We start from the raw sequence: 108,049 nt of genomic DNA on the forward strand, positions 1-108,049 counted from the left end.
CATCGCCGTGGCCTCGGGAATCACCGGATTGACCTTGCCCGGCATGATGGAAGAGCCCGGCTGCAAGGCCTCGAGCTCGATTTCGCCCAGACCTGCCAGCGGGCCGGAGTTCATCCAGCGCAGGTCGTTGGCGATCTTCATCAACGACACGGCCGTGGCCTTGAGCTGCCCTGAGACCGACACCGCGGTGTCCTGCGAACCAATCAAGGCAAACAGGTCTTTACCAGGCGTGAAGATGACCCCGGTCAAGGTGCTGAGCTGCTGGCTGAACAACCCGGCGAACTGCGGGTGTGCATTGATACCGGTGCCCACCGCCGTGCCACCCTGGGCCAGCGATTGCAGCGCAGGCTGCAAGTTCTGCAAATGCTCAATGTTGGCCTTGAGTTGCTGCGCCCAACCGTTGAGCACCTGGCTCATGCGCACGGGCATGGCGTCCATCAAATGGGTGCGGCCGGTCTTGACGTAGACGTGCACCTGCCCGGCCTTGTGCTCGATCACCTGCACCAGGTGGGTCAAGGCCGGCAATAATTGCTCATGCAAGCCCAAGGCTGCACTCACATGAATGGTTGTCGGGATGATGTCGTTACTGCTTTGCCCGCAATTGACATGATCGTTGGGATTGACCAGCTCACCCAGGACACGCGTGGCCAGGGTGGCAATCACTTCATTGGCGTTCATGTTGGAACTGGTGCCGGAGCCGGTCTGGAAAATATCCACCGGGAAGTGCTCCATGAAGTCGCCGGCCAGCAGAATCTGCGTAGCCTCTTCAATGGCCTGGCCCTGCGCCTCACTGATTTGTCCAAGTTCCACGTTGGCCCTGGCGGCGGCTGCCTTGGCCAGGATCAGCGCGCGAATGAACTGGCCAGGCATGCGTTGATGACTGATCGGGAAGTTGATCACTGCACGCTGGGTTTGAGCGCCATACAGCGCTGCTTCAGGCACATGCAATTGGCCCATGCTGTCACGTTCGATACGAGTGTTACTCATCAGGAAATCCTTGCACCGGTTCTGTTAAACAAATCGAAGGATCGAGTTCGCACGTTGCCAACTGCCAGGCGAAGCTTTGCCAGCGTTTAAGTCGACAGGCACATAGCGCTTGGGTTTCGATGTCACGCAACGGACGCCAGGCATGATCCAGGCACACGTTGCGCCATTGCCAGGGCAGCGCAGTATCCGTCGCGGTGTCGAGTAACAGCCGAAAAGACGTTACGGCTATCGTCCAGGGAGAAGTGGCCGTATAGCAGGCAAGGTAGCGGCCTTCGGCCAGGTAATGCGCAATCAGGCGCGGCTCGTCCGGAACGATCGCGCAACGGATCTGGCGACTCATCCAGCGCCAGCTTTCCAGATACGGGTCTTCATGCAAGACAGAACTCATGACACAAGCTCACTCGATAATGAGTCTCATTATTAAGCGATATCCATTATCAACACAACCCTGCTAAAGGCCACCCCCCTTCACTCCCCCGTCGGTCGTTTGCCAGCCACAAAAAAAGGCGTATCACCCTTCAGGTGATACGCCTCGATTACCGCGCAGGGGTGTCAGCTGCCTGCGACCGTCATCCGCTCGATCAACACCGAACCCGTGCGGATGTTGCTGCGCAGCTCAAGGTCATTCCCGACCGCGACGATCTGTTTGAACATGTCACGCATGTTGCCAGCGATCGTCACTTCCTGGACCGCGAACTGGATCTCGCCATTCTCGACCCAGAAGCCGGCAGCACCACGCGAATAATCGCCAGTGACCATGTTCAGGCCGCTGCCCATCAGCTCAGTGACGAACAGCCCGCGATCCATGCGGCGAATAAGTGCCGCCTGGTCTTCGTCGCCGTGGGTCACGAACAGGTTGTGCACACCGCCCGCGTTTGCGGTGCTTGGCATGCCCAGCTTGCGGCCGGAGTAGGTGCTGAGGATATAAGACACCAGCTCGCCGTCCTTGATGAACGGCTTGGCGTAGGTTGCCAGGCCATCGTTATCGAACGACGAGCTGCCCAGGGCGCGCATCAAGTGCGGGCGCTCGTCCAGCGTCAGCCATTGCGGGAAAATCTGCTGGCCCATGGCATCCAGCAGGAAGGACGACTTGCGGTACAGGTTGCCGCCCGAGATAGCCCCCAGGAAGCTGCCGAACAGACCGCCGGCCAACTCCGCCGAGAACAGCACCGGCACTTCACACGTAGGTACCGGACGGGCTCCCAAACGGCGGGCAGCGCGCTCCGCCGCACGCCGGCCGATGGTGGCGGCGTCCATCAGCAGCTCACCCTGGCAGTTCACGTCATACCAGTAATCGCGCTGCATTTGCCCGCTGTCTTCAGCGATCATCACGCAGCTCAGGCTGTGGCGAGTCGACGCCGAACCGCCGATAAACCCATTGCTGTTGCCATACACACGGCAACCCTGGTGAGTACTGAGCGTGGTGCCGTCGGCATTTTTGATCCGGCTATCGGCGTCGAATGCAGCGGCTTCACAGGCCAGCGCCTGTTCAATGGCCTGCTCCGGGGTAATGTCCCACGTGTGGAAAACATCAAAATCTTTCAGATCGCGGGCCATCAGGTCCGGATCAGCCAGACCCGAGCTTTCGTCTTCCGAGGTGTGCCTGGCAATCGCCAGCGCCGCAGCAACGGTTTCACGGATCGCATCGGGCCCCGTGGCCGACGTGCTGGCCGAGCCTTTGCGCTGGCCCACATAGAGGGTGATGCCAAAACCTTGATCGCGGTTGAATTCCACGGTCTCAACTTCTCGCTGACGCACCGATGTCGACAACCCCTGTTCCAGCGACACCGCCACTTCACAAGCGCTGGCGCCTTGGCGCCTGGCTTCGGCGATGATTTGCTCGACCTGCTCCTGCAGTGCCGGCAGGGCCTGCGGGCCGACGCTTTCTACTGCACTCATGGTTTTCTCCACTCAAATTCTGTTTTCGGCAGGGCCGCCGAGCGACCGGGCCGGACAAGCGGCCCCCGACTGGTTATCATGGCGGCGTTTCTTTGCGGACTGCCACCATGGTTGATTCTTACGACGACGCCTTCGACGGCGAAAAAAGCAAATCGCAGGTCAAACGCGAGCTGCATGCTCTGGTTGATCTGGGCGAGCGTCTCACGACACTCAAGCCTGACTTGCTGAACAAAATGCCTTTGACCGACGCACTGCGCCGGGCGCTGGCAGATGCTCCAAAACACACGGCCAATATTGCGCGCAAGCGCCATATGATGTTCATCGGCAAGCTGATGCGCGATCAACCGCTTGACGAAATTCTTGCTTTGCTCGAACAAGTGGATGCCTCTTCTCGCCAATACAACGAACGTTTCCACGGCCTCGAACGCTGGCGTGACCGCCTGATCGAAGGCGATGACGATGTACTGGAAAAGTTTGTCGCCGAGTTCCCTGAAGCCGATCGCCAGCAATTGCGTTCGATCGTGCGTCAGGCAAAACACGAGCTGGCACACAACAAGGCACCGGCTTCAAGCCGCAAATTGTTCAAGTACATCCGAGGGCTGGACGAGACTCAACGCGGTCTGCGTTAAATCTCGTACATGGACGGGATGCCTCGCATCCCGTCCGACCCTCATCACCCGCCCGTACCGCCTACAGTAATTGCATCTATCTTCAGCGTTGGCTGACCGACACCCACCGGTACCGACTGCCCATCCTTGCCGCATGTGCCCACGCCGCTGTCCAGGGCCAGATCGTTACCGACCATCGATACCTTGCTCATCGCTTCCGGCCCGTTGCCAATCAGGGTCGCACCCTTGACTGGACGCGTGATTTTGCCGTCCTCGATCAGGTAGGCCTCGCTGGTGGAAAACACAAACTTGCCGCTGGTGATATCGACCTGACCGCCGCCCAGATTGGCGCAGTAGATGCCTTTTTTCACCGAGGCGATGATTTCTGCCGGATCACTTTGGCCGCCGAGCATGTAAGTGTTGGTCATGCGCGGCATCGGCAGGTGCGCATACGACTCGCGACGACCATTACCGGTACGGGCCACGCCCATCAGCCGTGCGTTGAGCTTGTCTTGCATGTAGCCCTTGAGCACGCCGTTCTCGATCAAAGTGGTGCACTCGGTTGGCGTGCCTTCATCATCCACACTCAACGAGCCACGGCGACCGGCCAGTGTGCCGTCATCGACGATGGTGCAGAGTTTGGAAGCAACCATTTCGCCCATACGACCACTGTAGGCCGAACTGCCCTTGCGGTTGAAGTCGCCCTCCAGGCCGTGACCCACCGCTTCGTGCAATAACACACCGGACCAGCCCGAGCCCAGTACCACGGGCATGGTACCCGCCGGAGCCGGCACCGCTTCCAGGTTGACCAGCGCCTGACGCAGCGCCTCACGGGCATAGCCCATGGCACGGTCTTCCGCGAGGAAATAACGGTAGTCGGTACGCCCGCCTCCGCCATGTCCGCCGCGCTCGCGACGACCATTCTGCTCAACGATGACACTGACGTTGAAACGCACCAACGGCCGAACATCCGCCGCCAGGCCTCCGTCGGTGGAAGCCACCAGAATCCGCTCCCACACACCGGCCATGCTCACGGTGACCTGCTGGATGCGCGGGTCGAGCGCACGGGTTGCAGCATCTACGCGCTTGAGCAGCTCTACTTTTTCCGCGCGGCTGATCACTTCCAGAGGGTTGTCCGGCGCATACAACTGGGCCACGTCCTGGCTGGTGAACGCCTGGACCGTGCCGTGTTGCCCGGCGCGGGAGATCGAGCGGGCCGCACGGGCCGCCAGGCCCAGCGCGTCTAACGTGATTGCATTGCTATAGGCGAAACCGGTTTTCTCGCCGGATTGGGCACGTACACCCACACCCTGATCGAGGTTGAAGCTGCCTTCTTTGACGATGCCATCTTCCAGTGCCCAGGATTCAGAAATCTGGCCCTGAAAGTACAAGTCGGCGGCATCGATCCCCGGGCCGGCCAGATCGCCCAATACTGATTGCAGGCTTTCGAGGGTGACACCCCCCGGTGCCAACAGGTGTTCGCTGACTGAGGTCAACAACTCGCTCATATTCACTCCGTCTTGGCCCCTGCTTCAGCATCTTTGAGTGCTGAACCCACGGGCCTGAAAATTAGTCCTGCGTTGCAGGTCGCTGCGCGCCCTGCGAAAAAAAGCGCCGATGACTTACCACCGGCATGCGAGCCCTGATGGCCGCCTGTTCAACTGCGTCACGCTCGGCCAGCAATACACCCTCGCCTTGCGCCTGCCCGGCCAGTACCCGGCCCCAAGGGTCGATGATCGCGGCGTGGCCCCAGGTTTCGCGTGGCCCGGGGTGAACACCACCCTGGGCTGCAGCCAGCAGGTAGCACTGGGTTTCGATGGCACGTGCACGGATCAGCACCTCCCAATGCGCCGCCCCGGTCACGGCTGTAAACGCCGAAGGTGCGGTAATCAACTCGGCTCCCGCAGCCCGCAACTCACTGTACAGCTCAGGGAAGCGCAGGTCATAGCATACGGTCAGGCCCAGCTTGCCGACTGGCGTATCAGCGACCACCACCTGCTCACCTTGAGCATAGTCATCCGATTCCCGGTAACGGCCACGATTATCGGCCACATCCACGTCGAACAAATGCAGCTTGTCATAGCGGGCAACGCATTCCCCGTCGGCGTTGACCAACAAAGAACAGGCGTTAACCTTGGCCATGGGTTGATCAACCGGCGGCAGCGGTAATGTGCCCGCGACTATCCATAACTTGAGGTCGCGAGCCGTGTGTTTCAACCACGGCAGGATCGGACCTTCACCCAATGCTTCGGCCCGGCCTATATCGGCGATATCACGCCGTCCCATGGCAGCGAAGTTTTCAGGCAGCACGGCCAGCTGTGCGCCGCCCTGCGCAGCCTCTTCAAGCAAGCGCCGGGCCTGCCTCAGGTTGGCCAGAACATCACTCTGGCTGACCATTTGAATCACTGCGAGAGACATGACGCGCTCCTCAAAAGACCGGGCTTATTTTTTCTCGAATGGCTTGTCGAAGGTGATCTTCGGGTCGGTCCATGGGCCTTGAATGCTGTATTGCACGCTGGCAAAACGTGAGACCTGATCACCAATCAGCTTGTTCAGCAAAAACAGTGCGCCGCCCACTGCAGGCGCGCCCACCAGCAATGCCGCAATCGGCAGGTTATTGGTGACCGGCAAGGTCACTAACAGTTTGGCATTTACCTGGTCAGTGAGCATGTTCAACGTACCGTTGAGTTCCAGGTTGGTAGACGGCCCGGTCATGACAATCGGCTTACCGGTGCGATACACACCGCTGCTGGCATTGAGCACACCCTTGACCCGGTCATAACTGAGGCCTTTGCCAAACAAGTCCGAGAAGTCCAGACGCAGGCGTCGACCAATCGAGTTGAAGTTCAGCAGACCAAAAATACGCAAGACCTGGGCACTGCCATCGACTTCAACGAACTGACCTTTGCGCAAGGTGGCATCCAGCGTACCGGAAAAACGCTTGAGACCGATCCAGGCGGGCGAACCGGGCCAGTTACCGTCGACGTCCAGGTGAAAGTTTTCACTGGTCACGCTGGGTGCAAAGCCCCAGTTTTTAAGCACATTGGCCAGATTGCCTCCGCCAAGACGTCCCTGATACCAGCTTCGGCTGTTGCCCGCGACACCTTCCCAGCCTCCCGTCCCCTCCAGCAGCAAGCCCTTGAGCCCCAGATTAAGACTGTTGAGGCTGATGCCGCGACTGGTCGGGCGCACTTTGAGCGACCAGGCTCCCAGCAGATCCGGGCCCTGATAGAGCTGGCGAACAATGATGTCCAGCGCAGGAATCTTGCGAGGATCAACCGATGCCAGCGGATCAGGCGCATTCTCGTCCGTCACGGCCTTGGGGTCGGGCGCTGGCAGGCGAATGCTCTGCATGGTGACAACAATCGGAGCGGTTTTGGCATCCGGCAGGGTCACGGCCCCTACGGCTTGCTGGCTGTCAATTTGCAGTGCGAAGGACGCCGCGTTGCGCTTCATCACCAAATGCACCTGATCCAGCTGGGTGCCGAATGCAATCAACTTGCCCATCCTGAAGTCTGCGCTGCTGAGTAACTGCTTGGCGCTGCTACCCGGGTCGTTGCCAGCATAACGCTCGACCAGCGCTTGCCAAGGGGCGACATCCAGCTCGGACATCGTGCCGCGAATCCGCAAGCCCTTTCTGGCAGGCAGTAACGGCTCGCCTTCACCCAGTAGCAGTTCGCCACGTCCCTCCTCGAACTTGCCGCCGGGTGCCGCAAACGTAAGGTTGGCCAAGTCACCATAATCAAACCAGTAACGACGTTCGGCGCCCTGAAGCGTCATGCGAAATACACTGTTGCGGCTTTGATTGGCCGCCAGACCAAAAGGCGCCGGCAAGTCGATCACCGCACCCTTGAGGTCAGAACTGACCCGCAATTGGCTGTCAGCCCCGTCCAGCGTCAATTGCAATTGATAAGGCAGATCACCTGTTACCGGTATCGGCTGGTTGAACTTGAGCCAGTCCGTAAGCCTTTTAACCCCCACGTGACCGTTGGCCACCACACGGGTACTGATTTTTCCGGGCTTGCCGTCGGCAAAGATCTGCGCCGTGACGGGACGATCAAACGCTCGGGCGCTGATAGCCTTGCCACTCAACCCCTTGGTGCTGTCAAAACGAAAGTCGCCCTTGAGTTGCGTCAGTTCAAGTTCAGGCTCGCTGATTTTCAAACGCGCCTTGTCGGTGCTGAAGTCGACCCCGATCTTCGGCTCTGCGCCTTTTCCGAGCGGGATGTCGAGGTCGACCCGGCCCTTGAGTGAGCCTTCTCCTTGCCAGCCGGCGAATGTGGAGGCTGTACCGATCGGTGCTTCCTGGAGGATTTTCAGACCGTCACCGAGCTTCCCGTCAAAGTTACCGTCCAGAAACAGATGGCTCACTTTGCCATTCGGCACATGGGGGATATTCACCGCGACGTTACGCACCTGAGTGTCAAGAAGCTGGCCTTTACTGGCCATGATTCTTACACCGCTGTCCTCGATAAACACATCACCCGAAACGTTACGCACATGAGGCCAACCCGGCTGGAACGCCAGCTCGGCGCCATGAACCTTGAAGAACAGGCTGACCGAACGCGCCTCGGGCATAACGTCGTGGCTCAATGAGCCTTGGTACTGGAAAAAACCTTCTTCAACATCACCCTTGATGATCGCGGTGCTCAACCACTCCGTCAGCGCAGGGCTCAACATTTCAGGCAAATATTTGGTGGTGTAGCGACCGTCGCCATCGGTCAGCCCCACCCGCAGGTCCATGTAGTCTTCCTGAGCGGGATCAAAATAGAGGCGAATCAGAAAATCGGCGGCAATCTTGCCTTCATCACCCAGTACTTTTATGTAAGGCGCAACCAGGGTGAAACCGTCTTTGTCCAGGGTCCAGGTGAGCAAGGCATTGGCTTGCTGGTACTGCCAGGCCTTGGCAAAGATCGGGTCCAGATGCAGCGAGAAATCCTTGCTGTCGAGCCGCAGCTCGCCTTTGCCCAGATCACCGCTGATCAGGCCACTGACATTGCGGGCGGCCGGCGCTCCGTGACTGGCGTTGAACCCCACTTGCTGCACATTGGCCGCAAAGCTGAGCCGCTGATCGTCCTTCGCGTCTGGCCGGTAGTCGACCAGTACATTGCGCAGGGTCCCCGTGACCTTCAGTTGATCGATCAACTTTGCCACGCCATCGGACAACGGCGCCAGCGAGTCAAGCAGCGGTGTGATCGGGGTCAGATCGAGGCGGTCGGCCTGCAGATGCCAACGCGCAGGTTCCTTGTCGGTCGCGCCGAATTGCTGCAGTTGCATCCGGGTTTCCCAGCGGGTCTCACCGAAGTTCATCGCCAGGGAATCAAGCACGACCTTGAAGCCTTGCTCACCCCGCTCCACCCAGGCGCGCAGCGCCAGGTTTTCGACCGCTTCGGGTTTTCGTTCGGCATAAGCGCCCCGCACTTTGGGCGCATTCAGACGGGCTACGGCACTCTGCACAGTGCCTTTGCTCCAGTTGAACCAGATTTCACCGCCCGCTTTTAGCTCAGACACTGTCCACGGCTTGATCAATGTCGCCGGAAGCCATTTGGCCCAGTCACTTTGCGGCAGGCTGACATACACCTCGGCGGCGCCATCCCGCCAGCGGCTGGCCTGAATCTGAGTTTTCAGGCTCATCGCCATGGGCTGACCATCGGGGAGGGTCAGGCGTGCATCGAGACGCTGATGAGAGGGCCCCACGTCGAGCGTCAGCCCGACATACGTCAGGGTCAACGGCGCTTGTTTGTAAGGTTCGAGGGTGATCTGACTGTCGAGCACGGAAAGGCGCGCGACACGCTGCAGTTGATTGAGCAGTTGCTCGGGATCGAGCGGCTTATCGTCTTGCATCGGCAAGCCTTCGAGCGTCCAGTGGCCCTGCTGGTCCTGGCGCAGGCTCAGTTGCACGCCATTGAGCTGCACATGAGCAATGCGTATATCGCGATTCAACAAGCTTGCCCACACATCAGGCACCAGCTGCACTTCGTCAAGGCGCAGAGCCGTGTTGCCTTCACCCACCATCACATCGTGCGCCAGCAACACCGGTGACATGACGCTCCAGCGGCCTTCCAGGCTGCCGATAGTCAACGGCATGCCCAGGGCTTCCCGGGCCTTGGTCTGCACTTCGGCACGGTATTCAGCCACAAGCGGGGTCAGTTCGCGCCCCAAGCTGACGTACAGCGCGGTCAACACCAAAACCAGGGCACACAGACCCAACCCCCAACGAGTCAGCGCGGCAAAAAAGCGTGTCAGACGCTCCATGTCAGTCGGCCTCTTCATTCATGATCGAGGGAGCCGAATCCAGCCCCTGTACAACACTGTAGAACGCTCGGTACTTCAGAGCAGCACCACGTCGTATTGTTCCTGGGAATACATGGTTTCAACCTGGAACCGAATGGTACGCCCGATAAATCCTTCCAGCTCCGCGACATTGCCCGACTCTTCGTCCAGCAAACGGTCGACCACTTTCTGATTGGCCAGGACCCGATAACCCACCGCCTGATAAGCGCGGGCCTCGCGGAGAATTTCACGGAATATTTCATAGCAGATGGTTTCCGGGGTTTTCAACTTGCCCCGTCCCTGGCAACACACACAGGGTTCGCACAGCACTTGCTCCAGACTCTCACGGGTACGCTTGCGGGTCATTTGTACCAGGCCCAACTCGGTAATCCCGATGATGTTGGTTTTGGCATGGTCACGTTCGAGCTGTTTTTCGAGGGTGCGCAAGACCTGGCGCTGATGCTCTTCATCTTCCATGTCGATGAAGTCGATAATGATGATCCCGCCCAGGTTGCGCAGGCGCAGTTGCCGGGCGATGGCAGTGGCGGCTTCAAGATTGGTCTTGAAGATGGTCTCTTCAAGATTGCGATGGCCCACGAACGCGCCGGTGTTGACGTCGATCGTGGTCATGGCCTCTGCCGGATCGACCACCAGGTAACCGCCGGATTTGAGCGGAACCTTGCGATCCAGAGCTTTCTGGATTTCATCTTCGACCCCGTACAGATCAAAAATGGGCCGTTCACCCGGGTAATGTTCCAGGCGGTCAGCGATTTCAGGCATCAGTTCGGCCACAAATTGAGTGGTCTTCTGGAAGGTTTCCCGCGAGTCGATACGGATTTTCTCGATTTTAGGGCCGACCAGATCACGCAATGTGCGCAAGGCCAGCCCCAAGTCTTCATAAATCACACTTGGCGCACCGACGGTTTTGATCTGTGTACCGATCTGCTCCCACAAGCGACGCAAGTAACGAATGTCCATCAGGATTTCATCCGCCCCGGCACCTTCGGCCGCCGTCCGCAAAATAAAACCACCGGCTTCTTTAATGCCTTCCTGGGCGACGCAATCACTGACCACCTGCTTCAGGCGCTCACGCTCGGCCTCGTCTTCGATTTTCAGCGAAATGCCCACATGCGCGGTACGCGGCATGTACACCAGATAACGCGAAGGAATCGACAACTGGGTGGTCAGGCGTGCGCCCTTGGACGCGATCGGGTCCTTGGTGACCTGCACCACAAGGCTCTGGCCTTCATGTACCAGTGCGCTGATGCTTTCGACAGCCTGACCTTCACGCAGGGATATCTCGGATGCGTGGATAAAGGCAGCGCGATCCAGGCCAATATCGACAAACGCGGCCTGCATGCCGGGCAAAACCCGGACGATCTTGCCTTTGTAAATATTGCCAACAATGCCACGGCGCTGGGTACGCTCGACATGCACCTCTTGCAGAACACCGTTCTCTACCACCGCCACGCGCGATTCCATCGGCGTGATGTTGATCAGGATCTCTTCACTCATGGCTGGGTCTCGTTCAGGCGTCATCACATTAGTGCCACGTCACGTAGGTGCGGTATTCAGCGCACGGTAAGGTTTTGCCAACAGGGTATGCCGAAATGCCCAAGGAGTTCTGCGGTTTCGCACACGGGCAACCCTACAACGGCCGAATAACTGCCATTGAGGCCTGATACAAACACCGCCGCCAACCCCTGGACAGCATAACCGCCAGCTTTATCCCGGGGTTCACCACTGGCCCAGTACAGGCTGGCTTCTTGTTTGCTGATGTTTCGAAATCTGACACTGCTGCGTACCACGCGGGTTTCGCAGCGGCCTTCGTCAAGAATCGCGATGGCTGTCAAAACCTCATGCTCTCGCCCGGATAAAGCCATGAGCATGGCCAATGCATCGGCCTCATCAATCGGTTTGCCGAGAATGCGCTCGTTGAGCACCACAGTCGTGTCGGCCCCGAGCACACAGAAGGCGCTAGCGGGCGGCGACATCAGCAATTGCTCACGGCCAGCCCGGGCCTTTTCGCGCGCCAGACGCTCGACATAGGCCACAGGAGACTCATTGGGGAGAGGGGTTTCGTCAATGGCAGCACTGACCGTGCTGAACGGCACGCCGATTTGAGTGAGTAACTCGCGTCGGCGCGGTGAGCCGGAAGCCAGATAAAGCAAGGTCATCAAGACATCTCCCTGTCGAAGTGCGGAAACCAGGAAATGGCTCGCGATCCTGTTAATTGATTTTGAAGCGTCGGCACAACCCGCGAAGCCCGTAACTGACCCAAGGCCAAAGCAAGGCACTGACCAGCGCCGGCAAGACCAGCGCCAGGGTTGGCTGCCGATTCCCGGTCAAGGCACTGAGCCATAGCTGAACCAGTTGAGCCAGCCCGAATACAACCAGAATGACCAGACTTTGCTGCCACATGGGGAACATCCGGATACGCTGCTGCAACGACAGGATCAGGAACGTGATGAGCGTCAGGATGAGCGCATTCTGCCCCAGCAACGTGCCGTAGAGAACGTCTTCGGCCAGCCCGAGGCAAAACGCGGTAACCATGCCCACCTTGTGCGGCATGTATAACACCCAAAAAGCCAGCAACAAGGCCAGCCAGAGCGGGCGCAAGATCTCCATGAACTGTGGCATCGGCGAAATGCTGAGCAACAGGCCAACAGCAAAGGTCAGCCAGATGATCCAGCCGTTACGCGAACGAGTACTCGTCATTATTGCCTCTCCCGAATAGTAGCCGGCACAGCGGCTGGCGGATTGGCAGCTGCGGGGGCTGACGCTGGAGCAGGTGTTTTCACGGGAGTGGCGTTCGTCGCAGCCGGGGCTGGCGCAGGGGGCACCGCGGGTGGCGCCGTGACCGGTGCTGGCTGCACAGGTGCTGCCGCGGGTGCGCCTGGAACGATTTCAGCGCCCTGCTCGGCTTCTTGCGCCTGGGCCGCATCATTGGCGCGCTCTTCCGGCGTCCTGCTGTCACTGAATACCAGCAGTAAATAGCGGCTGCGATTCAAGGCAGCGGTCGGGACAGCACGAACGATTGCAAATGGCTGCCCCGAGTCGTGAATCACTTCCTTGACCGTTGCGACAGGATAACCGGCCGGGAAACGCTGCCCGAGGCCCGAACTGACCAGCAGGTCGCCCTCTTTGACGTCCGCCGTGTCTGCCACGTGGCGCAACTCCAGACGCTCGGGATTGCCCGTACCACTAGCGATGGCGCGCAAGCCATTGCGATTCACCTGCACCGGAATGCTGTGAGTGGTATCGGTGAGCAACAGGACACGCGAGGTGTAAGGCATCAATTCGACGACCTGCCCCATCAACCCGCGCGCATCGAGAACCGGTTGGCCGAGCACGACACCGTCACGCTCACCCTTGTTGATGATGATGCGATGAGTGAAGGGATTGGGGTCCATGCCGATCAGCTCGGCCACTTCAACTTTTTCGTTGACCAGCGCAGAAGAGTTCAGCAACTCGCGCAGACGAACGTTCTGCTCGGTCAATGCCGCCAGCTTTTGCAGGCGACCTTGAAGCAGAAGATTTTCGGTCTGGAGCTTTTCGTTTTCAGCGACCAGTTCAGTGCGGCTGCCGAACTGACTGGCCACACCTTGCCACAAGCGTTGCGGCAGATCGGTGATCCAGTAGGACTGCATCAGTACCAGTGACATTTGGCTGCGCACGGGCTTGAGCAACGTGAAGCGGGCATCGACGACCATCAGCGCAACCGACAGCACGACCAGCACCAACAAACGCACGCCCAGTGAGGGGCCTTTGGTGAAGAGCGGTTTAATAGGCCGCTCCTCCGGGGCAAGTGTTCAATTTATTCATACGGCTTCAGGCGGCCTGGATGAAGATTGACAGAAGATAAACGCCAAAAGGCAGCACTGCAAAGTGCTACCTTTTGGTGATAACCATAGGACGTGCACCAAGCGATCTTATTCGCTGGAAAGCAGATCCATCGTATGTTTATCCATCATTTCCAGCGCACGACCACCGCCACGCGCCACGCAGGTCAGCGGGTCTTCGGCAACGATCACCGGCAAGCCGGTTTCCTGGGCCAGCAGCTTGTCGAGGTCACGCAGCAATGCGCCACCACCGGTCAGTACCAGGCCACGCTCGGCGATGTCCGAGGCCAACTCTGGCGGAGACTGCTCCAGTGCGCTTTTCACTGCCTGAACGATGGTTGCCAGCGACTCTTGCAGAGCTTCCAGCACTTCATTGGAGTTCAGGGTGAATGCACGAGGAACGCCTTCGGCAAGGTTACGGCCGCGTACGTCGACTTCACGCACTTCGCCGCCCGGGTAAGCAGTACCGATTTCCTGCTTGATGCGCTCGGCCGTCGACTCACCGATCAGGCTGCCGTAGTTGCGGCGCACATAGGTGATGATCGCTTCGTCGAAGCGGTCGCCGCCAACCCGTACGGACTCGGCGTAAACCACACCGTTCAGGGAGATCAGCGCGATTTCAGTGGTACCGCCACCGATATCGACAACCATCGAGCCGCGTGCTTCCTCGACCGGCAAGCCGGCACCGATGGCTGCTGCCATCGGCTCTTCGATCAGGAACACTTCACGGGCACCGGCACCGAGGGCCGATTCACGAATGGCGCGACGCTCTACCTGGGTCGATTTGCAAGGTACGCAAATCAGCACCCGGGGGCTTGGCTGCAGGAAGCTGTTTTCGTGCACTTTGTTAATAAAGTACTGAAGCATTTTTTCGCAAACGCTGAAGTCGGCGATCACGCCGTCCTTCATCGGACGAATGGCTGCAATGTTGCCCGGTGTACGGCCCAGCATGCGCTTTGCCTCGGTGCCAACGGCAACGACACTTTTCTGGTTACCGTGCGTCCGAATAGCCACAACTGAAGGCTCATTCAGGACAATACCGCGCTCACGCACGTAAATAAGGGTGTTGGCAGTGCCCAGGTCGATGGAAAGATCGCTGGAAAACATGCCACGCAGTTTCTTGAACATGGGAAAGGGACCCTAGGCAACGCGTGGGTAAAAAAGTGCGGCAAACTCTAACAACGACAGGGATTTTGGGCAAGGCGCCAATATGTTAAATTAGCAGCTTTTCAGAGCACCAACCCCCACAATCGCGGCCATATGACCGTAGAAATGCGGTAGTGTTCCGACAATCTAACACACGGATAGCATCCGTCCTGTTTTCCACTGGAGAATCCCATGGCGCTTGAACGCTCCGACGTGGAAAAAATCGCTCATTTAGCCCGCCTGGGTCTCAATGATGCCGATCTTCCGCGCACTACCGAAGCCCTTAATAGCATTCTGGGGCTGATTGACCAAATGCAGGCTGTCGACACCTCCGGCATCGAACCTCTGGCCCACCCTCTGGAAGCCAGCCAGCGCCTGCGCGCAGACGTCGTGACTGAAAGCAATCATCGCGAGGCTTATCAGTCCATCGCTCCAGCGGTCGAGAACGGCCTCTATCTGGTTCCGAAAGTCATCGAGTAAAGGGAAAGAGCCTGCATGCATCAATTGACTCTGGCCGAGATCGCTCGCGGACTCGCCGAAAAAAAGTTTTCCTCCGAAGAGCTGACCAAGACCTTGCTGGCGCGTATCGCCCGGCTTGATCCTCAGATCAACAGCTTCATCACCCTCACCGAAGACCTCGCCCTCGAGCAGGCCAAGGCCGCCGACACACGTCGCGCCAACGGTGAAAGCGGCGCACTGCTGGGCGCGCCGATCGGTCACAAGGACCTGTTCTGCACGCTGGGCGTGCGCACCAGCTGCGGCTCGAAGATGCTCGACAACTTCAAGGCCCCGTACGACGCCACCGTGGTCTCCAAATTGGCGGCTGCAGGCGCGGTAAGCCTGGGCAAGACCAACATGGACGAGTTCGCCATGGGCTCGGCCAACGAGTCGAGTTACTACGGTGCGGTCAAAAACCCGTGGAACCTCGAACACGTACCGGGCGGCTCATCCGGCGGTTCGGCTGCAGCCGTTGCTGCCCGCCTGCTGCCTGCGGCAACCGGCACCGATACCGGCGGCTCGATCCGCCAACCGGCCGCGCTGACCAACCTTACCGGTCTCAAGCCGACGTACGGTCGTGTTTCGCGCTGGGGCATGATTGCCTACGCCTCCAGCCTCGATCAGGGCGGCCCGCTGGCACGCACCGCCGAAGACTGCGCCATCCTGCTGCAAGGCATGGCCGGCTTCGACCCTCAAGACTCCACCAGCATTGACGAACCCGTGCCGGACTACAGCGCCAACCTCAATGGTTCGCTGCAAGGCCTGCGCATTGGCGTGCCAAAGGAGTACTTCAGCGAAGGTCTCGACCCGCGTATCGCCGAGCTGATTCACAACAGCATCAAAGAGCTCGAAAAGCTCGGTGCCGTGATCAAGCCCATCAGCCTGCCGAACATGCAGCACGCGATTCCCGCGTACTACGTGATCGCGCCAGCCGAGGCCTCTTCCAACCTGTCGCGTTTTGACGGTGTACGCTTCGGTCATCGCTGCGATGACCCGAAAGACCTCACCGACCTGTACAAGCGCTCGCGCGCCGAAGGCTTTGGCCCGGAAGTACAGCGCAGGATCCTGGTCGGTGCCTATGCCCTCTCGGCAGGCTACTACGATGCTTACTACCTGCAGGCGCAGAAAATCCGTCGCCTGATCAAAAACGACTTCATGACTGCCTTTAATGAAGTCGACATCATCCTCGGCCCAACCACGCCTAACCCGGCCTGGAAGCTCGGCGCTAAAAACAGCGACCCGGTTTCTGCGTATCTGGAAGACGTGTACACCATTACCGCCAACCTCGCGGGCCTGCCAGGCCTGTCGATGCCTGCCGGTTTTGTCGATGGCTTGCCGGTGGGCGTGCAGTTGCTTGCGCCGTACTTCCAGGAAGGTCGCTTGCTCAACGTCGCGCATCAATACCAGCTCAATACCGACTGGCATTTGCGCTCACCTGCCGGCTTCTGAGGAGAAACACATGCAATGGGAAGTTGTGATCGGGCTGGAAATTCACTCCCAGCTCGCCACCCAATCAAAGATTTTCTCGGGCAGCGCCACCACATTCGGCTCTGAGCCGAACACCCAGGCCAGCCTGGTTGACCTGGGCATGCCTGGCGTTTTGCCGGTGCTCAATGAAGAAGCCGTGCGCATGGCCGTCATGTTCGGCCTGGCCGTTGACGCTGAAATCGTCCAGCACAACGTGTTCGCCCGCAAGAACTACTTCTACCCGGACCTGCCCAAGGGCTACCAGATCAGCCAGATGGAACTGCCGATCGTCGGCAAGGGCCACCTGGACATCACGCTTGAAGACGGCACCGTCAAACGTGTCGGCATCACCCGTGCGCACCTGGAAGAAGACGCCGGTAAAAGCCTGCACGAAGACTTCAGCGGTGCCACCGGCATCGACTTGAACCGTGCCGGTACTCCGCTGCTCGAAATCGTGTCCGAGCCCGACATGCGCAGCGCCAAGGAGGCGGTAGCCTACGTCAAGGCAATGCACGCGCTGGTGCGCTACCTGGGCATCTGTGACGGCAACATGGCTGAAGGCTCGCTGCGTTGCGATTGCAACGTGTCGATCCGCCCGGTCGGCCAGGCCGAGTTCGGTACCCGCTGCGAGATCAAGAACGTCAACTCGTTCCGCTTCATCGAGAAGGCGATCAACAGTGAAGTACAGCGTCAGATCGAACTGATCGAAGACGGCGGCAAGGTCATTCAGCAGACCCGCCTGTATGACCCGAACAAAGACGAAACACGCGCCATGCGCAGCAAGGAAGAAGCGAACGACTACCGCTACTTCCCTGATCCGGACCTGCTGCCAGTGGTGATCGAAGACTCGTTCATCAATGACGTGCGTGCCACCCTGCCGGAACTGCCACCGCAAAAGCGCGAGCGCTTCCAGTCGCAGTTCGGCCTGTCCGCCTATGACGCCAGCGTGCTGGCCTCGAGCCGTGAGCAAGCGGATTATTTCGAAAAAGTGGTCAGCATCAGCGGCGACGCCAAACTGGCCGCCAACTGGGTCATGGTTGAACTGGGCAGCCTGCTCAACAAACAAGGCCTGGATATCGACCAGTCGCCGGTCAGCGCCGAACTGCTGGGCGGCATGTTGCTGCGCATCAAGGACAACACTATCTCCGGCAAAATTGCCAAGGTCGTGTTTGAAGCCATGGCCAATGGCGAAGGCAGCGCAGACACGGTCATCGAAACCCGCGGCCTCAAACAAGTGACTGACAGCGGCGCCATCGAAAAGGTGCTGGATGAAGTGCTGGCTGCCAACGCTGAGCAAGTCGAGCAATACCGCGCCGCAGACGAAGCCAAGCGCGGCAAGATGTTCGGTTTCTTTGTCGGCCAGGCGATGAAAGCATCCAAAGGCAAAGCGAACCCGCAACAAGTCAACGAACTGCTGAAAAGCAAACTCGAAGGCTAAACGCAACACGTGCAGCCGCTGCCCGGAGCAGCGGCTGCACGGTTTCAACTGACAAGCAATTAAAGGATTCCTCCATGAAGCGGCTACTCGGCGTGTGCGCCCTGCTCAGCTTGCTCACCGGCTGTGCCAGCCATGACGTAGATCCTCGCGGCTATGACAAAACCGGCACTGCCTCTTATTACGGCGCTCGCCACCATGGCAAACGTACTGCCAGCGGCGAACCTTTCAACCAGAATGCGCTCACCGCTGCTCACCCACGCCTGCCGTTCGGTACACGGCTGCTGGTGACCAATCTCAGTAACAAAAAATCCGTTGTGGTCCGCGTTAATGACCGCGGCCCCTACACCCGTGGCCGCATTATTGATGTTTCGCGCAAGGCCGCCCAGCAGTTGGGTATGCTGCGCAGCGGTACAGCCAAAGTCCGGGTTCAGGGCTTGAGTAACTAATCGAGGGAGTTGTCGACATCTTGGGCTTAAGCACACTATCACCCTGGAACCTGCTGCAACTGCTTTGCGGCCTGGTGCTGCTGATTGCCGGCGCAGGTCTGCTGGTGCGATGCGCCGTGCACATGGCTGCCAGGATGAATGTTCGCCCGTTATTGATCGGCTTGACGGTCGTCGCCCTGGGCAGCAGCGCGCCACAGGTCACGGTCAGCCTGCAAGCAGCACTCAATGACACCCCTGACATTGCCGTCGGCAGCGTCATCGGCAGCAATATCTTCAATGTACTGGTCATACTCGGGCTTTCGGCACTGATCATTCCCCTGCGCGTGTCCCGCCAACTGGTGCGCCTGGACATCCCCCTGATGATCATCGCCAGCGGACTGGTTTTTACCCTGGCACTGAACAAGCAGCTCGACCGCCTGGATGGCCTGGTCTTGCTGGGCGGGCTGCTGGTCTACCTGGGCCTGTTGCTGCGCCAGTCACGACACAGCGGACATCATCACGCCAACCACGACCTGCGCCATGCCACGTGGCAGCGCAACGTCCTGCTGATGCTTTGCGCATTGGTGATGCTGGGCCTTGCCGGGCACCTGCTGCTGGATGCCGCTCTGGACATAGCGTCCGACCTCGGGTTGTCAGAGCGCATCATCGGCCTGACCATCGTTGCCGTCAGCCCCTCGCTCCCGCCACTGGCAACCTCCCTGATCGCCGCCTTTCGCGGCCAGCGCGAAATTGCCGTCGGCAACGTGATCGGCACTAACGTCTTCAACCTGCTGGGCGTGCTCGGGCTGACCGCCCTGGTGGCTCCAACCCCCTTGTCCGTATCACCCAACGCTCTGGTCTTTGATTTGCCGGTGATGCTGGGCGTGGCCGTACTGTGCCTGCCGGTGTTCTACAGCGACTATCGCGTGACCCGCGCCGAGGGCCTGATGTTTTTGGGCCTGTACCTGGCCTACGGGCTGCACGTGATGTCCTTCACAACCGGCATGCCTTTGGCGGGCAAGCTCGAACACTGGATGCTGTTTTTTATCCTGCCGGCGCTGCTGGCTTTCCTGCTGTTCAGCACCTTGCGTGCATGGCGACGTCAGCACTGAGTACACCGATCGAGGCTGTATTGCGTGCCTCAGGCATGACAGCACGCAACGCTAAATCCAGCCGCCCCACTGCAGCACGAAAATCCCGATATTGGTGGTAATCGCCGCCATCAAGGTGGTGATCACGATGATCGCTGCGGCCAACTCGTGGTTGCCGTTGGCGGCTCTGGCCATCACGAAACTGGCGGCTGCCGTGGGGCTGGCGAAGTACAGGAACAACACCCCCAACTCCGCTCCGCGAAAACCGTACAGCCAGGCACCGAGCGTCATCAGCAGCGGCAGACTGACCATTTTCACCAGGCTGGCACTCACGGCGATCTTGCCGCTTTTGCGCAAGGCGACCAGTGACAGCGTACCGCCAATGCAAATCAGCGCCAGCGGCAAGGTCATCGCCGCCAGGTATTGGCCGGAAGCCAGCAACCAGGCGGGCAGACCGATCTTGAATGCCGCACAGGGCGCTGCTACCAGCACACTGATGATCAACGGGTTTTTAAAGACGCTCTTGCAGATGCTCCACGGGTCAGACTTGATCACCGGGCTGTAAACCGCGAGCACAATGGTCGACAAGGTGTTGTAGAGCAAGATCACGAGGCCGGCGAGCACCGCCCCCAGCGAAATCCCGTAGTCGCCATACATGCTGGCCGCCAGGGCCAGACCGATGACCCCGTTGTTGCCGCGAAAAGCCCCCTGAACATAGATACCGCGGTCTTCCCGCGGGCAGCGCCACATCGCCCAACCCCAGGCCAGCACAAAGCTCAGCAGCGTCGCGAGGGTGAAATAACCCAGCACTTCGGGTTGCAGAGCCGCCCTGAGATCGGCGTGATAAATACCCAGAAACAGCAGCGCCGGCATGGTGACGTTGAACACCAGGGACGATGCCGTATGGATAAAGCTGTCATTGATCCAGCCCACGCGTTTAAGCAGCACACCCAGAAACAGCATGGCAAATACGGGGGCAGTGATCGTGAGTGTCTGAAGGAAAATAGCCAGCATGTCAGCTCACTCGAAGTGGGTCGTCAGACGGCTGCTCTGAAAACGGAGGCCGAATTGAAGCCCTCTTTAAAGAAGGCTTCTACTCATTGTTTACATGCCTTTGACGGCATAAATACCTGCAGCATTGCGCCAGTAGCCCTTGTAGTCCATGCCATAACCGAAGATGTAGCGGTCAATGCATGGCAGGCCGGCATAGTCGGCTTTCAGGCCCGGACGCGCCTTGCGATCGTGATCCTTGTCGATCAACACCGCGGTGTGTACCTGGCGGGCACCGGCGTGCTTGCAGAAATCAACGATCGCACTAAGGGTATGACCTTCATCGAGGATGTCATCAATGATCAGTACGTGACGATCAATAAACGAGACTTCAGGCTTGGCCTTCCAGAACAAGTCGCCACCGGTGGTTTCATTACGATAGCGCGTGGCGTGCAAGTATGAGGCTTCTAGCGGAAATTTCAGATGGGTGAGTAGCTTGCCGGAAAAAATCAGGCCGCCATTCATCACACAAAATACCACTGGATTGGTCTCGGCCATTTCAGCCGTGATTTGCGCGCCTACGCGGGCAATGGCCGCCTCGACTTCAGCTTCGGTGTACAGGCAGTCAGCCTCTCGCATGATTTGACGGATATGCTCGAGATCAGCAGACATGACGCTCTCCAGGGGGGGTTGCTCAAGAAAAGCGGGCAAAGGTACGCACCCGCATGGCTCAGATCAAGCATTTATGGACTAACGTGCAGTAATGCCTGTAGGACATCACCCCGGATTAGATTAATCTAGGCCGTTTTTTTTGCATGCCCCCGGAGCCTTTCCCTATGCCCACTCTTGAGATCCGCCATCCGCTGATCCGCCATAAACTCGGCCTGATGCGCCGTGCCGACATTAGCACGAAGAACTTCCGTGAGCTCGCTCAGGAAGTCGGCGCGCTGCTGACCTACGAAGCCACTAAAGACCTGACCCTCGAAACCTACGAAATCGAAGGCTGGAGCGGCACTGTAAAGGTTGAAAAAATCGCCGGTAAAAAAATTACCGTTGTCCCTATCCTGCGCGCCGGTATCGGCATGCTTGAAGGTGTTCTGAGCTTGATCCCCGGCGCTAAAGTCAGCGCAGTGGGCGTTGCCCGCAACGAAGAAACACTGCAGGCGCACACCTACCTGGAAAAACTGGTTCCGGAAATCGACGAGCGTCTGGCGATGATCATCGACCCGATGCTGGCGACCGGTTCCTCCATGGTTGCAACCATTGACCTGCTGAAAAAAGCCGGCTGCAAAGAAATTCGCGCCATGGTGCTGGTTGCCGCTCCTGAAGGGATTGCCGCTGTTGAAGCCGCGCACCCGGATGTGACCATCTATACCGCGTCCATCGATGAACGCCTGGACGAACACGGCTACATCATTCCGGGCCTGGGCGATGCCGGCGACAAGATCTTCGGCACCAAACAAAAGGACGCATAACATGCAGGACGAGTTCAACGACCCGCTCTGGCGCCAGATCATCTCTGGCGCGCAGATGCTATTCGTGGCCTTCGGCGCGTTGGTTTTGATGCCTTTGATTACTGGCCTCGATCCCAACGTTGCGCTGTTCACAGCGGGTCTCGGGACTCTGTTGTTCCAGATCGTAACCCGGCGCCAGGTGCCGGTCTTTCTGGCTTCGAGTTTTGCCTTTATCACGCCGATCATTCTCGCCAAGGGCCAATTCGGCCTGGCTGCGACCATGGGCGGCGTGATGGCTGCCGGCTTCGTGTATACCTTCCTCGGCTTTGCCGTGAAGCTTAAAGGCACAGGGTTTATCGATCGCTTGTTACCCCCTGTAGTGATTGGACCGGTGATTATTTCAATCGGTCTGGCGATGGCTCCCATTGCAGCGCACATGGCCATGGGACGAGCCGAGGATGGCAGCGAACTGATTCACTACCAGACCGCCATGATGATCTCGATGCCAGCTCTGCTGACTACCCTGATCGTGGCCGTGTTCGGCAAAGGTATTTTCCGCCTGGTGCCAATCATTGCCGGTGTGCTGGTGGGCTTTGGCATGGCGTTCTACTTCGGCGTGGTCGACACAGCCAAGATCGCCGCAGCACCCTGGTTTGCCTTGCCGCACTTCACTGCACCCGAGTTCAACTGGCAGGCGATTCTGTTTATCGTCCCCGTAGCCCTGGCTCCGGCCATTGAACATATCGGTGGCGTGATTGCCGTGGGCAGCGTGACCGGTCGTGATTACCTGAAAAAACCAGGCCTGCATCGCACCCTGTTCGGTGACGGGATCGCAACCACCGCAGCCGGCCTGCTCGGCGGACCGCCCAACACCACCTATGCCGAAGTGACCGGCGCGGTGATGTTGACCAAGAACTACAACCCGAAAATCATGACCTGGGCAGCGATATTCGCCATCAGCCTGGCCTTTGTCGGTAAGTTCGGTGCGCTGTTGCAGAGTATTCCGGTGCCGGTAATGGGCGGAATCCTGTGTCTGCTGTTCGGTTCGATTGCGGCGGTGGGGATGAATACCCTGATCCGTCATCAAATCGACCTGAGCGAAGCACGCAACCTAGTGATCGTTTCGGTAACGCTGGTCTTCGGGATTGGCGGTGTGCTGATCGGTACCGGTATGGGCCCGGAAGACTTCGGTCTTAAAGGCATCGCACTGTGTGCCATCGTGGCTATCGCGCTGAACCTGATCTTGCCGGGCAATGACAGCTGGAAGAAAAAGAAAGGCGACACGCCGGTTATCTAAACCGGCCTGCCGCCTCTTATGTAGCCGCTTTCGCAGGCTGCGATAAGGCCGAAGGCCTTCAGTGATCGAAAAATCCTGCGACTCCTTCGGAGTCGATCGCAGCCCGCGGCAGCAACTACTGTTGTTCGTCTTTACAGCGCCAAAGGCGCCCGCTCACACAACGTGTTCAACGCTGCAGCCCATTGCGGGTGGTCGTTGAGACACGGCACAAGCACCAACTCCTCTCCCCCCGCCTCACGGAACTGTTCGCGTCCGCGATCACCAATTTCCTCCAGGGTTTCGATACAATCGGCGACAAAGGCCGGGCACATCACCATGATCTTTTTCACGCCTTGTTTTGCCAGCTCATCAAGGCGCGCTTCGGTGTAGGGTTCAATCCACTTGGCTCGTCCCAATCGAGACTGAAACGCCACCGACCACTTACCGTCAGGCAACCCCATGCGCTCGGCAAATGCCTGGGCAGTGCGCAGACATTGCGCCCGATAACAGGTAGCCAGTACCGCCGGCGAAGCCTTCTGGCAGCAATCAGCGTTTTTGAAGCAATGATTGCCTGTCGGGTCCAGCTTGTGTAAATGCCGCTCGGGCAGGCCATGAAAACTCAGCAGCAAGTGATCGTAATCTTGCTCAAGATGGGGCTGAGCACTTGCCACCAGCGCATCAAGGTATTCAGGCTGATCGTAGAACGGCTGCACAATCGAGAACTGAATCGACAGTTTGTGAGCTTTGACCACCCGCTTGGCCTCTTCAATCACCGTAGTCACGGTACTGTCGGCAAATTGCGGATAAAGCGGCGCCAGCGTCACTTTTTCAATCCCCTGAGCCGCCAGGCGCACCAGCACGGTTTCGATCGACGGCTCGCCATAGCGCATCGCCAGCTCCACCGGCCCCTTGGTCCACTCCCGGGTCATGGCTTGCTGCAGGCGGCGGCTGAGCACCACCAGCGGCGACCCTTCATCCCACCAGATCGAGGCGTACGCGTGAGCCGACTGTTCAGGACGCTTGATCAAAATCAACGACACCAACAAGCGTCGTACCGGCCACGGCAGGTCGATGACATAGGGATCCATCAAAAACTGATTCAGGTAGCTGCGTACATCCGCTACCGAAGTTGACGCCGGCGAACCCAGGTTAACCAGCAACAGCGCGTGGTCGGTCATGCAACATCCTATTTCAGAGGCGAGCGGCTACATCATTGAGCGCCGCACGCAAATCGGTGAACTGAAAAGTGAAACCGGCTTCCAGCAATTTGGCTGGCGTCGCCCGCTGACCACCCAGCAACAACAGTGACAACTCGCCCAGACCTACACGCAAGGCGAAGGCCGGCATCGGGATAAATGCCGGACGATGCAACACGCTCCCCAGGGTTTTGGCAAATTCTGCGTTACGTACGGGGTGCGGCGAGCAGGCATTATAAGGACCACTGGCAGCATTCTCATGCAGAAGAAAATCAATCAGGGCGATTTGATCCTTGATATGAACCCACGACATCCATTGCCGGCCATTGCCGATAGGCCCGCCCAGCGCCATCTTGAAAGGCAGCAGCAGGCGCGACAAAAAGCCCCCCTCAGCCGCCAGCACCAGCCCGGTGCGCACCAAGACCACTCGAATGCCTAACGCTTCTGCACGCTGTGCGGTTTCTTCCCAGGCAATACACAAATGGCTGGCGAAGTCCTCGCTGACCGGAGGTGACTCTTCAGTCAACTCGCGCTCCCCTCCGTCGCCATACCAGCCCACTGCCGAACCGGAAATCAACACTGACGGTTTTTGCTCACGACTGTCGAGCCAGGCCACCAGAGTTTCCGTGAGCGTAATCCGGCTGCTCCACAGCAACGCCTTGCGCTTGCGCGTCCAGGGCCGGTTCGCAATCGGTGCACCGGCCAGATTGACCACTGCATCAAGCTGTTCCTGCCCAAGCTCTTCAAGAGTGGCTATACCTCTTACACCCACGCCGCATAATTCGCTCACTTGGGCAGGGCGTCGGCTCCACACGCTGAGACGATGGCCTTGAGCCAGCCAGTGATGACAAAGTTGGCGGCCTATCAGGCCCGTACCGCCGGTCAGCAATATGTGCATGAGTCGATCCTCGTAGGGAGTTTTATCAGAAGCACTGGTCTATTTTTAGAGAAAGCCATCGTTCAGCGGCCCGTCGTGTCTCTTAAAGAATAGGTCAGGCTGATCCACAAGGCGCATTAAAACTTATACTAATAAATTAAATTGTACAGGTTTTGCCGACGGCGTAGGCTGTGCAAACAGGGATTGAGGCCATTATGACTTTACCTATCGCGATTATCGGGTCCGGCATCGCCGGGCTGTCAGCCGCAAATGCATTGCACAAAGCGGGGCATGCCGTACACATATTCGACAAAAGCCGTGGCAGCGGCGGACGCATGTCGAGCAAACGCAGCGATGCTGGAATACTGGACCTGGGGGCCCAGTACTTCACCGCGCGTGACCGGCGCTTTGTGGATGAAGTGCAGCAATGGCAACGCAATGGCTGGGTCGTCGAATGGGAACCCCACCTGTACAACTACAAGGACGGGCAACTGACGCCCTCGCCTGACGAACAAACCCGATGGGTCGGCAGCCCGGGCATGAGCGCGATCACTCGCGGCCTGCTAGGCCATCTGACAGTCAGCTTTTCCTGCAGGATCACTGACCTGATACACGGTGAACAGCATTGGTACTTGCTGGATGCCGAAGGTGGCGAACATGGTCCTTTCAGCCACGTCATCATCGCCACTCCGGCCCCTCAGGCCACCGCGCTGCTCGCCAGCGCCCCGAAACTGGCAAGTACGGCAGCGGGCGTGACCATGGAACCGACCTGGGCGGTAGCCCTGGCCTTTGAGTCAGCGCTCGATACCCCGATGGAAGGCTGTTTTGTACAAGGCAGCCCGCTGGACTGGCTGGCCCGCAACTGCAGCAAGCCTGGACGGGGCAACCAGCCCGACACATGGGTTTTGCATGCCACCAGTGCCTGGAGCAAGCAGAACCTGGACTTGAGCAAGGAAGCCGTGATTGAGCAACTGCATGGTGCGTTTGCCGAACTGATGCACTTCCCCACCCCCGCGCCCGTGTTTAGCCTCGCACATCGCTGGCTCTACGCCCGGCCGGCTGCCGCCCATGAGTGGGGGGTGCTGGCCGATGCCGACCTGGGCTTGTATGCGTGTGGCGACTGGTGCCTGTCGGGACGTGTCGAAGGTGCCTGGCTCAGCGGCTACGAGGCCGCACGGCGACTCATTGAGCATCAGGAATGAACCGCATCAACCCACGCAAACTGCTGCTGTCAAAATGGACAGCAGCTCAGCCTGAACACCGTGAAAAACACTTTCTGGTCACTGAACTGTTCTGCGACGACGCCGGCACGGTTCTCGACATCGAATTGCAAGCGGTGCTCACCCAGCGCAGCCAGCGCTTGCCCTGGCAGAAGCTTCAAGAGCCGACGAGCTGGATAATGGGCTGGAAATAACCCCCCTCCAAATACCTGTACAAGATATTTGACTTGTACAACTCAAAGCCTATGATGAGCCAAGGTTGTACATCTTTAAAAAGATGTACAAGTAATTCTTGGAGGTTTGTCTTATGGCCTGCACCGCACCTGCCCAGTTAAAACCGAAAATTGCCATCAGCGCTTGTTTGCTGGGCGCTGAAGTTCGCTTCAACGGCGGGCACAAGGAATCACGCCTGTGCAGCGAAGCCCTCAGTGAACATTTCGATTTTGTGCCGCTATGCCCAGAAGTCGCCATCGGCCTTGGTATTCCCCGCCAGCCCATTCGCCTGATTGGCGATCCCGCGGCGCCTCAAGCGGTAGGCAGTGTCGACAGCACGCTGAACGTAACTCAGCCCTTGCACGATTACGGCGTGGAAATGGCCGCCGCCCATACGGACATTTCTGGCTACATCTTCATGCAGAAATCACCTTCTTGCGGCCTGGCACGGGTCAAGGTGTATCAAGAGGGCGGGCGCCCTGCAGAATTGAGCGGGCGGGGGATTTTCGCGCAAGCCTTTTGCGATGCTCACCCCGACTTGCCCGTGGAAGAAGACGGCCGCCTGAACGACCCGGTTTTACGCGAAAACTTCATGACCCGCGTCTATGCCTACAACGATTGGCAGGTGCTGCTCAAACAGGGCATTACCCGTCGTTCACTGACTGAATTTCACGCTCGCTATAAATATCAACTGATGGCCAACCACCCCGAGCAGTACCGCACGCTCGGTACGCTATTGGGCAGTCTCGGCAAACAGGACCCTCTGACCATCGCACCGCAGTACTTCAGCGAGTTGATGGCCGCACTGAAGAAATGCGCCACCCGGCGTACTCACACCAACGTGCTTCAGCACCTGAGCGGGCACCTCAAACAATCCATCAGCCCTGAAGACAAACAGGAAATGCAGCGCCTGATCAATCAGTACATGCACGGCATCGTGCCGTTGGTAGTGCCGCTGACGTTGCTTAAGCATCACTTCCGCCTGCACCCGGATGCCTACATCTCGCGACAGGTTTACCTGCAACCGCACCCCGAAAACCTCAGCCTGCGAAATGCGATCTGACCATGAACGATGACCTGATCATGTCCAACAGCCCGGAAAGCGACTACAGCCATGTATTAGTTGAAGGCTGGCTGCCGATTCGCGAAGTGGCCCGTATCACCGGGGTTAACTCCGTAACCTTGCGCGCCTGGGAACGGCGTTACGGCTTGATCGTGCCGCATCGCACGAGCAAAGGTCACCGGCTTTTTTCGTTTGAACATATTCAGCGCATTCAACAAATTCTGCTGTGGATGAACCGAGGGGTGTCCGTTAGCCAAATCAAGCCCCTATTAGATACGCCTCTTCCGAAAGACGAAACGCTCGACAGCGACTGGCAGGTATGGCGCCAGGCAATGAACCAGGCAATCAGTGAACTGGCCGAACGCAAACTGGACGACTGTTTCAATCAGGTCATGTCGCTCTACCCCGCCCGCCCGCTGTGCGAGCAATTGTTGATCCCGCTGCTGAGTGAACTGGAGCAGCGCTGGCAAGGCCAATTCGGCGCGCAAGTGGAGCGGGTGTTTTTCAACTCCTGGTTGCGCAGCAAGTTGGGGGCCCGCATTTATCACAACAACCGCACGCTTAAGGGTGAGCCGGTGTTGTTGATCAACCACTCGGATCTGCCATTCGAACCGCAAGTGTGGCTAACCGCCTTGTTGATCAGCAGCAGCCATTGCCCGGTCGAGGTTTTCGACGCGCCGTTGCCCGCCGGCGAATTGGGGTGGGCCGTCGAGCGTCTGGAACCTCGCGCAGTGGTGCTCTATTCCAGCAAGGCGCTGAACACCCAGCAATTTCCAAAACTGTTAAGCGGGGTTGATTGCCCCATCGTGATCGCCGGGCCGGCGGTCCGAATCCATTTCGACGTGTTGTCCGTCAGCACGATAAAAATCGCGGGGTTGTGCCTGGCCAACGATCCGATTGAAGCCCATCAGCGCCTCAATCGGCTTGGACTTCTCTAGTACTCACAGGTTTCCAAGGAATAGACCATGCAACTTCTCTGGCTGCGCAGCGATTTACGCCAACACGACAATACTGCCTTGAGTGCCGCCGCCGAGCGGGGGCCTGTGATCGCCGTGTTCCTGATAAGCCCTCAACAATGGTTGAGCCACGACGACGCCCCCTGCAAGGTCGACTTTTGGCTACGTAACCTGCGCACCCTCAGCGACAGCCTGAAACAGCTCAACATCCCGCTGCTGATTCGAACCGCGCCGACCTGGGAACAGGCGCCCTCTGTGCTCAGCGAGCTGTGCCAGCAGTTCGACATTCATGCGGTACACGCCAACCAGGAATACGGCATCAACGAAACCCGTCGCGATGACGCTGTGGCCCAGACACTTGAAGCTCAAGGAATTGAGTTTCACCGCTATCTGGATCAACTGCTGTTTCAACCGGGCAGCATCCTGACGCAATCGGGTTCTTACTTTCAGGTATTCAGCCAATTCCGCAGGATTTGCTACAACCGCTTGCACATGGCGATGCCAGCATTAGTGACCGCGCCTGTTGGGCAAACGCCCTTGCCGATTGAGCGCGATGTCATTCCAGAATCGGTTGAAGGTTTTGCTACACCGAGCGACACATTGCAGGCGCTCTGGCCTGCGGGAGAGGATGAAGCCCAACGCCGTCTGGCAGCATTTACCGACGAGCAAGTTCATTACTACCAGGATGAACGGGACTTACCCGCCAAGCCCGGCACCAGCCAACTCTCTACCTACCTGGCAGCCGGAGTCATTTCTCCGCGCCAATGCCTGCATGCAGCACTGCGCAGTAATAACGGCGAATTTGAAAGCGGCAGCCCGGGTGTTTTCACCTGGATATCAGAACTGTTATGGCGCGAGTTCTACAAACATATTTTGGTGGGTTACCCACGGGTTTCACGCCATCGCGCGTTTCGCCCTGAAACCGAATACTTGCCGTGGCGCGATGCCCCCAATGAGTTGGCCGCGTGGAAACAAGGTCGCACCGGATTCCCGATTATCGATGCAGCCATACGCCAGCTCTTGGCTACCGGCTGGATGCACAACCGACTGCGCATGGTCGTAGCCATGTTTCTCACCAAAAACCTGCTGATCGACTGGCGCGAAGGTGAGCGCTTTTTTATGCAGCACTTGATCGACGGCGACCTGGCTGCCAACAACGGCGGCTGGCAGTGGAGCTCATCCACTGGCACCGACTCAGTGCCGTACTTCAGGATTTTCAATCCGTTAACTCAGTCCACACGCTTCGACCCTGAAGGGCTGTTTATCAAACACTGGCTGCCCGAGCTGTCGGACTTGAATAAAAAAGAAGTCCACAACCCGGCCCTGGTTGGCGGCCTGTTTGGCGGGGTGGATTACCCGCCCCCGATGGTCAACCTGAGCCAAAGCCGGGACCGCGCCCTGAGTGCGTTCAAGCACTTGCCTTCACGTCAAATGTTAGAGGTCGGCCATGGCTGATTCACGCAGAATCTGGCTGACAGGTGCCAGCAGCGGAATTGGCGCGCACATGGCCGAGACGCTGCTCAAGAGCGGCGCTCGACTGGCCTTGACCGCACGCTCGGTGGAACCGCTCAGGGATTTTTCCGAACGCTATCCGGGGCAAGTCATGGTTGTGCCCGGCGACTTGAGCGACCATCAGCAAGTGCGCGAAATCGGCATGCGCATCGCACAAAACTGGGGCGCGCTGGACACGGTGATTCTGAATGCCGGCACCTGTGAATATATCGACGCGCAGCAATTTGACGCGGCACTGTTTGAACGCGTCGTGCGCATCAACCTGCTCGCCAACAGCTATTGCCTTGAGATTGCACTGCCCTTGCTGCGCGCAGGTTCCCGCCCGCATCTGGTGGGTATGGTCAGTTCAGTGACGTATTGGGCATTGCCACGCGCCGAAGCGTATGGCGCGTCAAAAGCGGGCCTGCGCTACTTGCTCGAATCCTTGCGCATTGACCTGGCCCAGGACGGCATTGACGTCACCCTCGTCAGCCCGGGTTTCGTTGATACCCCACTTACCGAGAAAAACGACTTCCCCATGCCCCTGCGCTGGCCGGCCCCCAAAGCGGCGCAGCACATTTGCCGGCGCCTGGAAAAGCGTCCCTTGGAAATCGCTTTTCCCACACTGTTCATTGCCTGCTTGCGCCTGCTGGCAAGCCTGCCCAAGTGCCTGCAAGTGGCGCTGGGTAAACGTCTGGCACGGACCACTGACGGAAAAAAAACATGAAGATTGCAATCATTGGCAGCGGCATTTCAGGGCTCACCTGCGGCTATTTATTGCACAAGCAGCACGACATCAGTGTGTTCGAAGCCAGTGATTGGGTGGGCGGCCATACCCACACTGTGAATGTGAACCTTAACGGTAAGCCGTACGCCGTGGACACCGGATTCATCGTGTTTAACGACTGGACGTATCCCAACTTCATGACGTTGATGGATCAACTGGGCGTGCGCTCAAAAGTCACCGAAATGAGTTTTTCAGTGCGCGACTCCCGCACTGACCTCGAGTACAACGGCAACACCCTCAACAGCTTGTTTGCCCAGCGCAGCAACCTGCTATCGCCCGCTTTCTGGGGCATGTTGCGCGACATCCTGCGCTTCAATCGCCAAGCCATTCGCGACCTCGAAGAACAACGTATCGCGCCCGACACCCGGCTCGGCGATTACTTGCAGCAACGCGGCTATGGCACCCGCTTTATCGACCACTATATCGTGCCGATGGGCGCGGCGATCTGGTCCATGTCATTGGCCGATATGCTGGGCTTCCCGCTGCAATTCTTTGTGCGTTTTTTCAAGAATCACGGTTTGCTCAGTGTCAGCAATCGCCCGCAATGGCGGGTGATCGAGGGCGGCTCAAGTGCATACATAGCACCCTTGAGTGCTGGCTTTGCAGACAACATCCATCTCAACTGTCCCGTTATCAGTGTGACGCGCGATGGGCTCGGCGTACTTTTGCACAGTGCTGCGGGGGTAGAGCGTTTTGACAAAGTGATATTTGCCTGCCACAGCGATCAGGCCCTTAAGTTGCTGTCGCAACCGTCCGAAGCCGAGCAACAGATTCTTGGCGCCATGCCGTATGCCGATAACGACGTGGTGTTGCACACCGATACCCGGCTGCTGCCTGATCGAAAATTGGCGTGGGCCAGCTGGAATTATCGCTTGGGGTCAGCAGGACAGAACCGCGCAGCCGTCACGTATGACATGAACATCCTCCAGGGCATACAGAGCGAGACGACATTCTGCGTCAGCCTTAATCAAACCGCGGCCATTGATCCACTTAAAGTGCTGGCCCGATATACCTACGCTCATCCGCAATACAGCTTGCAGGCGGTAGCGGCTCAAGCGCGCTGGCAAGAATTGATGGGCGATCAGCACAGCTATTATTGCGGCGCCTATTGGGCCAATGGTTTTCATGAAGATGGTGTGGTCAGCGCATTGCGCGTGGCCCGCGCATTGGGTCAGCCATCATGAACAGCGCTTTATACAGCGGCTGGATTGCTCATCGACGTTTTGCGCCGACCACCCACGCGTTCCGCTATCAAATCGGGTTGATCTACCTTGATCTGGAAGAGCAAGAGGCGGTTCTCGGGTTATCGCCTCTGGCCGGAAGAAGCCGCTTTGCGCCCTTCTCTTTTCGCGAAACCGACTATCTGAAGACTTACACCGAGAACGGCCTGCCCCTGATTGATGCGGTTCGCCAAGTGGTCAATGCCGCATTGGGTTTTACCCCTCAAGGTGCCATCTGCTTGCTGACGCAGGCGCGCAGTTGGGGATTGTCCTTTAACCCTGTGAGCTTCTTTTATTGCTATGAGGCCGACGGCCGACTGGCGGCTATTGTCTGCGAAGTCACGAATACCCCCTGGCGCGAGCGTTATCACTACGTGCTTGCGGCCGAGGGTGACGGCTTTCAACACGTAGCGGTGGCCAAAGCGTTTCATGTTTCGCCCTTTTTACCGCGCGACCTGGAGTACCGCATGAGCTTCAGCCCGCCAGCAGCACGGCTTGGCGTGCATATGGCGGACTGGCAGGGCGACCTGAAAATCTTCGACGCCACCCTTAATTTGCAACGCATACCGTTCAACCGCGCAGGCCTGCATCGCTATTTGCGCCTGTTTCCATGGATGACAGCCAAGACGTGCCTGGCCATTTACTGGCAAGCCTTGCGCCTGTTTTTTAAACGCACGCCGATAGTTCCCCACCAGGCCGCCGACGGCGCCTTTCGTATTGCCGCCCTGCAACCCAAGGATCAACGTCATGAAAAGCCCTAGCCTGGTGAGCAAATACTCACGGTTGAGTACCCATAACCTGACCAGTCGATGGCTGCGACGCGGGGTAATGCGCCTGTTGAACCAATTGAAGAATGGTCAATTGATCGTGATCGAAAACGGCGAACACTATCGTTTCGGCACCCCTGGTGCTCAGATCGTGGGCGAAGTGCAGATTTACGACGCCAGCGTATGGGGAATGATTGCCAGCAACGGCTCGATTGGCGCAGGGGAAGCGTTTATTCATGGTTACTGGAGCTCGCCTGACTTGACCAAAGTCATTCGGATTCTGGTCAGCAACATGGATGTACTGGACGCAATGGAAGGCGGACTGGCGCGTTTGGGTCGCCCCTTGGTTCGTGGTTTGCACTGGGTGAATCGTAATACGCGTAAAGGCTCGCAAAAAAACATTGCGGCGCATTACGACCTTGGCAATGAGATGTTCGAACAGTTCCTCGACCCGACCATGATGTATTCGGCGGCGCAGTTCCTTAGCCCCGACGATACGCTGGAACAAGCCCAGCTGAATAAGCTGAAGCGTATCTGCCAAAAACTGGCGCTTGCACCTGAAGACCACTTGCTGGAAATCGGAACGGGCTGGGGCAGCATGGCGCTGTATGCGGCCCAGCATTACGGCTGCAAAGTCACCACCACTACGTTGTCCAAAGAACAATTCGACTACACCCAGGCGCGCATAAAAGCGTTAGGCCTACAGGATCAAGTGACGTTGCTGCTGGAAGATTATCGCGATCTGACGGGGCAATTCGACAAATTGGTCTCCATCGAAATGATCGAAGCCGTAGGTCATGACTTCCTGTCCGGCTACTTCAAACAATGCTCACACCTGCTCAAGCCGCAGGGATTGATGCTGCTGCAAGCCATCACCATTCGCGACCAACGTTACGAGCAAGCCAGAAGCAGCGTGGATTTTATCCAACGCTATATATTCCCCGGCGGCGCGCTGCCCAGCGTGCAAAAAATGCTCGAAATCGTGGGCAAAGACACGGACATGAGCCTGATGCACATGGAGGATTTTGGTCTTCATTACGCCAGAACCCTGCGCCTGTGGCATGAGAACTTCCGTCACGCCCATGGTCGCTTGATTGAACTGGGCTACGACGACTATTTCCTGCGCCTGTGGGAGTTTTACCTGTGTTATTGCGAAGGAGGATTTATGGAACGCAGCATTGGCACCGCGCAATTGCTGCTGGCCAAACCGGCGGCAATGCCACAGCCGTTGCTGGGTCGTTTCAATGCTTAAAAACCTGGCCAATGCTGTGCTGTTTCAGCTCGGCTGGTTTGCCTGTGTGCTGGGCGGCAATAGTCTATGGCTGCTGTTGGCCGGCGCAGCGTTATTGGCCCATCTACTGTGGATCAGACGCACGCGAGCAGAGGTGCATCTTGTCATTGCGGTGTGCGTGTTGGGCACTGCGGTGGACAGCGTGCTAATGAACACCGGGGTTTTCGTGTTCAAGCACAGCGGCGTGCTGATCCCGTTTTGGCTGATGCTGCTGTGGGCATTACTGGCCATCACCTTGAATCATTGCCTGGCGTGGACAGCCAAACCGTTGTGGCGAGCCCTATTGCTGGGCGCTTTCGGGGGGCCTTTATCGTATTACGCCGGGCAGCGACTGGGCGCGGTGCAATTCCCGCTGGGGCTATGGCCAACCCTGATGGTGCTGGCCGTGTTGTGGGCGGTGCTGTTTGCGGCACTGTTGTGGCTGGCAAAAAAGCTCGAAAAGGTTTCAAAAAGCTGAAGTACGCAACCGCTCTGCACTCGATTGCAGCCTTTGGCAACCGCCACAACGCATGGCGCTCATCAGCGCATTCACACCTGGGGCCGGCTCTGCCTTACACTGCGCGCCTATGACCAACATCCCCCTGACCGAAATTACCGAGCCCGCCGTCACCTGTTCGACGTGTGCCGCCTGCTGCTGCCAACTGGAAGTGATGCTGATCACCGACACCGGTGTGCCCGAGCGCTTTATCGACAACGATGACTGGGGCGGCGAGGTCATGCTACGGCTGGATGATGGCTGGTGCGCGGCACTGGATCGCAACACCATGATGTGCACCATCTATGAAAAGCGTCCGCTGATTTGCCGCGAATTCGAAATGGGCGACGTCGAATGCCTCAATGAACGCAAAGGCATCACCACCGCCTATCGTTGATTGCCGCGGTCGCTATTGCGACCACGGCTACCGGCCTGACGCCTGCTGATTACAACGGCATGGTGTAATGCAGGGCGTAGCTTTCGATCCCGTCGTTGGTGCTGGAAATGCCCGCGTTGGAGTAGTGAGTCGCACGAATGCCGACTTCATGCCCACCTGCGAAGCGCAGCCCCAGACCGATCCGGTCTTCAAACTGGAAAGCCGTCCCCAGCTTGCTGTCTTCGACTTTGGTGCTGGAGAAGACCGCTACACCGATCCCGGCTTCCACATACGGTTTAACCTTTTCTCCGGCAAACTCGTAAACAAAAACCGGGGAAAACGAAAGGCTATTGCTGCTTGACGCCGTGTCACCATCCCAATAGGTGTAAGCCCCGTCCCAATATCCAGTCAGGCGACCTACATCACTTTGTAGCCAGCTTTTATCCCAGTTGGATTTCAAGCCGAGACGGTAGGTCATGCTCGATTCGCTGGTGTGCCCGACGCCAAACTCAATACCGGCCGCTTGTGCCGTGAAGCTGTACCCCAGAACAGACGCTGCAAGCACAGCCAAGCCTAAAAAATGCTTCATAAGAACATCCTGTTTTCGTATGCATAGGTCGTTTGTTGTCTGCCTCAACAGGCAAGCGTTATGAATCTGAACACAGATGTAAAGTTCAATCCTGATAACGGTCTTACACCGTTACCTATTGAAGCTTTGCACACTGCCAGATTTATTCCACAGAACAGGTAGGATTTTACCCAGGCTTTCAGGTGCTGCGCTGGTCCAGAATTGCGTCTCGCAGGCCGGCCCATCTGCCAGCAAACCACGCTCGCTCAACAAACGCTGAAGCTGACGGGCCACCGCAGCTCCGGTATCGATCAGGCTGATCGCAGGCGGGAGCATCTGGCTGAGCAGAGGCTTGAGAAAGGGGTAATGGGTGCAGCCAAGAATGATGGTGTCGCAGCCAGCCGCCAGGAGAGGCTCGATGTAGCTGCGCAAGAGCGCTCGCAAGGCTTCACTGTGCAAGTCACCGGTTTCAATCAGCTCCACCAGGCCCGGGCATGGTTGAGTGATGACCCGTACATCACTGGCAAATCGGTCGAGCAAGGCTGCAAACTTGGCGCTCTGCAAGGTACCGGTGGTTGCCAGCACACCGACCACGCCACTGCGTGTCGCCGCAGCTGCCGGTTTAACTGCGGGTTCCATCCCGACAATCGGCCAATCCGGGTAATGCTGACGCAGGTCCGCAACACCGGCTACGGTCGCGGTATTGCAGGCCAGCACCAGGGCTTTAGCGCCCCGGGACCGGAGAAACTCGGCAATGACCGCACAACGCTGACGAATAAACTCAGGGCTTTTTTCACCGTAGGGAATATGCCCGCAGTCCGCCACATACAACAGGGATTCAGCAGGCAATAACTGGCGAATCTCCTTGAGCACCGACAATCCGCCGACGCCCGAGTCGAATACACCAATCGGCGCTTCACTCATGGCCAGAACCGCACACCCGGCATGCAGGGTCGCGTTTGACCCGCAACTCGCGAAAACGGGTGGTCATCGCATCCACCAACAAAAGTCGACCGACCAGCGGTTCACCAAAGCCGGCCAGGATCTTGAGGGCTTCGAGCGCTTGCAAGCTGCCAACCAATCCCACCAAGGGGCCAAGCACACCGGCTTCGCTGCAGGTCAGGTCTTCGTCGCTGCCGCGCCCATACAAGCAGTGGTAGCAAGGGCTTGTCGGCTGGCGCGAGTCGAATACCGACAACTGCCCTTCCAGGCGAATGGCCGCGCCGCTGACCAGCGGTTTGCGGGCCGCGACACAGGCCTTGTTCACCGCTTCGCGAGTGCCAAAGTTGTCACAGCAATCAAGCACCAGGTCGACCGCCGCAACTGCATCGGCCAACGAATCGGTATCCAGTGCCGAGCGATGGGCAACCAGTTTGATTTCGGGGTTAATGGCCTCCAGACGGCGCAAGGCTGAATCAACCTTGCTCTGCCCCACACTGCTTGTGTCGTGAACAATTTGACGTTGCAGGTTGGTCAGGTCGACCGTGTCGAAATCCGCCACATGCAACTCACCGACACCGGCAGCCGCGAGGTATAACGCCACGGGCGAGCCCAGCCCGCCCAATCCAACGATCAGTACTCGGCTGTTTTTCAACTTCAGCTGACCGTCGACATCGACCTGCTGCAACAGAATTTGTCGGCTGTAACGCAACAGTTCCTCGTCGGTCAGCATGGCAGGCGGCCCAATGTGATGCGCTCGTGGGTGCCCAGATCCTTGCGGCTTTCAACGGCTTCGAAACCTGCGCCGAGCAACAGCGCACGCACCTCTGCCGCTTGATCGTAGCCATGTTCAAGCATCAGCCAGCCTCCGGCATTGAGATGCTGCGGGGCGGCGGCGATGATGTGGCGAATGTCGTCGAGGCCATCGACACCTGCAACCAGCGCGCTTTCGGGCTCAAACCGCACATCGCCTTCAGCCAGATGAACATCCCCGGCGGCGATGTAGGGCGGGTTGCTGATGATCAGGTCATAACGGTGATCGGCCAATGCACTGAACCAGTGACTGGTCAGCACGGTGACATTCTCGAGCTGCAAACGCTGGCGATTGCGCTCTGCCAAGGCTACGGCTTCAAGCACACGGTCGACTGCCGTTACCTTCCAGGACGGGCGTTCACTGGCCAGCGCCAAAGCGATCGCCCCGCTGCCAGTGCCCAGGTCCAGCACGGCGGCAGGTGTAGCAGGCAGCAGGTCCAGCGCAGTTTCGACCAGCAACTCGGTATCGGGGCGCGGAATCAACGTATGGGGCGCCACTTCAAGGTCCAGATTCCAGAACCCTTGTTGTCCCAAGATGTAGGCCACCGGCTCTCCGGCACGACGCCGCTGCAGGTACTGCGCAAAAGTCAGCGCCGCTTCGCTGCTGACAATTTTTTCAGGCCATGTGTGTAAATAACTGCGCGACTTGCCCAAGGCAGCTGCCAGTAGCAGCTCCGCATCCAGGCGGGCTGTCGGTGAATCAGGCAGGTCGGCGGCACGCAACAAACTGGCAATAATAGTCATTTACTCACCCAGGGCTGTCAGTTGATCCGCCTGAAATTCCGCCAGCAGCGGCTCGATAACGGACTCGACACCGCCGGCAAGCACCTCATCCAGAGAATAGATCGTCAGGTTGATTCGATGGTCGGTAACTCGCCCTTGCGCAAAATTGTAGGTCCGGATGCGTTCGGAGCGGTCCCCGGAGCCCACCAGCGACTTGCGTTCACTGGCAATCGCATTGGCTGCGGCACTGGTTTGCTGGTCATTCAATTTAGCTGAAAGCCAGGACATCGCCCGCGCCCGGTTCTTGTGCTGGGAACGCTCTTCCTGACACTCGACCACGATGCCCGAAGGCAAGTGAGTAATACGGATCGCCGAATCGGTCTTGTTGACGTGCTGACCACCGGCCCCCGAAGAACGGTAGGTATCGACCCGCAAATCAGCCGGGTTGATTTCGATCGCCTCTTGCTCATCAGGTTCAGGCAATACGGCCACGGTGCAGGCCGAGGTGTGAATCCGGCCTTGTGACTCAGTCGCCGGCACACGCTGCACACGGTGAACACCAGACTCGAACTTCAACTTGCCGTAGACGTTCTCGCCTTCGACGCGAGCAATGACTTCTTTATAACCACCATGCTCGCCGCTGTTTTCCGAAAGAATCTCCAGCTTCCAGCTACGACGCTCAGCGTAGCGCGAATACATGCGAAACAAATCGCCAGCAAAAATGGCGGCTTCATCACCGCCGGTGCCGGCGCGAATTTCAAGGAAGACGTTGCGCCCATCATTCGGATCCTTGGGCAAGAGCATGCGCTGCAGGTCTTTTTCCAGATCAATCAGCCGCTCTTTGGCTTCGCGGACTTCCTCAACGGCCATCTCGCGCATGTCAGGGTCGTTATCCTTGAGCAGCGCCTGAGCACCTTCAAGATCAGCCTGCACTTTAAGCCAGGCGCCATAACCGGCAACAATAGGCTCAACTTCCGCGTACTCCTTGGAATAGGCGCGGAATTTGGTTTGATCTGAAATAACTTCGCCATCGCCAAGCAGCGCGGTCAGTTCTTCAAAACGGTCCTGGAGGATGTCCAGCTTATTAAGCAGTGACGCTTTCATTACTATTTTTTATCCGCAGAGCTATCCGATGAGCCCTCACCGAGGGCAAAAAGTTCTTGGGCCATGGCCAGCGCATCGAGGCGGCCTTCGGCGGAAAGCTTTTTCAGTTGCACGCTGGGTGCGTGCAGCAATTTATTGGTCAGGCCACGTGCCAGCTGTACCAGCACGTCCTGGGGGTTACTGCCGTTGGTCAGCATGCGCAAGGCCTTTTGCAGTTCCTCATCGCGCAACCGTTCGCTTTGTTGACGATAGGCCTTAAGCACATCGACAGCCGCCAACTCCCGTAAACGCACCATGAAGTCGTCTGCGCCAATGCTCACCAGTTCTTCAGCCGCTTGCGCAGCGCCCTGGCGGCTCTTGAGGTTTTCAGCAACGACCTCGTGCAAGTCATCGACGGTATAAAGGTAAACGTCGTCCAACTCACCGACTTCTGGCTCGATATCCCGCGGAACAGCGATATCGACCATGAAAATGGGTTTGTGCTTGCGCAGCTTCAATGCGCTTTCAACCGCGCCTTTACCGAGGATCGGTAGCTGACTGGCAGTGGAACTGATCACGATATCGCTGTGAACCAGCTCTTGAGGAATGTCCGACAGCAATACCGCATGAGCCCCGAACTGTTCAGCCAGGCTGCTTGCACGCTCCAGGGTACGGTTAGCGACAACGATGCGCTTGACCCCAAGCTCATGCAAATGACGGGCAACCAGGGTGATCGTCTCGCCAGCGCCGATCAGCAATGCCTGGCTTCGTTGCAAGTCACTGAAAATCTGTTTGGCCAGACTCACCGCCGCAAACGCGACCGAAACCGGATTTTCGCCAATGGCCGTGTCGGTGCGCACCTGTTTGGCCGAATTGAAGGTGGCTTGAAACAAGCGCCCCAGCAAAGGACCAACGGTGCCGGCTTCACGCGCCACCGCATAGGCCGACTTCATCTGGCCAAGAATTTGCGGTTCGCCCAGCACCAGTGAATCCAGCCCGGAAGCCACGCGCATCATGTGACGAACGGCAGCATCATCCTCATGGATGTAGGCGCAGGCCCGCAGTTCATCGAGACTCAAACTGTGATAATCGGCCAGCCATTGCAGCACGCAGTCAGCCGAAAGCTGCTCCTGCTCGATATAGAGCTCGCTGCGATTGCAAGTAGACAGGATCGCGGCTTCGCGGCTGTCAGTCAGGCGGCAGAGCTGTTGCAAGGCTTCAACCAACTGCTCGGGAGTAAAAGCCACGCGCTCGCGGACGTCTACTGAAGCAGTCTTGTGGTTGATACCGAGTGCGAGGAAGGCCATTCAAGATCGCTGATGATGACGAGAAGCCGACAATTGTCCTACTTCGCTAGAGTGAGAACAACCATTGCTGACTATTGTCTCTATAGTTAATGTCTGTCGAACCCCTCTTATCCACTCTCATCAGACTCGAATATCGATGGTCGCACCTGCTAGGGTCTGCGCCATCGCATGTGTCATGATGCTCAGACCGCAGGTAAGTCGCCCTTCTCCTATATGAATAAATCCTCCGCGTTGCTCCTCGCCCTTGCGCTCCTCAGTGGTTGCCAAGCCTTGCCTCCCACGTCTGCGGATGACTCGTCACCGGTCGAAGAGGTCACTCCCGCACCGGAAAAGCCAACGGTCTATGGCTCGTTCAGCGAAGAAACGCTGTTCAGCCTGCTGAGTGCCGAACTGGCCGGCCAACGTAATCGCCTGGACATCGCTCTGGACAATTACGTGACCCAGGCGATCAACACCCAGGATCCGGGTATCGCCGAACGTGCCCTGCGCATTGCCGAGTACCTGGGCGCCGATCAGGCGGCACTGGATACTTCGCTGATCTGGGCCAAAAACGCGCCGAGTGATCTTGAAGCCCAGCGCGCAGCGGCAATCCAGTTGGCACGCAATGGTCGCTATGACGAATCCATGACCTATATGGAAAAAGTCCTGCAAGCCAAAGGCGATACCCACTTCGACTTCCTCGCCCTGTCGGCATCCGAAACAGATGCTGAAGCCCGGGCCGGACTGCAACAAAGCTTTGACCGCCTGCTGGCGAAAAACCCGGACAACGGCCAGTTGATCTTCGGCAAGGCCTTGCTGATGCAGCAGGACGGTGACGCCGAAGGCGCATTGAAACTACTGGAGAAAAACCCGCCACAAGATGGCGAAGTGGCGCCGGTACTCCTGCGGGCCCGACTGCTGCAAACGCTCAATCGGGGCGAAGAGGCCCTGCCCTTGCTGCAAAAAAGCATTCGCCAGTACCCCGACGACAAGCGCCTGGGGTTGACCTATGCCCGGACCCTGATCGAGCAAAATCGCATAGCCGATGCCAAAGTTCAGTTCGCCAGTTTGGTACAGCAATACCCTGAAGACGATGAACTGCGCTTCTCTCTGGCACTGGTCACGCTTGAAAGCAAAGACTGGGACGAGGCCGAAGGCTATCTGCAAGAGCTGATCGATCGCGACAGCCATGTTGACGCGGCACACCTGAACCTCGGTCGTATTGCCGAAGAGCGAAATGACCCACAAGGTGCATTGAACCAGTACGCACTGGTAGGCCCGGGTAATGACTACCTGCCTGCCCAATTGCGCCAGGCCGACATTCTGATCAGCCATGGTCGCAGCGCCGAAGCGTCAAAAAAACTGGCCGCCGCACGCGACGCTCAACCTGACTACGCCATTCAGCTGTATTTGATAGAAGCAGAAACACTGTCGGCAAATAACCAGACCGAGGCGGCCTGGAGCGTCCTGCAGCAAGCACTGAAGCTCTACCCTGACGAGCTGAGCCTGCTCTATTCCCGGGCCATGCTCGCCGAGAAACGCAACGACCTCAAGCAAATGGAACAGGATTTGCGCGCCATCATCCAGCGCGAACCCGACAATGCCATGGCCTTGAACGCGCTGGGTTATACGCTTTCTGATCGCACGAACCGCTACGCCGAAGCCAAAGTGCTGATCCAGCAAGCCTATGAGCTAAACCCGGAAGACCCGGCCATTCTCGACAGCCTGGGCTGGGTGAATTTCCGCCTTGGCAATCTGGATGAAGCCGAACGCCTGCTGCGTCAGGCCCTGGAACGCTTTCCGGACCAGGAAGTTGCTGCGCACCTGGGCGAAGTCCTGTGGGCCAAAGGCAACCCGCGTGAAGCCAAGAAAATCTGGGCCAGGTTTCTTAAAGAAAACCCCGACAGCCCTCTCCTGCGTAAAACCGTTTTGCGCCTGACCGGATCCGAGACTTTTTAAATGATGTTTTATCGTCACCTGCGACACCTTATTGTTATCAGCCTGATCGCCGTGCTCGCCGGCTGTGCTGGCTTTGGCGCCCGCGAATCGATTGAAGGCCACGGCAGTCAGGCATTGTGGTCGGCCCACAAACAGCAATTGACCCAACTCGACGGCTGGCAAATCAACGGTAAAGTCGGGATTCGCGCGCCTAAAGACTCCGGCAGCGCCACGCTGTTCTGGCTGCAACGCCAGGATTATTACGATATTCGCCTGTCCGGCCCGCTCGGTCGGGGCGCTGCCCGACTGCTCGGTCGCCCGGGAAATGTCAGCCTCGAAGTCGCCAATCAAGGCCGTTACGAAGCCGCTACGCCCGAAGAGCTGCTCGGCGAACAATTGGGCTGGAGCCTGCCAGTGTCACATTTGGTCTGGTGGGTACGCGGACTGCCCGCCCCCGGCAGCAAAAGCCGCGTGACATTGAATGCCGATAGCCGCCTGGCCAACCTGGAGCAGGATGGCTGGAAAATTGAATATTTGAGCTACGTCGAACAAAACGGCTTCTGGCTGCCACAGCGGGTCAAGCTTCACGGCACCGACCTTGACGTCACACTGGTTGTAAAAGACTGGCAACCTCGCCTGCTGGGACAATGACATGCAACACACGCCGTCAAAAAATCCACTGACACTGCCCTCTCCGGCGAAACTGAACTTGATGCTGCACATCCTTGGCCGTCGAGAGGACGGCTATCATGAGCTGCAAACCCTGTTTCAATTTCTCGATTACGGCGATGAGATGACCTTTGCCGTGCGTGAAGACGGGGTCATCTGCCTGCATACAGAATTCCCCGGCGTTCCTCACGAGCAGAACCTGATCGTGAAAGCTGCCAGGCAACTTCAGGAACAATCGGGCTGCCCGCTTGGCATCGACATCCGGATCAAAAAAATCCTGCCCATGGGCGGCGGAATCGGTGGCGGCAGCTCGAATGCCGCCACCACACTGCTGGCACTCAACCATCTCTGGCAACTGAACTGGAGTGATGATCAGTTGGCGGCACTGGGCTTGCAGCTCGGGGCCGACGTTCCCGTCTTCGTCCGTGGACACGCGGCTTTCGCCGAAGGCGTGGGCGAAATCCTGACACCGGCAGAGCCCGAAGAACCCTGGTATCTGGTCCTTGTACCGCAAGTATCTGTAAGTACTGCAGAAATATTTTCAGATCCGTTGTTGACACGTGACTCTTTGCCCATTAAAGTGCGCCCCGTTCCCAAGGGAAACAGCCGAAACGACTGCGAAGCAGTAGTTAAGGAGCGTTATCCAGAAGTACGTAACGCTTTGAATTTGCTAGGTAAATATACCGACGCAAAATTAACTGGAACTGGAAGTTGTATATTTGGGGCCTTCCCAAACGAAGCAGATGCTGATAAAGTGCTGCACCTTCTGACAGACACCCTTACAGGGTTTGTAGCAAAAGGAAGCAACGTCTCGATGTTGCATCGCAAGCTGCAAGAACTGTCAAAGGAAACGGGTACACGGTACTCGTAGCAATAGATACAGGGGCGTCGCCAAGCGGTAAGGCAGCAGGTTTTGATCCTGCCATGCGTTGGTTCGAATCCAGCCGCCCCTGCCATTTCTTATTCTCATCCAGGTTACCCTCAGCCTTCAGGTACTGCGCGTGTCCAAGATGATGGTCTTTACGGGGAACGCTAACCCCGATCTGGCTCGGCGTGTCGTACGTCAGCTGCATATCCCACTCGGTGACATTTCTGTCGGAAAATTTTCTGACGGCGAGATTACCGCTGAGATTAATGAAAATGTCCGCGGTAAAGACGTTTTCATCATTCAGCCGACTTGTGCTCCGACCAACGATAACCTGATGGAACTCGTCGTGATGGCTGATGCCTTCCGCCGCTCCTCAGCAACTCGTATTACTGCTGTTATTCCCTACTTTGGTTATGCCCGTCAGGATCGCCGTCCGCGTTCCGCACGTGTGGCTATCAGCGCAAAAGTTGTTGCTGACATGCTTACCGTAGTCGGCATCGATCGTGTTCTCACGGTTGATTTGCATGCTGACCAGATCCAGGGTTTCTTCGATATTCCTGTAGATAACATCTATGGCTCCCCTGTATTGGTGGATGACATCGAAGATCAACGCTTTGAAAACCTTATGATCGTGTCCCCGGATATCGGTGGCGTCGTGCGTGCACGTGCCGTTGCCAAGTCCTTGGGCGTTGATCTGGGTATCATCGACAAGCGCCGTGAGAAAGCCAATCACTCGGAAGTGATGCATATCATCGGTGATGTCGAAGGGCGTACCTGTATCCTGGTTGATGACATGGTCGATACCGCCGGCACTCTGTGCCACGCGGCTAAAGCCTTGAAAGAGCATGGTGCTTCCAAAGTGTTCGCCTACTGCACACACCCTGTGCTGTCGGGTCGGGCAATTGAGAATATCGAAAATTCCATGCTGGATGAGCTGGTGGTGACTAACACCATTCCGCTGTCCGCTGCCGCACAAGCCTGTTCGCGTATCCGTCAACTGGATATCGCACCGGTTGTGGCTGAAGCGGTTCGCCGCATCAGCAACGAAGAATCGATCAGCGCGATGTTCCGATAAGGGCCCTGCCCTTATCTGACATCCCGATGACGAAAAGCGCCCCGCCCCAGCAGCCTGTTGGGGCGGGGCTTTTTTGCCCATACCGTCCATAGCGCTGGTCGCAAACGCTAGGCCGGATGTGGTTATTTTGGAGATACAACATGAACGATTTTACCCTGAATGCTGAAGTGCGTTCCGACCTGGGGAAAGGTGCGAGCCGCCGCCTGCGTCGTCTCGCAAGCCTGGTTCCAGCTGTAGTTTACGGTGGCGAGAAAGCCCCTGAATCCATCAGCCTGATGGCCAAAGAAGTAGCCAAACTGCTCGAAAACGAAGCTGCTTACAGCCACGTTATCGAACTGACCGTTGGCGGCACCAAGCAAAACGTAATCATCAAAGCTCTGCAGCGTCACCCGGCCAAAGGCCACGTGATGCACGCTGACTTCGTACGCGTTGTTGCTGGTCAAAAGCTGACTGCAATCGTTCCAGTTCACTTCATCGGTGAAGCTGCTCCGATCAAGAAAGGCGGCGAGATCTCGCACGTTGTTGCAGAAATCGAAGTTTCCTGCCTGCCAAAAGACCTGCCTGAATTCATCGAAGTTGACCTGGCTAACGCTGAAGTCGGCTCGATCATTCACCTGTCGGACATCACCGCTCCTAAAGGCGTTGAGTTCGTAGCTCTGGCACACGGCAACGACCTGGCTGTAGCCAACGTTCACGCTCCACGTGTTGCTCCAGAAGCAGAAGGCGCTGCAGAGTAATTCATTACTCTGCACGTCGGGGTTATGAGAAACATCGCGAGCTAACGCGCAGCGAGTAAAGCGGACAAGATCGCGAAGTTTACTCAACGGTAAACCCGCTTTTTCGTCAGTTTTCGCCGCTAACCGTTAGTGGCGATGTTATCCACAACTCCATAGAAGGGCCCTTGTCGTGACCGCCATACAACTGATCGTTGGCCTGGGAAATCCAGGCACCGAATACGAACAGACCCGGCATAACGCAGGGGCCCTTTTTGTTGAGCGTCTCGCATCGGCAAACGGGGTCAACCTCGTCGCCGAGCGCAAATTCTTTGGCCTGACCGGGCGTTTCAGTCACCAGGGTCAGGATGTTCGTTTGCTGATTCCCACCACCTATATGAACCGAAGCGGCCAGGCCGTTGCGGCGCTTGCCGGTTTCTACCGGATTGCACCTGAAGCCATATTGGTGGCCCACGACGAACTCGATCTCCCTCCCGGTGTTGCCAAGCTCAAGCAAGGCGGCGGGCACGGAGGTCATAACGGACTGCGCGACATCATCGCTCAGTTGGGCAACCAGAACACTTTTCACCGCCTGCGGCTTGGCATTGGCCACCCGGGCGTCGCCAGCATGGTGTCCAACTTTGTTCTGGGTCGTGCGCCACGCGCCGAACAGGAAAAACTGGATGCCAGCATCGATTTTGCCCTCGGCGTGCTGCCGGATATCCTCGCCGGGGAATGGAACCGTGCGATGAAAAACCTGCACAGCCAGAAGGCCTGACTCTTTATCCGAGGGGAAACACCATGGGATTCAATTGCGGCATCGTCGGCCTGCCTAACGTCGGTAAGTCCACCCTGTTCAACGCCCTGACCAAATCCGGTATTGCGGCTGAGAACTTCCCCTTCTGCACGATCGAACCGAATACCGGTATCGTGCCGATGCCCGACCCACGCCTGGATGCACTGGCTGCCATCGTTAAGCCCGAACGCGTACTGCCAACCACCATGGAGTTCGTCGATATCGCCGGCCTGGTAGCAGGCGCATCGAAAGGCGAAGGCCTGGGCAACAAGTTTTTGGCCAACATCCGTGAGACCGATGCTATCGCTCACGTCGTTCGCTGCTTTGAAGATGAAAACGTGATTCACGTTTCCAACAGCGTCGATCCAAAGCGCGACATCGAGATCATCGACCTTGAGCTGATCTTCGCTGACCTCGACAGCTGCGAAAAGCAACTGCAGAAAGTGGCGCGCAACGCCAAGGGCGGCGACAAAGATGCAGTGGCTCAGAAAGCCCTGCTGGAACAGCTGATTGCCCACTTCACTGAAGGCAAGCCGGCTCGCAGCCTGATCAAGAGCATGTCCGCTGATGAGAAAGCCATTGTTCGCGGCTTCCACCTGCTGACCACCAAGCCTGTGATGTACATCGCCAACGTGGCTGAAGACGGCTTCGAGAACAATCCGTTCCTCGACGTAGTCATGGCCATTGCCGAAGAAGAAGGCGCAATGGTCGTTCCGGTCTGCAACAAGATCGAGGCTGAAATTGCCGAACTGGAAGAAGGTGAAGAGAAGGACATGTTCCTTGAGGCCCTGGGTCTTGAAGAACCGGGCCTGAACCGCGTGATCCGCGCCGGCTACCAAATGCTCAACCTGCAGACCTACTTCACTGCAGGCGTAAAAGAAGTCCGTGCATGGACAGTCAAAGTCGGTGCTACCGCACCTCAGGCTGCTGCCGTGATTCACACTGACTTCGAAAAAGGCTTCATCCGTGCCGAAGTCATCGCCTACGACGACTTCATCCAGTACAACGGTGAAGCGGGCGCTAAAACTGCCGGTAAATGGCGTCTGGAAGGCAAGGAATACATCGTTAAAGACGGCGATGTCCTGCACTTCCGCTTCAACGTGTAAGACACCACACGTATAAAAACCGCGCCCAGGCGCGGTTTTTTTTCGCCTGGCGCCAATACCCTCCTCACCATCCTCAAGCACCCGCCCGGCGAATCCGGAATCAGTGCCTTCCCTATGATCACCGGCAAACAACCTGTGAGCCCACCAAAAAAGCCAAACGTTCATCCGGACAAACGGTCTATGGTAAGTATCAATGCCATCAGGCTGACTGACCGGGAGTTTCAATGCTCAGCAAGCTGTTCATCAATCGCTTCACCTTGCCACTGATTGAGCGACTGTCCTTTCGTTGGTCCACTGCATGGCGTGATGCCTTGGCCTCAGCCATCGCTGCCACATTGGCCTGGGTGCTCGCCAAATATCTGTTTGGTCACCCGCACCCGGTATTTGCTGCGATCAGCGCCGTCGTGTGCCTGGCCCCTGGCCTGCCCAGTCATGGCAAGCAGGCCATTGGCCTGATGCTGGGCGTGGCCACCGGGATCATCGTGGGTGAAGCCGCCTTGTGGCTTCCGGATGCCTATCCCCTGTTGCGCATTGGCTTTGCCACATTCTTTGCAATCTCTATCGCCGCGCTCTATGGCCAGGCGCCCGTGGTGCCGATACAGGCCGGTGTTTCAGCAGTGCTGATGCTGGCTGTAGGGCCTGAAAGCGCCGGTGTGGTGCGAATGCTGGATGTGGTGGTGGGCGCGTCAGTCGGGTTAGTGTTCAGCCAGGTACTCCTGACCCCCAATCCCATTGGCATTATTGATAGTTCTGCCAAAGACCTGCTGGAAAAACTTGCCAGCGGGTTTGGCAAAAGCCTGCAGGCGCTGGAAGAACAAAATGCAGCCAAGGCACAAAATGCGGTGCAAGTGTTCTCGCGGGCTCACGACAGCCTGATTGCCCTGGAAAACGGTATCAGCATGGCACGCAACACTGCGCGCTGGACCTTGCGCGGGCGCTTCGTATCACGTGAGGTCAAAGATATTGCCAGTCGTTACGAACGCCACGCCGTGCGCTTGTATGCCAGCGCCCTGCTGTTCGGTGAGGCCTTCGCCGATGCCCTGCGCAAGGAAGAAGGACCACCGCCCGCCTCATTGCACCAGCGGTTGGCGAACGTGGCTTCAGGTTGCGCATCCATTGCCAAGGAGAGCGAAAAGCCAGTCCTTATTACGGTATCCAGCAACGAACTGGCAGACGCCGTCTCGGCGCCCTGGCAACTCTGTCTGCAACATTTGAGTACCGTTGAAAGCACCCTTCTGACCTTTGGTTTCATCACAGAAAACGAAGCACAGAAAATAGCTACCACCGTCAAATGATGTCATGCGCAGGACAAGGGTGCCCTCACCACACCCTGCGCATGCCTCCCTTCATCACACAGGCTATGCTGAGCGGCCCTGAGTGGAGGCTAACCCTCGTCTGCTGGTAGCCACACACCCGGACCACTTTGTAAAAAATAATGTGCTCTTCTGGTGACGTGAAGACTCATCAATCACAAAAAAGTGTTTGTCACAGGGGCATACACCTGCACTTTACTCAAAACCACTTAAGACTTAAGACCGTACCTACATCAAAAAAAGATAGCCCCCGACATTTGAAATAAATTCGCCACAAACATAAATATATAAACTTCCAAATCACCAACCAGCCTATCCGGCACGAAGTTACCCCCCCATGACAATCGCTGTAACTTCCTGTCTACTTAAGCCGTCCACACCGTTGCACTCCGAAATAATACGCTGCTTTTAGCGGCGTCCCATAGAGAGCCCCTCTATGCCTCTCTCACCTCTGAAGTCATGTGTGGCGCATATAACCTTTTAGAGAGAACACAATGTTGGAGCAAGAACAATGGCGTCTTCCCGTCAACATGATGGCACTTACGAACCCTATCAATTTGAAGACCCAGAGCTCGATACAGCCGTCAAGAGTACAGCAAGACTAAAAGTCGATATATTGCTACACGGCGAGACGGGTACAGGTAAGGATACACTGGCAGAAAAAGTCCATTCATTGTCAGGTCGTCCCGGTCATTACATTGCCATAAACTGTGCAGCCATCCCTGAAAGCCTGGCGGAAAGCCAACTGTTTGGTGTCACTCACGGGGCATTTACCGGTGCGGTGCAAACCCGGGCAGGCTTCATTGAGGCTTCTCACAGGGGCACGCTGTATCTCGACGAGATCGACAGCATGCCCTTGACCCTGCAAGCCAAGCTGTTGCGGGTGCTGGAGACACGGGGGGTAGAACGCCTTGGCTCAACCCGGTTCATCCCCGTAGACATGCGGGTCATCGCGTCGGCTCAATCTTCGCTCCCGGAAATGGTGGCCCAGGGCACGTTCAGGCGCGACCTCTACTTTCGGCTGAATGTGGTCAGTCTGCACCTGCCGCCCTTGCGCGAACGGCGTGAACAGATCATTCCCCTGTTCATGAGTCTTGTTCAACGCGAGGCCCATTCTTTCAACTCGTCGCCCCCGCTTCCCAGTGCCGCCTTACTTCAACAACTTATTTGCCATGATTGGCCAGGCAATATCCGGGAGTTACGTGCTGTTGCAAAACGGCTGGTATTGGGATTGACGCCTATTTCGGCATATACCGCCACAGGGGAAGAGCAGGAGGTCAAATTAAAAACGCGCTTACAACAAATAGAAAAACTGCTTATCGAAGACTCTTTACGGCGAAACCTTCACAGTATAGAAGCGGTGGTACTTGAACTTGGCATTGCCAGGCGAACGCTCTACCACCGAATGAAACAATTGGAAATTTCATAACACATACCTGCTGGAACTGACTGATCAAGGTGTACCACACAGACACTGAACCGGCCGGTTAATCCAAGATTCTTTATTCTGCGTTGGAGGTATTTCCATGATTGGTGCACTTTCTTTATTGGCACCTATTGTCTTGCCAATAGTCAACACGGTTGTCGACACCCTTGGCAGTCTCGCAAAAGGCGCAATAAACAACGCTGTCGATACTGCCGCTTCACGTACCAAAGCCTCACTGGCTGAGTCCATGCCAATACAGCCCTATAAAAACAATCAGATCACGTACTGATGCCCCCCGAAAAACCGGAGATTCATGATGCTTCTAAATATCCTTAACAATATCTTGCCTATAAAGCCTCTCACTCCGCCGCCTAATAACAAGTCCGAACAGGCCAGTTTGAAGGCGCTTAAAGAACAGGACGAGCTGGCGGCCAGAATGACCGAGATGCAGTCCAAAGCCGCTCAAAGCAAAATGCGCACCGATACGAACAACGCCATTCTGTCCGGCTTCGTCGACTCTGCAAACAAAGCCTCCAACACCGTTAGCAGTTCTGCCAAAGAAATACGCTACTGACCGCTGGCCAGTGCCCCACCCTGGGGGTGGGGCCTTCAGCCGAAGACAGGGTTAACGACTGGTCCTGTCTACGTTTCAACGCGCCGCCCTGACCGCCGTTGCTTGAGGTGTTATATGAACGTCACTCTCCATACCCGACTGCCCTTGACTCCGTCCATGACGTCTTCGTCGCCAGGCCAAGGCCCGGAGACAGCCGATATCAACTGGTTCAACGCCTCCCTGGGAATGTCCAAACCTGAAACAGGTTTGCCTCTTTCCCCGGGGCCCTCTGCCTCCCCTTCTCTGAGCCAGCGTTCCGAGTTTCTGCAGGGGCTGTCGAACCTGGCTGCCAGGCGCCTGCAAGACGTGAGCAAGAGTACTGACCCGATGGACATGATCAAATCCACCCGCGCGATGTCGGCCTTTCATCTCGAAACAGTCCTGACCGCCAAGATCGTCAGCAAGACATCGCAAGCAATCGAAAAACTGACCACTCTTTCTTAGGTAGCCGCATGCTGCAGGGCCTGTTCAGATGCGTGCTTTGCCTGTGCCTATTGTTCATCACGGGTTGCGGCGAGCGCATAGAGCTTCACCGTCAACTCTCCGAACCACAAGCGAATGAAGTCATGGCGGCACTTGCCGACACACAGATCCCGGCACAAAAAATCCCCACCAAGAACGGTGTATCAATACACGTCAATGCGCAGGATATCAGCCGGGCCGTGCATGCACTGACAGCCGCCGGACTGCCCAGAACACCTCGCTCATCCCTAGGCGATATCTTTCGCAAGGAAGGACTCATTTCCACTCCGCTGGAGGAGCGCGCTCGTTATATCTATGCGCTCTCACAAGAACTCGAAGCCACGCTGTCCAAAATTGACGGTGTCATCATTGCCCGGGTGCACGTAGTACTGCCTGAACGAGTCGCACCGGGAGAGCCGGTACAACCGGCCTCGGCCTCGGTGTTCATCAAGCATGACACACGGCTTGACCCTGACAGTGTCCAGCCTCGCGTGCGGCGTATGGTTGCCGGCAGCCTTCCGGGCATGGCTTCTGCTCTGGATGATCCGCAAAAAATCACCATGGTGTTCGTCACCTCCAGCGCTTACAAAGACGCCCGGCAACTGGCTTACTTCGGCCCGTTCCTGGTGCCCGTGCAGAACCTCGACGCATGGAAAAAAACCTTTATCGGCAGTCTGCTGGGACTGCCACTGATCCTGACCGGCCTGTTTTACGGGCTGAAAAAGCTCATGTCCCTGCATGACAGGCGCGTGGCAAAAAACGGGCGTCATACACCATGAGAGACGCCTTGAACTGGGCCCGGTGGTGGGCGGATGGCTGGCGCCTTGCACATCCGGACTGGCTCTCCTGCGCGTTCCCCGGTTTGTCTGCCGAGCAGGCTCAAACCCTGTTGCATCACCCTCACGTTGATCTGGGCAAGGCCTTCGGCATAACTCCCTGCCTGCCCTGCGAGCCAAATCCTGTCCTACTTCATATCGCCCTTGCTCAGCCGGTTCAGCGGGATTTTATCCTGGCGCTGGTCAATCACACGTGCCGTCCCCAGCTCCCTAGCCGCTTGAATACCGAGCAACAACGTTGGTGCCTGCGGCTTGCCAAAGCGCTGCAACCTCACGCATGGCTGAGACAAACCGACGATGCATTGCAACTGTTGCAGGCCTGGGTTGAACCGCCAATATGGCAGCGCATACGGCTGGGCTTTGGCTGCCCACGCGTGAAAGCGCTCGAGCAAAGCCCGCCCCTTTCACTCACCCTTAGCCCGCTCAAGCTACAGGCGCTTTGGCAGGCTGTCGTCTGGCGCGCCAACCTTCCCTCGGAGGGCCTGGCGACAGTTCACACAAAGGCTCAGGATCATGCTCTCTCGACGCAAGATTGAACTGCGACCGGGCGGTCCCGGATTGCCGCTCACCCTGATTACCCGGCAAGACCTCATCGATTGTGGCCAGGCCCATGAGGTACTGGCCCATGCCCGGGCCCGGGCAGACGAACTGCTCAGCACAACCCAAAAAATATCCGAGGCGCAGCTTGAGCAGGCCCGGGGCGAATTTTGGCAAAAGGCAAACGCCCAATTGAGTCACTGGCAAATGGAACAGGCGCGCATCTGCGAAGCCTTGGAGTCGTGCGCCACATCGCTGGTCAATCAAGCCTTGCAGCTATTGCTCAATGACGTGCCGCCAGACGCGCAGATTGCAGCCTTGCTTGCACAGTTGCTTCGCGCTCACTGCCCGCCTGTAAGCGCGACGCTGCGTTGTCATCCGCAAGCGGCTGCGGATGTCCAGAGATGGTTGAGCGCCCGGAACGACGCTCTCTGGCAACTGCAAAGTGATGAGCGTCTGCCCCCCCGGATGCTGGTACTGGTCACCGCCCAGGGCGACCTGCGCATTGACTGGCCCACAGCCCTTGAAGCTTTGCAGTTACCCGTCAGCACTCATGGAACCGTTCAGGCACTGCCCGCCACAGAGTAATCAACATTACTCTGGTGGAATAACTATGGCTTCGTTCGAGAGCATCCAGCGCCGAATTGACTACCGCTATGGCCTGGCCCAAAAAAACATGGATGAGATTACCCAAAATAATCAGGGCACCCTCGAGGACATGATCCATTTTCTTGATGCCTCTCGAAAAATGGCCAGTGCCAGCTTTTCGATCACCGAACAAACCAAATTCAAGCACAGCCTGACCAAAGCCATTATTGATGCCGTGCAATGAAGTGCGAGCCGTCATCCTGGACTGGCTTGGTACCGGTAAACGCTGCCTTGCCCTGCATCACAATGACCAAGCGATCACCCCCCAACGGCCCAAGGGCGGTGTGATGCTGCGCGTAAAGCTGATTCATCAGAGACCCGAAAACGCGTTGCTGGAGACATGGCTTCACGCGGGCGAGAACCGTCTTCCGCCCTGGCAAGGTGCGCTTGCCCAAGACCCGATGACCGGCCAGCTCTGGCTGGTTCAGTGGATGACCTGTGACCGCTGCGACAGGCTGTTCACGCACCTCGATGCGCCGCTCAACCCGTGCAGTGCCGGGCGATCAATGCTCGCCGAACGTTGCTTGCCCGGCACTCACTTCACGCACGGCCCACTGACAGATGCACAGAGACTTCTGCATGCCCATGACACGTTTCAAATTTTCCTGGCACATCATCGCGCTGCTACTTGCCCTGTTGCTGATACCGCAGGTCATGGCCGCCGCTCCCGAGGACTGGAAAAAAACACCCTATGCTCATGAAGCCACGCATCGCGCAGTAGGCGATTTTCTCCATGACTTCGCTCACACCGTCGGCCTCCAGCTGCAAATTGACGGGCTGCTGGAGGGCACGGTGAACGGCAAGATCCGCGCCGAAACACTTCTGGACTTGCTGGACCGATTGGCGCTGGAACACCGCTTCCAGTGGTTTGTCTACAGCAACACGCTGTACATCAGCTCAATCAACGAACAAACGTCAACACGACTTGAAGTCGCTGATGATGCCATTGCTGATTTGAAGCAGGCCCTGCTGAACATCGGTCTGCTGGACGAACGTTTCGGCTGGGGCGAGCTGCCCGATATCGGCGTGGTACTGGTTTCGGGTCCAAAACGCTATATCGAGCACATAAAACAGTTCAGTCGCAAACGCACCGAGCCCATCGACCAACAGAGCGTTTTGACGTTCCCATTGCAATTTGCCAACGCTGCCGATCGTCATATCGATTACCGCGGCACAACGCTGACGGTTCCCGGTATCGCCAACCTGTTGCGTGGCCTGCTCGCCCCTCCTTCATCAAAGTCGTCCGGTTCTGAGCCCGCGCCCCAACCCTTAAACAGCCCGCGTTCAAACACTTTGCCTACTGCTCTGACAGACCTCGGCCCCGTGCTTGGCGCCTTCGCGCCCGCAGGCGGAAACAGGGTCCGGGTGGAAGCCGATGTGCGCAACAACAGCGTGCTGATTTACGACTCACCGCAGCGTCATGCGCTTTATCAAACGTTAATTGCCAAGCTTGATGTGGCCCGTAACCTGGTAGAAATCGACGCGATCATTCTCGATATCGATCGCACTCAGCTCAAGGAACTGGGCATGAAATGGGGATTGAACAGCAGCCGTTTCCAGGCAGATATCAACAACCTTACGTCCGGCACGTCTTCGCGTCTTTTCATTAGAAACCTTGACCGGTTCACGGCTGACATCAGGGCACTGGAAGACCGCGGTCTGGCGACAATGGTGTCCAATCCCTCAATCATGACGCTGGAGAATCAGCCCGCCGTCATCGATTTCAATCGCACGCAATATATTCAGGCCGTGGGCGATGGGGTTGCCAATATCCTGCCCGTAACGGCGGGCACCAGCCTTCAAGCCATACCACGCGTGATCACAACCAACGGGGCGAACCAGGTTCACTTGATCATCGACATCGAGGACGGCAATTTTGCCACTGCGGATAACGCGAGTACGGCGACCCCCGATGTCAGAAAAGGAAAAATCAGTACCCAGGCCGTTATTGCCGAGAAACAGTCGCTGGTGATTGGCGGTTTTCACGTAGCCGAAGGCGTCAGCCGTCTTAACAAAGTACCGCTACTGGGCGACATACCCTTCTTGGGCAAGCTGCTTTTCTCATCATCAAACCGCGCTGAAAACCGTCGCGAGCGGTTGTTCATTTTGACCCCCCGGCTGGTGGGTGATCAGATCAACCCTTCCCGCTACCTGCCGCCAGCAGACCAGGCGTCTCTGGAACATGCGCTCATGCCGCTGGCGCGCCGCCATGCCCAGTCGCCCGTCATCAAACGCAACGATGTAGCCTCTGCCCTGGCTCACCTGGTGACTGGCCAGGTTCCCAAGCACTTCACGGCCATGCCGATACCCATCCCGACAGGCACATTATGCAAAGTGCCGGACTCGCTGAGTATTGATCCGGTGACCAGCCAATGGTACGAGGGCCAGCATTTCAGCGTGGCCGTGCTCGTCCTGCATAACCAAAGCAAAGACCGGGTTCGTATTGATGAAAGCGAATGCAACAGTGAGCAAACCCTTGCCGTGAGTGTCTGGCCCAGGGCGTGGCTGGCACCAGGAGAAAAAGCCGAGGTTTTCATTGCTTCCCGCCCCCGCGAAAACCACGAGCCCGTGGGGGCTCCACGCCCGTCACTGCTTGAGCCTGCACGGAGTATCACCCCATGATCCGACTGACGTCTGCGGTCATGACTGCTGGTCTCGTCGTGCTTCTTCAAGGCTGTACAACACTCCATTGCCGCGGTGACTCATGTGCTCGCCCGCAATCCAGTGCCGAAGCACTGGTGATCTGGTGGCCGCCCCATATGCGCATCGAAACGGACACCCACGACAGCCCGCCTGACCACCAGGTTCTGTCACTGCAGCGCTAGCCCGCCGTTCGAATCTGACTATCCATCGAGACGTCGCACATGAATAACGACTCATCCGTATCACAGCAACTGTTGGCGGCCTTGGGCCAGCACCTTAAAACCGACTTGCAACCGGACAATGGCGTGTGCGCCCTGTTCAACAGCCAGAACCAGGAGATGTGTGTCATCGAGTTTTCACCCCACAACAGCCATGCACTCCTGCACTGCGCCATTGGGGGGTCGCTGCATGCCCCTGATCGATACCGCGAGTTACTCAAACTCAATTTTCAACCCGACAAACTGCTCGGTTGCTGGCTGGCGCTCGATGAGAATGATGAGCTGCGCATATGCGCGCAATGCCCTGTGGCGTTTTTGACTGAAGAGATCTTTTGCCAGTGGGTGACGGGGTTTATTCAGCAGGTCAGTGATACCCGCCTGTTGCTCTGCCGGCCCGACTGAATACCTGACAGGCCGGAGCTCGCGAGGGTTCTCCGCCCGTCAGAATTCCGGCCGGCGGTTGTCCCGCACTTTCTGGTCCCGCCATTCGGGATTCAGCTCCGCAGGTTCGGTGGTGGTTAATACACTGCTGTCCGTCATGGACAGGGGCACATCAGGGTCCGCTCCGTAGACAAAGGCCGTGTTCAGCATTTTGTGTGCATGACCGAGTGAGGCTGTGCTTGAAAAACTGAGCACGGGCAAGGGCAATCCCATGCTGTGGGTGCGGCTGGCCTTGTAATTCACACTCAGGGTTTTGATCCTCAGGTTGTCTTTATTCTTCAATGCCCGCTCCACCTCATGCTGGGCATCCCGGGTGTCGGCAACGCGGGTTTCGATCATGCGCAGCACATCTGGCTTGACCTCCAGCCCGATACTCACCGAGAGCCCCTTGCTGCCAGCCAGGTCGTTGAGCATGGGCGCCAGCAGCGGCTGCGCCTTGAACAACCTGACAATAGCCGCTTTGTTCGCCGGTGCGGCATCGTCCATCCAGGCGTATTGCCCGTCACCCTTCAAGCCCACATAGGACACAGTACTTTCAACGGCCGTCAGCGCACGCCGTCCCTCTTGGGACAAGCGATGCTGCTGGAGCAGATCCTGCAATTGCTGCTTGAGTGCATGCTGCTCTTCAGTACGCCCCGCAGGCACCGGCAAGCTATTGAACAGGCGCTGAAGTCTGTTCAGTTGTTCGCCAATACCGTCCTCCCTCTGCGGGAGAGCCCGTAAACCTTCTTTGAACGGGGTTGAGGATCGTGCCCAGGCCTGAGTCAGTTCATTGATCGTCGCCTGTTCAATCACTGCCGGTTGTTTGAAGGTAAAGCTGAAAGCGTGCGTGATCGTCCGGTCAAAACTGACCGTGAACGAAATATCGGGAGCAGTCACCCCGCCAATGTAAGCACCGTTCGCACCGACATCGCTGCCTGTCAGGGTATTGAACGGCGCGGCACCGAGAGCAATACCGCCCTTATTGAACAGTTGAAAGTCGCCGCCCTGGCTCCGGGTCATCTGGGTCGCTCCTTGAGTCACAGCACGGCTGCTGTCCCAATGAGCCAGGTTGAGGTTCGCACCTGCACCGGCAGCCATCCGCATGAGACTTTCCAGCCCCCCCGTGCCTTCCAGCACCTTAAAGTGCCCACGACCTTGCACGAGCACAGAGAGACCTGAGTCCACACTGGTTTTCGAACTGCTGCCCGACGTATGTTGCTCCCCCAGATCCAGCAGGTCGTAGACATCCCCGCCCTCCCCCAGGAGAATTTCCATCATTTTCGGGAAGTCGGCTTCTTTCACTGAAAAGTTGACGCTGGCGCTTGTATCACGCGCAACAGCAACAGCAGCCTCTGCTCCGACCCGGACTCCGCCCCCGAGGCTCCCCTCCAGTGGCGAAAGTAATTTACCAACGCCCACGGCGGCCTTGCCCCCCAGCACCGTGTTCGTCCTGATCTCAATATTGGCCCCGCTGTCGGTTCGGCTGATGGTCACCGCGTTAGCCTTTGCCTTCGAAATCCCGACCGTGAAATCAAGAAATGGGGCCATGGGAATGCCGTACATCAGCAAGCCGAATCCGACGCTTTTTTCGCGGCTCGGCGTGATGGACTGACCACTGCCGGATTGCTGGAGATGTTGCAGCAACACTTCTTTGCCCCCCAGCTCCCGCTCCAGGCCCAACGTGCGCGCCATATGAAAATTCAGGGCCGAGCCCGGCGTACCCAGGTCTTTGGCCAATAATTTAAAGTTGTGGTAAAGGGTCTCGGCCTGTTCAAAACCATTGATGTTTTGACAGGTTTTTTTATGCACCGGGTGTTCATGGTAACGCTGCATGATTGCGCCCAACGCCTCGGCAACCGCCGATTTTTCGGAGTCGCCTCCTTCCAGTCGGGTCACGAGCTGACTCAGTTGCGCAAGGACCTGCGCATGATGAATCAGGTCGCTCTCAATCAGCGCCGTCGGGTTTTTCAAATCGCGAGAGTCACCCGGGTTCCACTTGGAAAGGACAAGCCCCTGCACGTCATAACTGCGCAGCAAGGCAGCCGTCATGCTGGACGTCGAAGGCCACACGTTGTCGAACGCCTGGCGCATCCGGTAAAGGGTCGATGCTGACTGCCGCGGGCTGCTGGCAACCTGATTCATTTCGGGAACTACCTTCATACCGTGCAGATCGCCCAGTCTGGACGCCAGTGAAAAGCTGTTTGCTTCAAGCAACGCAAGCGCACGTTCAAGATCGCCCACCACCTTCTGTATTGCGTGACTGGCACTCAAGGACTCAAGCCGCGACCGCATGTCCAGGGCCGGTGGCTGACTGCTCGCCAGCCTATCAAGCTGCCCGCGCAAAACCTTGTCAGCCGCGTAAAGCCCTTCAAGCCCTGCACGCCCCTTGAAGCGATGCTGAATATCGAGCCCCATATTCCTCAAGCCCTCCAAGGGTTTGAAATGCGCTCCGAGCCCCTCCAGCAGGCCTCTGTCAGGGTCAATGCCTTCGGTTTTATGGCCGAGAAAACCTGAGGTCAAGGCCCAGGGCACTCCCCCGAGGCTGCCTTTTATTTCCCCGCTGCTTAAAGTCGTTTTTAAAGAGGGCTCGCGGGAGCTGGAGGCTGAGTTAAACGGCTCCCATTGCAGAGCACCTGCAGTCGAGTCCTGCAATTGCCTGTAACGCTCGTTCCAGAGGTTCAGTTGCGGGCTGTTCTCCCCCCAACTGGCAACCAGATATTTGTCCGCGCCCATGTGCAGCGATTTCAGGCGTTCATTGTCTGGCAGCGCCATATGCACCCAGGCAACCTCTGACGAGGCAGCGCCTTGCCAATCCGCTTTATCGAGCCGCAGCAATTCACCCGCCCGGGTGTGGGCATATAAATGGGCATGATGATCCAGCGCCAATGCCTGTATGGCTTTCGGGTTCTTGAACTTGAGGGGCGTATCAACGCCATCAATATGGGTGTGCAGCCGATTATCGCTGTCGAGGCTGACGAAGCGCCTGCCATTTTCCACCGCGAAACCGGTGATGGTGCGCTGCGTATCACCCGCCATGACCTCATCGAGGCTAATGGCAGTACGCGCCGGGCTCAGGGGCGCCAAGTCATAACTGGCCCCCATGTACAACGGTTCACGGTTCTTATGGGTGGCCAGAGCCTTCAACTGTCCGGCTTGCAACACATAAGCACGACCATCGAGGCCACGCCCGAGATACTCGACATCGACCTGATCACTCGGGTCCCAACGTTGCCCTGACGGGTCCCACGACAACAGTCTGCGCCCCTCCAGTGCAACCTTGCCGCGCTGGCCCAGATCAATCGCACCGGTCAATGCCTGTAACCCGGGTTCTGGCAGCCCTTTTTCAATCACTTTGAGCATCACATCACTGAGGTTCCAGCCCGGCAGCAAAAGTCGTTTATCAGTGAGCACAGTGCTGTGGAGTTGCTTGTGCGGATCAAGCAGCAAGGCATTGAGCTGTCCATCATCGTCATGCATAAAGCCCTTGAAGCTCACCGCTCCGCGATGCCAGCCTTCAAGTTCATCTACCACCACAGGCGTCATTTTCAAACAGCCGTGATCGGCAGTGCACAAGTCCCCGCGCAGTAACTCGCCATCCGGAGTCGAGGCGTAGAGAACATCCCCGGTTAAACCGATATGCGCGACCTGCAAGGTTTCGCCTGATTCACTGATGGGTGCAAGCCACCGGCTGCTGGCTTGCACAGAATGCCGGATTTGAAGAGTGCCTCCGTCTATGGCAGGCGCAAGCCTTACCTCGGTGTCGCCTTCAACACTCATGTCGCTGACACCCAACGGCACTTTCATCAGGGCCCCTTCACGGGTCAGACCAATACGGCCGTAAGCCTGCGAGTCTTTGTCGGCCAGCCACGAGAGTGTTTTCGGTTCAAAACGGAAAAGCTGCTGGTCCACCAGGCGAAACTGGCCACCTTCCAGTGTGGTGTAGATACCGCTGACCTGCCCGAAATGAGAGCGCCCTGGATTGGTCTGCGCAGGGACCTGGGGCCGGCTGCTCTTGAACACCGCTGCGGCCGCAGGCGTGGGCTGCACATAAAACACAGTGTGCTTGTCATCCAGCAGACGCAGCCCTTGCCCCGCGCCAGGCAAAGCCGGATCCTTTCTGTAATGGGTGGGTAATCGGTTGAGATGGCGGGCTATGTCCTGACCGGCCGGCGAGCCTTTTACAGTGACCTTTCCATGGTGCAGTTCGGCGCAAAACGCCATTGAACAGGGCCGGTAATCCCGGTACTGGGTCAGCTCCGGCAATGCCTTGATGCGGCGACCCAGCTGAAAAAGATCGGAGCACACTTTCCAGAGGCTGCGAGAGGCCGGTTTCTGCTGGATCGCGCCTTTGCCATGCGTGTCAGCCGCCGACACAAGCAAACAGTTCGATCCGGCAACGATGGAATCCAGGGGCTCGACGGGCATGACACTCTCGACTGATCGACTGATGGTTTCTGAGTGTTTTCAATCCTTCACTCAGTTCCATCACTGTCGATCAACGCATGTCCAGTTCCGGCAGCGTCAGGGTTTCACGCCGCGCGTCATCATCCAGCTCGCGCAGGGTGCGATAGATCATGGCTACCGCCTGCAAGGTGTCGCGACCAATGCAATGACCGGCCTGTTCACGATACAAGGTGCGAGCCAGCCATACACACTGGATGACGGGCACGTCGGCGGCCTTGGCCCTGATCATCATTTGACGCGCTTGAGCACCCTCAGCTTTATCGAGCAACACCGGCAAGGGCGTCTGGGGTGGGCGGTAATACAGTGCGACGGCGATATGTGTGGGATTGATCAGCAGCATGTCCGCCTCTTCCAGCGGCGGTTGCCGGGCCGATGAGGCCTCTTGAGCCTGTTCTTGAGCGAGCCCCCGACGCATCATTTTGACGTGCGGGTCACCTTCCATGTCCTTGTACTCCTTGATCACATCGACATATGACATGCGCATGCGTCTGGCAAAGAAATACCGTTGCAACGCCAGGTCGATCAGGGCAATTCCGAACAGCAGGGCCAGGCACGTTCGTAACAAGTGCTGGAACAGAGCTGTCAATGCGTCAATGTATCCCGGCAAACTGCCGTGGACCCATCCCACCAATCCCCCAAGGGACGGGCTGATCACCCGGTACAACATCCAGCCTATCAGCAGGGCCTTGATCAGCCCCATGAGCATGTTCATCAATGACTGGCCCGAAAACATCTGCCGGACCTGGTTGATCGGATTGAGCCGATTGAAGTCCGGCGTGAGGGTTTGCGGGGCAAACAGGAAACCAAACTGCAACCAACTGCCGAGCAACTTCATCGCAATCGCGCCACAGGTCATCAACAACGTAAAACTCAGTAACACCTGACCCGCCTCAACAGCGACCTCTTGGAAGGCTCGCGCGAAAGGTTGGCCCATCAGGGTCACGGGCAACATCAACAATTGCTGAAGACGCTGCAGGCTGCCCTGGGCCGAGGCCAGAGCCATTTCGCTCAACAGGGTCAGTACCAGCAACTTGCCAACGTCCTGGCTCTGCGCCACCTGCCCTTTGTTGCGCTGATCCCGCAGCTTTTTAGAACTCGCCGCAAATTTTTTTTCACCGCTATCGCTCATGGCGCCGGGGCCTTGAAGAGCAACGCGAGAGAATGCTTCAGATCCACCAGCCCCCCGAGGCGCCCCACTATCAAGTCCTCCAGCTGCGGCAGGTAAAGCAACAGGAAGCACAGCCCGGCCAGGCTTTTGGCCGGCATCGACAGCACGAATACCTGTAGCTGCGGGCTGTAGAGGCTCAACAAGGCAATCGCGAACTCCACCATCAGTAACAGTGCAATGAACGGTGCGGCGTAAAGCACCATGTGGGTAAAGGTATCGCCCAGCAGCTCGATGAACAGCGCATACCCTCCGCTCGCCAGAGTCGGCAACCAGACCGTGGGCGGCCATATCAGGTAACTGTCCCAGATCACTTGAGTCAGGCTGCCCAGGCCGAGGGTAACTATCAGCAAAAACACACTCAGTTGCTGGAACAAATGCCCGATTGGTGTGGCATCCGGCCCCAGCGAGGGATTGAGTTGCCCGCCAATCAACGCCCCGCGCTGATTGTCCAGCAAGGCCCCGACAGACTCGAACAGCCAGAAGGGCATGGACAGCAATATCCCCAGAAGCACACCCAAAACCGCTTCTTTGAAGATCAGCCCGCACAATGCCAACCCGCTCAATTCAAGCCCCGAAAGGCTGTGATAAATGCCTGGCGCGGGCATCAACGCCAATGAACAGACGATGACGTGACGAGGCATCCCGCGCACATGCTGGAAACAAAAAGCCGGGATCAGGTAAAAGCACGGATAAAGGCGAGCCATCGCAATGGCAATACTGGGCAGGAACTCAAGGTACGAAGCAGGCAACGTCATGTCCGGCCCCCCTTTAGAGCGCAGAACGCGCAGCCATGTCGAAGGTCAGTTGGGTCAATTGCATCAACTCAACCCCGACCCAGTGCCCGGTCAACGCCAGCGTGATCCCCACTGCCACCAGCTTGATACCGAAGGGTAAAGTCTGATCCTGAATCTGCATCAATGCCTGGACCAGTGAGGTCAGTACACCGACAACCACCGCCACGATCAGCGGTGGCGCAGACAGTACCACCACCAGCAGCATGCCCTGTTTAAACAGCAGGATAGGCTCCATATGGGCCTCACACGTAAGACAGGAAAAGACTGTCGAGCAGACGCGTCCACCCCGACACCAGTACAAACAGCAGCAACTTGAGGGGCAATGAGATTGTCATGGGCGACACCATTTGCATCCCGAGGGCCAGCAGCAGATTCGACACAATCAGGTCAATGACAATGAACGGGATATAGATCAGAAACCCGATCTCGAAGCCCGCCTGCAACTGTGACAACACAAAGGCCGGCACCAGCAGGATCAGGTCATCGCGATCAACGTGTTGCGCCATGTGCGCAGGCCACAGGCGCGCAGTGTTATCCAGCAGGTGGGTCAGTACATCGGGTGCCGTATTGCGCAGCATAAAGGCCCGCAAGGGTTGCAAGGCCTGCAGGCCGCTGTCTTGCAAGGCCTGCACGCTACTGAGGTCGATCGGCGACTGCTTGAGGTTTTCAGAAATTTCATAACCCACCGGGGCCATCACAAACAATGTCGCGGCCAGTGCGATGCCATACAGCGCAATGCTTGGAGGCACTTGCTGCACACCAATGGCGTTACGGGTAATCATCAGGACGATGCAGATTTTCAAGAATGCCGTACACACCACCAGCAACATCGGCATCAACGATAAACCGCCGAGAAACAATGCCAGTAAAAGGGGATCAACCCCCTGAACGGTCATCGCGAGAAAGTGATGCGGGACAGTTGCAAGCCGAGGCAACCATCGACCTCCACCAGTTGACCCTGACCGATAGGCCGATCGCCATAATAAAGCCCGGCCATGCCCGCGCCGTAACCCTCGACATTCAGCACAACGCCCGGCGCCAATTGCCTGAGCTCGCCCAAACTCAAGTTGAGGGCTCCGCAGCGCACACTGAGTGCCACTGACAATTGCTCGAACGGCTCGTCAGGTTCAAGCGCACGCAGCGACTCATCCAGCGCTCCGGCATCGGTGCTGGCGAAAAGAACATCATCCATAGCCACTTCCTCAACAGAACAAACCGTCAGGCGCCTGAGCCTGTCTTCATCATCAATACGCACGTCCAGCCTGAGCCGCCCCACGTTTAACGAACCCAATCCTTCGCCGTTGAACTGCAGGCGCTCCGGCAACAGAACGTCGCCGGCGTGAACCGTACGCAACTGCCCCAGACTCAACGGCACATAGCCAAGCACCAGCGGAATCGATACCGGGAACGGATCAGGCAGCGGGACCTTGAGCGGTTGCCACGGCCCCGCGTCATACAGCGCCAGCAACCCCTCGGCAGACATGAGCATTCGGCCGACACTGCGCGACGCCCCCCGCACCACGCTAATCCGGCATTCACAGGTGCCATGCCGAACGTCTGCCAACGGTTGCAGATAACCAAACAGGCTCATTAATTGCGGGCTCATGCATTGCTGAAAAAGTGCCCAGAACCACGAGCCCGCATCGTTTCCCGAGTCCGCCAGGGTCACCGGGCACTCGCCAAACAGGCTGAGAATGGCGTCCGCATGACTCAACGTCATGACCGCACACCGGCTTTCCAAAGAAAGCGCCACCCCGCCTGACGCTGGCCCCCGCCCCGGTTCAAGCAGCAGCTCACCTGCTTCGTCGCCAACTTGAAACCGCAAGCGCAAGCCACGCCCCAGTCGCCGATAAGCCGCGACCGCCTGGCGATCCAGGCGCGGGAAGGTGATGGCGCAGAGAGTCATTGAGCGCCCCCCTGCTGCAATGACACCCGCACGGGTTGCCCGAGCCTGCGCGCCAGTCGCTCCTGACAGCATGGCTGCCGAGTCGCGAGCCAGCGCCCCGTGCAGGCTAGCTCGGGCTGCAGGGCGATATTCCAGACCCCGCGCTCATACCCTGCACTGACCTTGATCCGACCGCGACGCACCAGGTCAATGACAAACTGCAGGGGCCAAGGACCGCCCCCTTCTGCTCGGGATAACAACGGTCCGGACAAGGCCTGGATCAGTTGCGCATCGATACTGCGTGTGACATTCATATCCAAGGCCCGGGCATTGCTTGCACTGCCACGCAGCAGGTTGATAAACAGCGTGCGGTCCGAGACAGATGCTCCCGGATTAACCACCGCAGGCCAGGGCGCGCAGTCAGCATCACGCGATGGCGCACGGGGCGGGATCCGCTCTGGAGGCAAGGTCACGGGGACTTCTCCGCCAGCACGCGAATTTTCTCTACCTGGCGCAGACACTCCGCGGCCTGTTCGCAAGCGCGCTCAAGGTGTGCGCCCTGCTCGCGCCACTGCTCGATCAGCCCCAGCAATTGCTCGGTTTCACGGGCCGTTGCGGCGGTCAACATGCGCTCGGCTTCGCTCCAGCGCATCAGGCCACGGGGTGACAGCACCTGCCCCTGGTGTTCATCCAGCAGCGCCGTTCGGCTCTGTTCTTCATGCTGGCGGGCTTGCTCGACCGCTATGCGAGCCTGCTCGATTTCACTCTCCACTGCCCGTTGCGCCCTGCGCGCAGCCTGCACCGCACGTTCAGCCTTTTGGGCGCGGTACTGGCGCAGTTGCTGTAAAGCCTCACACTCAAAAGGGCACATAAGCGGTCAGCGCCCTCAGTTGCTCAAGGGTTGCCGAGAAAGGGCTGGGCTCACGCAAATCCTGTCGCAGAAAAGCCTCAACGCTCTGACGACTTTCGACCGCCCTATCGGTCAGCGCATCATTGCCCGCCTGGTACTCCCCCAACTTGAGCATCAGTTCGATCTGCTGATGGGCCGACAGCAACCGTCTCAAAGACGTCATGCTCCGGACATGCCCCGGCTCTGCCACATTGCTCATCACCCGGGACAAACTGCCCAGCACATCAATCGCCGGAAAATGTCCGCGTTCCGCCAGCGCTCGCGAAAGTACGATATGCCCGTCCAGCAAGGATCGAACCTCATCCGCCACCGGATCGTTCATGGTGTCCTGCTCGATCAGCACGCTATAAATCGCCGTGATGACGCCGTTGCAAGTCAGCCCTGCGCGTTCCACCAAGCGTGGTAACAGGCTGTAGACCGACGGGGGCAAGCCGCCGCGCCCCAGCGGTTCGCCAGCGGCCAGACCAATTTCACGTTGGGCCCGGGCAAAGCGCGTCAGGGAATCGATCAGCAATAAAACCCGCTGCCCCTTGTCTCGAAACCCTTCGGCCAATGCCGTCGCGGTGAAGGCCGCACGCGCGCGTTCCATGCTTGAGCGGTCAGCCGTCGCACACACCAGAACCGCTTTTGAACGCAGCGTTTCATCCAGTTCATGGTCGAGAAACTCCCGCAGTTCACGGCCACGCTCACCGATCAGGCCAAAGACAATGACATCGCACTCGACGTTCCGGGCAATCTCCGCCAGCAAGGTGGTCTTGCCGCACCCCGCACCCGCAAACAGCCCCATACGCTGCCCTTCACCCAGCGTGATCACGCCATCGATAGCCCGCACCCCGGTGGGCAATACACGATTTATGCGCGGCCGGTCGGTCGGTAAAGGCCCGTCGCACATCACGGTATGCCCCGCATCACTCGACGATCTGGCAAAAGCGCCCGCGCCACTGTCGTGAAGTGACCGGCCGAACCCATCAAGCACCTGCCCCAATAAATCGTCGCCCACGCGAAGCCGGTGCGCCCCGCCCAGGCGTTTGACGGCCGCTCCGGCGCGAATACCTTGCAGGTTGCCCAACGCACTGAGCATGGCGTCCTGCTGATCAAAACCGATGATTTCGGCCAGTATCCATGCCTGATCTGACGTCTCGACCTCGTACAGGTCGCCGATCCGTGCCTGAGGCAAGCGACATTGCAACAACATGCCGCTGACCCGCTGCACGCGTCCATACAGCACCACCGGCGAATAGCCGGCCAACACTGCCGACTGCCGCCGATGCCAGACCTCCAGCCGCTGCTCGATACTCACCAGCGCACCTCATAATGCCGCTTGCCTTCAAACAACAGCCGGTGATTATCGATAAAGGTCAGACGCAGCCCCTCCACTTCATCACCGAAAAACATGCGACGACCGTCTGCAAGAACCACATGGGCTTTTTTACCGCCGATGATCTGAACGATTTTGAATGGCAGGTCCGGGCTGATTTCCTGCACGCTGTTGATGACCTTTACCGACGTGTCGAATTGCGCCTGAAAGCGATCGAGCATCCGTGAAACCAGTGGCAATTGCGCCCTCAAGACGTCCCCCCTCAGCGTCACTTGATGATTGGCCAGCTCCAGCCTGATGACGCTGGCCAATTCACGCTCACTCAGCATCCTGAATAATTGCTGCTGTACCTCACGGGAGGTCTCCAGCCGGGATTTGCCATCGATTACCGGGGGCTCCAGGGTTGCAGGGGCCTCACTCACCGGCCAGCAGGCCAGGCCGGTGAACGCCAGGGCCAGTACCGTCAATACGCCCATCTGTGGCTTTTTCCATCGAGGTCTGTCGACCGTGCTCAGATCATCGACCGCCACCGCTGCTCGCGCAGAAGGCGTATCGACCGGCGCCTCCGGCCAGGGGCAGTCAGCGTTGATCACGCATAGCCGTATACCACTTATGGAAAATTCAGCACCGGGTAGCAGGTCTGCAATCTGCGCGGCGGTATTCCCCGCATCGTCCTCCACGAGTCCTGCCTGGGCCTGTACCCGCCACTTGCCCTCGATGCATTGCAACTCGGCGTGGCGGGGCTCAATACCCGGATCGTATAACGCCAGATCGGCGTCTGCATGAGCGCCGATGCCCCAGCGATCTCCCACCAGAGGCAATGCCGCCCCCTGATGCAAACCGCTGAGGACACGCAATTCAACCATCACGAAGTTGCCGGCCTGAACGTTCAAAAGGCAGCCTCATGAATCAAACTTTCGTGGTCCAGATCAAAGCGGCCAAGCACTTTCACCTTCGCCGAGCCCAACAACTCGGCAAACGATAAAACCGGCACATGGTTGAACTCGTCGATCAATAGCGTACGCAGCGGGCTGCGCAAATCGTGTGCAACCAGCAACACCCGTTTTTCGGGCAAACGCGGTGCAAACGCGTCCTTGAGCAACGCCACAAGCAGCGTGCTGTGATCACTGTCCAGGGCAAAGAACACGCCGGTCTGGGTTTGACGCAACGCCTCACGAAAGATGTTTTCTGTCTGCGGCGAAAGCAGCCAGGCGTGCAGCCCGTCCGGTTCGCTGTACAGGTGATAAATTTGCGATTTCAGGGCGATACGCGCGTAGTCCACCAGCGCCGAAACTTCACGCTCATGCTGCCCGTGCTCTGTCAGCGCCTCGACAATCAAGCGTACGGCACGCAGCGGTACACCTTCCCCGGCCAAACGCTGCAACACGGCCGCAAAACGCGAAAGCGGCATGATCCGCTGCAGTTCCTGAACCAGTTCCGGCTGACTCTGCTCCAGCCAGGAGAGAATCGATTTGCTCTCCTGAATGCCTAAAAACTGCGGCCCGCTGATCATCATCGCCCGGCGCATGCGCTCAAGAATCAGGCAGTGGGCACTGTAGGTTTCGACCTCCTCACTGGCAGGTAGCGGATCATCCGGCTGCAGCCAAAGCCAGTCTTGCTCATCACGTTGCTCACTGCCGTTGAGCGCATCTGTGGGCTCACTCGACAAACTGCCCCGCATGACGGCGACCCGATCGCCAAAGGTTGCCTTGAGCAGCGGAGCTTCGTGCACACAAAAGCGGAATTCATCCGCGGCCAGCGTGGCGTTGTACTCGATTTCAAAGGGGGGCAGCGTAATGCCGACTGCCGTGACGATGCGGTTACGTGCCTGGCGAATCGCGTGAATCAGTTGAGCGGTGCGGGCCTGATGCTGTTGAGAGTCCGAAAACTGCAGCACATAGGCGCGTGAAGGGTCGAAACTTCTCAAGTCGTCCTGGCCATTGTCTTCGGCGGCGACCTGGGGCATATCGCAAGTGGCCGGCAATCCGGGCTTGCGCCGCCACCACAGGAAAAACCCCAGAAAGAAGCTCCCCAACCCGATCACCCCAAACACCAGCGTCGGCATGCCCGGCAATACCGAAAACACCCCCATCCCCCCTGAAGCAATCATCCAGCTTTTGGGTTCTCGGGTGATCTGCTGCGCAATCTGGTTGCCGATGCTGCTGCGCGCGCACTGATCATCAGGCGCCACACGGGTGATGATCATCCCCGAGGTCAACGACACCAGCAGGGCCGGGATCTGCGCGATAAGGCCATCACCAATGGTCAGGACCGCATACAGCTCGATGGCATCCGCGGCACTCATTCCATGCTGCAGCATGCCCGTGGAGAAACCGCCCACCAGGTTGATCACCACGATGACCAGGCCGGCAATGGCATCACCCTTGACGAATTTCATGGCGCCATCCATTGCACCGAACAACTGGCTTTCGCGGGACAGCTGGTCGCGCTTGTGACGGGCCTGATTGCCGTCGATCAATCCGGCACGCAAATCACTGTCGATGGACATTTGCTTGCCCGGCATCGCGTCCAGGCTGAAACGCGCCGAAACCTCGGCCACACGCTCCGAGCCCTTGGTGATCACCAGGAAGTTGACGATCGTGATGATCAGAAACATCACCAGCCCGACCGTAAGATTCCCCCCCACAACAAAATTGCCGAAAGCCTCGACGATGTCGCCTGCGTCCTGCTCCAACAAAATCAGGCGGGTCGTCGCAATCGACAGCGCCAGACGAAACAGGGTGGTCAATAGCAAGAGTGAAGGGAAAGAAGAAAACGCCAAAGGGGTAGGCAGGTAAAACGCCAGGACAATCAGCAAGCAGGAAATACAGATATTGATCGCGATGAGCACATCGATCAGCCAGGTCGGCAGCGGAACAATAAAGATGAAAACCATCCCCAGGACAATTCCGGCGCCCAGCATTTCGCCGCCTTTGGCCATGCTTGAAAGGGCTTTATTGATCCACTGCAGGCCTGTCATTGCGCATCTCGGGCCCGGCCGCCCGCTGGCCCGACCCGGCCTTCGTCATGAGTGCGCTGCCCCATCAACAACAAGAACACCTGCAAGGTGTCCTGACGTTGCGTGTCATCGTGCCACAGCGCAAGCGGAAGACTTTGAAGCACTGAATGGATTCGATTCAGTGCGCTCAATTGGCGGTTTGGTTGATCCCCACCCAGCTCCCGGCCCAGGCACTGGACTTCATTCCGGTCAATGCCCGAGTGCGCATACCCGAGCAAACGCTGCAGCAGGCTGACGGCCGTGTGTCCGGCCTGCGGTTGCCAGGACAACGAGCACTGAATGAACAGACGGCAACTGTTCAGCACACTGCTTAGCTGACGGCATCCCTGTAGCCCGAGTAATAACGTGTGCAGCCTGCTGGTCGGCTGCGATGGCCGCTGGGCGGCCATGTCATCAGCCAGGGCCCGGCACATCATGCGCACCCCGACAACGAGGTCCTCTTCTGCGAATACGTCGAGCAATGCCTGCAAGATATTCGCCACCGTTTGCTCACCCAGCACATTGGCGTAGTACGCCTCGCGGACTGCCTGGCGTTGGGCGGGATCGCCCTTCGCCTCTTTCAACGCCTGGGCGGTGTTGAGACCGGCCTGGATCTGCCGGGCATAGTGCGTGTGAACGTGCGCCTGTAAATCCAGCGCGAGGCCGGCTTCATGCTCACGGCCCTCGGCCTGGGCCAGGGCAATCACATGCTGCAATACCACGTGGGTCCGGGTCGGATCCCCGCCGGTCAATGCCAGCAAACGCTCGACATCGGGCTTTGACAGAAGCTCCTGGTGGACACATCTGGACAACTGCCCAAGGCTGATCTGGGCGGGATGCCCCAAATGCTCATACAACTCGGCCATCTGCCTGATGCGCTGGATTTTCTGCACCCGCACATCTGTAGCCGCCGCTCGACGTGCTCGCTGAGACAGGGCTTTGTTGCTGCCTTCAACCTGTTGACTGAACAGCATGCCGACTTCTTCGGCGGCATTTTGCTGCGATGCTTGCTGCGTCGATACAGGGACAACGGATACGGAGCCTGATCGGCTCAGCACCTGCGCAACATCGTTTCTCACGTCAACTTTCATGGGGCTACCGCTCAAGGATGTTTCGCTGAGCTGTGTGGTCAGTCACAGGCAAACGGTTCCCGGGCAGTTCAATCCCTGACGGTTTGAAAAAGTTGGCGCAAGCACCGCCACCGTTATGCAAACACTGGCACACCCAACTGCCAGAAAAAAAATAACTTACATATAAATCAATAAGATATAAAAAAAATCTGGATTGGCACAGGCGGTGCTTAGGAGGTCCTCATCGAACCCTTTCGATAGCGCTTACCTGAGGACAAGTAATGGATCGCACTGACCACGCTTCAATAAAAAACTCGTTGGCCTCTCGCAAACACCTCCTCGAGCTGTCCACCGAACTCCAGAAAAAACTGAGGATGTTTATTCACAAGCGGGTTCTTAACCCCGAGGATGCAGACGATATTTTGCAGTTGACCTGCCTTGAAGCCTGGCGCAACAGAGATCGCTTCAGCGGCCAGGCAAGCCTGAGCACCTGGATGTGCGGCATTGCTCAAAACCTGATCCGCAGTCACTTTCGCCGGCTGTATGCAAAGCCGGTGCACTGCGAGTTCGATGAGCTGCTGTCCCACGGACAGGACTCCGGTACTGATCTGGGGGGACAGTTGGAAATCAATCAACGGCTGGAACGCACCCTCATTGCCATCAACCAACTGCCAGCCGCAATGCGCAAGACGGTGTACGCGTCACTGGAAACCGATGGCAATTATCGCGATACCGCCTGCGCCCTCGAAGTCCCCATCGGCACGGTGCGCTCACGGCTATCACGTGCCCGCGAAAAGCTCAGGATCGAAACCTGCTCGTGAGGCCAATGACTGGATGAGAGGGGCCGCCAACCACAGACACCGGTTAAAGGAAGTCCATGGTTGAGGGAACGTGCTTAAGGCAAGGGATTGCCTTGCACCCGGTTTATATTTTTTTCGTGCGCGGCAACAAGATGGCCAGCACACCGAACAGCGGCAGGTACGAGCACAGGCTGTACACATATTCGATGCCATGTATATCCGCCAAGTGCCCCAGCAAGGCCGCGCCAATCCCGCCAAAGCCGAACATCAGCCCGAAGAAGATCCCGGCGATCATCCCGACATTGCCCGGCACCAGTTCCTGGGCGTAGACCACAATCGCAGAAAACGCCGAGGCCAGGATGAAGCCGATAATGACACTGAGCACGCTGGTCCAGAACAGATCGACATAAGGCAGCAGCAAGGTAAACGGCGCAACGCCCAGAATCGAGAACCAGATCACCGCCTTGCGGCCGATGCGATCGCCTATTGGCCCGCCGAAAAACGTGCCGGCTGCGACAGCGCCCAGGAACAGGAACAGATACAGCTGCGAAGTCTCGATTGAGACATCGAACTTCTCAATCAGGAAGAAGGTGTAATAACTGGTCAGGCTCGCCATGTAGAAATACTTTGAAAACACCAGTAAACCCAGCACCACCAGCGCACTCAGCACCCGCTGGCGTGAAAGGCCATGGGTCGCTTTCTGCCCGGCCTTGAGCTTGAACAGGTTCAAGTGGTTGCGATACCAGCGGCTGATGACGTAAAGCAGCCCTACTGCGAACAGCGCAAACAGTCCGAACCAGGCCACATTGCCCTGACCAAAAGGAATGATGATCGCCGCTGCCAGCAACGGTCCAAAAGCCGACCCCGCATTGCCGCCCACCTGGAAGGTTGACTGCGCCAGGCCATAACGCCCGCCCGAAGCCAGCCTTGCCACCCGGGAAGCTTCCGGGTGAAAGGTCGAAGAGCCGATCCCTACCAGCCCTGCGGCAAGCAAAATCAGCGGGAAGCTGCCCACCTGAGACAGCATCAGAATCCCCACCAGGGTGCAAACCATCCCTGCCGGAAGCAACAACGGGTTGGGATGACGATCGGTGTAATACCCCACCCATGGTTGCAACAGCGAAGCGGTGAGTTGAAACGTCAGGGTAATCAGGCCGATCTGAGTGAAGGTCAGGTCATAGTTGGCCTTGAGCATCGGGTAGATCGACGGCAATACCGCCTGGATCAAGTCATTGATCAAATGCGCCAGCGCCACGGCGCCGATAATGCGCATGACGAGCGGGCTGGATTGAGGGACATCGGGAGACGCGGTTGTATTTGTTTGAGCGTTGCTGAGGGCCATGAGAGTTTCCGAACAACAGATGAATGCACACTGCAGGTGGGTCAATGTGCCATTTTTGAGCGTAACAATGCCATGCAAGGGCTGAAAAACCTTAAGCGTTTGATAGAACAGAGAAAACTTTAAGATATTTGCTTGACACATGTCCCTTACGCGGGAATAATGCGCGCCATTGGCTACATAGCTCAGTTGGTTAGAGCATAGCATTCATAATGCTGGGGTCCGGGGTTCAAGTCCCTGTGTAGCCACCAAACACTTGTTTAGAGACTTCTTCTGGAGTTGATAAACAATACAAGAAGCCCGCCCAGTGCGGGCTTTCTTGTGTCTGGAGCATTTGTTTTGTCGCTCCATGCCCCCTCGCCTTCGTGTCTGTCAGCTTGCCTGCTGCGGCAAACCGCCCCGCCCGGCAGCAACCTGTGCGCCTGGCCATTTCACTGCGCAAACCTGCGCGTGTCTCTTCCTTTCAAATAAAGCCTCGTTACTCTGGATGCAGCCGGGTTTTGCTTCGCGAGGCGGGTACAACATAATGGCGCGGTAAAGTGCCAGGGCGCGTCATAAAAACAACTGAGGCGAAAACACCATGAAATCCCCAGGCGGTATGCTCTTGACAGGTATCGCACTGGACCGCACCAGTTCGACCCCTCTTTATCGCCAGCTCTACTTGCAAATCCGCCAACAGATCCTTGCCGGCCGACTGCCAGGGGGCACCCGGCTGCCCTCGACGCGGACCTTGGGCAAAGAGCAGGCACTGGCGCGGATTACAATCCTCAATGCCTTCGACCAACTGATTGCCGAAGGCTTCCTGATATCGCGCCCCGGTGCCGGCACTTTTGTCTGCGACGAATGGGAAAGCCGTGACGCTGCCGCTGACGAGCAACGCAAGCCCCCGCGCCTGTCCAGCCTGAGCCAGTCTGTATTGTCTCTACGAAGTGACCATTTCAGTGGTATTTCCTACGCAGCCTGGGAGCCCAACTGCCCAACTTCGTTCCTGCCCAGCCACACGGCATTCGATGCCTTCCCGCTGCATGTCTGGAAACGCTTGGTAAACCGTCACCTGCGCCAGCCGACCAAGGCGATCCTCGGTTACGGCGAATTGAAGGGGCTGCTGTCGCTGCGCGAGGCAATTGCAGAATACGTCTATGACGCTCGCGGTATCGATTGTGATGCGGGCCAGGTGGTGATTCTCTCCGGCGCCCAGCAGGCCTTCAACCTGCTCGGCATGCTACTGCTCGATCCTCAGGACAGCATATGGATGGAAGATCCCGGCCATATTTCCGCACGCATCGCTCTCCAGGCCCAAGGGTGCCGGGTGGTGCCTTTGCGCATAGACGAACAGGGCATCGACGTACAGCAAGGCCTGCGGGAATGTCCGCAGGCCCGCCTGGCCTTCACCACACCGTCGCGCCAGCACCCGCTCGGCACCACGATGAGCTATGCGCGGCGCCAGGAATTGATCGAGTGGGCAGCTCGTGGCCAGCGATGGATCATCGAGGACGACTGCGACAGTGAGTTCAACTATGCGGGGCGCCCACTGCCAGCGCTCTACGCCATGGACCAATGGGCCAGGGTCATCTATGTCGGCACCTTCAGCAAAGTGCTCTACCCGTCTCTGCGACTGGGCTATGTGGTACTCCCGCAGGCACTGGTCGAACCTTTTTGCGCCATGCGCGCAGTGATGGATCGCAGCCCTTCTACGCTGCTCCAGGCGGTTACGGCAGACTTCATTCGCGAAGGTCACTTCCTCGGCCACATCCGGCGCATGCGAGCGCTCTACCAGGCGCGCCAGGACTGTCTGTTGAGTGCCCTACAGCAACGCCTGGGCAATTTCATGGAACTCAAACCCGTTACCGCCGGAATGCATCTGATCGGCTGGCTTGCACCCGAACTGGATGACGATGCCATCGCCAAGGAACTGGCCCGGCACCAGATTCATACCTACGCCCTCAACGATTACTGCATGAAGCGCTATCTGCCACCTGGCCTGCTGATCGGCTTTGCCGGAACCCCTGTAGAACAGGCCAGGGAGAAAGTCGAAGCGCTGGCCCAGGCACTGCTGAAAATGGGCCACACACTCTAACAGCCATGCTCTTTCAACGAGCGCTGCCGAAAATGCGGTTCCGACAGGCAGCCCGCAGCCTGGAAAGTGGTTCTATTAATTAAACAATAATGGATCTAGGGGCAGATCCACCCTGGTGCGATAAAGGCGTCACCGACCGATACGGTGCCTGTACCAGGAATAACTCTAATGAACTGTATTCAAGCACGCTTCAACGCCCTGTTGAGCCACAACACCGACGGCAGCTGCCCGCCTGCGCCACTGACCCCGCAACTCGCCAGTAAACTCATCGACCGGCTTGAAGGCATGCGCCTGTTCGCCCATGCCTACCCTTTGCTGAGCAACCTCACCCATGGTCGCGTCTTGCCGGGCGAGCTACTGGAGTTCGCCTACCGCCATGAGCTGCAGGGGCTGAGCCTGCACTTGCTCGATGGCGAGGCAAACAGCCTCAGCAACATGAGCCAGCATCAGCTTCTGGACTTTTCCAACCAGGCTTCGGCGCTGGGCCTGGATGTACACCTGGAGATCAGCAGTACACGCAAAGAGGACGTGGATCAGGTCATCGCTATCGCCAAGACCATCGGCACCCGCAACATCCGCGTCTATTCACGCTACGAAGGCCACCTTTCACGGGTCATGGACCTGATCGAGGACGATTTGCGCTATCTGGCCCAGCAGGCGGACGAGCACGATCTGTACTTCGACTTCGAGCAGCATGAAGAGTTGAAAAGTCACGAAATCGCACAACTGCTCAACCGCCTCGACCATCCACGCCTGCATGCATTGTTCGACTTCGGCAACATGATCAATGCCTGCGAACAACCCTTGTCAGCCCTGCAGAAACTGGCCCCGCACATCCGCCAAGTGCATATGAAAGGCGTACGGGTCGTCCCCGAACAGAATGGCTTTGGCCATTACGGCGTACTGCAAGGTAGCGCCGAGGACCAGCTGCCAAGCGCGCGCATGCTGTTCGAACTCTTGATGCTCGGTGAACAGGCGCCCCAAGTGGTTGCCTTCATCCTGGAACAGGAGAACCACTATATAGCCCCCGCTTTCCGTCAGTCGGAAGAGGCGGCAGACCCCTTCATCGACTACCGGGAGATGAGTGAAACGGCACTCCCTCCCGGCTACTCGGCAGAACGAATGATGGCCGAAGAACACCTCTGGGCGAACAACCAGATTCGCTATGTTCGCGGCGTGCTCGGTGAACTGAAAGTGCTTGCCGAACTGACGCTGGCACACACGCTGCTTCCCGCCTGATTGCGCACGACGCTCGCCATAGCGTCAACTTACAGACTGTGGAGAACAAAAATGACAGCACAGGACAAAGCCAAATGGTTCCGTTTTCTCATCCTCATTCTTGGCGGAGGAACCATCTATAAATTAGCGAGCCTGAAAGACGCATTCTACGTCCCCATTCAGCAGTACATGGGGCTGAGCCATACTCAGATTGGCACGCTACTCAGTGCCAACGCCATTATCGCCACTGCATTATTCGTGGTTGGCGGTTACCTCGCCGACCGCTTCGACACCCGTAAGCTGATTCCCTTGGGGCTGATCGGCACTGGCTGTCTGGGGCTGTATCTGGCGACCTTTCCCGGCTTCAACAAGCTGCTGATTGTGTTCTGCCTGCTGGCAGTCTGCGCGGACTGCATCTATTGGCCAGCCCTGCTCAAGGCGGTCCGCAACCTTGGTGACGACAATGAGCAAGGACGCATGTTCGGCTTTCTGGAAGGTGGCCGGGGCGTCATCGACACGCTGGTAGCGTTCTCCGCCCTGGGCGTATTCGTTGCCATGGGTTCCGGTGAAGCGGGCCTCAAGTCAGCCATCCTCTTCTACTCTGTCATCGACATCCTCGCGGGCATCCTCACCTGGTTCCTGTTGCGCGACAGCAAGGCAGCGCCCGTCGCAAAGCAAGAGTCCGCCATGTCTGGCCTGCTTGAAGCCATTCGAGTGCCGGGTATCTGGTTGGTCAGCCTCAACGTATTCATGGTCTACATCGTCTATTGCGGTCTTACTTATTTCATTCCTTACCTGAAAGATATCTACGAGCTACCTATCGCCTTGGTCGGCGCCTACGGGATCATCAACCAGTATTTTCTCAAGATCCTGGGTGGTCCGGCGGGTGGCTTCATGGCGGACAAGCATTTCAAGAGCCCCTCCCGTTACCTGAAATGGGCGTTTCTGGCCCTGCTGCCGATCATGGCAGTGATCCTGCTGATCCCCAAAGGCGAAAGCTTCATCTATATAGGCATGGCGGCCACCCTCTCCTTCGCACTGATTGTTTTCACCATGCGCGGCGTGTTCTGGGCCCCTATGAGCGAAGTGGGGATTCCCCAGCACATCACCGGTTCAGCCTTTGGCATTGGCTGCCTGATCGGTTATGCGCCCGGCATGTTCGCCTACGTGATCTATGGCTCTATCCTTGATCATTTCCCCGGCCAGCAAGGCTACAACTATGTGTTCAGCCTGATGAGCGTGCTTGCAGTGATCGGCTTCATGGTCTCCAGCCTGCTGTATCGCGCGGTGGTCAAAAACACTGCTGTCACCCAAGGCAGTGCCCTGGCGCAGGCTTGATACTTCAATAAACGCGAGTGGATGAAAGCACATCACAACGAAACCGCTTCGACCTGATTCATAGGGAAGCACACTGTCGATTGACCTGATGCATAAGCCCCGGTTCGCGAGAACCGGGGCTTATGCTTTTTGTCGGCTAGCGCTTGATGCAGACCTTGAATCCATTGAGTGGCGGTGGCCGTAGACTTCACTTGTCCAATACTCAAGGCGCCTTGCTCAATGCCCAAACCCCAGCGTTGATGTCCGCCCACAGCTCAAGAAATCAAGGCACCTCTCCCTTGTCCCAAAGCCGGACCAACTCACTCGGTGCGCTGTGCTCAGGGACTTTGAGAATCTGTTTTTCTTCCCGGTCCTCGATGCGGTAATTCAATTCGATCTGATAAAAACGCTCGTCACCGCGTCCGGCGTTGTTGGTATCCGCCGCCAGGGGCATGCAGTCCGATAGCAACAAGCAGATCTGCGTGCGCTGTCGGGGATCGCATTGGGCAAATTCTATTTCTCGCGGGCGGGTCAGCCCCGGCATGGCGGCGATCCCGCCCTGACGAGAAAGCCGTACGACCGTGGTATCGCCCAGTTCAGGAAGTTCTTTCATGGGGTGGACGGCCTCGGTTGGACGCCTACCTGCTGCCAGGCCTTGGCAATCGCTTCGACTACCCGGGGTTCGGCGCTGAAGCGGCTTTTCGCATGAGTCAGGGTCAAGGCGGCAAAATCACTGAACTCGGCGACGTTGCTCAGCCGTTTGTCGCACAGCGTGTCGTACCAGACCTGGCCCGCACGCGCCCAGGCAAATCCGCCGATGGCCACTGACGCCAGATAAAACGCCCGATTGGGAATACCGGAATTCAAATGCACACCACCGTTGTCATCCTGAGTCTGGATGTAATCGGTCATGTGCGCCGGTTGTGGGTCCTTGCCCAACACCGGGTCATCATAAGCCGTGCCGGGATTTTTCATCGAGCGCAGGGCAATGCCCTTGACCTTATCGGTCAGTAAGTCAGCACCCACCAACCAGTCAGCCTGCCCGGCGGTCTGTTGCTTGAGGAACTGCTGGGTGAGTACGCCAAATACATCCGATATCGATTCGTTCAAAGCGCCTGACTGGTGGGCATAAACCAGCCCCGCCTCACTTTCGACTACACCATGGGTCAACTCGTGAGCAACCACGTCCAGCGAGCGGGTAAACCGCTCGAAGATCTCGCCGTCACCATCGCCAAAGACCATTTGCTCGCCATTCCAAAAGGCGTTCAGGTAGTCCTTGTCGTAGTGCACCGTGCCGACCAGAGCGAAGCCGTTATTATCGATGGAGTCCCGGCCGTAGACACGCCAGAAGAAATCATGGGTGGCACCGAGTGCGTCGTAGGCCTCGTCTACGGCCGGATCGCCGCTTGCCCCCTGCCCTTCAGCCCGCACGCGCTGACCGGGTAGCTGCGTGGCATTATGGGCGTCATGCACGCTGCGCCGCAGTTGACCTTTAGCGCCGCCTTTGGCAGCCGCCACCTGCTCTGCCGAGGCTCTGGGCGGGCCTGGATTACCACTCAAGCGGTTGAAGTGACGCAATGTCACCCCTGCCTTCGCACGCTGTGGCGCGCTGCCGTTGGCCATCAGGTGCTTGAGTATGTAAGGCGGGATGATGCCGCGATAAAGGGGAGTACCAGACATTGATGCCTCCTTGACGCGATGTATTGCTGAGTCGCCCGTCCAGACGTTGATAAACGTGTGAACCCGATTTAACGATTCGGTTCCCCGAGGGCGCTGCCAGCCCGGGCGGCTGGCAGCTTTGGCGTTGGCGAGACTTAAGCCGGCATAACTGCGCTGAAGTCCAGACGCCCGTCCTTGAGAGGTGGGCACCAGTAGTAACCGCCGTTGAGCGGACGGCTAAAGCGGTACAGCGCATCGGGAATACCGTCTTCCAGGCCGCTCATGCGGCGCAGCTGGACTTCGAAGGCATTCAGGTTGCGACTGAAGGATACGAACATCAGCCCCGACTTGCCGTTTTCAGTCCAGGGCATGGAGCGCCGGACGATAAAGGCTTCTGGCGAGAAGCTCTCCTGGGCGGTGCGTTTGACGTGAGCCGAGAGGGGCGCATCGTCGAGCTCTTCGTTGTCGCTTTTGCGTCGACCAATGATGTTGTCCTGCTCTTCGGACGGCAGCGCCGCAAAGCCGTTCAAGTCGTGCTGCCACTGCTGGATCGCGACAAAGCTGCCGCCGGCCAGACCCGCTCCGGCGTCAGCCACGATGGCCGCGGCGACGGCGGCTTCATCCACCGGGTTTTCGGTGCCGTCTTCATAGCCGGTCAGGTCACGGTCTGAACCGTAGCGAAAGCCTTCGGTCACTTGCAGCAGGTGCAAGGCAGGCGCCAGCGCCGTTTCGATGGCCTGACTGCGATGCAGCAATTCACCCCGATCATCGCCCAACAACCATAGCCACAGCGCATGCTGGGTCGACGGGTTCTCCACCATCGCGTTAAGGGCCGGAAACACCCGCAACCCCGGAACTTTCGACCCCAAGGCCAGTACCAGCGGCGAACCCAGACCTGCCACCACGCTTTTGCCATCCACCCACTGCGACAGCGTGTCGAGTGCAGCCGGCAGTGCTTCTACTGACTTAAGGGCAAAAAACATATAGCGCGCTTGACTTGGCACAGGTTGGGCAAGAATGCCTGGCTGGTAGGGACTCATAAAAACTCCTTTTGGAAAGGCCCGAGTTTACCCCTTCGCTGAGTGTTTTTCGGCCAAAACGGGGGATTTTTATTACGTGCCCGGCACTTGCTTGCGGCCACCGCTCAAAACCCGTCGGAAAACCCTGTGGATTGATTTAAGGTGTCCAGCTGTCGCCGCGCGGGCCTTGCACCAACAATCGTCACGCACAGGCGACACCATAATCATAAGAAAATCGAGGTATGCACCATGGCCGCTGAGATTGAATCCAGCCGTTATGCCCGCTTTGCCCTGCGCTGCTCCAACTGGGCCGAGCGCTGGTTCCCTGACTCCTGGGTGTTCGCCGCTGTCGCGGTGATCACGGTGGCACTGGCCACGATGGCAATGGGAGCCAAACCCACAGAGGCCGCCATGGCTTTTGGTGATGGGTTCTGGAGCCTGATCCCCTTCACCATGCAGATGGCCTTTGTGGTGATTGGCGGCTATGTCGTCGCCAGCTCTCCGCCGGCGGTAAAACTGATCGACAAACTGGCGAAAGTCCCGAAAAACGGTCGCCAGGCAGTGTGCTGGGTGGCGCTGATTTCAATGGTCGCGTCATTGCTCAACTGGGGGCTGTCACTGGTCTTTGGCGGGTTGCTGGTGCGGGCACTTGCCCGTCGCACCAACCTGCGCATGGACTACCGCGCTGCCGGTGCCGCAGCCTATCTGGGGCTGGGCGCAGTGTGGGCTCTGGGGTTGTCTTCATCGGCCGCACAGTTACAGGCCAACCCGGCCAGCTTGCCGCCTTCGATCCTGGCGATCACCGGGGTCATCCCGTTTACTGAAACCATCTTCCTGTGGCAATCCGGCGTGTTGCTCGGGGCGCTGGTGGTGGTCTCGCTGATCGTGGCCTACGCGACCGCGCCTGGGCCGGACTCGGCGCGTGACGCCGCGGCCTGTGGTGTCGACCCGAGCTTCAGCACCCCCAAACTGCCTGAGCGCACGCGGCCCGGTGAGTGGCTCGAATACAGCCCGGTTCTGACCATTCTGCTGGTGCTGCTGGCGGCTGGCTGGTTGTTCCACGAGTTCTCGACCAAACCGGCCATCAACGCGATCTCGGGGCTCAACACCTATAACTTCCTGTTCCTGATGCTCGGCGCACTGCTGCACTGGCGGCCCCGCAGCTTTCTCGATGCCGTGGCCAGAGCCGTACCGACCACCACCGGGGTGATGATCCAGTTCCCGCTCTATGGCTCGATTGCGGCATTGATGACTCAGGTCAAAGGCTCAGATGCCCAAACCCTGGCCCATCACATCTCGACGTTTTTTGTGCAGATTGCCTCCCATGACACCTATGCGTTGCTGATGGGTGTGTATTCGGCGGTGCTGGGGTTCTTCATTCCGTCAGGCGGCGGCAAATGGATCATTGAGGCGCCTTATGTGATGCAAGTGGCCAATGATCTGGAATACCACCTGGGATGGGCAGTGCAGATCTACAACGCGGCAGAGGCCTTGCCGAACCTGATCAACCCGTTCTACATGCTGCCGCTGCTGGGCGTGCTGGGGTTGAAGGCGCGGGACTTGATCGGCTTCTCGTTTGTACAACTGCTGGTACACGCGCCGCTGGTGCTGTTCTTGCTGTGGGCGCTGGGCACAACGCTCACTTATACGGCCCCGGTAATGCCATAAGCCGATAACAGCAAACCTGTAGGGGCGAGCTGGCTTGCGATGCAATCAACGCGGTGTTTCTGAATGCCCGCGGTGATCCCGGTCGCGAGCAAGCCCGCTCCTGCAGAGACTTTAAACAGGCCGCAAGCGGTATTGCGGTGGCAGTTGGTCGAGGCCACTGATGGTGGTGTTCAGGCTTTTCCAGCGACCGTCCTTGATGCCGTAAATGCAGCCATGAACCGACAGCTTCTGCCCGCGATGCCAGGCATTTTGCACAATGTTGGTATGCCCGACGTTAGCCACTTGCTGGATCACGTTGAGTTCACACAAACGGTCTACACGCTCTTCTTCGGTCGGCAGCTGCGCAAGCATTTCGCGATTTTCGTAATACAGATCGCGGATGGAACGCAGCCAGCCATCAATCAGGCCCAGTTGCTGGTCTTTCATGGACGCGCGCACACCGCCACAGCCGTAGTGGCCGGTGACCAGAATATGTTTGACCTTCAACACATCGACTGCGTACTGGATCACCGACAGGCAGTTGAGGTCGGTGTGCAACACCACATTGGCCACATTGCGGTGAACGAAAAGATCACCGGGCAACATGCCGACAATCTCGTTGGCCGGTACTCGCGCATCCGAACAACCAATCCATAAGTATTCCGGCGTTTGCTGGCGAGCCAGCTTGGCGAAGAAATCGGGATCTTCCTGCTTGATCGCATCGGCCCAACGCTCGTTGTTATCAATCAGATCTTGTAGTTCGTTCATGCGGTTTAGCCTCAAAGAGTTGATGCGCACCTTTGACAACCGACCGGTGGTCGAGGTCACGCGGGCCAATGCCAAAACCGGTACTCGGACAGGCGGAATCTTCAGGGGGGTCTACAGTCCACCGTATTAAGGCCCCACAGTATGAGGAATTACCATGGCTGATTCACGTCGTCCGTATGGAGTACAACAACCTGCCGACATCGACGATACCGAAGATCGTATGGGCTCCCTGGAACCGCTGGACTTTGATGATGATGAAACACACGAGCCCATCAGTGATCTGTTCACCGACGAAGAGCACGAGCGGCATGTCGCAGGCCATCGTGCACGCAATGCGGGTTTGAGCGGTGCTGCCATGCCGGGGCGAGATTCGAATGCTGACGATCTCGATCCCGAGATGCTGATCCCTGAAGACGGTGCCCGGGATGCCGAAGAAGCCGCCGAAGGCCGTAACGTCCCTGCGGACTGGGACCTGAGCGTGGTGAATGAGGATCAAATCGGTGGTGGTGAAGGGCTGGATGAAGCAGAACTGGCGGATATTGATCCGGTAGGACGCAAGCCTGAATGACCTGCGCCCCTCCTGCCGGAGCGAGGGTGCTCATGCAGGAGGGTGAAACGCACGGCGTTAATCTACCAGCGTACAGGCCATGACCACGGCATCTTCACGCCCACCGACTGCCGGGTAGTAATCGCGACGACGGCCAATTTCGTTGAAGCCATAGCGCTCGTACAACTTGAACGCGGCGGTGTTGCTGTCACGCAGCTCGAGGAAGCACTCGCGGGCGTTGTGCTGGTAGGCAATCGACATCAGCTGCTCAAGCAACTTGAGACCCAGCCCGCGGCCCTGGCTTTCCGGCTTGACGGTGATGTTCAGCAAATGGGCTTCATCAAGGATGATTTGCACCACGCCATGCCCCACTTGCTGCTCACCTTCGAACATCAGCCAGATGTGGTATTTGCCCAGCCCGTCGAGAAAAATGCCGCGCGTCCACGGATGGCTGAAAGCGGCGTATTCAACTTTCAAGACCGCATCAAGGTCCGCCTCGATCATCGGGCGGAAGGTTACAGCGTCACTCATCGTTTTGTTTCCAGCGCGCCATCAGCCGGCGCATGGCTTGCCACACATCCGCTTTGCGTTGTGGCTCATCCATTAAGAGTTCCAGGCCCGGCAACGCCCAAGCGCAGCCCAGCCCTTCGATTTCGAGTTCGCGATTGAAGGCTTCAGCATTTGCCTCACCGGCAAAACGCACCGCCGGCAGCCCGACCAGCCACAGACAGGCACATTCGGCTTCTTCAAGGCGTGCCATGACAAAGCCCTGGACAAACTCACGGGCGGCCTCCGGGCCCTGATCGACATTGCCACGCCGCAGCAATGGCCAGCGCACCGGTTCACCGATGATTTGCGGGCTATCAGGCAGGCCCGCTGCGCGCAGCATGTCCTTTAACAGTAAATAGGCCGGATCGCGGCTCTGGAAAGCACCGCCTGTGGGTAACTCCACCAGCACCAGGCAACGTCCGGCGCGCAGTAACTGCAAGGCAAAGCGCGGAGGTGGCAACTGGACCACTTTCGCCACGGCGGGGGCTACCTCGGCCATGACGGCGGGCTTGCTCGCCGGCCGCGGCGTGACCGACGGTCGGGGCACTTCGATTTTTGGTCGCTCGGCAGGTGCACTCGGCGCAACCATCGCCTTGACCACAGGCCGCGTAATCACGGGCTCAGCGGGCGGTTCTGGGAGCACCAGCAGCTCGGGCCGCGAAGGCGCAGCAAATGGCAACTCGGTGCGCGGTAACCAGTTGACCACCTGCATGGCAGTCAAGTAAGCGCGGCGGCGGGACTCGTTCAACAAGGGTCGGCCATCTGTGGATAACAAAGAGAACCGCGATTCTACCGCCCTTCTGCCTTTCTCGCCCGCAGTTGATGGTTAAACGGTTGCTCGACGTATCCGGCCTCTGATCGCCAAGTAATGACTCGACGGCACGTTGCAGTACAATCGCGGCCTTTCATTGCCAATCGACCGGCCCTCCCATGATCGAACCCAAGCGCGTTTTACGTGCCCTCGCCGAGCACTGGGCACTTCTTGAGCCTTTGTGTGAACATTTCGACCAGGGCACCTTGAGCCTGAGCGAGCTGCGCCTGCAATTGGCCGCTCATCAGTTGGACAGCACACCGCAAGACATCACCAGCGTGCTCGACACCTGGATCCGGCTGGACATTCTGGTGCCGGTTGCAAAGAGCCCCAACCGCTTCGAGCTCAATGCCCAGATCCACGACTTTCTGGCGTATTTAAGGCGCGAGCACCGCCTCGGGCTGTGCCTGGAAATCGAAGCCTATTTGCGCCACCTGGAGCGTCTGGTAGGCTATATCCAGGATGCTTTCGATATTCGTGACGGCAACGACCTGGCACGCCAGCTGCGTTTGCTGGATATGCGCGTACGCGATGTGCTGAAAAAACTCGCCAATGACGAACAGGCGCTGGTCGCTGTCGCTGAGCGGGCCAAAACCAGTGATCGGCAGATCCCCTTGCGCCAGCGTTACGCCGAAGTCCTTGCGACCTGGGACGAATACGTCGAGCCGATGATCCAGCTGGTGAACGCCGACGGTGCTTTCGAACAAGGCGTGCGCAAGGTTGAAAATGTACTGCTGCGCATGCTCAGCGAACAGCAACGTCTCGGCCATCTGGTGGACGACGACATGCTGCTGCGTACCCACGCACGCATCCTCGAAATGCAGACCAGCGCCCAGCTGACCCTGCGTCATGCCCGTGAGCTGTTGTTGCCGTTGCGTGAAGAGGCCCGCCGGCACAATGCCGTGACCCGGGGCGCGGCCCTGGCCCTAGCGGCAATCCGCCGTAAAGGCCTGGACGCGGTGCCGCAAGCGTCCATGCCGATGTTCACCCGGCCGCAAAGCACTTTTTTGGGCAGCGCCAGCCAGGTGGAAGCCTACGTGTATGCCCTGGCCCGGTTCGAACCCAAACCAGCGCGCTTCCCCAAAGCTCACAAAACCCAAAAAGGCGAGGCCCCCAAAGCCCCGCGCACGGTCAAGGAAATGCTCGACCGCTGCAGCGATGCCCTGCCCCTCCCGGATTTGATGAACTGGCTGCTGACCCAGGAGCCGGACGGCGACACCGACGAATTACTGTATTGGTTCTCCCGACTGTCGCGCGAAAAACGCTTCGTGCGCGAGCGTCTTGAACGCCGCGATTACCACACCCACGAACATCTGGTCAGCCTGCGCTCCTTCGCTCTGCTTTCGCGCAGCGAAGACGCGACCGAGACTTCTGCGAGCCCTCTCCATGCATCTTGATCTTTCTGAACTGTCCCAGCTGGCCCCGATATTTCGTGAGTTGTTCAAGGGCTATCACGTCAGCCGCCGCGATCCGGAGCTGTACGCCCAACTGTCGAACTTCCAGGATGCCTATCGGGCGCTGTTCAAAGCCCTGGGTTTTGAACTGGTGTGCGATACCCGGGGTTTCTATTACTTCGTGCCGGACACCGCCACGGCCCAAGTCAACAAGACCGCGCAACGCCTGGCACTGTTCACGTTCATCATCGTCGAGCATCTGGCCGATCAGGGCCGCGACCCGATCGCCGTGCTCGATGGCGGTAGCCTGGGCCGTGACGAGTTGCCGGCCCTGCTGGAAAAATACCGCGACCTGTTTGTCCAGGCCGAAGTCACCACCCAGGACGAACTGGAAGAAAAGATCATGCGCCGCATGACCCAGCTCGGTTTTGCCAGCGAAGAGACCGGCCTGTACCGTTTTCTGCCGCCCATGCACCGCTTTCTGGATGTCTGTCTGTCGGTCCAGCAAGACCGCGACCTGGCCGCCAGCCTGCACAGCATCTTGCCGTTGCCGACGCCCGTATTGATCGACGATGACGCCGAGGAAGAAGACGAAGACGCCGCCCTGGCCCGCGCCATTGCCGCTGAGCAACAGGAGATCGATGCATGAGCCAGGAACGCTACGGAATACGCCGCTTTGCCTTGTTGAATACTGCCGGTTACAGCCTGGGATTATTCCCGCTGGAACACCCGTTGTCGGTGTACGGGGCGAATAACCTCGGCAAATCGGCTTCGATCAACGCCCTGCAGTTTCCGATTCTCGCGCGCATGTCCGACATGAGCTTCGGCAAGTACAGCCTCGAACAGTCTCGGCGTTTTTACTTCGCCTCCGACACCAGCTACATCCTGGTCGAGGTGTCGCTGCCCCACGGCCCGCATGTGATCGGCGTCGTGGGACGCGGCCCCGGCGGCGGCTTTGGCCACCAGTTTTTCGCCTACGCCGGCAAGCTCGACCTGGCGCACTACCAAAAAGACGACACCTGTCTGCGCCAGAAGGAGCTGTTCAACAACCTGGAACGCCACGGCCTGAAAGCTTACGAGCTCAAACCTGATGAATTGCGGCGTTTGCTGGTGGGCGGGCATACCTCGATCCCGCTGGATCTGACGCTGATCCCGCTGCGTTCCACCAGTGAACAGAGCCTGAAAACCTTCCGCGCACTGTTTATCAACCTGCTGCACATGCGGGAAATCACGGCAGCCAAGCTCAAGCAGCTGTTTCTCGATGCCTTCGAACACAGCCTGCGCTCGGGCAGCGTCGACTACATCGCAGCCTGTGAAGAAGCCTTCCGCGATGTCCGCCGCATGGAGCAGGACTACAACGCGCTGGTCGGTGCCGGGCCACTGGTTGAAACGCTCGCCACCGGCGTGCGCCAGCGTGACCTGTTGCGCGGCAAGCTGCATCGCCTGTCACCGCTGCTCGACTCGTTGCTGGGCACGTGGCAGGACTACGCCGGCGCGCGCAAGGAAGAGCTGCTGATCCAGTCCGAGCACTACCGCAACGAGCAGGATGCGCTGCAAAACGATCAACGCAGCAGCACCCAGGAGCTGATGCGTCTGGAACGGGAAATCACCGGCATCCAGCGCTGGCTGGGTGAGCTCTCGGTCCTCAAGCATCGCTTCGCCCTGGTCGATGATGTGAAGGTGCTAGAGCAGCAATTGCTGGCGGCCAAGGACGCGCACGACGAACTGGCCGGCGCGCTGGCGCAGTCGCGACAGTTCAGCGCCGAGGACCTGGACGAACGCCTGCGTGATCTGGAAAAACGCCTGAAATCAGTCCGCCAGCAACTGGACCATGCCGACAACAACAGCTACGCCCGCCTGCGCGAAGAGTTTTCGCAACAGGATGTCGAACGCCTGATGCGCCTGTTCAACAGCGCCCTGTTCAGCCTGCCGCTGGGTGAGCACGGGATTGCACTGGATGACGGTGATGCCTGGGTCAAATCCCTGGAATTGATCCTCGACGGATTTAAAGGCGAGCGTTTCGAGGCGCCGGGCCTGTCCATCGACCTTAGCCATATTGAGCCTCCGGCCCTGCAGGCACTGGCGGATCGTGCAGCCTTGCGCGAACAGAAGGATCGCCTGGAAAAAGAACTCAAGCAGTTGAAAACCCAGCAAGCCGTGACCTCGGATCGCGCCGCGAGCAAGACCGAAGCCGAGTCGCTGTATCAACAGGTGCTGGATGCGCAAAAGGCCCTGGAAGACTTCCGCCGCAGCCAGACCCTGAGCGCTGAAGAAGGCGAAAAACTGGAGCAACTGGCCCAGGCAGAAGCCGCGCAAGACGAATTGAAACGTTCCAGCGATGCCTTCACCGAACGCGTCCAGCAACTGTCGGCCAAGTTGCAATTGGTCGGCCGGCAAATCGGTGACATGGAAGCCAAGCAGCGTACGCTGGATGACAGCTTGCGCCGCCGTCAATTGCTGCCGGCCGACCTGCCGTTCGGTACGCCGTTCATGGATCCGGTCGACGACTCGATGGATAACCTGCTGCCCCTGCTCAACGACTATCAGGACAGCTGGCAAGGGTTGCTGCGCTGCGATGGCCAGATCGAGGCCCTGTACGCGCAAGTGCGCTTGAAGGGCGTGGCCAAGTTCGACAGCGAAGATGACATGGAGCGGCGTTTGCAGCTGCTGATCAACGCCTACGCGCACCGCACCGAAGAAGCATTGACCCTGGGCAAGGCACGCCGGGCGGCAGTGACCGATATCGCGCGTACGCTGCGCAATATCCGCAGTGACTACGACAGCCTTGAGCATCAGTTGGCGCTGTTCAACCGCGAGATCAACAAGCGCCAGGTCTCCAACCTGCAAAGTTTCCGCATTGTGCTGGCTCCCAACAAGGAGGCGCTCAAGCATATCGATCAGATTATCCACAGCGCCGGGCAGTATGAAGAAGGCGAGACGCTGTCGGTGTTCGACCTCAGCCAGAGCGCCGAGCAGGACAACAAGAACGAAGAAGCCAAGGAGTATCTGGCACGTCTGGTAGCAGCCAACCACAACCAGCTGGGGCTCAAGGATCTGTTCGAACTGGCGTTCGAGATCACCAAGGTCAACGGCCAGCCGGTGATTCATACCGACATCGACGGCGCTGCTTCCAACGGCACGACCATGACCATCAAGGCGCTGACCAACATGTATTTGTTGCTGCACTTGATGGACCGCGAGCAGGCCGGGCGTATCCGTTTGCCGTACTACCTGGATGAAGCCGCTGACATTGACGAGAAGAACCAGACGGCCTTGCTGGAAACCAGCCTGCAGTTGGGCTTTGTGCCGATTCTGGCCAGCGTGAAGCCGCAAGTCTGTGCCCATGTGGCCATCGACCTTGAAGGGGGCAGCGGACCCAACGGGATTTATATCGATGAAGACGACTGGAAGTACATCCGTCGCCATGACGAAATAAAGCCTGATCCACACACTACGGCCCACTCGCTGGAACTGGACGAAGTCTAAGCAACAGGCGCCTACACCCCAAAGGCTGCGATCAGTGATCGCGGCCTTTTTTACGGGTGCAATCTCGTGGTCAGTCACACTTCGCACTTGCCCCAAGGCCCCCCCGCCCGATAGCAGAATGTTTTTGTAAAAATTTCTATAAATTCAGAAAATTCCTACCCACTTTAGAAATAAAGAGCGCCACACTTCCCATTCGTACAACACCCGCCTTTCGCGAGGTCATTTAACGGCTAAATTCATACAGGAGTGTTAATAGCCTACCTATTAGAACCCTGCACCGATTTTTTCATGTGCAGTACCTGACTATATATAACCTGTACGTACTGCACAGGACATTTCATACAACACAACTGCATTGATACCCAAATCCATTTAATGCCGATGGAGTTTTATGAACCCCCTTTTATAAAGGTACTTTATAAGCCTAAACATCACTTCCATAAAAATGGCCTTACTCTCGCGCTTGCGTGATGATTCAAGCCGATGACCTACAAAGCGCCCTCTTTAAGTTGTAGGAGTAATCATGCGTAAAGCTTTAATTGTAGATGATCATCCTTTTATCCGATCCATTGTCAGATTTGTACTGGAGAAGTCTAACTTTCAGATCGCAGCAGAAACCGATAACGGTGCCACGGCACTGGATCTGGCACGCTCCCATGTCCCCCACCTGATCATTCTCGACCTGTCGATGCCCAAGCTGGACGGGCTTGAAGTATTGAAGCGGCTGCATACCCTGGGGCTGCCCATAAAAGTATTGGTACTGACGTCTAAAGGGTCAGACTTTTATGCCGACCGATGCATAAGGGCGGGTGCAATCGGTTTTATAGAAAAAACCGAAGATGTCGAAGCACTGACCAAAGCCATCCAGATGGTGATGAGCGGCCGACTCTATCTAAGTAACCTGGACGTTAACCTGCCCCTTCATAAAAGCCAGGACAAAAATGATCAGCAGTTAATCGAAACGCTGTCTGATCGAGAACTGCGCACCCTGCACTACTTGGTCTCAGGCTTCTCCAACAAAAAAATCTCGGAGGCCATGTTACTGAGTGAAAAAACCGTCAGCACTTATAAAACCCGCATATTAACCAAGCTCAATATCAAGTCCGTCGTCTATCTTGCTGAATTTGCCAAACGCAACAATCTAATCGAATGAATAGGCTGTTTCGCCCCCTCAACTCTCTTGGGCTGCTGTTAGTGTGGCTGACATCATTCAGCCATGCCGATCCGGCCAACCTGCAATTACTGGCTCGCTCAAAGACGAGCATGCCTTCACTCACGCTGGATGAGGGTGACCGTCAATGGTTAACGAACAAAGGGCCCCTTATCCTGGGAACCTCTGCCCCCGATTACGCCCCCTTCGATATCTCGGCCGGCAGTGATTACTTCGAAGGCCTGACCGCTGATTATGCGGGGCTGCTCAGCCAGTTGCTGAACGTCGAAATCAAGGTACGTCGTTACGATTCACGTGCCGAGGCAATCGCTGCACTGAAAACTAAAGAAATCGACGTGCTGGGCACGAGCAATGCGTATGAGATGCAAGATCCCCAACTGGCCTTTTCAACCGCCTATGCAGACGACACATCGGTGCTGGTCACACGCACAGGCGATACAGCCATCACTCATGACACCCCCGGCCGGCTGAAAATCGCCATGCTTTACCACTATCAACCGGTCGAGGTGGTCAAGGCGCTGTACCCCGAGAAAGAGGTACAACTGTATGCCTCCACCCTGGAAGCTATTGGCGCGGTGGCTTTCGGTCAGGCCGACATGTATTTAGGCGACTCGATAAGCACTCATTACCTGATCAATAAAAATTACCTGAATAATGTTCACCTCAAGGGCTTTTCATCCCTTGAAGGACCGGCCTTCTCGTTTGCCGTATTACACCCCAATCCCCGCTTGCTGCGCCTGATCAACGCCGCGCTGGCGGCCGTCCCCTCCACTGAACGCTCAGCCATTGCAAGTCGTTGGGGCGCCAGCGGAATGCACTTTGAAAACCGTGGCCGCCTGCAGTTCTCCCCTTCGGAACAGCGTTGGCTGGAGCAACACCCTCGACTCAAAGTGGCCATAACTGAAGACTTTCTACCTTTTACCTTTTTTGACAGCCACGGCGGCTTCAGTGGCTTGGCCGCCGACCTGCTCGGCAAGATCAGCCTGCGTACGGGCCTCAAGTTTGAGCTGGTGCGCAGCCGGTCGGTGCCGGAAATGATCGAGTCCGTCAAGCAAGGGAATGCCGACCTAATTGCCGCTTTCACCCCCAGCAGCAGTCGCGAAGATACGTTCCGCTTTACCAAACCCTACCTCTCAACCCCCTTTGTGCTGGTAACCCGGCGCCAGCCGGATAGCGCCCGGACACTCGATGAACTCAATGGCAAACCCGTGGCACTGGTCATCGACAATACGGTAAGCCCGTACCTGACGGAGCATTACCCGGGCGTGCGGCTGATCGCGGCCAAGAACTCGGCGCAAGCTCTGGCAATGCTGGCCGCGGGAGAGGTCGATGGCGCTATCAACTCGCTGATCAGTGCGCGTTACCTGATCAAGCAGCAGCACAATGGTCAACTGCAAATCAGCAGCACGGTGGGCCTCACACCGGCCCAGTTTTCGTTGGCGATGGCAGCGCCGTCGTCACTGCTCTACTCCATCCTGGGCAAGGCATTGATGAGTATTCCTCCCGAAGAAATGGACGCTTTGACCAACCGCTGGAACCGCGCAGTGGTGCTGGATAACCGCTACTGGGTGCGCAATCGCGGGGCAATTATCCGGATTTCACTGATCGGGGCGCTGGTGCTGTTAATGGGCATTGCGTGGATCACTTATCTGCGCCGGTTGATTCATAAACGAGACAACGCCGAGCGTGCGCTCAGTGACCAACTGGCGTTCATGCGCGCATTGATCGATGGCACGCCCCATCCTATTTACGTGCGCGACCGCCAGGGGCGACTGTTGATTTGCAACGCCGGTTACCTGAACACCTTCGGGGTCACCCGCGAATCGGTGCTGGGTAAAACCCTGCTGGAGTGCACGTTCGCCTCGGCGCAGCAAAACATGGCAAATCACGCGGCTTACATGAAGGTGATGGAGGAAGGCCAGCCACTGCTACGTGATCACCAGATGGTGTTACCAGACGGATCTGTGTTGACCATCTACGACTGGGCCCTGCCCTACCGCGGCAGCGATGACAGCGTGGTCGGCATTACGGGTGGCTGGATTGATATCAGCGAGCGCCAGCAGTTGCTCGAGCAGTTGCAGGAGGCCAAAAACCATGCCGACCAGGCCAGCCTGGCCAAAAGCGATTTCCTGACCACCATGAGCCATGAAATTCGTACGCCAATGAATGCCGTGATCGGCATGCTGGAGCTGGCGATGAAAAAGGCCGAACAAGGCATCGCCGACAGTGCCTGCATTGGCGTGGCCTGGGACGCCGCCCATGGGTTGCTGGAACTGATCGGTGACATTCTGGACATTACCCAGATCGAGTCCGGCCGCATGCCACTTAATCAGCAACGCACTCATTTGATGAAGCTGGTGGAGTCCACCGCACGGGTGTTCGAAGCGATGGCGGAGCAAAAAGGTTTGTTGATGAGCTTTGAGCTGGACCCCAGGATCAATACCGACGTCCTGATCGACCCTGTGCGCTTCAGACAGATTCTGTCGAACCTCATGAGCAATGCCATCAAGTTCACCGAATGCGGTCACGTGCGTTTGAGCGTACGTGCCAAGGGTTCCAGGGATGGTGAGCGCTTGCAGGTTTGCGTGCAGGTCGAAGACACAGGGATCGGTATTTCCGAAGAGGACCAGCAGCGCCTGTTCAGCCCGTTCTCTCAGGTCAATACACCCAGCAAGGCATCCGCCGGCTCAGGCCTGGGGCTGATGATCAGTCGCCGGCTGTGCGAAATGATGGGCGGCACCCTGAGTCTTGATAGCACGCTGGGCAAAGGCACACGCATCATCATGCGGCTTGATATCGTGACCTTGCTTTCCCCGGTACCGGCTGCCGTGCCTGATAACGTATCGCCGGGCCAGCTCCGTACGCTGAAAGTGCTGGTGGTCGATGACTACCCGCCCAATCGACGGCTGTTGACCCAACAACTGAGTTTTTTAGGGCATACCGCGGTCGAAGCCCACGAAGGCGCGCAAGCGCTGAAGGTCTGGAGGGCGCAGCGCTTTGACATGATCATGACCGACTGTGCAATGCCGGTGGTGGATGGTTATGAACTGACCCGCACCATTCGCGCCGAGGAAGCCGCCAGTGGTTCCCCGCCGGTACTGATCGTCGGTTTTACCGCAAACGCCCAGACCGGCGAAGTCGAACGCTGCCTCGCGGCGGGGATGAACGATTGCCTGTTCAAGCCCATCAGCCTGCACCATTTACAAACCCGACTGGCTTCAGCAGACCTGACCCCCGTCCATCTGGCTGACGATCTGGAACTTGAGGGCTCGGACAAGCTGATCAATCTCGAGGCCCTGGAGCGACTGACCGGGGGCGATACCTGTGCCCTGGAACGTATGATCGAGCCGTTGCTCACCTGCATGAAGGACGACATGGAAGCCTTATTGAACGCCTTCACCCGACATGACTTGCCAGGCTTGAGCGAAGTAGCGCACAAGGTAAAAAGTGGCGCACGAATGATCAAGGCCAGGCATCTGGCCCAGTGTTGCGAAGACCTTGAACAGGGTTGTCTGGCGCCTGACTGGAGACAGCTGGCCAAGCGTGTCGACGAGCAATACACGGCAATGGAGCAGGTGCTGGATGCGCTTGAGCGGCATCGGACATGAGGCCTGGCTCCGGGGCAAGCGGCCTGCCCCGGATCCAGGCTGATCACATAAAACTCTGGATCAACACCACTGTTTTTGAGAAGCGTCCCGTTTGCGCACCCTTGTCGGTCAGCGTGGAAGCAATCCTCAGGACCGAGGTACCAGACGGCAGGTTGATCAGCTCGCCCGCCCTGACCCCGTTCACCGTAATCAGGCTGTCGATGCCGTTGCCAATGGCGAACGGGTTCCCTACCGACACCTGGTAACGGACCGCAGCGCTACGCGCGCACGTTACCGCTCGAGTGGTCTCTTTTTTCACACCATTGATTGCTCCGAGCTTCAACGGTCCGTAATTCAGGATCACGGTTGCCCCGGAGACCGTACACTGATTGGCCGGGATCGTTCCCGGGACACACGAGACCGAGCCCGGAACCAACCCATAAAAGCCCCTGCCGTAAGTGGACCAGGCCCCGCACACCTCAGCGACCCATCCAGGCTGTACGGTGTAGGCATAACCATAGCTTCTCGTCACGCTAGATCCGAACTTGTTCACCCAGGCTCTGATCGCCTGATCGAACGTAATACCGTTGCTCACCATGACATTGGTATCAACCCCGCCATTCGCCCAGCAATCACGGGTCCACGATATACAGCCCATGGGTGATATAGCGGGATAACCGGCGGTCAGCTTGGTGTAGGAAAGCGGCCCGAACAAACAACTGGCAGCGCCTCCACAGTGAACCCGGCCTGAATACTGGTCAGGCTTACCGTTGTCGTACGCGCTCGCGGTGCCTGAAGCCACTACTTGAGTGGTGGGCCCTCCAGGCATCTGACGGGCATCGGCGTTGATCTTGCTGACCAGGTTCCAGGCGCCTGCCATCGGCGTCACCGCCAGCAACAGGGCCCCGGCCAGTGGCAGGCCCCGCGTGAGATAGCTCTTCATAACATTCACTTTTCATATCCGCAGGAAAGGGGCTCATTGCAGTTCGACCAGCAGTGTGGCGGTCGCCGAAAAGCTACCGGTGTCCAGCCTCGGTCGTGGCCGCCGCACTGGTACGGCCTCCATGAAGGGCAAGGTCGGGTAGCTGAAAGCCGCCGCTGTATTGATCGGCCAGACCACCCCGTCGATATACAGCCTGATCCCCAGGTCGCGATTGGTCGTCGACAATGCTGTCGGCTCGAAGGTAGCCCCCGTACCTTTCAGCGTCAGGTGCATGGCATTCGATGGCTGATTGCTGCAACTGACGGTGTAGGGCACATCCAGCCGGTAGTTCACGCCGTCAATCCGGTCCTTCACCAGGTTGTCCCCAAACGGCACATTCAGGGTGCTCCCGCCGTTGATGACACAGGATGGCGGCGCCATGACCTCGCCAGTGAGGGTCAGGTTAATGTCAGCTCTGGCGTCCAGATTGGGGCCCCACAGACAACACACTGCGACCAGCAACCCAAAGCCTGAGGTTGGCATTCTCTTGTTCTCAGTCATAAGTGAGCCTGAAATCCACGACGGCCCGGAACGGGCCATTGGTCAGCGGTGCGGACGTACGGGTGGGCTGGACGTGCCAGGTCAGGGTGTCGCTGCCATGGGCCAGGAACAACGGTTCTCCGCCCTGCCCCAGACGGGCATCACGCCCCAGTGGATCCGTCAGGCGCAACCCCATCCCGCTCACCCCTTGCACTTTGATCAGGCGCGGGTCATCCGCATCGGCAGGCGCGATGAACGCCACTGACAACACCGGTTCATAGCGGCTCCAGACCAATGTCCCGGTTCGCTCATTGCGCAGGCTGCCGGCGATGCGGCGGCAATCCATAAAGCGCAGTTGGAAGGTCACCGGTGGCGCCCTGTCGCCCGCCTGTTGCAAATGGCTGCGCGCGACATTACCGAGCTCAACCGTTTGATAGGCCGAGGCCATGTTCAATACACAGGGCGCATGCTGCAGTGAGCCGGAGATCTCCAGTACGCCGCTCTGGCTCACCACCGGATCCTCTTCGGCATGTGCCCGTGAGTCGGTCAAGAGCGCAAACAGGCAAACGCAAGCGCTAACAACACAGGTTTTCATGATGTTCTCCCGCAGCACCCGTTACTCATTGCGCGCAGAAGCATTGAGGTCGACCTTGCAATCGTTGCCACTGCAGCTGAACGCCAGCGTAGGGCGTCCGCCGTAATCGTTTACATAGGTGAGGTACGGTGTTGCACCCAGCGCGGCTGCGCTCGGCCCCAGTTTCAGTGAGCCTTTGGGCGGAACCATCAAGGGCTCGAAGTCGGCGGCGGTTTTAGCGTCCCGGGCACTGCGGGCATCCACCAGCGTGATGAAGTACGGAGTCGGATTGTTCACCTGATAGTGATCACCCCGGCGGGTCAGCGTCAGTTTCTCCTGCCAGGGATTGGCGAGCTCCTGCTGGCTCGGGACGATCGAGGCCGGTCGATAGAACAGTTTTATCCGCGTTTGCAGCGCAATTTGCAGCGTATTGGCCTTATCACTGCGCGGAGGAATTTCTCGCAGATTGAAGTAGTAAACCGTCTCTCGGTCCTGGGCGAGCAATTTGGCCGCGGGCAGCGCCTGCACCTTGACCTGGCTGTTCTTGCCCGGCTCCAGGCGTTGAACCGGCGGGAGCACCGCCAGCGGGCTGATGATCTTTTTGCCCTGCTCATCTTCAATCCAGCCTTGGGCCAGATAAGGCAACTGGGTGTTGTTGTTGGTGATGTTCATGCTGACAGCCTCCTTGCCGCCCTCAAAAATCACACGGGTTCGGTCCAGGCCAATCGCGCCCTTGGCATTGTTGGCCAGGCACAACGCGACAAAAGCGAAAGCCAGCGGCGTAAGACGTGCATTCAGGGTCATGAGGATTTTTTCTCCATATCATCAGGCATGTGTGTTGAGGCAGGGGCCGATTGCGCGTTATCCGTGCTGACTGCGTGGCAAAGCAGATCCAGGGTCGACGTCAGCCCGTCTGCAGGCAGGGCAGCCGGCAGCCTGATGTCACAGCGCTCGGAACCTCCCCAACTGACGGTCATGCGGTCGCCGGGCTGAATACCGCTCAGGTACACACTGCCAGCGTCATTAACGATCCCGGTTTCCTGCTGCCGGGTGTTTTTCACCGTAGCGCCAAACGGTGGAGCGCTGCCGTCAGGCAAACGCAGCACGGCCATGGCCTTTTCGCCGGCAATCACATCCAGCGTGCGATAGCCGATAGCGCCTTCGGTGAGTGTCAGTTGCGTCACCGAGCGGGTCGCTTCGACGTTGGCTGGCAAGTTCTCCAGATCAACACTGGCCGCCGTGCGCAAATAACTGCTGAGGTCCGAAATCACCGCCTTGCCGAAGGCATTCGTGCGGGTCGGTGAGCCATGACCGCGAACGGGCACATCGGGAACACCGCCGGTATCCACCATCAGGCGCGTACCGCCCATGCTGCCGCTGCGGTGAAAGGCCCCGCCGCTGGACGTCAACGTGCCACCGCCACGGGCAGACAGGCTGAAACTGCGGTGATTGCCTTTTTCGACACTGGCACTGACATCGACATCCGCGCTGTCACCGACATGGCTCAGGTAACCGCTGACCGAGTTATCACTGGCTGCAAGCTGATAGTTGTTTCGCTCATCGATGCGGTCGCTGAAACGGGCGGAATAACTGTTTTTGTTCTGAGCCCGACTGGCGCCAGTGGTCAGCGTGCCGGAGCGGCCCAACGGCAGGCTGAGGGACACGTACACCCCATTGCTGTTTGACTGGTCGCGCTCCTGATTGCGGAACAGATTCAGCGAGAGGCTCATGTTCTTCACCGACCCCACATCGAAGTAACGCGCCAGCGACAGATTCCACCGCTCGCTGTCCGGCCGGTCCCAATAGGACTGGTTGCTGTAGTTCAAATAAATGGATAGCCCGGCGTCCCTGAACTGCTTATTGAACGTCGCCGAGTACAGCGACTTGCTACCGCCTACGGGGCCCGGGGAAATACTCGCGTCCAGGTACTCGCTCATGCTCAGAAAATCTTTTTCGGAAAAGCGGTAACCGGCAAAGGTGACCTGGCTGTCGAACTCGGCGAAGGTTTTCGAATAACTGAGGCGATAGGAATTGCCCGACAGCGTTTCATCCCGCAGCTCGGTACGGGCCCGCGTAACATCGAAAGACACCGCACCGAAGGCCAGCAGATCGCGACCAATGCCCATGGACAGTGCCCGGTAATGGTTGTCGGTAATGCCACCGCCATACAGGGACCAACCGTTGCTGATGCCCCATGAGAATTCACCGGTGCCAAAGACGCTGCCTGCGCTGCCGTTGTGAAGCCTGGACGGGCGTCCGGCAGCCAGTTTGTAACGCACCGACCCGGGACGCGTCAGATAGGGGACACTGGCAGACTCGACCTTGAAGGTCTGGACCGAGCCGTCTTGCTCCTCAATTCGCACATCCAGCGAACCGCTGACCGCGTCATTCAGATCCTGAATCCGAAACGGTCCGGCCGCCACCAGAGCGCTATACAGCACACGTCCCTGCTGGCTGATGATGACTCTGGCATTGGTTTTGGCCACACCCACCACCTCCGGGGCGTAACCGCGCAAGTTAGGCGGTAATTGGCTGTCATCGGAGTTGAGCGAGGCACCGGTAAAGCGAAAACTGTCGAACAGGTCGGAATACAGATAATCCTCACCCAGCGTCAATCGCGCCTGCAGTGCCGGCAAGGCGCGATAGGCATAAATGCGACTCCACTCCAGCGAACGCTGGCGGTTCACCGACTCATCATCGGCGCGCCCTTGCCAGTCAGCCCGCAAACGCCAGGGCCCCAGATTGGCGCCCAGGCTGCCGTTACCACTGATATCGTTACGCGACGAGCCGTCCCTGTCATGAATCGACTGTGCGGTAAGGTTGTAATCCAGCAACAGTCCCGGGACACCTTCATCCCAGCGCGCAGGCGGGTCCCAGTTCGCAGCGGTGTACTGCAAGTACGCCTGGGGTACAGAGACATAGAGCGTGGAAGTACTCAAATCGCCCGTGACTTCCATGCCGGGCAGGCTGCTGATATTCAGACACTCCCCGCCCCGCCACCAGTCCAGCGCGGCAGCCTTCTCGTCTTTGAGCCCCAATTGCGCCGCCAGCTCGGGGGACAGGCACGCTTCACTGCCTTTGGGATCATCATCCGGAGGATGAAAAGCCACTTTCTGTTCTGGAAGGGTTTGCGCGTTGATTTCCACGGCCATGGAGTAAGTGCCGGGCAGGATGAAACCACTTCGGGAAAATTGAGACAGGTCGATATTGTTTCGGTCATTCAGATCGAGAATATCGGTATTGAACTGGATCTCTGCCGCGGCTAATGCACTGCCGGCCACCGAGGTCAGCCCAATGAATAAACAGCGACGCAGCAACGCGTTGAACGAAGGCGCGTCCAGCGAAGTAAACAGCCCATGCATTCAGAAATACTCCAGCCTGAAACGCACCGCAGCGCGGTGAGTGCCCACAGACACGGGGCGGTCATTGCCGACCAGACGGAGGGTGTAATGGAGTACTTGATGGTTGCCGGCAACCGGTGTCAGCGGCATTGGCACACCCGGCATGCTTTCTCGCCCAGCGGCATCGGTGATGAGCAGGGCCACCCCTTGCGAAGAGCCGAAGGCTGCAAACGAGCGCCCTTCGCGATCGGTCATCCCATCGAAAGTCACTCTGACATGCTGCCAGTCCGGCAGCTTCTCATCGGACTGGTTGGGGTTTGTCCGGGTGAGTGAACACCTGACTAATCGCAGTGTGAATGGATGCGGATTACTCTCACCTTCACGGACGAGCCGACCCACGGGCGTGGGGTCCATTTCAATAAGCTGATATGCACTTTCAGTTTCCAGTGCACACGCCGTATCAACGATTTGCCCGCCCAATATAACAACGCCACTGCCTTGGTCAGCCGCCAGAACAGTCGTCAACGAAACAGGCAATAGTGCAAGCGAGGAAGTGACAGCCCAAGTGGTCAGTGCATTCACGCTAAAGAGTCCCCATAAGTGCCCTGCCACTTGGCAGTGACAGGGCAACGACTTATTGATAAGCCAATGAGAAGTTAGTAACCGCCGTGAACTTGCCCGGGGTAACAGTACCCGCAGCGCTACCTTGCAAGTAGGCACCAAAGGACAACGTGTTATCACCGTCCTGAAGACTTTGCGGCCTGGTCGCCGTGCCCAATACAATTTGAGCGCCGGTGCCGTCACGCATCATGATGCCTGCACCGCTTGCAGTGCCGACAATCCCCAACGCTCCCGGAACGGCTACCGATTCGGCACCGGTGAAGGTGCTGGTGACGGTGTTCAGCGTGCTCGTATCGCAGCCCACAAGCTTGATGTAGAAGGGTTCAGGGTTGCCCGTACCCCCTGCCTCCAGTTCCGATTTGGCAACCTGGCCCAGCCCGACAGTCTGATCGACACTCTCAGGACTGATCGAGCACGCAGCTTCAATAATGGCCCCTTCAAACGTGATCACACCTGAACCGGCGCCTGCGGCATGCACAGCCGACGCCGTGCTCGCGAGCAAGATCATGGAAACCAACGCGGATTTCATTGCAAACTTCATCAGAGTTTTCCTATATAAGTATTTAAAAGTACAGCGCAGCCATCATTCAAAAGTGAGCCGCCATACGCGCCGATAACAACGGCACTCACAGCACACACATTTAAAAGTCTTCCCTGACGTTGCGAGCATTTAGTCCACTTGAGTTTGGCCACTGTGAGTGCGCAATAAACATAAACCCTCAACACGGTGAGTATTTAATCTGCGCCAGCGGCGAAACCCTTAAGAACATAACTGCGAACTTTAAAATGACGTGTAGGAATTATCCGAACTTCAGAAATATCAATGAGAGGTGTCAAATGCGGGGAAGATGACGCGAGAAATATGACCGTCACACCTCCCCTGAACTATTTAACGCGGAAGGAACCAATGCGGGTGTAATGCCGGAAAATGCACCTGCAACCACCTCACAAATGCATCGACCTGAGGTGCCAGGTGGGTTCGACTTGGGTAGAGCACCGACACAGGGCGAGGTTGCGGACGAAATGCCCTGAGCACCTCAACCAGTTGCCCACTGTCCAGAAGCTTGCCCACGGTGATGCCCGGAGCCTGAAACAGACCGAAACCTGCAAGGCCACACTCCACATAAGCATGGGACTCGTTCACCGTGATCCCGCCCTGAGGCATATACGGCTGGTCTTCCCCCGCCACCGAGAAATGCCACAGCAACGGCCTGTTATTTTTCCCGGAAAGAAAGCGCACACAACTATGGCCTGCCAGATCCGCCAGAGTTTCAGGCGCACCGTTCGCCTGTAGATAATCCGGCGATGCACACGTCACCATGATGGCGGTGCCTATTTCTCTCGCCACCAGGCTGGAGTCCGGGAGCTCGCCAATGCGCAGCGCACAATCAATGCCTTCAGCCACCAGATCAACCGTACGGTCGGTCACTCCAAGGGCCAGCTCAATTTCAGGGAAGGCCTGGTTGAAGCCCCTCAGGCTGGCCATGAAGCTGCGCTGGGCAAATGCGGTGGGGATATCAATTCGAAGTCTGCCGCGCAAGGTGGAACCATCGCGATGAAACATGGAGGTGGTGTCTGCAATCGTTGCCAGAATGACTTTCACACGCTCGTAAAATTGCTCGCCTTCAGTCGTGAGTTTTACCGTGCGCGTGGTGCGCTGAAACAGACGAACGCCCAGCGATGCCTCCAGGTCCTGAATCGTACGCGTGATATGCGGCCGTCCAGTCTGCATAGACTCGGCAACTTTAGTAAAACTGCCCAGTTCCGCCAGCTTGGCGAATACCTGCATCGACTGTAAAAGCTCCATGGGCTTGCTCCTGGATAAGCGTTGCAATGGGTTTATTGTTACTCCAAAGAGTAACAATCCTGTAGGTTTTTGCCCATTTATCCGAACGTGCGATCCATGAACAATCTCTCCCAACGCAAAGGAGGAGCCCCTTCGCTCCATCTGCACACCTTCACAACATTGCTGGAGAGAGAACATGAAAGCATGGCTTCTTAAAGATTTCGGGCTGGATAACCTGGTGCAGGAAGAGACTGAAACCCCTGTACCCAAGCCAGGAGAGTTACTGGTCAAAGTGGGCGCGGTCTCACTGAACTTCCGTGACAAAGCCATCGTCGATGGCATCTATGAGCCACATAAGGTCCCCAAGCCATTGATTCCGGTAAGTGATGCCGCCGGCACGGTAGTGGCAACCGGCGAGGGTGTCAGCCGCTTCGCCATCGGCGACCGCGTCAACTCTCATCTCTATTCCCGCTGGCTGGATGGCATGCCTGGACCGGATGAGCCCGATTACTGCTTCGGCTCTCCCTTACCGGGAGGTCTTGCGCAATACATGATCATCCATGAGGACAGTGCAGTACGCGCCCCTGACAACATGTCGGATGAAGAAGCCTCAACCCTTCCCATTGCAGCACTGACCGCCTGGTATGCGCTCGTGGATTTTGGTCAGATCGAGGCCGGACAAACCGTTTTGGTCCAGGGCACCGGTGGCGTATCCGTTTTTGCGGCACAGATTGCGACTGCGCTGGGCGCCAAGGTTATTGTCACTTCAAGTCAGGATGAGAATCTGCAGGCGGTGAAAAAGCTCGGAGCTGTGGCGGGAGTGAATTATCGCAGCCACCCGCAATGGTCCGAAGAAGTGCTGAGGCTGACGGATGGCAAAGGGGTAGATCTGCTGCTGGACGTCGCAGGCGGCGACGGCATTAACCAATCGGTTGCAGCGACCAAGGCCGGTGGCCGCATCGCACAGATCGGCTTTCTGACCGGGCAAACCTCTGCATTGAACTTGATGCCTCTGATCTTCCGGCAAACCACCTTGCGTGGCATTGCCGTTGCTCCCCGCTCTTCGTTTGACCGCATGAACGCATTCTTGAATGAGCACAACATTCGTCCCGTGATCGACCACGTATACCCATTCGACCAAGCTCGCCAGGCGTATGAACATCTGGCCAGAGGCGCGTTTGGCAAAGTGGTCATCAAGATCGCCCACGATTGAAAGTCAGGCTGCGCCCATAAAAAAACCGCGATCATTGATCGCGGTTTTTTGGTGGGTCGCAGGTCGATTATTCGAACGTCATTTACCGATCTGGATTTTTGGCGCCCATTGCAGCCACTCGTCCTCGAACTTGTCGAACAACGGGAAGGTTTGCTCCGGGAGTGCCTTATTACCCATTCTGCCGTCATCCGGCGTGGCGAAAGCAATACCGCCCTGCACCAGGGTTTCCAGAGACTCGGTACGGATCGTTGCGCCTTTGAACAGGCCAAAGTCGACACCAAAGCCGCTGCTGTTCCAGAAGCGGCTTCCGCTGCGCACCAACGGTGCATAACGCGGCTCGATCAAAATATGCACCAATACGCGATCGGCAGTGCTACCCAGCTCATAACCGGTGACCTTGCCCACGGTCACTTCACGGTAGGTCACAGGTACGCCCTCCTTGAGTGAGCCGCGACGGGCAGCACTCAACACCAGGCTCAAGCCAGCTTGAGAAACCGCAGCTTCCGGCGCTTGATTGAGGGCAACAAAATTAGTCTGCGGGCCCAACTGCTTAGCTGCGGGCTGCACTTCAATGTATTGACCCGTCACCAACGTTTCGAGGTTCGCGGTTTTCATCAAGCCCAGCTCAGGCTTGACCACCCAGAACTGGCTGCCTACCCGTGCAATCCGCTCAGGCACTTCTGTAATCCGGGCCTTGAGCATGACCGACTGCAGATCATCGCTCAGATCGATACTCTCAATCTTGCCAACATCCAGTCCCTTGAAACGAATCGGGGTACCCGTGCGCAAACCATCGGCGCGGGATACTTTGATGTTGACGTTCACGCCCTGCTGCATGGCTGCGTCGCGGTCAGTGAACAAGCGAAAGCGCGGGATACGTTTTTGCAACGGCGCTTTTTCTTCCAGCGTTTCAAATGCAATACCGCCGGCCATAAGGCTTTGCAGGGATTCGCTTTTGACCTGGATGCCGCCGGTCAACCCACCGCTGAGCGTAATACCGCTGGCATTCCAGAAGCGGGTCGAGGCATTGACCAGGTTTTCGTATTCCTTCTCGATATGCACGCCAATGACCAGCTGCTTCTTGGTGCGGGAGAACTGGTAGCTCTGTACCGAGCCGACTTTAACCTGCTTGTAGAGAATCGGGCTGCCAACATCCAGGGAACCCAGGTTGTCAGTGAAGAGCACCATATGCAGCCCCGGTGAACGCAGGTCCAGCGGCGGTGCTTTTGGCCGGGCAACGAACTCGCGCTCGGGCGTACTGCCTTTGTCGCCCGGACGGATCGCAATGTAGTTGCCTTTGACCAAAGCCTCAAGACCGGTAATACCAGCCAGCGAGATGGACGGCTTGACCACCCAGAACTGTGTGCCCTGGACCAGGTAGTCTTCGGCCAATGGGTCAAGCGTCAGTTCGGCACTGGCGCTGGTCAGATCCGGGTCGACTTTGAGAGCCTTGAGGCTACCCACCTGAATACCCTTGTACATGACCGGTGTACGGCCCGCTTGCAGACCTTCAAAGTCACTGAGTTTGACTTTGACCTTGATCCCGGCCTGAGCGTCATCGAAATCTTCATAGAGACGGAACGGCAAGCTTGAATCGGTAGGCGGACTGTCTGCACGGTTTTCCGGCGTGGCGAAGGCAATACCGCCGGCAACAATGCTGGCCAGCGATTCACTGCGCAGTTTCACACCTGACAGGTTGGCGTCGATGCTGATGCCACTGGCATTCCAGAAACGCGTATGTTTACGCACCAGATTGGCATACGTCGGTTCAACAAAGACTTTGATCTCGACCGTACTCTGATCTTCCGAAAGAACGTAGCTCTTGATCTGCCCCACCTGGATTTGCTTATAGAACACAGGACTGCCCCGGTTCAGCGAGCCGAGGCGTTCAGCCTTGAGCGTAAGGTGCAACCCGGGCTTGTCATCTGGCAATGGTGGCTCTTGGGACAGCGCCTTGAACTTGCGCGCAGATTCACCATCGGAAGGGCTCACGGCTATGTAATTACCGGAAACCAGTGTTTCAAGCCCCGTGATCCCGGCCAGTGAAACACTGGGCTTGACCAGCCAGAAGCGGGTATTGGTCTTGAGGTATTGCTCAACGTCCTTATTCATCTCGACGGTGGCAATCACCCCTTTGCTGGGGCCGTCCTCATCCAGAGCCAAGGTCTTGACCTTGCCCACCGGCATGCCCTTGTAAACCACTTCGGTTTTGTTGGCGACGATGCCTTCGCCACTTTCAAAGCGCACCTGGATATCAATCCCTGTTTGGCTGTAGGCACGCCATCCCAGCCAGCCACCAATAATCAGTGCAATCAGCGGGAGGATCCAGATAGCCGACCAGTTGGAAGCCGGACGGGTTTTAGCAGTAGGCAAGTCACTCATGGTCGTCATCCGACTCCGTGTTATCCCAAATCAGTCGGGGATCGAAAGTTACAGCTGCAAGCATCGTTAATACCACCACACTGGCAAAGGCCACCGCGCCAAGATTGGCCTCGACGCTGGCTATTCGTCCAAAATTCACCAAGGCCACCAGAATGGCGATGACAAAAATATCCAGCATTGACCAGCGGCCAATGAACTCAATAAACCGGTACATGACAATCCGTTGCTGCGCTGAAAGTGGCTGCCGGCGCTGCACTGAAAACAGCAACAAGGCAATTCCTACCAGCTTGAAGGTCGGCACCAGAATACTCGCAATAAACACAACGGCTGCAATCGGGATCATGCCGTGCTGCACCAATTCAATCACACCCGCCATGATGGTGCTGGGAGCTCCCTGCCCTAACGAATTGATCGTCATGATTGGCAGCAGATTGGCCGGAATATAAAGAATGGCGGCTGTCAGCAGTAATGCCCACGTGCGCATCAGGCTGTCGGGACGTCGGGCATGTACCAAGGCTCCGCAACGGGTACAGGTTTGCTCGCCTGCGTCAGGGTCCTGCTTGTTCAATTGGTGGCACTCTCCACACACCAATATGCCCGCATCAATCGCCCGCATGAATATCTTCTCCGGACAGTGCCTGCCAAATCTGATGAGGTGACATGACCACCTCAAGCCAGACCTGAACCAGCAGCATGCTGACAAAACAGGTCAGGCCCAACCCCACGCTCAGCTCGGCCATGTCGGCCAGTTTTACAATCGCCACCAGGACGCCCATCAGGTACACCTCAAGCATGCCCCAATCCCGCAGGTGGTGATAAACACGGTAGATCAACAGACCGTAACTGCGTCCAATGTTCCAGCGAATGCTCAATAACACTGCAAGCTGACACAGTAACTTGAGCAGCGGAATACCCATGCTGCACAGAAAGACGACTACGGCGATGCCTTGCATACCGGTATTGAATAAACCGAGCACACCACTCCAGACCGTGTCCTGCGACGTTTGGCCTAACAAACTGAGCTGCATGATGGGTAAGAAGTTAGCGGGCACGTAGAGCAGCAATGCGGCCAGAACAAGCGCGAGGCTTCGTTGCACGACCTTGTGGCCATGAGCAAAGAGCTCATAGCCGCAACGCGGACATTGGGCTTTCTCACCAAGCGCGAGATGCGGCTTACGCATCAACAAATCGCACTCATGGCAGGCCACTAACTCGTCCAGCGGTAAATCTGACACCCCGTGGGGGCCAACCGGATCTGGCATAAAAAGAGTCTCTGGCTCAAAAATGACTGCACCTATTCTAGTGCGCGGACTACAAAATAACTGTGTCTATTTGCAAGACTTTCGGGGCGGCGCAGTCGGCCAGGTTAACCGACACCCCAAAATTGCAGTGGACAACCACCTGCAGGAGCGAGCTTGCTCGCGATAGTCGTTAATGAGAACGCGTGTGCTCGATGGATAAACGTAGCGTTTTGGAAACCATCGCGAGCAAGCTCGCTCCTGCAGATAACTTTTTCCCTTAACTGACGAGCATTAACCTGCCCGGTGGTTTTTTTGCATTCGAAAAAAGTGCGGGCAGTGCCGTGATTAACAGCAGACCATGACTGCCCTACACCTCAAGCGCTGAGGAAGACTTTTCTCGGCACAAAAACA

The 108,049-nt window shown here is 57.7% G+C and carries 102 protein-coding genes and 2 tRNA genes (1 of these 104 only partly in view); 51 read left to right on the forward strand and 53 right to left on the reverse strand.

Going from position 1 to position 108,049, the window contains the following annotated elements; all coding sequences use genetic code 11:
* The 3 genes from AWM69_RS05850 to pmbA all read right to left on the reverse strand — a co-directional run.
* A protein-coding gene (locus AWM69_RS05850) for a lyase family protein (protein WP_218725961.1) crosses the window boundary here: on the reverse strand, positions 1 to 987 show its 5' portion. It extends 390 nt beyond the left edge of the window; only the first 987 of its 1,377 coding nucleotides appear in the window; its start codon is at positions 985 to 987; the stop codon falls past the left edge of the window.
* Entirely contained in the window at positions 980 to 1,375 is a 396-nt protein-coding gene (locus tag AWM69_RS05855; protein ID WP_131655055.1) for a FagA protein, read from the reverse strand. The genes AWM69_RS05850 and AWM69_RS05855 overlap by 8 nt, the downstream gene beginning before the upstream one ends.
* 164 nt (positions 1,376 to 1,539) lie before the next feature.
* Positions 1,540 to 2,886 carry a metalloprotease PmbA gene (gene pmbA, locus AWM69_RS05860; RefSeq protein WP_131655056.1) on the reverse strand — a complete coding sequence of 449 codons (1,347 nt, stop codon included), beginning with the start codon at positions 2,884 to 2,886 and terminating at the stop codon, positions 1,540 to 1,542.
* Positions 2,887 to 2,993: 107 nt separating this feature from the next.
* Between pmbA and yjgA the strand changes: the two genes are divergently transcribed.
* Positions 2,994 to 3,515: a ribosome biogenesis factor YjgA gene (gene yjgA, locus AWM69_RS05865; RefSeq protein ID WP_048378556.1), complete on the forward strand. Its 522-nt coding sequence runs from the start codon at positions 2,994 to 2,996 to the stop codon at positions 3,513 to 3,515.
* A 44-nt stretch (positions 3,516 to 3,559) separates the two neighbouring features.
* On the opposite strand, the gene tldD is transcribed toward yjgA, so the two are convergent.
* The 8 genes from tldD to mreB all read right to left on the reverse strand — a co-directional run bounded on the left by tldD (position 3,560) and on the right by mreB (position 14,737).
* On the reverse strand, positions 3,560 to 5,002 hold the full coding sequence (gene tldD, locus AWM69_RS05870; RefSeq protein ID WP_218725962.1) for a metalloprotease TldD: 1,443 nt from the start codon (positions 5,000 to 5,002) through the stop codon (positions 3,560 to 3,562).
* Between the two features lie 61 nt (positions 5,003 to 5,063).
* Complete coding sequence (locus tag AWM69_RS05875) at positions 5,064 to 5,912, reverse strand: carbon-nitrogen hydrolase family protein (RefSeq protein ID WP_131655057.1); 849 nt, start codon at positions 5,910 to 5,912, stop codon at positions 5,064 to 5,066.
* Positions 5,913 to 5,936: 24 nt separating this feature from the next.
* Entirely contained in the window at positions 5,937 to 9,749 is a 3,813-nt protein-coding gene (locus AWM69_RS05880; protein WP_218726020.1) for a YhdP family protein, read from the reverse strand.
* Between the two features lie 75 nt (positions 9,750 to 9,824).
* On the reverse strand, positions 9,825 to 11,282 hold the full coding sequence (rng, locus tag AWM69_RS05885; RefSeq protein WP_048378552.1) for a ribonuclease G: 1,458 nt from the start codon (positions 11,280 to 11,282) through the stop codon (positions 9,825 to 9,827).
* A 56-nt stretch (positions 11,283 to 11,338) separates the two neighbouring features.
* Complete coding sequence (locus tag AWM69_RS05890; RefSeq protein ID WP_131655058.1) at positions 11,339 to 11,944, reverse strand: nucleoside triphosphate pyrophosphatase; 606 nt, start codon at positions 11,942 to 11,944, stop codon at positions 11,339 to 11,341.
* Between the two features lie 52 nt (positions 11,945 to 11,996).
* Positions 11,997 to 12,485: a rod shape-determining protein MreD gene (gene mreD, locus AWM69_RS05895; RefSeq protein ID WP_048378550.1), complete on the reverse strand. Its 489-nt coding sequence runs from the start codon at positions 12,483 to 12,485 to the stop codon at positions 11,997 to 11,999.
* On the reverse strand, positions 12,485 to 13,555 hold the full coding sequence (gene mreC / locus AWM69_RS05900; RefSeq protein WP_131655059.1) for a rod shape-determining protein MreC: 1,071 nt from the start codon (positions 13,553 to 13,555) through the stop codon (positions 12,485 to 12,487). The genes mreD and mreC overlap by 1 nt, the downstream gene beginning before the upstream one ends.
* A 144-nt stretch (positions 13,556 to 13,699) precedes the next feature.
* Positions 13,700 to 14,737, reverse strand: coding sequence for a rod shape-determining protein MreB (gene mreB, locus AWM69_RS05905; protein WP_002555108.1), 1,038 nt, complete (start codon positions 14,735 to 14,737; stop codon positions 13,700 to 13,702).
* Between the two features lie 210 nt (positions 14,738 to 14,947).
* Between mreB and gatC the strand changes: the two genes are divergently transcribed.
* The 5 genes from gatC to AWM69_RS05930 all read left to right on the forward strand — a co-directional run bounded on the left by gatC (position 14,948) and on the right by AWM69_RS05930 (position 19,695).
* Entirely contained in the window at positions 14,948 to 15,235 is a 288-nt protein-coding gene (gene gatC, locus AWM69_RS05910; RefSeq protein ID WP_048378548.1) for an Asp-tRNA(Asn)/Glu-tRNA(Gln) amidotransferase subunit GatC, read from the forward strand.
* 15 nt (positions 15,236 to 15,250) lie between these two features.
* Positions 15,251 to 16,702 carry an Asp-tRNA(Asn)/Glu-tRNA(Gln) amidotransferase subunit GatA gene (gene gatA / locus AWM69_RS05915; protein ID WP_131655060.1) on the forward strand — a complete coding sequence of 484 codons (1,452 nt, stop codon included), beginning with the start codon at positions 15,251 to 15,253 and terminating at the stop codon, positions 16,700 to 16,702.
* A gap of 10 nt (positions 16,703 to 16,712) precedes the next feature.
* Positions 16,713 to 18,158: an Asp-tRNA(Asn)/Glu-tRNA(Gln) amidotransferase subunit GatB gene (gatB, locus tag AWM69_RS05920; protein ID WP_131655061.1), complete on the forward strand. Its 1,446-nt coding sequence runs from the start codon at positions 16,713 to 16,715 to the stop codon at positions 18,156 to 18,158.
* A gap of 74 nt (positions 18,159 to 18,232) precedes the next feature.
* Positions 18,233 to 18,604 (forward strand): septal ring lytic transglycosylase RlpA family protein, encoded by a 372-nt coding sequence (locus AWM69_RS05925; RefSeq protein ID WP_131655062.1) that lies wholly within the window; start codon positions 18,233 to 18,235, stop codon positions 18,602 to 18,604.
* 50 nt (positions 18,605 to 18,654) lie between these two features.
* Complete coding sequence (locus tag AWM69_RS05930; protein ID WP_218726021.1) at positions 18,655 to 19,695, forward strand: calcium/sodium antiporter; 1,041 nt, start codon at positions 18,655 to 18,657, stop codon at positions 19,693 to 19,695.
* A gap of 51 nt (positions 19,696 to 19,746) precedes the next feature.
* On the opposite strand, the gene AWM69_RS05935 is transcribed toward AWM69_RS05930, so the two are convergent.
* Together AWM69_RS05935 and AWM69_RS05940 are read right to left on the reverse strand one after the other, a co-directional pair.
* Complete coding sequence (locus AWM69_RS05935; RefSeq protein WP_131655063.1) at positions 19,747 to 20,688, reverse strand: AEC family transporter; 942 nt, start codon at positions 20,686 to 20,688, stop codon at positions 19,747 to 19,749.
* Positions 20,689 to 20,778: 90 nt separating this feature from the next.
* A complete protein-coding gene (locus AWM69_RS05940; RefSeq protein ID WP_131655064.1) occupies positions 20,779 to 21,336 on the reverse strand; it encodes a hypoxanthine-guanine phosphoribosyltransferase in 558 nt (185 codons plus the stop codon).
* Positions 21,337 to 21,500: 164 nt separating this feature from the next.
* Here AWM69_RS05940 and upp point away from each other — a divergent pair, with 164 nt between their 5' ends.
* Complete coding sequence (gene upp / locus AWM69_RS05945; RefSeq protein ID WP_048378542.1) at positions 21,501 to 22,139, forward strand: uracil phosphoribosyltransferase; 639 nt, start codon at positions 21,501 to 21,503, stop codon at positions 22,137 to 22,139.
* 1 nt (position 22,140) lies between these two features.
* Entirely contained in the window at positions 22,141 to 23,415 is a 1,275-nt protein-coding gene (locus AWM69_RS05950) for a uracil-xanthine permease family protein (protein WP_048378541.1), read from the forward strand.
* Positions 23,416 to 23,546: 131 nt separating this feature from the next.
* On the opposite strand, the gene hemH is transcribed toward AWM69_RS05950, so the two are convergent.
* Together hemH and AWM69_RS05960 are read right to left on the reverse strand one after the other, a co-directional pair.
* Entirely contained in the window at positions 23,547 to 24,572 is a 1,026-nt protein-coding gene (gene hemH / locus AWM69_RS05955) for a ferrochelatase (protein ID WP_131655065.1), read from the reverse strand.
* A 13-nt stretch (positions 24,573 to 24,585) separates the two neighbouring features.
* On the reverse strand, positions 24,586 to 25,488 hold the full coding sequence (locus AWM69_RS05960) for a TIGR01777 family oxidoreductase (protein ID WP_218725963.1): 903 nt from the start codon (positions 25,486 to 25,488) through the stop codon (positions 24,586 to 24,588).
* A 194-nt stretch (positions 25,489 to 25,682) separates the two neighbouring features.
* Here AWM69_RS05960 and AWM69_RS05965 point away from each other — a divergent pair, with 194 nt between their 5' ends.
* The 11 genes from AWM69_RS05965 to AWM69_RS06015 all read left to right on the forward strand — a co-directional run bounded on the left by AWM69_RS05965 (position 25,683) and on the right by AWM69_RS06015 (position 35,347).
* Positions 25,683 to 26,669 carry an NAD(P)/FAD-dependent oxidoreductase gene (locus tag AWM69_RS05965; RefSeq protein ID WP_218725964.1) on the forward strand — a complete coding sequence of 329 codons (987 nt, stop codon included), beginning with the start codon at positions 25,683 to 25,685 and terminating at the stop codon, positions 26,667 to 26,669.
* Positions 26,666 to 26,881 carry a TIGR02450 family Trp-rich protein gene (locus tag AWM69_RS05970; protein WP_131655068.1) on the forward strand — a complete coding sequence of 72 codons (216 nt, stop codon included), beginning with the start codon at positions 26,666 to 26,668 and terminating at the stop codon, positions 26,879 to 26,881. The genes AWM69_RS05965 and AWM69_RS05970 overlap by 4 nt, the downstream gene beginning before the upstream one ends.
* Before the next feature lie 113 nt (positions 26,882 to 26,994).
* Positions 26,995 to 27,963 (forward strand): DUF523 and DUF1722 domain-containing protein, encoded by a 969-nt coding sequence (locus AWM69_RS05975; RefSeq protein WP_218725965.1) that lies wholly within the window; start codon positions 26,995 to 26,997, stop codon positions 27,961 to 27,963.
* A 2-nt stretch (positions 27,964 to 27,965) separates the two neighbouring features.
* Positions 27,966 to 28,901, forward strand: coding sequence for a MerR family transcriptional regulator (locus AWM69_RS05980; RefSeq protein WP_218725966.1), 936 nt, complete (start codon positions 27,966 to 27,968; stop codon positions 28,899 to 28,901).
* Between the two features lie 27 nt (positions 28,902 to 28,928).
* A complete protein-coding gene (phrB, locus tag AWM69_RS05985; RefSeq protein WP_131655071.1) occupies positions 28,929 to 30,374 on the forward strand; it encodes a deoxyribodipyrimidine photo-lyase in 1,446 nt (481 codons plus the stop codon).
* A complete protein-coding gene (locus AWM69_RS05990) occupies positions 30,367 to 31,137 on the forward strand; it encodes an SDR family oxidoreductase (RefSeq protein ID WP_218725967.1) in 771 nt (256 codons plus the stop codon). The genes phrB and AWM69_RS05990 overlap by 8 nt, the downstream gene beginning before the upstream one ends.
* Positions 31,134 to 32,381, forward strand: a complete 1,248-nt coding sequence (locus tag AWM69_RS05995; RefSeq protein ID WP_218725968.1) for an NAD(P)/FAD-dependent oxidoreductase — start codon at positions 31,134 to 31,136, stop codon at positions 32,379 to 32,381. Before AWM69_RS05990 ends, AWM69_RS05995 begins: the two co-directional genes overlap by 4 nt.
* On the forward strand, positions 32,378 to 33,178 hold the full coding sequence (locus AWM69_RS06000; RefSeq protein ID WP_218725969.1) for a DUF1365 domain-containing protein: 801 nt from the start codon (positions 32,378 to 32,380) through the stop codon (positions 33,176 to 33,178). The genes AWM69_RS05995 and AWM69_RS06000 overlap by 4 nt, the downstream gene beginning before the upstream one ends.
* Positions 33,165 to 34,436, forward strand: a complete 1,272-nt coding sequence (locus tag AWM69_RS06005; RefSeq protein WP_131655074.1) for a cyclopropane-fatty-acyl-phospholipid synthase family protein — start codon at positions 33,165 to 33,167, stop codon at positions 34,434 to 34,436. Before AWM69_RS06000 ends, AWM69_RS06005 begins: the two co-directional genes overlap by 14 nt.
* Positions 34,429 to 34,932, forward strand: a complete 504-nt coding sequence (locus AWM69_RS06010) for a DUF2878 domain-containing protein (protein ID WP_131655075.1) — start codon at positions 34,429 to 34,431, stop codon at positions 34,930 to 34,932. The genes AWM69_RS06005 and AWM69_RS06010 overlap by 8 nt, the downstream gene beginning before the upstream one ends.
* Before the next feature lie 109 nt (positions 34,933 to 35,041).
* Positions 35,042 to 35,347 (forward strand): YkgJ family cysteine cluster protein, encoded by a 306-nt coding sequence (locus AWM69_RS06015; RefSeq protein ID WP_131655076.1) that lies wholly within the window; start codon positions 35,042 to 35,044, stop codon positions 35,345 to 35,347.
* A gap of 49 nt (positions 35,348 to 35,396) precedes the next feature.
* On the opposite strand, the gene AWM69_RS06020 is transcribed toward AWM69_RS06015, so the two are convergent.
* From AWM69_RS06020 to hemA, 6 genes are all read right to left on the reverse strand, one after another.
* Positions 35,397 to 35,915, reverse strand: a complete 519-nt coding sequence (locus AWM69_RS06020; RefSeq protein ID WP_131655077.1) for an acyloxyacyl hydrolase — start codon at positions 35,913 to 35,915, stop codon at positions 35,397 to 35,399.
* A 111-nt stretch (positions 35,916 to 36,026) separates the two neighbouring features.
* Complete coding sequence (gene murI / locus AWM69_RS06025; protein ID WP_131655078.1) at positions 36,027 to 36,818, reverse strand: glutamate racemase; 792 nt, start codon at positions 36,816 to 36,818, stop codon at positions 36,027 to 36,029.
* The gene (locus AWM69_RS06030; protein WP_218725970.1) at positions 36,811 to 37,566 is read right to left on the reverse strand and encodes a molybdopterin-synthase adenylyltransferase MoeB; all 756 of its coding nucleotides are present in this window, start codon (positions 37,564 to 37,566) and stop codon (positions 36,811 to 36,813) included. The genes murI and AWM69_RS06030 overlap by 8 nt, the downstream gene beginning before the upstream one ends.
* A complete protein-coding gene (gene prmC / locus AWM69_RS06035) occupies positions 37,560 to 38,390 on the reverse strand; it encodes a peptide chain release factor N(5)-glutamine methyltransferase (protein WP_218725971.1) in 831 nt (276 codons plus the stop codon). Before prmC ends, AWM69_RS06030 begins: the two co-directional genes overlap by 7 nt.
* Complete coding sequence (gene prfA / locus AWM69_RS06040; RefSeq protein WP_218725972.1) at positions 38,391 to 39,473, reverse strand: peptide chain release factor 1; 1,083 nt, start codon at positions 39,471 to 39,473, stop codon at positions 38,391 to 38,393.
* Positions 39,474 to 39,475: 2 nt separating this feature from the next.
* Positions 39,476 to 40,759 (reverse strand): glutamyl-tRNA reductase, encoded by a 1,284-nt coding sequence (gene hemA / locus AWM69_RS06045; RefSeq protein ID WP_131655082.1) that lies wholly within the window; start codon positions 40,757 to 40,759, stop codon positions 39,476 to 39,478.
* A 213-nt stretch (positions 40,760 to 40,972) separates the two neighbouring features.
* Here hemA and AWM69_RS06050 point away from each other — a divergent pair, with 213 nt between their 5' ends.
* The 14 genes from AWM69_RS06050 (at position 40,973) to sctJ (ending at position 52,496) form a co-directional block, all read left to right on the forward strand.
* Positions 40,973 to 42,697 (forward strand): tetratricopeptide repeat protein, encoded by a 1,725-nt coding sequence (locus AWM69_RS06050; protein ID WP_218725973.1) that lies wholly within the window; start codon positions 40,973 to 40,975, stop codon positions 42,695 to 42,697.
* Positions 42,698 to 42,700: 3 nt separating this feature from the next.
* Positions 42,701 to 43,327 carry a lipoprotein insertase outer membrane protein LolB gene (gene lolB / locus AWM69_RS06055; RefSeq protein WP_131655127.1) on the forward strand — a complete coding sequence of 209 codons (627 nt, stop codon included), beginning with the start codon at positions 42,701 to 42,703 and terminating at the stop codon, positions 43,325 to 43,327.
* Between the two features lies 1 nt (position 43,328).
* Positions 43,329 to 44,216 carry a 4-(cytidine 5'-diphospho)-2-C-methyl-D-erythritol kinase gene (gene ispE / locus AWM69_RS06060; RefSeq protein WP_218725974.1) on the forward strand — a complete coding sequence of 296 codons (888 nt, stop codon included), beginning with the start codon at positions 43,329 to 43,331 and terminating at the stop codon, positions 44,214 to 44,216.
* A 10-nt stretch (positions 44,217 to 44,226) separates the two neighbouring features.
* Positions 44,227 to 44,301, forward strand: a tRNA-Gln gene (locus AWM69_RS06065).
* Between the two features lie 45 nt (positions 44,302 to 44,346).
* Positions 44,347 to 45,288: a ribose-phosphate pyrophosphokinase gene (locus tag AWM69_RS06070; protein WP_019825119.1), complete on the forward strand. Its 942-nt coding sequence runs from the start codon at positions 44,347 to 44,349 to the stop codon at positions 45,286 to 45,288.
* 140 nt (positions 45,289 to 45,428) lie between these two features.
* Positions 45,429 to 46,025 carry a 50S ribosomal protein L25/general stress protein Ctc gene (locus AWM69_RS06075; RefSeq protein WP_048378524.1) on the forward strand — a complete coding sequence of 199 codons (597 nt, stop codon included), beginning with the start codon at positions 45,429 to 45,431 and terminating at the stop codon, positions 46,023 to 46,025.
* A gap of 169 nt (positions 46,026 to 46,194) precedes the next feature.
* Entirely contained in the window at positions 46,195 to 46,779 is a 585-nt protein-coding gene (gene pth, locus AWM69_RS06080; RefSeq protein ID WP_048378523.1) for an aminoacyl-tRNA hydrolase, read from the forward strand.
* Between the two features lie 23 nt (positions 46,780 to 46,802).
* On the forward strand, positions 46,803 to 47,903 hold the full coding sequence (gene ychF, locus AWM69_RS06085) for a redox-regulated ATPase YchF (RefSeq protein ID WP_048378522.1): 1,101 nt from the start codon (positions 46,803 to 46,805) through the stop codon (positions 47,901 to 47,903).
* A gap of 224 nt (positions 47,904 to 48,127) precedes the next feature.
* A complete protein-coding gene (locus AWM69_RS06090) occupies positions 48,128 to 49,198 on the forward strand; it encodes an aromatic acid exporter family protein (protein WP_131655085.1) in 1,071 nt (356 codons plus the stop codon).
* Positions 49,199 to 49,727: 529 nt separating this feature from the next.
* A complete protein-coding gene (locus tag AWM69_RS06095) occupies positions 49,728 to 50,645 on the forward strand; it encodes a sigma 54-interacting transcriptional regulator (RefSeq protein ID WP_131655086.1) in 918 nt (305 codons plus the stop codon).
* Positions 50,646 to 50,742: 97 nt separating this feature from the next.
* On the forward strand, positions 50,743 to 50,931 hold the full coding sequence (locus tag AWM69_RS06100) for a hypothetical protein (RefSeq protein WP_048378520.1): 189 nt from the start codon (positions 50,743 to 50,745) through the stop codon (positions 50,929 to 50,931).
* A gap of 24 nt (positions 50,932 to 50,955) precedes the next feature.
* Positions 50,956 to 51,216 (forward strand): hypothetical protein, encoded by a 261-nt coding sequence (locus tag AWM69_RS06105; protein ID WP_082150722.1) that lies wholly within the window; start codon positions 50,956 to 50,958, stop codon positions 51,214 to 51,216.
* A gap of 114 nt (positions 51,217 to 51,330) precedes the next feature.
* Complete coding sequence (sctI, locus tag AWM69_RS06110) at positions 51,331 to 51,699, forward strand: type III secretion system inner rod subunit SctI (protein ID WP_218725975.1); 369 nt, start codon at positions 51,331 to 51,333, stop codon at positions 51,697 to 51,699.
* 8 nt (positions 51,700 to 51,707) lie between these two features.
* A complete protein-coding gene (sctJ, locus tag AWM69_RS06115; protein WP_218725976.1) occupies positions 51,708 to 52,496 on the forward strand; it encodes a type III secretion system inner membrane ring lipoprotein SctJ in 789 nt (262 codons plus the stop codon).
* 185 nt (positions 52,497 to 52,681) lie between these two features.
* On the opposite strand, the gene AWM69_RS06120 is transcribed toward sctJ, so the two are convergent.
* Positions 52,682 to 52,945: a hypothetical protein gene (locus AWM69_RS06120; RefSeq protein ID WP_218725977.1), complete on the reverse strand. Its 264-nt coding sequence runs from the start codon at positions 52,943 to 52,945 to the stop codon at positions 52,682 to 52,684.
* Positions 52,946 to 53,066: 121 nt separating this feature from the next.
* On the opposite strand from AWM69_RS06120, the gene sctL reads away from it, so the two are divergent.
* Both sctL and AWM69_RS06130 read left to right on the forward strand, forming a co-directional pair.
* Complete coding sequence (sctL, locus tag AWM69_RS06125) at positions 53,067 to 53,678, forward strand: type III secretion system stator protein SctL (RefSeq protein ID WP_218725978.1); 612 nt, start codon at positions 53,067 to 53,069, stop codon at positions 53,676 to 53,678.
* Positions 53,679 to 53,703: 25 nt separating this feature from the next.
* Positions 53,704 to 53,922, forward strand: coding sequence for a type III secretion protein HrpF (locus tag AWM69_RS06130; protein WP_048378514.1), 219 nt, complete (start codon positions 53,704 to 53,706; stop codon positions 53,920 to 53,922).
* Here the strand turns inward: AWM69_RS06130 and AWM69_RS06135 are convergent.
* On the reverse strand, positions 53,903 to 54,049 hold the full coding sequence (locus AWM69_RS06135) for a hypothetical protein (protein WP_218725979.1): 147 nt from the start codon (positions 54,047 to 54,049) through the stop codon (positions 53,903 to 53,905). The two genes, AWM69_RS06130 and AWM69_RS06135, sit on opposite strands and share 20 nt — an antisense overlap.
* A gap of 268 nt (positions 54,050 to 54,317) precedes the next feature.
* Here AWM69_RS06135 and sctC point away from each other — a divergent pair, with 268 nt between their 5' ends.
* From sctC to AWM69_RS06150, 3 genes are read left to right on the forward strand one after another with little or no spacing between them, the layout of a single operon-like run.
* Positions 54,318 to 56,360, forward strand: coding sequence for a type III secretion system outer membrane ring subunit SctC (gene sctC / locus AWM69_RS06140; protein ID WP_256930181.1), 2,043 nt, complete (start codon positions 54,318 to 54,320; stop codon positions 56,358 to 56,360).
* A complete protein-coding gene (hrpT, locus tag AWM69_RS06145; protein ID WP_131655091.1) occupies positions 56,357 to 56,563 on the forward strand; it encodes an HrpT family type III secretion system protein in 207 nt (68 codons plus the stop codon). Before sctC ends, hrpT begins: the two co-directional genes overlap by 4 nt.
* Positions 56,564 to 56,602: 39 nt before the next feature.
* Complete coding sequence (locus AWM69_RS06150; RefSeq protein ID WP_218725981.1) at positions 56,603 to 57,001, forward strand: type III secretion system chaperone; 399 nt, start codon at positions 56,603 to 56,605, stop codon at positions 56,999 to 57,001.
* Between the two features lie 39 nt (positions 57,002 to 57,040).
* On the opposite strand, the gene AWM69_RS06155 is transcribed toward AWM69_RS06150, so the two are convergent.
* From AWM69_RS06155 to AWM69_RS06210, 12 genes are all read right to left on the reverse strand, one after another.
* The gene (locus AWM69_RS06155; RefSeq protein WP_256930182.1) at positions 57,041 to 61,447 is read right to left on the reverse strand and encodes an AvrE-family type 3 secretion system effector; all 4,407 of its coding nucleotides are present in this window, start codon (positions 61,445 to 61,447) and stop codon (positions 57,041 to 57,043) included.
* A 70-nt stretch (positions 61,448 to 61,517) separates the two neighbouring features.
* Entirely contained in the window at positions 61,518 to 62,615 is a 1,098-nt protein-coding gene (gene sctU / locus AWM69_RS06160; RefSeq protein WP_218725982.1) for a type III secretion system export apparatus subunit SctU, read from the reverse strand.
* On the reverse strand, positions 62,612 to 63,409 hold the full coding sequence (sctT, locus tag AWM69_RS06165) for a type III secretion system export apparatus subunit SctT (protein WP_131655094.1): 798 nt from the start codon (positions 63,407 to 63,409) through the stop codon (positions 62,612 to 62,614). The genes sctU and sctT overlap by 4 nt, the downstream gene beginning before the upstream one ends.
* Positions 63,410 to 63,422: 13 nt before the next feature.
* Entirely contained in the window at positions 63,423 to 63,683 is a 261-nt protein-coding gene (sctS, locus tag AWM69_RS06170) for a type III secretion system export apparatus subunit SctS (RefSeq protein ID WP_048352628.1), read from the reverse strand.
* Positions 63,684 to 63,690: 7 nt separating this feature from the next.
* Positions 63,691 to 64,344, reverse strand: coding sequence for a type III secretion system export apparatus subunit SctR (sctR, locus tag AWM69_RS06175; RefSeq protein WP_048378508.1), 654 nt, complete (start codon positions 64,342 to 64,344; stop codon positions 63,691 to 63,693).
* Positions 64,341 to 65,354, reverse strand: a complete 1,014-nt coding sequence (locus AWM69_RS06180; RefSeq protein ID WP_218725983.1) for a FliM/FliN family flagellar motor switch protein — start codon at positions 65,352 to 65,354, stop codon at positions 64,341 to 64,343. The genes sctR and AWM69_RS06180 overlap by 4 nt, the downstream gene beginning before the upstream one ends.
* Complete coding sequence (locus AWM69_RS06185) at positions 65,351 to 65,806, reverse strand: type III secretion system HrpP C-terminal domain-containing protein (RefSeq protein ID WP_131655096.1); 456 nt, start codon at positions 65,804 to 65,806, stop codon at positions 65,351 to 65,353. Before AWM69_RS06185 ends, AWM69_RS06180 begins: the two co-directional genes overlap by 4 nt.
* Positions 65,803 to 66,204 (reverse strand): type III secretion protein, encoded by a 402-nt coding sequence (locus AWM69_RS06190; RefSeq protein ID WP_218725984.1) that lies wholly within the window; start codon positions 66,202 to 66,204, stop codon positions 65,803 to 65,805. Before AWM69_RS06190 ends, AWM69_RS06185 begins: the two co-directional genes overlap by 4 nt.
* Complete coding sequence (locus AWM69_RS06195; RefSeq protein ID WP_373274288.1) at positions 66,191 to 67,543, reverse strand: FliI/YscN family ATPase; 1,353 nt, start codon at positions 67,541 to 67,543, stop codon at positions 66,191 to 66,193. Before AWM69_RS06195 ends, AWM69_RS06190 begins: the two co-directional genes overlap by 14 nt.
* Entirely contained in the window at positions 67,540 to 68,454 is a 915-nt protein-coding gene (locus AWM69_RS06200; RefSeq protein ID WP_256930183.1) for an FHA domain-containing protein, read from the reverse strand. The genes AWM69_RS06195 and AWM69_RS06200 overlap by 4 nt, the downstream gene beginning before the upstream one ends.
* Positions 68,451 to 70,541 (reverse strand): type III secretion system export apparatus subunit SctV, encoded by a 2,091-nt coding sequence (sctV, locus tag AWM69_RS06205; protein ID WP_218725985.1) that lies wholly within the window; start codon positions 70,539 to 70,541, stop codon positions 68,451 to 68,453. Before sctV ends, AWM69_RS06200 begins: the two co-directional genes overlap by 4 nt.
* Positions 70,538 to 71,650 carry a TyeA family type III secretion system gatekeeper subunit gene (locus tag AWM69_RS06210; protein WP_218725986.1) on the reverse strand — a complete coding sequence of 371 codons (1,113 nt, stop codon included), beginning with the start codon at positions 71,648 to 71,650 and terminating at the stop codon, positions 70,538 to 70,540. The genes sctV and AWM69_RS06210 overlap by 4 nt, the downstream gene beginning before the upstream one ends.
* A 260-nt stretch (positions 71,651 to 71,910) precedes the next feature.
* On the opposite strand from AWM69_RS06210, the gene AWM69_RS06215 reads away from it, so the two are divergent.
* Positions 71,911 to 72,450, forward strand: a complete 540-nt coding sequence (locus AWM69_RS06215; RefSeq protein ID WP_131655100.1) for an RNA polymerase sigma factor — start codon at positions 71,911 to 71,913, stop codon at positions 72,448 to 72,450.
* Positions 72,451 to 72,553: 103 nt separating this feature from the next.
* On the opposite strand, the gene AWM69_RS06220 is transcribed toward AWM69_RS06215, so the two are convergent.
* Positions 72,554 to 73,771, reverse strand: coding sequence for an MFS transporter (locus AWM69_RS06220; protein ID WP_131655101.1), 1,218 nt, complete (start codon positions 73,769 to 73,771; stop codon positions 72,554 to 72,556).
* A 171-nt stretch (positions 73,772 to 73,942) separates the two neighbouring features.
* Between AWM69_RS06220 and AWM69_RS06225 the strand changes: the two genes are divergently transcribed.
* From AWM69_RS06225 to AWM69_RS06240, 4 genes are all read left to right on the forward strand, one after another.
* A tRNA-Met gene (locus AWM69_RS06225) sits at positions 73,943 to 74,019 on the forward strand.
* A 329-nt stretch (positions 74,020 to 74,348) separates the two neighbouring features.
* Positions 74,349 to 75,845 carry a PLP-dependent aminotransferase family protein gene (locus AWM69_RS06230; protein WP_131655102.1) on the forward strand — a complete coding sequence of 499 codons (1,497 nt, stop codon included), beginning with the start codon at positions 74,349 to 74,351 and terminating at the stop codon, positions 75,843 to 75,845.
* 168 nt (positions 75,846 to 76,013) lie between these two features.
* Positions 76,014 to 77,084 carry a sugar phosphate isomerase/epimerase gene (locus AWM69_RS06235; RefSeq protein ID WP_218725987.1) on the forward strand — a complete coding sequence of 357 codons (1,071 nt, stop codon included), beginning with the start codon at positions 76,014 to 76,016 and terminating at the stop codon, positions 77,082 to 77,084.
* Positions 77,085 to 77,135: 51 nt separating this feature from the next.
* Entirely contained in the window at positions 77,136 to 78,401 is a 1,266-nt protein-coding gene (locus AWM69_RS06240; RefSeq protein ID WP_218725988.1) for an MFS transporter, read from the forward strand.
* 262 nt (positions 78,402 to 78,663) lie between these two features.
* Here the strand turns inward: AWM69_RS06240 and AWM69_RS06245 are convergent, their stop codons facing one another.
* The 3 genes from AWM69_RS06245 to AWM69_RS06255 all read right to left on the reverse strand — a co-directional run bounded on the left by AWM69_RS06245 (position 78,664) and on the right by AWM69_RS06255 (position 81,079).
* Positions 78,664 to 78,993 (reverse strand): protealysin inhibitor emfourin, encoded by a 330-nt coding sequence (locus AWM69_RS06245; RefSeq protein ID WP_218725989.1) that lies wholly within the window; start codon positions 78,991 to 78,993, stop codon positions 78,664 to 78,666.
* Entirely contained in the window at positions 78,990 to 80,060 is a 1,071-nt protein-coding gene (locus tag AWM69_RS06250) for a M4 family metallopeptidase (protein WP_218725990.1), read from the reverse strand. The genes AWM69_RS06245 and AWM69_RS06250 overlap by 4 nt, the downstream gene beginning before the upstream one ends.
* Before the next feature lie 134 nt (positions 80,061 to 80,194).
* Positions 80,195 to 81,079 carry a Dyp-type peroxidase gene (locus tag AWM69_RS06255; protein WP_131655107.1) on the reverse strand — a complete coding sequence of 295 codons (885 nt, stop codon included), beginning with the start codon at positions 81,077 to 81,079 and terminating at the stop codon, positions 80,195 to 80,197.
* A 228-nt stretch (positions 81,080 to 81,307) separates the two neighbouring features.
* On the opposite strand from AWM69_RS06255, the gene AWM69_RS06260 reads away from it, so the two are divergent.
* Positions 81,308 to 82,726: a short-chain fatty acid transporter gene (locus AWM69_RS06260; protein ID WP_131655108.1), complete on the forward strand. Its 1,419-nt coding sequence runs from the start codon at positions 81,308 to 81,310 to the stop codon at positions 82,724 to 82,726.
* A 111-nt stretch (positions 82,727 to 82,837) separates the two neighbouring features.
* Here AWM69_RS06260 and can read toward each other — a convergent pair whose 3' ends face one another.
* A complete protein-coding gene (can, locus tag AWM69_RS06265) occupies positions 82,838 to 83,473 on the reverse strand; it encodes a carbonate dehydratase (RefSeq protein WP_131655109.1) in 636 nt (211 codons plus the stop codon).
* A 154-nt stretch (positions 83,474 to 83,627) separates the two neighbouring features.
* Between can and AWM69_RS06270 the strand changes: the two genes are divergently transcribed.
* The gene (locus AWM69_RS06270) at positions 83,628 to 84,041 is read left to right on the forward strand and encodes a serine kinase/phosphatase (protein WP_131655110.1); all 414 of its coding nucleotides are present in this window, start codon (positions 83,628 to 83,630) and stop codon (positions 84,039 to 84,041) included.
* Positions 84,042 to 84,098: 57 nt separating this feature from the next.
* Here the strand turns inward: AWM69_RS06270 and rimI are convergent, their stop codons facing one another.
* Together rimI and AWM69_RS06280 are read right to left on the reverse strand one after the other, a co-directional pair.
* Positions 84,099 to 84,551, reverse strand: coding sequence for a ribosomal protein S18-alanine N-acetyltransferase (gene rimI / locus AWM69_RS06275; RefSeq protein WP_131655111.1), 453 nt, complete (start codon positions 84,549 to 84,551; stop codon positions 84,099 to 84,101).
* Positions 84,544 to 85,320, reverse strand: coding sequence for an SPOR domain-containing protein (locus AWM69_RS06280; protein WP_131655112.1), 777 nt, complete (start codon positions 85,318 to 85,320; stop codon positions 84,544 to 84,546). Before AWM69_RS06280 ends, rimI begins: the two co-directional genes overlap by 8 nt.
* Before the next feature lie 179 nt (positions 85,321 to 85,499).
* Between AWM69_RS06280 and mksB the strand changes: the two genes are divergently transcribed.
* The 5 genes from mksB (at position 85,500) to AWM69_RS06305 (ending at position 95,039) form a co-directional block, all read left to right on the forward strand.
* A complete protein-coding gene (gene mksB, locus AWM69_RS06285; RefSeq protein ID WP_218725991.1) occupies positions 85,500 to 86,777 on the forward strand; it encodes an Mks condensin complex protein MksB in 1,278 nt (425 codons plus the stop codon).
* The gene (gene mksE / locus AWM69_RS06290) at positions 86,767 to 87,423 is read left to right on the forward strand and encodes an Mks condensin complex protein MksE (protein ID WP_048378481.1); all 657 of its coding nucleotides are present in this window, start codon (positions 86,767 to 86,769) and stop codon (positions 87,421 to 87,423) included. The genes mksB and mksE overlap by 11 nt, the downstream gene beginning before the upstream one ends.
* Positions 87,420 to 90,260 (forward strand): Mks condensin complex protein MksF, encoded by a 2,841-nt coding sequence (gene mksF, locus AWM69_RS06295; RefSeq protein ID WP_218725992.1) that lies wholly within the window; start codon positions 87,420 to 87,422, stop codon positions 90,258 to 90,260. The genes mksE and mksF overlap by 4 nt, the downstream gene beginning before the upstream one ends.
* Before the next feature lie 523 nt (positions 90,261 to 90,783).
* Positions 90,784 to 91,413 (forward strand): response regulator transcription factor, encoded by a 630-nt coding sequence (locus AWM69_RS06300; RefSeq protein WP_218725993.1) that lies wholly within the window; start codon positions 90,784 to 90,786, stop codon positions 91,411 to 91,413.
* 110 nt (positions 91,414 to 91,523) lie between these two features.
* Complete coding sequence (locus AWM69_RS06305; protein WP_256930184.1) at positions 91,524 to 95,039, forward strand: transporter substrate-binding domain-containing protein; 3,516 nt, start codon at positions 91,524 to 91,526, stop codon at positions 95,037 to 95,039.
* A 43-nt stretch (positions 95,040 to 95,082) separates the two neighbouring features.
* Here the strand turns inward: AWM69_RS06305 and AWM69_RS06310 are convergent, their stop codons facing one another.
* From AWM69_RS06310 to AWM69_RS06345, 8 genes are all read right to left on the reverse strand, one after another.
* Positions 95,083 to 95,961: a hypothetical protein gene (locus AWM69_RS06310; protein WP_218725995.1), complete on the reverse strand. Its 879-nt coding sequence runs from the start codon at positions 95,959 to 95,961 to the stop codon at positions 95,083 to 95,085.
* Positions 95,962 to 95,994: 33 nt separating this feature from the next.
* Positions 95,995 to 96,501 (reverse strand): fimbrial protein, encoded by a 507-nt coding sequence (locus AWM69_RS06315; RefSeq protein ID WP_256930185.1) that lies wholly within the window; start codon positions 96,499 to 96,501, stop codon positions 95,995 to 95,997.
* Positions 96,494 to 97,075 (reverse strand): fimbrial protein, encoded by a 582-nt coding sequence (locus tag AWM69_RS06320; RefSeq protein WP_218725997.1) that lies wholly within the window; start codon positions 97,073 to 97,075, stop codon positions 96,494 to 96,496. The genes AWM69_RS06315 and AWM69_RS06320 overlap by 8 nt, the downstream gene beginning before the upstream one ends.
* A 21-nt stretch (positions 97,076 to 97,096) precedes the next feature.
* The gene (locus AWM69_RS06325; protein WP_218725998.1) at positions 97,097 to 97,858 is read right to left on the reverse strand and encodes a fimbria/pilus periplasmic chaperone; all 762 of its coding nucleotides are present in this window, start codon (positions 97,856 to 97,858) and stop codon (positions 97,097 to 97,099) included.
* Positions 97,855 to 100,416, reverse strand: coding sequence for an outer membrane usher protein (locus AWM69_RS06330; RefSeq protein ID WP_218725999.1), 2,562 nt, complete (start codon positions 100,414 to 100,416; stop codon positions 97,855 to 97,857). The genes AWM69_RS06325 and AWM69_RS06330 overlap by 4 nt, the downstream gene beginning before the upstream one ends.
* Positions 100,417 to 100,650, reverse strand: coding sequence for a hypothetical protein (locus AWM69_RS23020; RefSeq protein WP_306299222.1), 234 nt, complete (start codon positions 100,648 to 100,650; stop codon positions 100,417 to 100,419).
* Positions 100,651 to 101,029: 379 nt separating this feature from the next.
* Positions 101,030 to 101,557: a fimbrial protein gene (locus AWM69_RS06340; protein WP_218726001.1), complete on the reverse strand. Its 528-nt coding sequence runs from the start codon at positions 101,555 to 101,557 to the stop codon at positions 101,030 to 101,032.
* Positions 101,558 to 101,905: 348 nt separating this feature from the next.
* The gene (locus AWM69_RS06345) at positions 101,906 to 102,805 is read right to left on the reverse strand and encodes a LysR family transcriptional regulator (RefSeq protein WP_218726025.1); all 900 of its coding nucleotides are present in this window, start codon (positions 102,803 to 102,805) and stop codon (positions 101,906 to 101,908) included.
* 193 nt (positions 102,806 to 102,998) lie between these two features.
* Between AWM69_RS06345 and AWM69_RS06350 the strand changes: the two genes are divergently transcribed.
* Positions 102,999 to 104,015, forward strand: coding sequence for an NAD(P)-dependent alcohol dehydrogenase (locus AWM69_RS06350; RefSeq protein ID WP_048378473.1), 1,017 nt, complete (start codon positions 102,999 to 103,001; stop codon positions 104,013 to 104,015).
* A 78-nt stretch (positions 104,016 to 104,093) separates the two neighbouring features.
* Here AWM69_RS06350 and AWM69_RS06355 read toward each other — a convergent pair whose 3' ends face one another.
* Genes AWM69_RS06355 through AWM69_RS06365 form a run of 3 tightly spaced genes read right to left on the reverse strand, consistent with a single transcriptional unit; the run spans position 104,094 to position 107,659 of the window.
* Positions 104,094 to 106,397, reverse strand: a complete 2,304-nt coding sequence (locus AWM69_RS06355) for a PqiB family protein (RefSeq protein WP_131655122.1) — start codon at positions 106,395 to 106,397, stop codon at positions 104,094 to 104,096.
* The gene (locus AWM69_RS06360) at positions 106,390 to 107,013 is read right to left on the reverse strand and encodes a paraquat-inducible protein A (protein WP_131655123.1); all 624 of its coding nucleotides are present in this window, start codon (positions 107,011 to 107,013) and stop codon (positions 106,390 to 106,392) included. Before AWM69_RS06360 ends, AWM69_RS06355 begins: the two co-directional genes overlap by 8 nt.
* On the reverse strand, positions 107,000 to 107,659 hold the full coding sequence (locus AWM69_RS06365; RefSeq protein WP_218726002.1) for a paraquat-inducible protein A: 660 nt from the start codon (positions 107,657 to 107,659) through the stop codon (positions 107,000 to 107,002). The genes AWM69_RS06360 and AWM69_RS06365 overlap by 14 nt, the downstream gene beginning before the upstream one ends.
* Positions 107,660 to 108,049 lie beyond the last annotated feature (390 nt).

It is taken from the genome of Pseudomonas sp. D1HM, assembly GCF_019266105.1.
Taxonomy (GTDB): domain Bacteria; phylum Pseudomonadota; class Gammaproteobacteria; order Pseudomonadales; family Pseudomonadaceae; genus Aquipseudomonas; species Aquipseudomonas taetrolens.

Excerpts from the sequence above, each read along its gene's own strand:
- AWM69_RS05975 (WP_218725965.1), top strand. The coding sequence starts at position 26,995 with ATGGCCTGCACCGCACCTGCCCAGTTAAAACCGAAAATTGCCATCAGC.
- AWM69_RS06365 (WP_218726002.1), bottom strand. The coding sequence starts at position 107,659 with ATGCCAGATCCGGTTGGCCCCCACGGGGTGTCAGATTTACCGCTGGAC.
- AWM69_RS05995 (WP_218725968.1), top strand. The coding sequence starts at position 31,134 with ATGAAGATTGCAATCATTGGCAGCGGCATTTCAGGGCTCACCTGCGGC.
- AWM69_RS05890 (WP_131655058.1), bottom strand. The coding sequence starts at position 11,944 with ATGACCTTGCTTTATCTGGCTTCCGGCTCACCGCGCCGACGCGAGTTA.
- gatC (WP_048378548.1), top strand. The coding sequence starts at position 14,948 with ATGGCGCTTGAACGCTCCGACGTGGAAAAAATCGCTCATTTAGCCCGC.
- AWM69_RS05875 (WP_131655057.1), bottom strand. The coding sequence starts at position 5,912 with ATGTCTCTCGCAGTGATTCAAATGGTCAGCCAGAGTGATGTTCTGGCC.
- AWM69_RS06180 (WP_218725983.1), bottom strand. The coding sequence starts at position 65,354 with ATGACTCTCTGCGCCATCACCTTCCCGCGCCTGGATCGCCAGGCGGTC.
- AWM69_RS05880 (WP_218726020.1), bottom strand. The coding sequence starts at position 9,749 with ATGGAGCGTCTGACACGCTTTTTTGCCGCGCTGACTCGTTGGGGGTTG.
- mreB (WP_002555108.1), bottom strand. The coding sequence starts at position 14,737 with ATGTTCAAGAAACTGCGTGGCATGTTTTCCAGCGATCTTTCCATCGAC.
- AWM69_RS06190 (WP_218725984.1), bottom strand. The coding sequence starts at position 66,204 with ATGTGCCCTTTTGAGTGTGAGGCTTTACAGCAACTGCGCCAGTACCGC.
- mksF (WP_218725992.1), top strand. The coding sequence starts at position 87,420 with ATGAGCCAGGAACGCTACGGAATACGCCGCTTTGCCTTGTTGAATACT.
- sctL (WP_218725978.1), top strand. The coding sequence starts at position 53,067 with ATGCTCTCTCGACGCAAGATTGAACTGCGACCGGGCGGTCCCGGATTG.
- AWM69_RS06355 (WP_131655122.1), bottom strand. The coding sequence starts at position 106,397 with ATGAGTGACTTGCCTACTGCTAAAACCCGTCCGGCTTCCAACTGGTCG.
- sctJ (WP_218725976.1), top strand. The coding sequence starts at position 51,708 with ATGCTGCAGGGCCTGTTCAGATGCGTGCTTTGCCTGTGCCTATTGTTC.
- AWM69_RS06305 (WP_256930184.1), top strand. The coding sequence starts at position 91,524 with ATGCCTTCACTCACGCTGGATGAGGGTGACCGTCAATGGTTAACGAAC.
- AWM69_RS06000 (WP_218725969.1), top strand. The coding sequence starts at position 32,378 with ATGAACAGCGCTTTATACAGCGGCTGGATTGCTCATCGACGTTTTGCG.
- sctV (WP_218725985.1), bottom strand. The coding sequence starts at position 70,541 with ATGACAGGCCTGCAGTGGATCAATAAAGCCCTTTCAAGCATGGCCAAA.
- sctT (WP_131655094.1), bottom strand. The coding sequence starts at position 63,409 with ATGACGTTGCCTGCTTCGTACCTTGAGTTCCTGCCCAGTATTGCCATT.
- AWM69_RS05980 (WP_218725966.1), top strand. The coding sequence starts at position 27,966 with ATGAACGATGACCTGATCATGTCCAACAGCCCGGAAAGCGACTACAGC.
- AWM69_RS06220 (WP_131655101.1), bottom strand. The coding sequence starts at position 73,771 with ATGGCCCTCAGCAACGCTCAAACAAATACAACCGCGTCTCCCGATGTC.
- AWM69_RS06210 (WP_218725986.1), bottom strand. The coding sequence starts at position 71,650 with ATGAAAGTTGACGTGAGAAACGATGTTGCGCAGGTGCTGAGCCGATCA.
- AWM69_RS06100 (WP_048378520.1), top strand. The coding sequence starts at position 50,743 with ATGATTGGTGCACTTTCTTTATTGGCACCTATTGTCTTGCCAATAGTC.
- hemA (WP_131655082.1), bottom strand. The coding sequence starts at position 40,759 with ATGGCCTTCCTCGCACTCGGTATCAACCACAAGACTGCTTCAGTAGAC.
- AWM69_RS06330 (WP_218725999.1), bottom strand. The coding sequence starts at position 100,416 with ATGCATGGGCTGTTTACTTCGCTGGACGCGCCTTCGTTCAACGCGTTG.
- AWM69_RS06075 (WP_048378524.1), top strand. The coding sequence starts at position 45,429 with ATGAACGATTTTACCCTGAATGCTGAAGTGCGTTCCGACCTGGGGAAA.
- rimI (WP_131655111.1), bottom strand. The coding sequence starts at position 84,551 with ATGAGTGACGCTGTAACCTTCCGCCCGATGATCGAGGCGGACCTTGAT.
- AWM69_RS06015 (WP_131655076.1), top strand. The coding sequence starts at position 35,042 with ATGACCAACATCCCCCTGACCGAAATTACCGAGCCCGCCGTCACCTGT.
- AWM69_RS06315 (WP_256930185.1), bottom strand. The coding sequence starts at position 96,501 with ATGACTGAGAACAAGAGAATGCCAACCTCAGGCTTTGGGTTGCTGGTC.
- AWM69_RS05925 (WP_131655062.1), top strand. The coding sequence starts at position 18,233 with ATGAAGCGGCTACTCGGCGTGTGCGCCCTGCTCAGCTTGCTCACCGGC.
- pmbA (WP_131655056.1), bottom strand. The coding sequence starts at position 2,886 with ATGAGTGCAGTAGAAAGCGTCGGCCCGCAGGCCCTGCCGGCACTGCAG.
- AWM69_RS05990 (WP_218725967.1), top strand. The coding sequence starts at position 30,367 with ATGGCTGATTCACGCAGAATCTGGCTGACAGGTGCCAGCAGCGGAATT.
- AWM69_RS06360 (WP_131655123.1), bottom strand. The coding sequence starts at position 107,013 with ATGCGGGCGATTGATGCGGGCATATTGGTGTGTGGAGAGTGCCACCAA.
- tldD (WP_218725962.1), bottom strand. The coding sequence starts at position 5,002 with ATGAGCGAGTTGTTGACCTCAGTCAGCGAACACCTGTTGGCACCGGGG.
- AWM69_RS06340 (WP_218726001.1), bottom strand. The coding sequence starts at position 101,557 with ATGAAGTTTGCAATGAAATCCGCGTTGGTTTCCATGATCTTGCTCGCG.
- lolB (WP_131655127.1), top strand. The coding sequence starts at position 42,701 with ATGTTTTATCGTCACCTGCGACACCTTATTGTTATCAGCCTGATCGCC.
- AWM69_RS06235 (WP_218725987.1), top strand. The coding sequence starts at position 76,014 with ATGAACTGTATTCAAGCACGCTTCAACGCCCTGTTGAGCCACAACACC.
- prfA (WP_218725972.1), bottom strand. The coding sequence starts at position 39,473 with ATGAAAGCGTCACTGCTTAATAAGCTGGACATCCTCCAGGACCGTTTT.
- AWM69_RS05950 (WP_048378541.1), top strand. The coding sequence starts at position 22,141 with ATGCAGGACGAGTTCAACGACCCGCTCTGGCGCCAGATCATCTCTGGC.
- mreD (WP_048378550.1), bottom strand. The coding sequence starts at position 12,485 with ATGACGAGTACTCGTTCGCGTAACGGCTGGATCATCTGGCTGACCTTT.
- AWM69_RS06240 (WP_218725988.1), top strand. The coding sequence starts at position 77,136 with ATGACAGCACAGGACAAAGCCAAATGGTTCCGTTTTCTCATCCTCATT.
- sctU (WP_218725982.1), bottom strand. The coding sequence starts at position 62,615 with ATGAGCGATAGCGGTGAAAAAAAATTTGCGGCGAGTTCTAAAAAGCTG.
- rng (WP_048378552.1), bottom strand. The coding sequence starts at position 11,282 with ATGAGTGAAGAGATCCTGATCAACATCACGCCGATGGAATCGCGCGTG.
- AWM69_RS05960 (WP_218725963.1), bottom strand. The coding sequence starts at position 25,488 with ATGCACATATTGCTGACCGGCGGTACGGGCCTGATAGGCCGCCAACTT.
- AWM69_RS06215 (WP_131655100.1), top strand. The coding sequence starts at position 71,911 with ATGGATCGCACTGACCACGCTTCAATAAAAAACTCGTTGGCCTCTCGC.
- can (WP_131655109.1), bottom strand. The coding sequence starts at position 83,473 with ATGAACGAACTACAAGATCTGATTGATAACAACGAGCGTTGGGCCGAT.
- AWM69_RS06155 (WP_256930182.1), bottom strand. The coding sequence starts at position 61,447 with ATGCCCGTCGAGCCCCTGGATTCCATCGTTGCCGGATCGAACTGTTTG.
- AWM69_RS06030 (WP_218725970.1), bottom strand. The coding sequence starts at position 37,566 with ATGCTGACCGACGAGGAACTGTTGCGTTACAGCCGACAAATTCTGTTG.
- AWM69_RS06230 (WP_131655102.1), top strand. The coding sequence starts at position 74,349 with ATGAAATCCCCAGGCGGTATGCTCTTGACAGGTATCGCACTGGACCGC.
- AWM69_RS06020 (WP_131655077.1), bottom strand. The coding sequence starts at position 35,915 with ATGAAGCATTTTTTAGGCTTGGCTGTGCTTGCAGCGTCTGTTCTGGGG.
- mksB (WP_218725991.1), top strand. The coding sequence starts at position 85,500 with ATGATCGAACCCAAGCGCGTTTTACGTGCCCTCGCCGAGCACTGGGCA.
- AWM69_RS06135 (WP_218725979.1), bottom strand. The coding sequence starts at position 54,049 with ATGAATCAGCTTTACGCGCAGCATCACACCGCCCTTGGGCCGTTGGGG.
- yjgA (WP_048378556.1), top strand. The coding sequence starts at position 2,994 with ATGGTTGATTCTTACGACGACGCCTTCGACGGCGAAAAAAGCAAATCG.
- hrpT (WP_131655091.1), top strand. The coding sequence starts at position 56,357 with ATGATCCGACTGACGTCTGCGGTCATGACTGCTGGTCTCGTCGTGCTT.
- AWM69_RS05970 (WP_131655068.1), top strand. The coding sequence starts at position 26,666 with ATGAACCGCATCAACCCACGCAAACTGCTGCTGTCAAAATGGACAGCA.
- AWM69_RS06250 (WP_218725990.1), bottom strand. The coding sequence starts at position 80,060 with ATGTCTGGTACTCCCCTTTATCGCGGCATCATCCCGCCTTACATACTC.
- sctS (WP_048352628.1), bottom strand. The coding sequence starts at position 63,683 with ATGGAGCCTATCCTGCTGTTTAAACAGGGCATGCTGCTGGTGGTGGTA.
- AWM69_RS06005 (WP_131655074.1), top strand. The coding sequence starts at position 33,165 with ATGAAAAGCCCTAGCCTGGTGAGCAAATACTCACGGTTGAGTACCCAT.
- AWM69_RS06310 (WP_218725995.1), bottom strand. The coding sequence starts at position 95,961 with ATGAAGAGCTATCTCACGCGGGGCCTGCCACTGGCCGGGGCCCTGTTG.
- sctR (WP_048378508.1), bottom strand. The coding sequence starts at position 64,344 with ATGACCGTTCAGGGGGTTGATCCCCTTTTACTGGCATTGTTTCTCGGC.
- sctC (WP_256930181.1), top strand. The coding sequence starts at position 54,318 with ATGCCCATGACACGTTTCAAATTTTCCTGGCACATCATCGCGCTGCTA.
- AWM69_RS06260 (WP_131655108.1), top strand. The coding sequence starts at position 81,308 with ATGGCCGCTGAGATTGAATCCAGCCGTTATGCCCGCTTTGCCCTGCGC.
- gatA (WP_131655060.1), top strand. The coding sequence starts at position 15,251 with ATGCATCAATTGACTCTGGCCGAGATCGCTCGCGGACTCGCCGAAAAA.
- AWM69_RS06270 (WP_131655110.1), top strand. The coding sequence starts at position 83,628 with ATGGCTGATTCACGTCGTCCGTATGGAGTACAACAACCTGCCGACATC.
- hemH (WP_131655065.1), bottom strand. The coding sequence starts at position 24,572 with ATGACCGACCACGCGCTGTTGCTGGTTAACCTGGGTTCGCCGGCGTCA.
- phrB (WP_131655071.1), top strand. The coding sequence starts at position 28,929 with ATGCAACTTCTCTGGCTGCGCAGCGATTTACGCCAACACGACAATACT.
- AWM69_RS06345 (WP_218726025.1), bottom strand. The coding sequence starts at position 102,805 with ATGCAGGTATTCGCCAAGCTGGCGGAACTGGGCAGTTTTACTAAAGTT.
- AWM69_RS06320 (WP_218725997.1), bottom strand. The coding sequence starts at position 97,075 with ATGAAAACCTGTGTTGTTAGCGCTTGCGTTTGCCTGTTTGCGCTCTTG.
- AWM69_RS06010 (WP_131655075.1), top strand. The coding sequence starts at position 34,429 with ATGCTTAAAAACCTGGCCAATGCTGTGCTGTTTCAGCTCGGCTGGTTT.
- AWM69_RS23020 (WP_306299222.1), bottom strand. The coding sequence starts at position 100,650 with ATGACCGATCGCGAAGGGCGCTCGTTTGCAGCCTTCGGCTCTTCGCAA.
- AWM69_RS06350 (WP_048378473.1), top strand. The coding sequence starts at position 102,999 with ATGAAAGCATGGCTTCTTAAAGATTTCGGGCTGGATAACCTGGTGCAG.
- AWM69_RS05855 (WP_131655055.1), bottom strand. The coding sequence starts at position 1,375 with ATGAGTTCTGTCTTGCATGAAGACCCGTATCTGGAAAGCTGGCGCTGG.
- ychF (WP_048378522.1), top strand. The coding sequence starts at position 46,803 with ATGGGATTCAATTGCGGCATCGTCGGCCTGCCTAACGTCGGTAAGTCC.
- prmC (WP_218725971.1), bottom strand. The coding sequence starts at position 38,390 with ATGACTATTATTGCCAGTTTGTTGCGTGCCGCCGACCTGCCTGATTCA.
- AWM69_RS06325 (WP_218725998.1), bottom strand. The coding sequence starts at position 97,858 with ATGACCCTGAATGCACGTCTTACGCCGCTGGCTTTCGCTTTTGTCGCG.
- AWM69_RS05965 (WP_218725964.1), top strand. The coding sequence starts at position 25,683 with ATGACTTTACCTATCGCGATTATCGGGTCCGGCATCGCCGGGCTGTCA.
- mksE (WP_048378481.1), top strand. The coding sequence starts at position 86,767 with ATGCATCTTGATCTTTCTGAACTGTCCCAGCTGGCCCCGATATTTCGT.
- AWM69_RS06255 (WP_131655107.1), bottom strand. The coding sequence starts at position 81,079 with ATGAGTCCCTACCAGCCAGGCATTCTTGCCCAACCTGTGCCAAGTCAA.
- AWM69_RS06150 (WP_218725981.1), top strand. The coding sequence starts at position 56,603 with ATGAATAACGACTCATCCGTATCACAGCAACTGTTGGCGGCCTTGGGC.
- sctI (WP_218725975.1), top strand. The coding sequence starts at position 51,331 with ATGAACGTCACTCTCCATACCCGACTGCCCTTGACTCCGTCCATGACG.
- ispE (WP_218725974.1), top strand. The coding sequence starts at position 43,329 with ATGCAACACACGCCGTCAAAAAATCCACTGACACTGCCCTCTCCGGCG.
- AWM69_RS06300 (WP_218725993.1), top strand. The coding sequence starts at position 90,784 with ATGCGTAAAGCTTTAATTGTAGATGATCATCCTTTTATCCGATCCATT.
- AWM69_RS06105 (WP_082150722.1), top strand. The coding sequence starts at position 50,956 with ATGATGCTTCTAAATATCCTTAACAATATCTTGCCTATAAAGCCTCTC.
- AWM69_RS06245 (WP_218725989.1), bottom strand. The coding sequence starts at position 78,993 with ATGAAAGAACTTCCTGAACTGGGCGATACCACGGTCGTACGGCTTTCT.
- AWM69_RS05935 (WP_131655063.1), bottom strand. The coding sequence starts at position 20,688 with ATGCTGGCTATTTTCCTTCAGACACTCACGATCACTGCCCCCGTATTT.
- upp (WP_048378542.1), top strand. The coding sequence starts at position 21,501 with ATGCCCACTCTTGAGATCCGCCATCCGCTGATCCGCCATAAACTCGGC.
- murI (WP_131655078.1), bottom strand. The coding sequence starts at position 36,818 with ATGAGTGAAGCGCCGATTGGTGTATTCGACTCGGGCGTCGGCGGATTG.
- AWM69_RS06090 (WP_131655085.1), top strand. The coding sequence starts at position 48,128 with ATGCTCAGCAAGCTGTTCATCAATCGCTTCACCTTGCCACTGATTGAG.
- AWM69_RS06095 (WP_131655086.1), top strand. The coding sequence starts at position 49,728 with ATGGCGTCTTCCCGTCAACATGATGGCACTTACGAACCCTATCAATTT.
- AWM69_RS06050 (WP_218725973.1), top strand. The coding sequence starts at position 40,973 with ATGAATAAATCCTCCGCGTTGCTCCTCGCCCTTGCGCTCCTCAGTGGT.
- AWM69_RS06130 (WP_048378514.1), top strand. The coding sequence starts at position 53,704 with ATGGCTTCGTTCGAGAGCATCCAGCGCCGAATTGACTACCGCTATGGC.
- gatB (WP_131655061.1), top strand. The coding sequence starts at position 16,713 with ATGCAATGGGAAGTTGTGATCGGGCTGGAAATTCACTCCCAGCTCGCC.
- AWM69_RS05940 (WP_131655064.1), bottom strand. The coding sequence starts at position 21,336 with ATGTCTGCTGATCTCGAGCATATCCGTCAAATCATGCGAGAGGCTGAC.